83 protein-coding genes and 1 riboswitch are annotated in these 84,566 nt (G+C 75.8%); of the genes, 32 read left to right on the top strand and 51 right to left on the bottom strand.

Going from position 1 to position 84,566, the window contains the following annotated elements:
• Positions 1-213 precede the first annotated feature (213 nt).
• From ACI79O_RS15300 to ACI79O_RS15290, 3 genes are all read right to left on the bottom strand, one after another.
• Positions 214-1,512, bottom strand: coding sequence for an Nramp family divalent metal transporter (locus ACI79O_RS15300; RefSeq protein ID WP_456914572.1), 1,299 nt, complete (start codon positions 1,510-1,512; stop codon positions 214-216).
• Positions 1,513-1,672: 160 nt separating this feature from the next.
• Complete coding sequence (locus ACI79O_RS15295; protein ID WP_456886408.1) at positions 1,673-2,302, bottom strand: superoxide dismutase; 630 nt, start codon at positions 2,300-2,302, stop codon at positions 1,673-1,675.
• Between the two features lie 78 nt (positions 2,303-2,380).
• Positions 2,381-3,133: a Mut7-C RNAse domain-containing protein gene (locus ACI79O_RS15290; RefSeq protein WP_456914571.1), complete on the bottom strand. Its 753-nt coding sequence runs from the start codon at positions 3,131-3,133 to the stop codon at positions 2,381-2,383.
• A gap of 71 nt (positions 3,134-3,204) precedes the next feature.
• Between ACI79O_RS15290 and ACI79O_RS15285 the strand changes: the two genes are divergently transcribed.
• From ACI79O_RS15285 to ACI79O_RS15265, 5 genes are all read left to right on the top strand, one after another.
• Entirely contained in the window at positions 3,205-3,717 is a 513-nt protein-coding gene (locus tag ACI79O_RS15285; RefSeq protein ID WP_456876256.1) for a VOC family protein, read from the top strand.
• Positions 3,718-3,781: 64 nt separating this feature from the next.
• Positions 3,782-4,588, top strand: coding sequence for an SDR family NAD(P)-dependent oxidoreductase (locus ACI79O_RS15280; protein WP_456914570.1), 807 nt, complete (start codon positions 3,782-3,784; stop codon positions 4,586-4,588).
• A 26-nt stretch (positions 4,589-4,614) separates the two neighbouring features.
• A complete protein-coding gene (locus tag ACI79O_RS15275) occupies positions 4,615-5,178 on the top strand; it encodes a GNAT family N-acetyltransferase (RefSeq protein ID WP_456914569.1) in 564 nt (187 codons plus the stop codon).
• A 144-nt stretch (positions 5,179-5,322) separates the two neighbouring features.
• Positions 5,323-5,988: a GntR family transcriptional regulator gene (locus tag ACI79O_RS15270; RefSeq protein WP_456886400.1), complete on the top strand. Its 666-nt coding sequence runs from the start codon at positions 5,323-5,325 to the stop codon at positions 5,986-5,988.
• Complete coding sequence (locus ACI79O_RS15265) at positions 5,972-6,994, top strand: 1-aminocyclopropane-1-carboxylate deaminase (RefSeq protein ID WP_456914568.1); 1,023 nt, start codon at positions 5,972-5,974, stop codon at positions 6,992-6,994. Before ACI79O_RS15270 ends, ACI79O_RS15265 begins: the two co-directional genes overlap by 17 nt.
• Here ACI79O_RS15265 and ACI79O_RS15260 read toward each other — a convergent pair.
• Genes ACI79O_RS15260 through ACI79O_RS15240 form a run of 5 tightly spaced genes read right to left on the bottom strand, consistent with a single transcriptional unit; the run spans position 6,973 to position 9,665 of the window.
• On the bottom strand, positions 6,973-7,290 hold the full coding sequence (locus ACI79O_RS15260; protein ID WP_456914567.1) for a DUF1622 domain-containing protein: 318 nt from the start codon (positions 7,288-7,290) through the stop codon (positions 6,973-6,975). The two genes, ACI79O_RS15265 and ACI79O_RS15260, sit on opposite strands and share 22 nt — an antisense overlap.
• Entirely contained in the window at positions 7,287-7,685 is a 399-nt protein-coding gene (locus ACI79O_RS15255; RefSeq protein WP_456914566.1) for a DUF1622 domain-containing protein, read from the bottom strand. The genes ACI79O_RS15260 and ACI79O_RS15255 overlap by 4 nt, the downstream gene beginning before the upstream one ends.
• A 24-nt stretch (positions 7,686-7,709) precedes the next feature.
• Positions 7,710-8,408 (bottom strand): serine aminopeptidase domain-containing protein, encoded by a 699-nt coding sequence (locus ACI79O_RS15250; protein WP_456886394.1) that lies wholly within the window; start codon positions 8,406-8,408, stop codon positions 7,710-7,712.
• Positions 8,409-8,412: 4 nt separating this feature from the next.
• Entirely contained in the window at positions 8,413-8,613 is a 201-nt protein-coding gene (locus tag ACI79O_RS15245) for a hypothetical protein (RefSeq protein WP_456876265.1), read from the bottom strand.
• A 29-nt stretch (positions 8,614-8,642) separates the two neighbouring features.
• Positions 8,643-9,665, bottom strand: a complete 1,023-nt coding sequence (locus ACI79O_RS15240; protein ID WP_456886392.1) for an NADP-dependent oxidoreductase — start codon at positions 9,663-9,665, stop codon at positions 8,643-8,645.
• A 142-nt stretch (positions 9,666-9,807) separates the two neighbouring features.
• Here ACI79O_RS15240 and ACI79O_RS15235 point away from each other — a divergent pair, with 142 nt between their 5' ends.
• Together ACI79O_RS15235 and ACI79O_RS15230 are read left to right on the top strand one after the other, a co-directional pair.
• Positions 9,808-10,725, top strand: a complete 918-nt coding sequence (locus ACI79O_RS15235) for a haloalkane dehalogenase (RefSeq protein ID WP_456876267.1) — start codon at positions 9,808-9,810, stop codon at positions 10,723-10,725.
• Positions 10,722-11,855 carry a class I SAM-dependent methyltransferase gene (locus ACI79O_RS15230; RefSeq protein ID WP_456886388.1) on the top strand — a complete coding sequence of 378 codons (1,134 nt, stop codon included), beginning with the start codon at positions 10,722-10,724 and terminating at the stop codon, positions 11,853-11,855. Before ACI79O_RS15235 ends, ACI79O_RS15230 begins: the two co-directional genes overlap by 4 nt.
• A gap of 198 nt (positions 11,856-12,053) precedes the next feature.
• Here ACI79O_RS15230 and ACI79O_RS15225 read toward each other — a convergent pair whose 3' ends face one another.
• The 4 genes from ACI79O_RS15225 to uraD all read right to left on the bottom strand — a co-directional run bounded on the left by ACI79O_RS15225 (position 12,054) and on the right by uraD (position 14,470).
• The gene (locus ACI79O_RS15225; RefSeq protein WP_456886386.1) at positions 12,054-12,548 is read right to left on the bottom strand and encodes a phosphoribosyltransferase; all 495 of its coding nucleotides are present in this window, start codon (positions 12,546-12,548) and stop codon (positions 12,054-12,056) included.
• A 179-nt stretch (positions 12,549-12,727) separates the two neighbouring features.
• Positions 12,728-13,630 (bottom strand): factor-independent urate hydroxylase, encoded by a 903-nt coding sequence (gene pucL, locus ACI79O_RS15220; protein WP_456914565.1) that lies wholly within the window; start codon positions 13,628-13,630, stop codon positions 12,728-12,730.
• Positions 13,631-13,655: 25 nt separating this feature from the next.
• Positions 13,656-13,973: a hydroxyisourate hydrolase gene (gene uraH / locus ACI79O_RS15215; RefSeq protein WP_456886381.1), complete on the bottom strand. Its 318-nt coding sequence runs from the start codon at positions 13,971-13,973 to the stop codon at positions 13,656-13,658.
• On the bottom strand, positions 13,970-14,470 hold the full coding sequence (gene uraD, locus ACI79O_RS15210; protein ID WP_456876271.1) for a 2-oxo-4-hydroxy-4-carboxy-5-ureidoimidazoline decarboxylase: 501 nt from the start codon (positions 14,468-14,470) through the stop codon (positions 13,970-13,972). The genes uraH and uraD overlap by 4 nt, the downstream gene beginning before the upstream one ends.
• A gap of 9 nt (positions 14,471-14,479) precedes the next feature.
• Here uraD and aceB point away from each other — a divergent pair, with 9 nt between their 5' ends.
• The 5 genes from aceB to ACI79O_RS15185 all read left to right on the top strand — a co-directional run bounded on the left by aceB (position 14,480) and on the right by ACI79O_RS15185 (position 24,215).
• Positions 14,480-16,087: a malate synthase A gene (aceB, locus tag ACI79O_RS15205; RefSeq protein WP_456914564.1), complete on the top strand. Its 1,608-nt coding sequence runs from the start codon at positions 14,480-14,482 to the stop codon at positions 16,085-16,087.
• Positions 16,088-16,167: 80 nt separating this feature from the next.
• Positions 16,168-17,394 carry a DUF6986 family protein gene (locus tag ACI79O_RS15200; RefSeq protein WP_456914563.1) on the top strand — a complete coding sequence of 409 codons (1,227 nt, stop codon included), beginning with the start codon at positions 16,168-16,170 and terminating at the stop codon, positions 17,392-17,394.
• Positions 17,395-17,415: 21 nt separating this feature from the next.
• Positions 17,416-22,482 carry a SpoIIE family protein phosphatase gene (locus ACI79O_RS15195; RefSeq protein ID WP_456914562.1) on the top strand — a complete coding sequence of 1,689 codons (5,067 nt, stop codon included), beginning with the start codon at positions 17,416-17,418 and terminating at the stop codon, positions 22,480-22,482.
• An 84-nt stretch (positions 22,483-22,566) separates the two neighbouring features.
• Positions 22,567-23,679, top strand: a complete 1,113-nt coding sequence (locus ACI79O_RS15190) for an anti-sigma factor RsbA family regulatory protein (protein WP_456914561.1) — start codon at positions 22,567-22,569, stop codon at positions 23,677-23,679.
• A 32-nt stretch (positions 23,680-23,711) separates the two neighbouring features.
• Positions 23,712-24,215, top strand: a complete 504-nt coding sequence (locus ACI79O_RS15185; RefSeq protein ID WP_456876276.1) for a MarR family winged helix-turn-helix transcriptional regulator — start codon at positions 23,712-23,714, stop codon at positions 24,213-24,215.
• On the opposite strand, the gene ACI79O_RS15180 is transcribed toward ACI79O_RS15185, so the two are convergent.
• Together ACI79O_RS15180 and ACI79O_RS15175 are read right to left on the bottom strand one after the other, a co-directional pair.
• Complete coding sequence (locus ACI79O_RS15180) at positions 24,212-25,225, bottom strand: ATP-dependent DNA ligase (RefSeq protein WP_456886371.1); 1,014 nt, start codon at positions 25,223-25,225, stop codon at positions 24,212-24,214. The two genes, ACI79O_RS15185 and ACI79O_RS15180, sit on opposite strands and share 4 nt — an antisense overlap.
• Before the next feature lie 186 nt (positions 25,226-25,411).
• On the bottom strand, positions 25,412-25,954 hold the full coding sequence (locus ACI79O_RS15175; RefSeq protein ID WP_456886369.1) for an NUDIX domain-containing protein: 543 nt from the start codon (positions 25,952-25,954) through the stop codon (positions 25,412-25,414).
• Between the two features lie 47 nt (positions 25,955-26,001).
• Between ACI79O_RS15175 and ACI79O_RS15170 the strand changes: the two genes are divergently transcribed.
• Positions 26,002-26,487, top strand: a complete 486-nt coding sequence (locus ACI79O_RS15170; protein ID WP_456886365.1) for a DnaJ family domain-containing protein — start codon at positions 26,002-26,004, stop codon at positions 26,485-26,487.
• Here ACI79O_RS15170 and ACI79O_RS15165 read toward each other — a convergent pair.
• The 3 genes from ACI79O_RS15165 to ACI79O_RS15155 form a co-directional block, all read right to left on the bottom strand.
• Entirely contained in the window at positions 26,484-26,606 is a 123-nt protein-coding gene (locus ACI79O_RS15165) for a hypothetical protein (RefSeq protein ID WP_456914560.1), read from the bottom strand. The two genes, ACI79O_RS15170 and ACI79O_RS15165, sit on opposite strands and share 4 nt — an antisense overlap.
• Before the next feature lie 84 nt (positions 26,607-26,690).
• Positions 26,691-27,059: a nuclear transport factor 2 family protein gene (locus ACI79O_RS15160; protein ID WP_456914559.1), complete on the bottom strand. Its 369-nt coding sequence runs from the start codon at positions 27,057-27,059 to the stop codon at positions 26,691-26,693.
• A gap of 27 nt (positions 27,060-27,086) precedes the next feature.
• On the bottom strand, positions 27,087-27,488 hold the full coding sequence (locus ACI79O_RS15155) for a hypothetical protein (RefSeq protein ID WP_456886357.1): 402 nt from the start codon (positions 27,486-27,488) through the stop codon (positions 27,087-27,089).
• Positions 27,489-27,574: 86 nt separating this feature from the next.
• Between ACI79O_RS15155 and ACI79O_RS15150 the strand changes: the two genes are divergently transcribed.
• Both ACI79O_RS15150 and ACI79O_RS15145 read left to right on the top strand, forming a co-directional pair.
• Positions 27,575-28,396: a helix-turn-helix domain-containing protein gene (locus tag ACI79O_RS15150; protein ID WP_456914558.1), complete on the top strand. Its 822-nt coding sequence runs from the start codon at positions 27,575-27,577 to the stop codon at positions 28,394-28,396.
• Between the two features lie 32 nt (positions 28,397-28,428).
• The gene (locus ACI79O_RS15145) at positions 28,429-28,626 is read left to right on the top strand and encodes a hypothetical protein (protein ID WP_456886353.1); all 198 of its coding nucleotides are present in this window, start codon (positions 28,429-28,431) and stop codon (positions 28,624-28,626) included.
• A 51-nt stretch (positions 28,627-28,677) separates the two neighbouring features.
• On the opposite strand, the gene ACI79O_RS15140 is transcribed toward ACI79O_RS15145, so the two are convergent.
• Positions 28,678-30,597, bottom strand: a complete 1,920-nt coding sequence (locus ACI79O_RS15140) for a hydantoinase B/oxoprolinase family protein (RefSeq protein WP_456914557.1) — start codon at positions 30,595-30,597, stop codon at positions 28,678-28,680.
• Positions 30,594-32,669 carry a hydantoinase/oxoprolinase family protein gene (locus ACI79O_RS15135; protein WP_456914556.1) on the bottom strand — a complete coding sequence of 692 codons (2,076 nt, stop codon included), beginning with the start codon at positions 32,667-32,669 and terminating at the stop codon, positions 30,594-30,596. Before ACI79O_RS15135 ends, ACI79O_RS15140 begins: the two co-directional genes overlap by 4 nt.
• Before the next feature lie 152 nt (positions 32,670-32,821).
• On the opposite strand from ACI79O_RS15135, the gene ACI79O_RS15130 reads away from it, so the two are divergent.
• Complete coding sequence (locus tag ACI79O_RS15130; RefSeq protein WP_456876287.1) at positions 32,822-32,944, top strand: hypothetical protein; 123 nt, start codon at positions 32,822-32,824, stop codon at positions 32,942-32,944.
• Entirely contained in the window at positions 32,945-33,805 is an 861-nt protein-coding gene (locus ACI79O_RS15125) for a GGDEF domain-containing protein (protein WP_456886346.1), read from the top strand. It begins immediately after the preceding gene.
• A 66-nt stretch (positions 33,806-33,871) separates the two neighbouring features.
• Here ACI79O_RS15125 and ACI79O_RS15120 read toward each other — a convergent pair whose 3' ends face one another.
• The 3 genes from ACI79O_RS15120 to ACI79O_RS15110 are packed head-to-tail and all read right to left on the bottom strand — an operon-like array spanning position 33,872 to position 36,711.
• Positions 33,872-34,297, bottom strand: coding sequence for a DUF1707 SHOCT-like domain-containing protein (locus ACI79O_RS15120; RefSeq protein ID WP_456886344.1), 426 nt, complete (start codon positions 34,295-34,297; stop codon positions 33,872-33,874).
• Between the two features lie 55 nt (positions 34,298-34,352).
• Positions 34,353-35,468: a winged helix DNA-binding domain-containing protein gene (locus ACI79O_RS15115; RefSeq protein ID WP_456914555.1), complete on the bottom strand. Its 1,116-nt coding sequence runs from the start codon at positions 35,466-35,468 to the stop codon at positions 34,353-34,355.
• Between the two features lie 40 nt (positions 35,469-35,508).
• Complete coding sequence (locus tag ACI79O_RS15110) at positions 35,509-36,711, bottom strand: EAL domain-containing protein (RefSeq protein WP_456914554.1); 1,203 nt, start codon at positions 36,709-36,711, stop codon at positions 35,509-35,511.
• Between the two features lie 152 nt (positions 36,712-36,863).
• On the opposite strand from ACI79O_RS15110, the gene ACI79O_RS15105 reads away from it, so the two are divergent.
• Positions 36,864-37,499 (top strand): dihydrofolate reductase family protein, encoded by a 636-nt coding sequence (locus ACI79O_RS15105; RefSeq protein WP_456914553.1) that lies wholly within the window; start codon positions 36,864-36,866, stop codon positions 37,497-37,499.
• Between the two features lie 69 nt (positions 37,500-37,568).
• A complete protein-coding gene (locus tag ACI79O_RS15100; RefSeq protein WP_456886331.1) occupies positions 37,569-38,333 on the top strand; it encodes a hypothetical protein in 765 nt (254 codons plus the stop codon).
• A gap of 6 nt (positions 38,334-38,339) precedes the next feature.
• On the opposite strand, the gene ACI79O_RS15095 is transcribed toward ACI79O_RS15100, so the two are convergent.
• Together ACI79O_RS15095 and ACI79O_RS15090 are read right to left on the bottom strand one after the other, a co-directional pair.
• Positions 38,340-39,020, bottom strand: coding sequence for a response regulator transcription factor (locus ACI79O_RS15095; RefSeq protein WP_456914552.1), 681 nt, complete (start codon positions 39,018-39,020; stop codon positions 38,340-38,342).
• Complete coding sequence (locus ACI79O_RS15090; protein ID WP_456886329.1) at positions 39,017-40,156, bottom strand: sensor histidine kinase; 1,140 nt, start codon at positions 40,154-40,156, stop codon at positions 39,017-39,019. The genes ACI79O_RS15095 and ACI79O_RS15090 overlap by 4 nt, the downstream gene beginning before the upstream one ends.
• Before the next feature lie 194 nt (positions 40,157-40,350).
• Between ACI79O_RS15090 and ACI79O_RS15085 the strand changes: the two genes are divergently transcribed.
• Entirely contained in the window at positions 40,351-41,226 is an 876-nt protein-coding gene (locus ACI79O_RS15085; protein WP_456886327.1) for an ABC transporter ATP-binding protein, read from the top strand.
• A gap of 30 nt (positions 41,227-41,256) precedes the next feature.
• Positions 41,257-42,021: a hypothetical protein gene (locus ACI79O_RS15080; protein ID WP_456886325.1), complete on the top strand. Its 765-nt coding sequence runs from the start codon at positions 41,257-41,259 to the stop codon at positions 42,019-42,021.
• 112 nt (positions 42,022-42,133) lie between these two features.
• Here ACI79O_RS15080 and ACI79O_RS15075 read toward each other — a convergent pair whose 3' ends face one another.
• The 3 genes from ACI79O_RS15075 to ACI79O_RS15065 all read right to left on the bottom strand — a co-directional run bounded on the left by ACI79O_RS15075 (position 42,134) and on the right by ACI79O_RS15065 (position 45,660).
• Positions 42,134-43,552 carry a DUF222 domain-containing protein gene (locus ACI79O_RS15075; RefSeq protein WP_456914551.1) on the bottom strand — a complete coding sequence of 473 codons (1,419 nt, stop codon included), beginning with the start codon at positions 43,550-43,552 and terminating at the stop codon, positions 42,134-42,136.
• Positions 43,553-43,651: 99 nt separating this feature from the next.
• A complete protein-coding gene (locus tag ACI79O_RS15070; RefSeq protein WP_456914550.1) occupies positions 43,652-44,800 on the bottom strand; it encodes an acyl-CoA dehydrogenase family protein in 1,149 nt (382 codons plus the stop codon).
• Positions 44,794-45,660, bottom strand: coding sequence for an FAS1-like dehydratase domain-containing protein (locus ACI79O_RS15065; protein WP_456886319.1), 867 nt, complete (start codon positions 45,658-45,660; stop codon positions 44,794-44,796). The genes ACI79O_RS15070 and ACI79O_RS15065 overlap by 7 nt, the downstream gene beginning before the upstream one ends.
• Before the next feature lie 72 nt (positions 45,661-45,732).
• Between ACI79O_RS15065 and ACI79O_RS15060 the strand changes: the two genes are divergently transcribed.
• On the top strand, positions 45,733-46,809 hold the full coding sequence (locus tag ACI79O_RS15060) for an alkene reductase (protein WP_456914549.1): 1,077 nt from the start codon (positions 45,733-45,735) through the stop codon (positions 46,807-46,809).
• Between the two features lie 64 nt (positions 46,810-46,873).
• On the opposite strand, the gene ACI79O_RS15055 is transcribed toward ACI79O_RS15060, so the two are convergent.
• From ACI79O_RS15055 to ACI79O_RS15045, 3 genes are all read right to left on the bottom strand, one after another.
• The gene (locus ACI79O_RS15055) at positions 46,874-47,509 is read right to left on the bottom strand and encodes an aggregation-promoting factor C-terminal-like domain-containing protein (protein ID WP_456886315.1); all 636 of its coding nucleotides are present in this window, start codon (positions 47,507-47,509) and stop codon (positions 46,874-46,876) included.
• A 246-nt stretch (positions 47,510-47,755) separates the two neighbouring features.
• Positions 47,756-47,912: riboswitch (cyclic di-AMP (ydaO/yuaA leader) on the bottom strand.
• A 214-nt stretch (positions 47,913-48,126) separates the two neighbouring features.
• Positions 48,127-48,552: a VOC family protein gene (locus ACI79O_RS15050; RefSeq protein ID WP_456886313.1), complete on the bottom strand. Its 426-nt coding sequence runs from the start codon at positions 48,550-48,552 to the stop codon at positions 48,127-48,129.
• Positions 48,549-49,232 carry a TcmI family type II polyketide cyclase gene (locus tag ACI79O_RS15045; RefSeq protein WP_456886311.1) on the bottom strand — a complete coding sequence of 228 codons (684 nt, stop codon included), beginning with the start codon at positions 49,230-49,232 and terminating at the stop codon, positions 48,549-48,551. Before ACI79O_RS15045 ends, ACI79O_RS15050 begins: the two co-directional genes overlap by 4 nt.
• Positions 49,233-49,242: 10 nt before the next feature.
• Here ACI79O_RS15045 and ACI79O_RS15040 point away from each other — a divergent pair, with 10 nt between their 5' ends.
• Positions 49,243-49,440 (top strand): hypothetical protein, encoded by a 198-nt coding sequence (locus ACI79O_RS15040; protein WP_456886309.1) that lies wholly within the window; start codon positions 49,243-49,245, stop codon positions 49,438-49,440.
• Here the strand turns inward: ACI79O_RS15040 and ACI79O_RS15035 are convergent.
• The 12 genes from ACI79O_RS15035 to ACI79O_RS14980 form a co-directional block, all read right to left on the bottom strand.
• Positions 49,409-50,689 (bottom strand): cytochrome P450 family protein, encoded by a 1,281-nt coding sequence (locus ACI79O_RS15035; protein ID WP_456914548.1) that lies wholly within the window; start codon positions 50,687-50,689, stop codon positions 49,409-49,411. The two genes, ACI79O_RS15040 and ACI79O_RS15035, sit on opposite strands and share 32 nt — an antisense overlap.
• A gap of 25 nt (positions 50,690-50,714) precedes the next feature.
• Positions 50,715-53,510: an FAD-dependent monooxygenase gene (locus ACI79O_RS15030; protein ID WP_456914547.1), complete on the bottom strand. Its 2,796-nt coding sequence runs from the start codon at positions 53,508-53,510 to the stop codon at positions 50,715-50,717.
• A gap of 35 nt (positions 53,511-53,545) precedes the next feature.
• On the bottom strand, positions 53,546-53,908 hold the full coding sequence (locus ACI79O_RS15025; RefSeq protein WP_456877072.1) for an antibiotic biosynthesis monooxygenase family protein: 363 nt from the start codon (positions 53,906-53,908) through the stop codon (positions 53,546-53,548).
• On the bottom strand, positions 53,905-55,143 hold the full coding sequence (locus ACI79O_RS15020) for a beta-ketoacyl synthase N-terminal-like domain-containing protein (RefSeq protein ID WP_456886302.1): 1,239 nt from the start codon (positions 55,141-55,143) through the stop codon (positions 53,905-53,907). The genes ACI79O_RS15025 and ACI79O_RS15020 overlap by 4 nt, the downstream gene beginning before the upstream one ends.
• Positions 55,140-56,435: a beta-ketoacyl-[acyl-carrier-protein] synthase family protein gene (locus tag ACI79O_RS15015; RefSeq protein ID WP_456886300.1), complete on the bottom strand. Its 1,296-nt coding sequence runs from the start codon at positions 56,433-56,435 to the stop codon at positions 55,140-55,142. The genes ACI79O_RS15020 and ACI79O_RS15015 overlap by 4 nt, the downstream gene beginning before the upstream one ends.
• The gene (locus ACI79O_RS15010; RefSeq protein ID WP_456877069.1) at positions 56,432-56,857 is read right to left on the bottom strand and encodes a cupin domain-containing protein; all 426 of its coding nucleotides are present in this window, start codon (positions 56,855-56,857) and stop codon (positions 56,432-56,434) included. The genes ACI79O_RS15015 and ACI79O_RS15010 overlap by 4 nt, the downstream gene beginning before the upstream one ends.
• A 57-nt stretch (positions 56,858-56,914) precedes the next feature.
• Positions 56,915-57,871: an ACP S-malonyltransferase gene (locus ACI79O_RS15005; protein WP_456914546.1), complete on the bottom strand. Its 957-nt coding sequence runs from the start codon at positions 57,869-57,871 to the stop codon at positions 56,915-56,917.
• A gap of 1 nt (position 57,872) precedes the next feature.
• Positions 57,873-58,364 carry an SRPBCC family protein gene (locus tag ACI79O_RS15000; protein WP_456877067.1) on the bottom strand — a complete coding sequence of 164 codons (492 nt, stop codon included), beginning with the start codon at positions 58,362-58,364 and terminating at the stop codon, positions 57,873-57,875.
• A gap of 95 nt (positions 58,365-58,459) precedes the next feature.
• Positions 58,460-60,199, bottom strand: coding sequence for an acetyl-CoA carboxylase biotin carboxylase subunit (locus tag ACI79O_RS14995; protein WP_456886296.1), 1,740 nt, complete (start codon positions 60,197-60,199; stop codon positions 58,460-58,462).
• Positions 60,196-60,723 (bottom strand): acetyl-CoA carboxylase biotin carboxyl carrier protein, encoded by a 528-nt coding sequence (accB, locus tag ACI79O_RS14990; protein WP_456886293.1) that lies wholly within the window; start codon positions 60,721-60,723, stop codon positions 60,196-60,198. Before accB ends, ACI79O_RS14995 begins: the two co-directional genes overlap by 4 nt.
• Positions 60,710-62,467 (bottom strand): acetyl-CoA carboxylase carboxyl transferase subunit alpha, encoded by a 1,758-nt coding sequence (gene accA / locus ACI79O_RS14985; RefSeq protein ID WP_456877064.1) that lies wholly within the window; start codon positions 62,465-62,467, stop codon positions 60,710-60,712. The genes accB and accA overlap by 14 nt, the downstream gene beginning before the upstream one ends.
• Positions 62,464-62,790, bottom strand: a complete 327-nt coding sequence (locus ACI79O_RS14980; protein ID WP_456877063.1) for a TcmI family type II polyketide cyclase — start codon at positions 62,788-62,790, stop codon at positions 62,464-62,466. The genes accA and ACI79O_RS14980 overlap by 4 nt, the downstream gene beginning before the upstream one ends.
• Before the next feature lie 437 nt (positions 62,791-63,227).
• Here ACI79O_RS14980 and ACI79O_RS14975 point away from each other — a divergent pair, with 437 nt between their 5' ends.
• From ACI79O_RS14975 to ACI79O_RS14965, 3 genes are all read left to right on the top strand, one after another.
• On the top strand, positions 63,228-63,890 hold the full coding sequence (locus tag ACI79O_RS14975) for a LuxR C-terminal-related transcriptional regulator (RefSeq protein ID WP_456886291.1): 663 nt from the start codon (positions 63,228-63,230) through the stop codon (positions 63,888-63,890).
• A 392-nt stretch (positions 63,891-64,282) separates the two neighbouring features.
• Complete coding sequence (locus ACI79O_RS14970) at positions 64,283-64,930, top strand: response regulator transcription factor (RefSeq protein WP_456877061.1); 648 nt, start codon at positions 64,283-64,285, stop codon at positions 64,928-64,930.
• A 318-nt stretch (positions 64,931-65,248) separates the two neighbouring features.
• Positions 65,249-66,565 carry a right-handed parallel beta-helix repeat-containing protein gene (locus ACI79O_RS14965; RefSeq protein WP_456886290.1) on the top strand — a complete coding sequence of 439 codons (1,317 nt, stop codon included), beginning with the start codon at positions 65,249-65,251 and terminating at the stop codon, positions 66,563-66,565.
• 35 nt (positions 66,566-66,600) lie between these two features.
• On the opposite strand, the gene ACI79O_RS14960 is transcribed toward ACI79O_RS14965, so the two are convergent.
• Genes ACI79O_RS14960 through ACI79O_RS14940 form a run of 5 tightly spaced genes read right to left on the bottom strand, consistent with a single transcriptional unit; the run spans position 66,601 to position 72,634 of the window.
• Positions 66,601-67,284, bottom strand: coding sequence for an SRPBCC family protein (locus ACI79O_RS14960; protein ID WP_456886287.1), 684 nt, complete (start codon positions 67,282-67,284; stop codon positions 66,601-66,603).
• On the bottom strand, positions 67,281-69,695 hold the full coding sequence (cutA, locus tag ACI79O_RS14955; protein ID WP_456886285.1) for an aerobic carbon-monoxide dehydrogenase large subunit: 2,415 nt from the start codon (positions 69,693-69,695) through the stop codon (positions 67,281-67,283). The genes ACI79O_RS14960 and cutA overlap by 4 nt, the downstream gene beginning before the upstream one ends.
• Before the next feature lie 40 nt (positions 69,696-69,735).
• The gene (locus ACI79O_RS14950) at positions 69,736-70,257 is read right to left on the bottom strand and encodes a (2Fe-2S)-binding protein (RefSeq protein WP_456886283.1); all 522 of its coding nucleotides are present in this window, start codon (positions 70,255-70,257) and stop codon (positions 69,736-69,738) included.
• Positions 70,254-71,141 carry an FAD binding domain-containing protein gene (locus ACI79O_RS14945; protein ID WP_456914545.1) on the bottom strand — a complete coding sequence of 296 codons (888 nt, stop codon included), beginning with the start codon at positions 71,139-71,141 and terminating at the stop codon, positions 70,254-70,256. Before ACI79O_RS14945 ends, ACI79O_RS14950 begins: the two co-directional genes overlap by 4 nt.
• Positions 71,138-72,634, bottom strand: coding sequence for a uracil-xanthine permease family protein (locus ACI79O_RS14940; protein ID WP_456886278.1), 1,497 nt, complete (start codon positions 72,632-72,634; stop codon positions 71,138-71,140). Before ACI79O_RS14940 ends, ACI79O_RS14945 begins: the two co-directional genes overlap by 4 nt.
• A 183-nt stretch (positions 72,635-72,817) precedes the next feature.
• On the opposite strand from ACI79O_RS14940, the gene ACI79O_RS14935 reads away from it, so the two are divergent.
• The 3 genes from ACI79O_RS14935 to ACI79O_RS14925 all read left to right on the top strand — a co-directional run bounded on the left by ACI79O_RS14935 (position 72,818) and on the right by ACI79O_RS14925 (position 76,415).
• Complete coding sequence (locus ACI79O_RS14935) at positions 72,818-74,317, top strand: FdrA family protein (protein WP_456914544.1); 1,500 nt, start codon at positions 72,818-72,820, stop codon at positions 74,315-74,317.
• Positions 74,314-75,732, top strand: coding sequence for a DUF1116 domain-containing protein (locus ACI79O_RS14930; RefSeq protein WP_456914543.1), 1,419 nt, complete (start codon positions 74,314-74,316; stop codon positions 75,730-75,732). The genes ACI79O_RS14935 and ACI79O_RS14930 overlap by 4 nt, the downstream gene beginning before the upstream one ends.
• A gap of 122 nt (positions 75,733-75,854) precedes the next feature.
• Entirely contained in the window at positions 75,855-76,415 is a 561-nt protein-coding gene (locus tag ACI79O_RS14925) for an RNA 2'-phosphotransferase (protein WP_456914542.1), read from the top strand.
• Here ACI79O_RS14925 and ACI79O_RS14920 read toward each other — a convergent pair.
• From ACI79O_RS14920 to ACI79O_RS14910, 3 genes are all read right to left on the bottom strand, one after another.
• Entirely contained in the window at positions 76,412-77,482 is a 1,071-nt protein-coding gene (locus ACI79O_RS14920; protein ID WP_456886272.1) for a PP2C family protein-serine/threonine phosphatase, read from the bottom strand. The genes ACI79O_RS14925 and ACI79O_RS14920 overlap by 4 nt on opposite strands.
• A gap of 151 nt (positions 77,483-77,633) precedes the next feature.
• The gene (bar, locus tag ACI79O_RS14915) at positions 77,634-78,737 is read right to left on the bottom strand and encodes a barbiturase (RefSeq protein ID WP_456914541.1); all 1,104 of its coding nucleotides are present in this window, start codon (positions 78,735-78,737) and stop codon (positions 77,634-77,636) included.
• Positions 78,738-78,751: 14 nt separating this feature from the next.
• Positions 78,752-79,750 carry a carbamate kinase gene (locus ACI79O_RS14910; protein WP_456914540.1) on the bottom strand — a complete coding sequence of 333 codons (999 nt, stop codon included), beginning with the start codon at positions 79,748-79,750 and terminating at the stop codon, positions 78,752-78,754.
• 125 nt (positions 79,751-79,875) lie between these two features.
• Between ACI79O_RS14910 and ACI79O_RS14905 the strand changes: the two genes are divergently transcribed.
• Positions 79,876-80,316, top strand: a complete 441-nt coding sequence (locus tag ACI79O_RS14905; protein WP_456914539.1) for a hypothetical protein — start codon at positions 79,876-79,878, stop codon at positions 80,314-80,316.
• 3 nt (positions 80,317-80,319) lie between these two features.
• Here ACI79O_RS14905 and ACI79O_RS14900 read toward each other — a convergent pair whose 3' ends face one another.
• Positions 80,320-81,141, bottom strand: a complete 822-nt coding sequence (locus tag ACI79O_RS14900) for a PHP domain-containing protein (RefSeq protein WP_456886267.1) — start codon at positions 81,139-81,141, stop codon at positions 80,320-80,322.
• A 75-nt stretch (positions 81,142-81,216) separates the two neighbouring features.
• Here ACI79O_RS14900 and ACI79O_RS14895 point away from each other — a divergent pair, with 75 nt between their 5' ends.
• On the top strand, positions 81,217-83,442 hold the full coding sequence (locus ACI79O_RS14895) for a RecQ family ATP-dependent DNA helicase (protein ID WP_456914538.1): 2,226 nt from the start codon (positions 81,217-81,219) through the stop codon (positions 83,440-83,442).
• Positions 83,443-83,481: 39 nt separating this feature from the next.
• Complete coding sequence (locus ACI79O_RS14890; protein ID WP_456914537.1) at positions 83,482-84,111, top strand: alpha-ketoglutarate-dependent dioxygenase AlkB; 630 nt, start codon at positions 83,482-83,484, stop codon at positions 84,109-84,111.
• The last annotated feature ends 455 nt before the right edge of the window (positions 84,112-84,566 follow it).

Here is an 84,566-nt window from a genome sequence, read left to right as displayed (position 1 = left end):
CCCCCCCCCCCCCCCCCCCCCCCCCCCCCCCCCCCCCCCCCCCCCCCCCCCCCCCCCCCCCCCCCCCCACCCCCCCCGCCCCCCCCCCCCCCCCCCCCCCCCCCCCCACCCCCCCCCCCCCCCCCCCCCCCCCCCCCCCCCCCCCCCCCCCCGCGTCCGGGGGCCGGAACGGTCGAGATCACGTGATCTCGGCGAGGCGGGGGAAAGGCGTGGCTACCCCAGCACGAAGCCCAGCAGCAGGTGGGCGTTGAGGGCGATGATCAGGGCGGCCACCACCGACCCGGCCACCGTGGTCACCCGCCGGTTGACCCACCCGCCCATGAGGTCGCGGCGGCTGGTCAGCCACAGCAGCGGCACCAGCGCGAACGGGATGCCGAAGCTGAGCACGACCTGCGACCAGACCAGCGCCGTCGTCGGGTCCCCGCCGAGGACGAGCACCAGCAGCGCCGGGGCGAGGGTGATCAGCCGCCGCGTCATCACGGGCACGTGCCGCTTGAGGAACCCGGCCATGACGACCTGCCCGGCGTGGGTGCCGACCGAGGAGGAGGCGAAGCCCGAGGCCAGCAGCGCCAGGGCGAAGGCGAGCGAGGCGCCGGCGCCCAACTGCTCGCCGAGGCCGGCGTGCACGCCCTCGAGCGAGGCGGCCTGGCCCTCGTCGCCGGTGAACAGCTGCGCGGCGATGACCAGCATCGAGGCGTTGACCAGCCCGGCCAGGCCCATGGCCAGCAGCACGTCGATCCGCTGCGCCCGCAGCAGCCGGCGCCGTCCCTCGTGGGTGCGGCCGGCGGTGACGACGTCGCCGTAGCGCCCCGGCGTCAGCGCGGAGTGCACGTAGATCACGTGCGGCATCACCGTGGCGCCGAGGATGCCGGCGGCCAGCACCAGGCTGTCGGGACCGGCGAAGGAGGGCACCAGCCCGCCGGCCAGCCCGCCGACGTCGACGCCCGACCCGACCAGCGTGTAACCGAAGCCCAGGCCGATGACCAGGAGCAGCCCGGTGATCACCCGCTCGAAGGGCCGGTGCCCGCGGGACTGGGCGGCCAGCAGCGCGAAGGCGACGACGGCGGTGATGACCCCGCCGACCGGCAGCGGCACCCCGAACAGCAGGTACAGCGCGACCGCGCCGCCGACGATCTCGGCCAGGTCGGTGGCGATGGCGACCGCCTCGGCCTGCACCCACAGCCCCCAGGTGACCGGCCGGGGCAGCTGCTCGCGACAGTTGGTGGCCAGGTCGCGCCCGGTCGCCAGGCCCAGCTTGGCGGTCAGCGTCTGGATGAGCATCGCCATGAGGTTGGCCGCGACGATCACCCACAGCAGCGTGTAGCCGAACGAGGCGCCGCCGGAGAAGTTGGTGGCGAAGTTACCGGGGTCGACGTAGGCGACGGCGGCGACGAATGCCGGGCCCAGCAGCGGCCACAGCCGGCGTCGGCCGATCGCCGGCGGCGGTGGCGTCCTCGGGGTGCCGACCAGCGTCGTCGGCAGGACGGCGGCCTCGGTCTTCGACAGGTACACGGCAGGCCTCGCAGGGGGACGGGCGGTGCGGGGTGTGGTCGTCGGTGGTCCTGCCCGCCGGGGGTGACACGGTCGGGCCAGGGTGTGGCCCGGGCGGGCCGAGGTGAGGCTGGCCTGAGCCGGTCCGGGGCCGCGGGCGGTCCCGCGGCCCCGGGGTCGCTCAGGCCGCCGGGACGATGAGCCCGGCCGTGGCGGTGCGCGCCGCGGTGAAGCGGGCGGTCACGTCGGCCCAGTTGACGACGTTCCACCACGCCGTCACGTAGTCGGCCTTCACGTTGCGGTACTGCAGGTAGAAGGCGTGCTCCCACATGTCGAGCAGCAGCAGCGGCACCAGGCCGACGGCGAGGTTGCCCTGGTGGTCGTAGAGCTGGCAGATCAGCAGCTTCTGGCCCACGGAGTCCCACGCCAGGATCGACCAGCCCGAGCCCTGCACCCCGTTGGCGACGGCGGTGAAGTGCGCCCGGAACCCCTCGAAGGAGCCGAAGTGCTCGTCGATCGCCGCGGCGAGCTCGCCGTCGGGCCGCTCGCCGCCGTCGGGGCTCAGGTTCGGCCAGAACACCGAGTGGTTGACGTGCCCGGCCAGGTTGAACGCCAGGTTCTTCTCGTGCAGGTTGGCCGTTCCCAGCCCGTCGTTCTCGCGCGCCTCGGCGAGCTTCTCCAGGGCGGTGTTCGCCCCGGTCACGTAGGTCTGGTGGTGCTTGTCGTGGTGCAGCTGCATGATCTCGCCGGAGATGTGCGGCTCCAGTGCCCCGTAGTCGTAGGGCAGGTCGGGGAGCACGTACTCGGGCATGGGGTTCCCTCCGTCGGCTGGGTGGACGCCCGTCGTCCTGCCCGGCCCGGCTGACACGGCGGGGCCGACCCGTGGCCCCTACGGGCCGTCGTCGCGCTGTCGGCTGCCGGTGAGGCGGCGCGCGCGGGCCACCAGCGCGTCGATCCGCCGGGCGTGCGCGCCGCGCCAGTAGACCCGCCCGCACCCCGGGCAGCGGGAGAAGTCCGTCGCGGTGCGCCGGGTGCCGGGCTCGAGCCGGGCGGCGACCTCGGCCGGCGGCACGGGCACCGGCACGCCGTTGCAGGCCGGGCAGCGGGTGAGCGGGGCCAGCGGCGGGCGGAAGCGGTCGAGGACGTCGTCGAGCTGCTCGTCCGGCGTCGCGCCGCGCACCCAGGCCCCGGCCGGCAGGGCGCGGCGCATGAGCAGGCCGCGGTCCTGGGTGAGCAGCACCCGGTCCCCGGCGGCGGCGGCGGCGACCAGCTCGGCGTCGTCGGCATCGGGCGCGCGGGCCTCGGGCGACCACGCGGTGTCCAGGCCGAGCAGCCGCATCCGCCGGGCCAGCGCGCCCAGGCCGACGTCGAGCAGGAACCCGCCCGGCGGCACCGGCTGCGGCCGCGGGGCGGCACGGACCACGACGGTCGCGCCGGGTGGCGGCCGCGCGGCCCGTGGGACGGCGACGCCGTCGAGGAGCAGCTCGCCGACCTCGGTGAGCGGGACGCCGGCGGCCTGGACCAGGTGGCCGGCGGTCGCGTCGGGGTCGGCGGCCAGCACCCGCCGGCCGGCCGCCCGGTCCCGCGCCGGCAGCAGCGGCCGCAGCACGTCGTCGACCTCGACGACGACGGAGGCGGGCACGGGGGACCCGGTACCCGAGCTGCCCCGGACAACTACTTGAACGTTCATCCAAACCGGCGCACACTGGGGCCATGCCGGTCCAGCGCCTCAACCACGCCGTCCTCTACGTCCGCGACGTCGCCCGCAGCACCGCCTTCTACCGCGACGTCCTCGGCTTCCGGGTGAAGGCGGAGATCCCCGGCCGGGCGGTGTTCCTGCAGGCCGAGGGCTCGACCAACGACCACGACCTGGGCCTGTTCGCCGCCGGCCCGGGCGCGGCCCCCTCGGAGGCCGGCCGGGGCACCGTCGGCCTCTACCACCTGGCCTGGGAGGTCGACACCCTCGCCGAGCTGGCGCGGGTCCGTGACGCGCTGACCGAGGCCGGCGCGCTGGTCGGCGCCTCCGACCACGCCACCACCAAGGCCCTGTACGCGCAGGACCCCGACGGCCTGGAGTTCGAGGTCTCCTGGCTGCTGCCGGCCGACCTCGTCACCGACGACGTCCGCGCGCAGGCCATGAGCACCCGGCGGCTGGACCTCGACGCCGAGATCGCCCGTTACGGCGCGCGGACCCGCGGCGGGATCGGCGTCTCCGTCCCGGCCTGAGGCGTCGGCCCGCGGACGACGGGGCATGCACCGGGGACCGCACCCGCGACCCCCGGGAGACCCCGTGACCGTCCCCACCGACCGCCCCCTCGCCCTCGTCACCGGCGCCTCCAGCGGCATCGGCCTGGAGCTGGCCAAGCAGTTCGCCGAGCACGGCTACGACCTGGTGGTCGCCGCCGAGGACGACGAGCTCGACGCCGCCGCCGAGACGCTGCGGGGGATGGGCGCCGCCGTCGCGCCGGTGCGCGGGGACCTCACCCGCCACGACGACCGCGAGCTGCTGGTGGCCGCCGTCCGCGGCGCCGGCCGCCCGCTGGACGCCGCGGCGATCAACGCCGGCGTGGGCGTCGGTGGCGCGTTCGTCGACACCGACCTCGACGCCGAGCTGGCCATGGTGGCGCTCAACTGCGCCTCGACGGTGCACGTCGCCAAGCGCGTCGCGCAGGACATGGCCGCCCGCGGGCAGGGCCGGATCCTGTTCACCTCGTCGGTGGCCTCGCAGGCGCCACAGCCGTTCCAGGCCGTGTACGGCGCGACCAAGGCCTTCGTCCAGCACCTGGCCCTGGCGCTGCGCGAGGAGCTCTCCGACCGCGGCGTCAGCGTCACCGCGCTGCTGCCCGGGCCCACCGAGACCGAGTTCTTCGACCGCGGCGACCTCACCGACACCCGGCTCGGCGCCTCCGACTCCAAGGACGACCCCGCCCAGGTGGCCCGGCAGGGCTACGAGGGGCTGGTGCAGGGCGAGGCGTCGGTCTTCGCCGGGTCGCTGGCCAGCAAGGCGATGGGCCGGCTGTCGGCGGTGACGCCGGGCAACGTGGCCGCGAAGCTGAACCGGAAGATGGCCGAGCCCGGGTCCGCTCCCCAGGAGTGAGCGGTGCGTCGGGCACGATGCCCGTCATGCCCGACGCCGTCCCCGAGATCCCCGCCGGCCCGGTCCTGCTGCGCCCGTGGCGGCCCGGCGACGCCCCGGCGGTCCGCGCCGCCCTGACCGACCCGGCCACCGACACCTGGAGCAACCCGGGGCGGGTCCGCACGCTGGAGGACGCCGAGTTCTGGGTGGACCGCCGGGCCGGCCGCAGCGAGACGATGGCCGCCTGGGCCGTCGTCGACGCCGCGACCAGGGAGCTGGCCGGCTCGGTCGCCCTGCACGCCATCGACCGCGAGCAGGGCGACGCCGAGGTCGGCTACTGGACGGTGCCCGCCGCCCGGGGCCGGGGGGTGGCCGCGCGCGCCGTCGACGCCGCCGTCCGCTGGGGCTTTGCCGCCCTGCCGGTCGACCGGGTGGAGCTGGTGCACGCCGTGGAGAACCCCGCCTCCGGCCGGGTGGCGGGGAAGGCCGGGTTCACCTACGAGGGCCGGCTGCGCCGCTCGTACCGCTACGCCGACGGCGTCAAGCGCGACGAGCTGCTGTGGGCCCGGCTCGCCGACGACGACGTGCCCGACCTCAGCACCCGCGGCTGACCGCCCTGGGCGCCGTCAGCGGGTCGGCGTCCGAGCGGACGAGGGGCCGGACGAGGCCGCCGGCTGCCAGCCGTCGCGCGAGGACGGCCTTCATCGCGATGAAGGCACTTGACGCGAGGCTGCCTGACATCTGAGATGTCAGTCGTGGCCGCGCCGCTCACCCCCGTCGGCCGGGTGCTCCTGCGCGACGAGGCGCTGGCCCGCATCCGGACGGCGATCGTCAGCGGCGAGCTCGCGCCCGGCACCGTCGTCAAGGACGCCGACCTCGCCGCCCGGCTGGGTCTCTCGGTCGCCCCGGTGCGCGCCGCGCTGGCCCGGCTGGTCGACGAGGGGCTGGTCGAGGCCAAGCCGCAGAGCCACACCCGGGTCACGCCGCTGCGTCCCCGCCAGGTGCACGACGCCGCCGTCGTCGTCCGGGCGATGCACGAGCTGGCCGCCCGCGAGGCCACCGGGCGGGTGACCGGCGACGACGTCGCGGCGATGCGCGCGGCCAACGAGCGGTTCGCCGCGGCGGTCCGCGACGGCGACGTCGGCGCCGCGCTGGCCGCCGACGACGACCTGCACGCCGTCCTGCTCGCGCGCGCGGGCAACACCGCCCTGACCGCGACCGTCGAGCGCTTCACCCCCGCGGTCCGCCGGCTGGAGCGGGCGCGGTTCGCCGCGGCGCACGGGCGGGAGTCCGTCGTCCTGCACGACCGCCTGATCGCCGCCTGCGCGGCCCGGGACGTCGACGCCGCCGTCGCCACCACCACCGAGATCTGGACCGCGCTGCTGTCCGAACTGGAGGACACCGATGTCGACCCTGGCTGACTTCCCCCGCCACCCGCTGCTGTTCGGCCCCTCGCCGGTGCACCGGCTGGACCGGCTCACCGCGTCCCTCGGCGGCGCGGAGGTCTGGGCCAAGCGGGAGGACTGCAACTCCGGCATCGCCTACGGCGGCAACAAGACCCGCAAGCTCGAGTACCTGGTCGCCGACGCGCTCGCGCAGGGCTGCGACACGCTGGTCTCCATCGGCGGCGTGCAGAGCAACCACACCCGCCAGGTGGCCGGGGCCGCCGCGGCGGTGGGCCTGTCGTGCGTGCTGGTGCAGGAGAGCTGGGTCGACTGGCCCGACGCCGTCTACGACAAGGTCGGCAACATCCTGGTCAGCCGGCTGGCCGGCGCCGACGTGCGGCTGGTCAAGGCCGGCTTCGGCATCGGGTTCAAGGAGAGCTGGGAGGCCGCGCTGGCCGAGATCGAGGCGCGCGGCGGGAAGCCCTACGCCATCCCGGCCGGGGCCAGCGACCACCCGCTCGGCGGGCACGGGTTCGCCAACTGGGCGCTGGAGGTGGCGCAGCAGGAGGCCGAGCTGGGCGTCTTCTTCGACACCGTCGTCGTCTGCTCGGTGACCGGCTCGACGCAGGCCGGGATGGTCGCCGGGTTCGCGCTGCTGGAGGAGCAGGGCGGCCGGCCGCGGCGGGTCCTCGGCGTCGATGCCTCGGCGAAGCCCGCCGAGACCCGCGACCAGGTGCTGCGCATCGCCCAGCGGACCGCGCGGGCCATCGGCGTGCGGCGCGAGCTCACCCTCGACGACGTCGAGCTCGACGAGCGCTACCACGCCGGGGTCTACGGCATCCCCGACGCGACCACGATCCGCGCGATGGAGACCGCCGCCCGCACCGAGGGGATGGTCACCGACCCGGTGTACGAGGGGAAGTCGATGGCCGCGACGATCGACCTGGTCGGCCGGCGGGAGATCGACCCGTCGTCGACCGTGCTCTACGCCCACCTGGGCGGCCAGCCCGCGCTCAACGGCTACAGCGCGCTCTTCTCCTGACCCTGGTGCCCGCCGGGCCCCGGGCCGGGGACCGGCGGGAACAGCGCCCGGCCTCCGGCCCGCAGACCCGCCCCGATCACCCGGCGCAGCGCGACGACGGCCGCCGCGGTGCCCACCGCGGTCCACGTCGGCTCGGCGGCCAGGCGGAGCAGACCGGCCGCGAGCAGCAGGTCCAGGGACACCGCCAGCGCGAGGCGCGGCCGCCGGGTGCTCACCAGGGCCACCACCCCGGCGACCAGGGCCAGCCCGCCGACGCCCAGGGCGAGCAGCCCGGGGACGGGGCCCAGCGAGGTCACACGGCCCGTCCCCGGTGCTCGGCGGACGCCGAGTCCGGCGCCGGTGCGCCGCTCTCCTCGGCCACCTGCCGCCGCTCCTCGGCGATCTCCTTCGACAGGAAGTAGTTCAGCGCCGTCCGGATCGCGGCCACGGCGGCGAGCTGGCCGAGCTCGCGGAAGCTCGGTGCCACCGCTGTCCGCAGCACGTCGCTGGCGAGCTGGAACTCCAGGCCCAGCGCGAGGAAGCGGCCGAGGGTGAGCCGGATCGGCACGAAGGCCGAGGTCCCGCCGCGGCGCAGCCCCACCCACAGGAAGCGGGCGAACGCCCACAGCGCACCGACGGCGATGACCACGGCCCCGCACGCCTCGACGACGGTGACCATGACGCCGACGACCTCGGCGAGGACCTCCTCCACGTGGGCTCCCTCCCGGGCGTCGCCTCACAGCGGGACGGCGAGCCCCTCCCCGTCCGGGGCGCCCAGAGCGTCCCCCAGGTCGGCGCGCCACGGGGCCAGCCCGGCCCCGGCCAGGACGACGTCGCGGACCAGCCCGTGCCACCGGCCGACCCGGCGCAGCATGCCGTGCCCGCCGGGCAGGGTGAACCGGGCGATCCGCACGCCGGTGCGGTGCGCGCGCTCGGCGAAGTCGGCCGAGAGCCGGGCCGGCACCCAGCGGTCGCCGCGGCCGTGCGCGAGGACGACGGTGCGCCCGTGCAGGTGGTCGACCGGCTCGCCGGGCGGCGTCCACGGCGCCAGGCCGCAGACGGCGGTCACCGACGGGTCGTCGCCGGCGCGCAGCACCGCGCGGCCGCCCATCGAGTGCCCGACCAGCACGACCGGGACGTCGCCGTGCCGCTCGCGCACCCGGTCCAGCGCCCAACGGACGTCGGCGTGCGCGTCGGCGGCGGCGCCGTTCCACCCGGCCACCCGGTAGCGGACCAGGTAGGTCTCCACCCCGCGGCCGGCCGCGGCGGCCGACACGGCCTCCTGGATCGCCCGCATCCGCACCAGCGACAGCGCCCGCTCCCGCGGCGGCTCCACGCTGGCCACGGTGCCGCCGTGCGCGAAGACGGCGACCGCGCGGGTGGGCGCGGTCGCCGGGGTGTGGTCGAGGGCCGGGACCCGTTCGGCGGTGGTCACGCGGTCAGCGACGGCGGCCGCCGCGCAGCCGGGCGCGGGCCCGGTCGCCGAGGTCGCCGGCCTGCAGCAGCGCGCGGCTGGCCCGGGTCGGGCCGTTGCGCCGCTCGAGCGCCCGGCCGACCCGGCGCAGCAGCCCGGTGGCCAGCGGCACGAGCACGGTCAGGATCAGCCAGATGCGCAGGCGTCGGGTGAGGAGCAACCACATGCCTGCGCCCTTCCCGGTGCCGTCCCGCCTCAATCCGGGTCGGGCGCCAGGCGGACGACCATCTTCCCGGTGTTCGCGCCCTTGAGGAGGTCGAGGAAGGCGGGGACGGCGTTCTCCAGGCCCTCGTACACGGTCTCCCGGACCACCAGCTCACCCGACCGGATCCAGCCGGACACCGTCTCGGTGAACTCGCGGTGCAGGTCGGAGTGGTCGCTCACCAGCAGGCCCGTGACCGCGAGCCGCTTGGCGATCATCAGCGAGCTGAAGTTCTTCGGCCCTGGCACCGTCTCGGTGGCGTTGTAGTTCGAGATCGCGCCGCAGATCACCGCCCGGCCGTGCACGTGCAGCGCGCCCAGCGCGGCGTCGAGGTGCTCGCCGCCGACGTTGTCGAAGAAGACGTCGATACCGTCGGGCGCGGCCTGCCCGAGCAGGTCGCGCACGCGCCCGTCGTGGTAGTCGAAGGCGGCGGTGAAGCCGATCTCGCGCAGCCAGGCCACCTTGTCCGGGCTGCCGGCGCTGCCCACCACCGCCGAGGCGCCGCGCAGCCGCGCGAACTGGCCGACCGCGCTGCCCACCGCCCCGGCCGCACCGGAGACGAACACGGCGTCGCCCTCGCGGAACGCGGCCACCCGGAACAGCCCGGAGTACGCGGTCAGCCCGGGCATGCCCAGGATGCCCAGCGAGTAGGTGAGCGGCAGGTCCTCGGTGGCCGGCAGCTGCCGGACGTGCCGGGCGTCGAGGACGGCGACGTCGCGCCAGGCGGCGTCGGTGAGCACCAGCGCCCCCTCGGGGACGTCGGGGGAGCGGGACCCGACGACGACGCCGACCGCACCGCCCCGCATCACCTCGCCGACCTCCCACGGCGCGGCGTAGGAGGGCCCCAGGCGCATCCGGCCGCGCATGTAGGGGTCGACCGACATGGCGACCATGCGCACCACCACCTGCCCCTCGGCGGGGTCGGGGTGCTCGACCTCGACCAGCCGGAAGTCCTCGGGGGTGGGCTCGCCGTGGGGGCGGGCGGCCAGGTGCCACTCGCGGGCGTGGATGGGCACGGTGGGCTCCCTGGGTCGTCGGAGGTCGGGTGCACCGGCGATCCTGCCGTGTCCCGCACGGGGACCCGCAGGGCATAGGAAGCTCTACGCACGTATCGCGCCGCTGGACGTGCGCAGAGCTTCCTATGCCTGGAGGGGCCACATGGACGTCGTCCGCACGCCCGACGAGCGGTTCGCCGCGCTGCCCGGGTTCCCGTACCCGCCCACCTACGTCACGTTCGACGGCGGCGACGGCACGATGCTGCGGGTGGCGGTGGTCGACGTCGGGCCGGCCGACGGCGAGGTCGTGGTGCTGCTGCACGGCGAGCCGTCGTGGTCGTTCCTCTGGCGGCACGTGATCGCCGAGCTGACCGCCGCGGGGCTGCGCGTCGTCGCGCCCGACCTGGTCGGCTTCGGCCGCTCCGACAAGCCCACCGACCCGGCCGCCTACTCCTACGCCGCGCACGTCGAGTGGATGCGGCGGACGCTCTTCGAGGGCCTCGGCCTGGTCGACGTCACCCTCGTCGGGCAGGACTGGGGCGGGCTGGTCGGGCTGCGGCTGGTGGCCGAGCACCCCGACCGGTTCGCCCGGGTCGTCGTCGCCAACACCGGCCTGCCCACCGGGGACACCCCGATGAGCGAGGCGTTCCTCGCCTGGCAGCGGTTCGCCGCGACGGCGGAGGAGTTCGAGGTCGGCCGCGTCGTCGTCAACGGCACGGTCACCGACCTGCCGCCCGAGGTCGTCGCCGCCTACGACGCGCCGTTCCCCGACGAGGCGTCCAAGGCCGGCGCCCGGGTGTTCCCGAGCCTGGTGCCGACGACGCCCGACGACCCCGCCGCGCCCGCCAACCGGGCCGCCTGGGAGGTCCTCGCCCGCTGGGACCGGCCCTTCCTCACCGCGTTCTCCGACTCCGACCCGATCACCGCCGGTGCCGACCGGGTGTTCCAGCAGGTCGTGCCCGGCGCGCGGGGGATGCCGCACACCACGCTGCCCGGCGGCGGGCACTTCCTGCAGGAGGACGTCGGCCCCGAGCTCGGCCGGGTGGTGGCCGCCTTCGTCGCGGCCACGCCGCGGCGGTGACGACGGTCGGGCCCGGCGAGGTCGCAGCGGTCCTGGCCCGGTTGCGGCGCGAGCCCGACGTCGAGGCGCCCGACCTGGTCGCCGTCGACGCCACCGACCGGCTGCTGCTCGACACCGCGGGCGAGGCGCTCGCCGGCCCCGGGCGGGTGGCCGTCGTCGACGACGCCTACGGCGCGCTGACCCTCGGTGCCCTCACGGCCGGCGCCACCGACGTCCGGGTGTCCCAGGACCTGCTGGTCGGGGAGCGGGCCCTGGCCGCCAACGCCGCGCGCACCGGCCTGGCCGGCGCCTACCGGTCGCTGCCGCTGACGACGGAGCTCCTCGACGGCGCGACCCTGGTGCTGGCCAAGGCGCCCCGGGCCCTCGACGCGCTGCGCGAGCTCACCGAGCTGGCCGCCGCCGCGGCCGCGCCCGAGGTCGTCGTGCTGGTCGGCGGGCGGGTCAAGCACATGACGCTCGGCATGAACGACGTGCTGCGCGCCGGGTTCTCCGACGTGTCGGCGACGCTGGCCAGGCAGAAGTCCCGCGTGCTCGTCGCCCGCGGCCCGCGTCCCGGGACCCGGCCCACCTTCCCCCGCTGCCGGCACGACGACGCCCTCGACCTCGACGTCTGCGCGCACGGCGCCGCCTTCGCCGGCACCCGCGTCGACGACGGCACCCGGCTGCTGCTCACCGCCCTCGCCGGTGCCGCCCCCGACGCGCGGACCGCGGTCGACCTGGGCTGCGGCACGGGGGTGCTGGCCGCGGTCCTCGCCCGGTCCCGGCCGGAGCTGGTCGTCACCGCCACCGACCAGTCGGCCGCCGCCGTCGCCTCGGCGCGGGCGACGCTGGAGCGGGCGGGGCTCGGCCGGGTCCGGGTCACCCGCGACGACGCCGCCGGTGACCTGCCCGACGGCAGCGCCGACCTCGTCGTCTGCAACCCGCCCTTCCACCTCGGGACCGCCGTGGTCACCGCCGCGGCCGACCGGCTCTTCGCCGCCGCGGCGCGGGTGCTGCGCCCGGGCGGGGAGCTGTGGGCGGTGTGGAACAACCGGCTGCCGCACCGGGCGGCGCTGCGGCGCCTGGTCGGTCCGACCCGGGTGGCCGCCGCCGACCGCCGGTTCACCGTCTCGGTGTCGACCCGCCGCTGAGCGGCGCCTCGTTCCGCTGCAGCTGGTCCACCGCCCTGCCGACGAGCGGCGGTGTCCCGTCGACCGTCGTGTTGTCGCCGCCGACACGCGACGACACGCCGCGGCGCGCGGCGACGACCCGCATCTCGATCCCGGCCGGGCGCGACCCGCTGCTCGTACCCTGCCTGGAGTCGTCCGGCGTGAGCGGCTCGAGCTCCCTCAGTGGGGAGGTCGGTTGCTGCGCCTGCGGACCGGTGGCAGCGACGACCACGGGAAGTCGATCCACGCGTCGGTACGCCGCCACACGTAGTCGCACTTCACCAGCGACCGGGACTTCTCGTAGACCACCGCCGTGCGCACCTCGGCCACGTAGCCCGAGCAGAAGTCGCGGACCAGTTCGAGGGTCTTGCCGGTGTCGGCGACGTCGTCGGCGACGAGGACGTTCGACCCGGTGATGTCGACCTGGTCCAGCGTGGGCGGGAGCACGACCGGCAGGTCCAGCCGCTCGTCGATGCCGGTGTAGAACTCGACGTTCATCACGAACGTGTTCTTGACGTCGAGGGCGTAGCCCAGGGCCCCGCCGAGGAACAGCCCGCCGCGGGCGATCGACAGGATCAGGTCGGGCTCGAAGCCGTCGTCGACCACCTGCCGTGCCAGGTCGCGGGCCGCGGTGCCGAACGCCTCGTAGGTCAGGACCTCGCGCTCGTCGGGCACGTGCCGATCGTGCCAGCAGCGGTGACCAGGACACCGCCCGGGCCACTGCCGGCGTGGCCGCCCGGTCGACATGGCGAGCGGCCGGAGACGGTCACCGTGCGATCTCGGAACTCCGCTCAAGGCTGCTGCCCCTGGGGCGTCGCCGGCGACGGGCCCCGCGGGTCCCCTCCGGCCGGGCGTCAGCAGAAGCCGGGCGTCCCCAGCCACGCGACGTCGGCCGGCGGGACGTCGTCGCGCAGCACGGACCCCTCGATGAGGCCGTAGGGCCGGTCGTCGGCGTGGTAGACGACCGGGTCGGGACCGGGGGTGTTGTCCAGGCCGAAGGCGGACAGGTCCTGCAGGAAGTGGTGCCGGTTGGGCATCGACATGCGCACCTCGGCCACCTCGGGGAACGCCTCGAGCACCGCCTCGCCCATGCGGTACAGCGTCTGCTGGAGAGCGAGCGAGTGGGTGGCGGCGAACGTCTCCAGCAGGGTGGTCCGGACGCCCGCGAACAGCGCGTCCCAGTCGAGCTCCGCCGACGTGTACCGCCAGCGGGCGGTCACCGCGGTGGCCAGGATCCGGTCGCGGGTCTCGGCCAGCGTCGTGTACCGGTCGCGCGGGAAACCCCAGAACTCCGAGCCGGTGGTCTTGAGGACGACGAGGTCGGTCAGGCCCGCGAGCACGTGGACGTCGTCGCCGTCCGCGGTCACCACCGCCGTCCGCACCTCCCCGCCCGGCCGCCGGAAGGCGTGGTCGTGCGGCTGCCCGCCCACGGCGATCCGCTCCCAGCCGTAGGAGTCCACCGCCACCCGCGCGCCGGTGATCCAGTCGTAGGAGCCCGCGAGGTGGCGGGCCAGCCGCAGGCCGAACGCCTCCGGCGAGCCGACGCCGTCGCGCGCGAAGGCGAACACGGTGTTCTTCTGCGCGTCGGTGGTCAGGACGTGCGCGTTGTCGCCGGCGGTGTGTGCCACGGCGAAGTCGCCGCGCAGGGCGGTGCTGACGTTGAGGTCGACCAGCTCGTGCCGGGGGGAGCGGCGGTCGACCGCGACGACGCGGACCTCCGCCTTCCCGTACTGGTTCGGGCCCAGGACGATCGCCATGCCGCGCACTGTTGCACGTGGAACCTCAGGAGCCCCGGTAGGTCGAGTACGCGAACGGCGAGAGCAACAGCGGCACGTGGTGGTGGGCGGCGGGCTCGGTGACGGTGAAGGTCAGCGTCACCTCCGGCCAGAACGCCGTCACGCCGCGGACCTCGAACCAGGCGCCCGTGGCGAACACCAGCCGGTGCGGGCCCGCGACGGTCGCCTCCTCGGTCAGCCGGCAGCGGCCGTCGTCGTCGGTGATGCCCACGGCGAGCAGCTCGTCGCCCGCGTGCAGCTGGACGGCGATCCCGGCGGCCGGCCGCCCGGCGACGGCGTCGAGGACGTGCGTCGACACGCTCACGCCTCCACCAGCCCGCGCACCCGCAGCTCGGTGATCTGCGCCAGCTGCTCGACCACCTCGGCGCGCTCGGCGTCGGCGTCGTTGTCCAGGCGGCGGCGCAGCTCGGCGAGCATCTCCTCCGGGGAGCGGCCCGCCGCCCGGATCAGGTAGACGTGCCCGAAGCGCTCCTCGTAGGCGCGGTTGCCCTCGACGATCGCGGCGCGGGTGTCGTCGTCGGCCCCGCCCATCGAGCCCTGCTCCCGGCGGGAGGCCGCCGCCTCGGCCGAGGAGCCCTCCACCCGGTCGCCGATGCGGGGGTGCGTCGCCAGCGCCAGCGAGACCTCGTCCCACGGCAGCGCCCGCGCCACCTCCCCGGCCCGCCGGACCAGGGTGTCGGTGTCGGGGAACGGCCGGCCGGCGACGAGCTCGGCGGCGAAGCGCGGGGCGGCGTTGCAGCCGCGCAGCTGCTCGACGGCGGCGTCGGCGGGCTCGCTGTTGAACTCGTCGAGGCGGGACACGGTGACAGGATGGCAGCCCGGCCGGCCGAGAAGAGGGTGCAGCGGATGAGCGACGTGCGCGTGGAGGGCCCCGACGTCGAGCGGGCCGGGGAGGTGCTGACCCCCGAGGCGCTGGAGTTCGTCGCCGACCTGCAGCGCCGGTTCGGCCCGCAGCGCGACGCCCTGCTCGCCGCCCGCGCCACCCGCCGCGCCGAGATCGCCGCCGCCCGGTGGCTGGACTTCCGCCCGGAGACCGCCGACGTCCGCGAGGGCGACTGGCAGGTGCCCCCGCCGCCGCCGGGCCTGGTCGACCGCCGGGTCGAGATCACCGGTCCGACCGAGCCGAAGATGGCGGTCAACGCGCTGAACTGTGGTGCCGACGTCTGGCTGGCCGACCTGGAGGACGCCAACACCCCGCACTGGCGCAACGTCGTCACCGGGCAGGTGGTGCTGCGCGACGCCGTCCGCCGGCAGCTCGCGTTCACCAGCCCCGAGGGGCGTGAGTACCGGCTGCGCGAGGACGGCGAGCTGCCCACGATCGTGCCGCGCCCGCGCGGCTGGCACCTGCCCGAGCGGCGCCTGCTCGTCGACGGCGAGCCCGCGGTGGGGGCGCTGGTCGACGCCGGGCTGTACCTGTTCCACAACGCCGCCGAGCAGCTGTCCCGCGGCAGCGGGCCGTACCTCTACCTCCCGAAGCTGGAGGGCCGGCTCGAGGCCGGGCTGTGGACGCTGGTGTTCGACCACGCCGAGCAGGTGCTCGGGATCCCCGCGGGGTCGATCCGCGCCACCATGCTCATCGAGACCATCCCGGCGGCGTTCGAGATGGAGGAGATGCTGCACGCGCTGGGCAGCCACGCCACCGGCCTGAACGCCGGCCGCTGGGACTACCTGTTCAGCGTGATCAAGGTCTTCCGCGAGGCCGGCCCGGAGTTCGTGCTGCCCGACCGCGCCGCGGTGACGATGACCGCGCCGATGATGCGGGCCTACACCGACCAGCTGGTCGCCGTCTGCCACCGCCGCGGCGCGATGGCCATCGGCGGCATGGCCGCGGCCATCCCGAGCCGGAAGGACCCCGAGGCCAACGAGCGGGCGCTGGCGAAGGTCCAGGAGGACAAGACCCGCGAGGCCGGTGACGGCTTCGACGGCTCCTGGGTGGCCCACCCCGACCTGGTGCCGATCTGCCGGGAGGCCTTCGACGCCGTGCTGGGCGACCGGCCCAACCAGCTCGACCGGCAGCGCCCCGAGGTGTCGGTGACCGCGGCCCGGCTGCTCGACGTCACCGGTGTCCCGGGTGGCCGCACGATGGCCGGCCTCCGGGCCAACGTCGAGATCGCGATCCGCTACCTGGCGGCGTGGCTGGGCGGCAACGGCGCGGTCGGCATCCACGGGCTGATGGAGGACGCCGCCACCGCCGAGATCAGCCGCTCGCAGGTGTGGCAGTGGGTGCACGCCGGCGTGGAGCTCGACACCGGGGAGACGGTGACCGAGGAGCTGGTGCGCCGGGTCGTGGCCGAGGAGGTCGCCGGCATCGGCGAGCTGCCGCGCCTGGACGACGCCCGGCGGCTGTTCGAGCAGGTGGCGCTGGCCGACGACTTCCCCGACTTCCTGACCCTGCCCGCCTACGAGCTCGTGGACTGAGGAAGGACCCCCGTGCCCCCCACCACTCGCGAGCTCGCGGCGGGCCCCTGCACGGAGGCCGAACTCATCCGAGCTGCGCCGTGACCCTGGACGACGCCGTCTACGCCGAGCTCGACCGCCGCCTCGCCCCCGTCGACGCCGCGCGGGCGGCCGCCTACCCCGGGGAGCGGCCCGGCCGGCAGCCGGTGCACACCTGCTACGTGCCCGCCGACGCCGTCGTCCCCGGCCTGGCCGCCGGCTGGGGCGCCGCGGCCCTGGCCGCGCTCGACGAGCACGGCCTGCCGGACCTGGGCTACGACGCCGGCCTGCTCGCGGAGGTGCTGCCCCGGGTGCGGGCCAAGCTCGCCGCCGAGCCGGTCGAGGACCTGCGGGTCGACGCCGAGGACGGCTACCGCGGCCGGCCGGAGGACGAGGACGGCGACGTCGTGCGCGCGGCCGAGGCGGTGGCCGCCGACCGCGCCGCCGGCACCGCGCCGCCGTCGGTCGGGATCCGGGGGAAGTCGCTGGAGGGGCCGACCCGACGCCGCGGCGTGCGCTCCCTCGACCTCTTCCTGGGCGCCGTCGGCGCTACAAAGGCCACGGTCACCCTCCCCAAGGTGACCGCCGTCGAGCAGGTGCGGGCCTTCCTGCCCGTCCTGGACGCCCTGGAGGCCGCGCACGGCGTCGCGCTCGACCTCGAGCTGCAGGTGGAGACCCCGCAGGCGGTCCTCGGCGACGACGGCGCGGTGACCCTGGCGCGGATGGTGCACGCGGCCGGCCCGCGGCTGACCGGCCTGCACCACGGCACCTACGACTACAGCGCCGCGCTGGGCATCGCGGCGGCCCACCAGTCCTCCGACCACCCGGCGCTCGACCTCGCCAAGCAGCTCATGCAGGTCGCCGTCGCCGACACCGGCGCCCGGGCGGTCGACGGCTCCACCAACGTGCTCCCCGTCGGCTCCCGCGAGCAGGTGCACGCCGGCTGGCGGGTGCACGCCGGGCTGGTCCGCCGGGCGCTGGAGCGCGGCCTCTACCAGGGCTGGGACCTGCACCCCGCGCAGCTGGTCACCCGGTACCTGGCCACCTACGCCTTCTTCCGCGGCGCGCTGCCGGCCGCGGCCGGGCGGCTGTCGGCCTACGTCGAGCGGGCCGACGCCGGGGTGCTCGACGAGCCGGCCACCGCGCGCGCCCTGGCCGGTGTGGTGCTGCGCGGACTGGACTGCGGCGCCCTCGACGACGCCGAGGTGGCCGCGGCCACCGGACTCGACCGGGTGACCCTCGACGGCCTGGCCGGGCGGAGCGGAGCAGTGTCCCCCTCCAGCGCCTAGGCTGCCGGACGTGGTGGCGCGGTGACACGGGACGCGCTCGGCTCCCTCTTCTCCGGGGGTGGGGAGGTGGGCCGGGAGATGGCCGCCCGGGACTGGTCGGCCACGCCCGTCGGCCCGCCGGAGGAGTGGCCCGCGGCGCTGCGCAACCTGGTCCGGATCGTGCTGACGTCGCGGTTCTCCATGTGGGCCGCCTACGGCCCCGAGCTGACCGCCTTCTACAACGACGCCTACCAGCGGGACACCCTGCAGGACAAGCACCCGTGGGCGCTGGGCCGGCCGGCGCGCGAGATGTGGTCGGAGATCTGGGAGGACATCGGGCCGCGGATCGAGTCGGTCCTGACCAGCGGCGTCGCCACGTGGGACGAGGACCTGCTGCTGTTCCTCGAGCGCAGCGGGTACCCGGAGGAGACCTACCACACCTTCTCCTACAGCCCGGTCGACGACGACTCCGGCGCCACCGCGGGGATGCTCTGCGTCGTCACCGAGAACACCCGGCGGGTCCTCGCCGACCGCCGCCTGCGCGCGCTGCACGACCTCGGTGAGCTGTCCACCGCGTCCGTGGGCAGCGAGGCCGACGCCTGCCGGGCCGTCGTCGACGTCCTCGCCCGGCACCGCGCGGAGGTGCCCGTCGCCCTCGCCGTCCTGCGCACCGCCGAGGGCGCCCTGGAGCCGGCCGGGGCCGCCGGGCTGACCGACCCCGCGGTGCTCCTGGGCGGCCCCCTCCGGGAGGTCGTCGAGCGGGTGGCCGCCGGCGGCGCCGCCGAGGTGGTCGCGGGGCTGCGGGCGCGCGCCGGGCAGGCGCTCCTGCCCTCGCCGGTCGGTGACGCCCGCCCCGACCAGGCCGTCGTCCTGCCGATCAGCACCGCGGCGGCCGACGTGCCCACCGGCGTCCTCGTGCTGGGCGTCAACCCCTACCGGGCCTTCGACGCCGACTACCGGGGCTTCGCCGACCTCGTCGCCGGGCACGTGTCCACCGCCGTCAGCGACGCCCAGGCCTACCTCGCCGAGCGGCGCCGCGCCGAGGCCCTCGCCGAGCTCGACCGCGCCAAGACCGACTTCTTCAGCAACGTCAGCCACGAGTTCCGGACGCCGCTCACGCTGATCATGGGCCCGGTCGCGGAGCTGCGGTCCTCCCCGGTGGCCGAGACCGACGCCCGGGTGGCGCAGGAGCTCGAGGTGGTGGAGCGCAACGCCCTGCGGCTGCAGAAGCTGGTCAACACCCTGCTGGACTTCTCCCGGCTGCAGGCCGGCCGCATCGACGCCCGCTTCGAGCCGGTCGACCTCGCCGCGGTCACCGCCGAGCTGGCCAGCGTCTTCCGGTCGGCGGTCGAACGGGCCGGCCTGACGCTCACCGTCGACTGCCCGCCGCTGCCCGAGCCGGTGCACGTCGACCGGGACATGTGGGAGAAGGTCGTCCTCAACCTGCTGTCCAACGCGCTGAAGTTCACCTTCACCGGCGGCATCACCGTGCGGCTGCGCGCGGACGGCGGCGCCGCGGTGCTCACCGTCACCGACACCGGCACCGGCATCCCCGCCGCGGAGCTGCCGCGGCTGTTCGAGCGGTTCACCCGCGTGTCCGGTGCCCGCGCCCGCTCGGGCGAGGGCAGCGGCATCGGCCTGGCGATGGTCCGCGAGCTGGTCGGGCTGCACGGTGGGGAGGTCGACGTCGACAGCACGCCCGACGTCGGCACCACGTTCACCGTCACCCTGCCGCTGGGCACCGCGCACCTGCCCGCCGACCGGCTCGTGCCGCCGGCGCCGGAGGCGCCGGCCCTGTCGGCCGCGGTGACCCCGTTCGTCACCGAGGCGGTGCGCTGGCTGCCCGGCGCCGCCGAGGAGCTCCCGCCACCTGCGTCCGGCGTCCGCGCCGGCCGGGTCCTGGTCGCCGACGACAACGCCGACATGCGTGACTACGTCAGCCGGCTGCTCGCCCCGGTGCACGAGGTGCGGGCGGTGTCCGACGGCCGCGCGGCGCTGGAGGCGGCACTGGCCGACCCGCCGGACCTCGTGGTCAGCGACGTGATGATGCCCGGCCTCGACGGCCTGCAGCTGCTCGCCGCCCTGCGCGCCGACGCCCGCACCTCCCGGGTGCCGGTGCTGCTGCTCTCGGCGCGGGCCGGCCAGGAGGCCGCCGTCGAGGGCCTGGCCGCCGGCGCCGACGACTACCTGGTCAAGCCGTTCTCCGCGCAGGAGCTGCTGGCCCGCGTCGACGCCCACCTCCAGCTCGGCCGGGCCCGCCGGGAGGCCGAGGAGCGGTTCACCACCATGGCCGACCTCGCCCCGGCGCTCATCTGGGTCGCCGACGCGGAGGGCCGGCGGGTGTTCCTCAACGCCGCCTGGACCGGTTTCACCGGCCGGCCCGTCTCCGCCGAGCGCGGCGACGGCTGGCGGGACGGGCTGCACCCGCAGGACCGGGAGCGCTACGACGCGGCCGTCGCCGAGGCGACGGCGCGCGGGGAGGGGTGGGAGGTCGAGTTCCGGCTCCGCCGGGCCGACGGCGCCTTCCACTGGCTGCTCGAGCGGGCCGTGCCGATCGGGGGCGGCGGCGGTCCGGGCGGCTGGGTCGGCAGCTGCACCGACATCAACGCCCGCTACCAGGAGACCGAGCGGCAGACCCTGCTCGCCGAGGTCGGCACGGCGCTGGACCGGGAGACCGAGATCGGCGCCCAGCTCGCCGTGCTGGCCCGGCTGGTGGTCGACCGGCGGCTGGCCGAGGTGTGCACGGTCCGCGTGGTGGGCGAGGACGGCCGGCTGCGCTACGCCGGCCGGGCGGGGGACGACGACGGCGTCCGCCGGGCGCTCGAGGGCCTCGACGCCCACGGCGGGCTGGGCCTGACGGTGCTCACCAGCGGCGAGTCGGTGCTGCGGCCGCACCTGTCGGGGCCCGGCGACGGCGGCGTCCGGCTGGACCTGCGCTCGGCGCTGCTGGTCCCGCTGTCGGTCCGCGGCCGGGTGCGCGCGGTGCTGGCCATGGGTCGGCAGGACGACGCCCCGCCGTTCCACGAGGACGACCGCGTCCTGGCCGAGCAGATCGCCGCCCGCGCCGCCCTGGCACTGGACAACGCGATGCTGCTCGCCGACGCGCGGGCCACCGCCCGCCGGCTGGGGCTGCTGCAGCGGGTGACCGCGGAGCTCTCGGCGGCCACGACGCCCGAGGAGGTCGCCCGCGCCACCGCCGGCCACCTCGTCGCCCAGGTCGGGGACGAATGCCGGGCCGGCGTCTACGAGCTCGACGAGACCGGCCGCGGGCTGCGCCTGCTGGCCCTCACCGGCGACGACGGCGAGGCGCGCCGCCACTTCGCCGAGCTGCCGCTGTCGGCGCCGCTGGCGGTGACCCGCGCGGTCGCCGAGCGGCGGGCGCTGTGGGTCGAGCGGCTCGAGGACTGGCCCGGCCGCGACGGTGGCCTCGACGGCGGGCAGGCCGAGACGCTGACCCGGTTCGGGCTGGCCTCCACCGTGGCGCTGCCCCTGCTGGTGGCCGGCCGCGTGGTGGGCGTGGTCGGCGCCGGGTTCCCGCACCCGCGGTCCTTCGGCCCGGCCGAGCGCGGCATGCTGCTCGCGATCGTCGAGCAGAGCGCCCAGGCGCTGGACCGGGCCCGGCTCTACCGCGCCGAGCAGGACATCGCGCAGACGCTGCAGCTGAGCCTGCTGCCCCAGCGCCTGCCCCGGCTCGAGCGGCTCGCCCTGGCCGCGCAGTACCTGCCCGGCGCCGCGGGCACCTCGGCCGGCGGCGACTGGTACGACGTGGTGGAGCTGGGCGAGGGCCGGGTCGGGATCGCCGTCGGCGACGTCGTCGGCCAGGGGCCGTCGGCCGCCGCCGTCATGGGGCAGCTGCGCAGCGCGCTGTCGGCCGCGCTGCTGCAGGGCTGCCCGCCCGCGCAGGCGCTGGAGCTGCTGGACCGGTTCGCGACCCGGCTGCCCGGGGCGCTGGCCTCGACGGCGGCCTGCCTGGTCCTCGACTGGGAGGCCGGCACGGTGGAGTACGCCCGCGCCGGGCACCCGCCGCCGCTGCTGCTCGACGACACCGGCGCCACCGTCCTCGACGACGCCGGCGGCGCGGTCCTCGGCGTCCCCGGCCGGCCGCCCTACACCGAGGGGCGGGCCCGCGTCGCGCCCGGGACGACGCTGCTGCTCTACACCGACGGCCTCGTCGAGCGCCGGGGCGAGCTGCTGGACACCGGCCTGCAGCGGGTGGCCGACGCCGCCGTGCGGCTGGCCGCGGCCGCACCGGACCGGCTGACCCGCGACCTGCTCGCTGAGGTGCTCGACGAGGACGCGCTGCCCGACGACGTCGCGGTGATCGCCGTCCGGATGACCCCGCCGCCGCTGCAGGAGCGGCTGCCCGCCGACCCCGCGCGCCTGCGCGGCGTGCGGCGTGCGGTCGCGGCGTGGGCGGCCGCCGCGGGCCTGTCCGAGGACGCCGTCGACGACCTGCAGCTGGCCCTCGGCGAGGCGCTGGCCAACGCCGTCGAGCACGCCTACGCCGGCAACGGCGGGGAGGGCCGCTGCGAGTACCGCCTCGAGCGGACCGCCGACGGCAGCGTCGACGTCTGCGTCCGCGACGAGGGCGTCTGGCGCCCGGCACCGGCCGACCGGGGCCACCGTGGCCGGGGCCTGGAGCTGATCTCGGCCCTGGCCACCGAGGTGGAGGTCGCGCGCACCACCGACGACCGGGGGACCGCGGGGTCCGGGACGACGGTGCGCTTCCGGTTCGTCCCGGCCGGTCCGGGGCCCGACGACCCGCCGGTCCGCACGCGGCCCGCTCTCGTCCCCGGGGAACCCCCGCGGGTGACCGTGCACCGGGAGCCCTCCCGCCTGCGGCTGGAGCTCTCCGGCGAGGTCGACCTCGACGTCGCGGCGGGGCTGCGCGCGCAGGCCCTGCAGGCGCTCGAGGACCTCCCGGACGGTGCGCGGGTGGTGCTCGACCTGCGGCCGGTGACCTACCTGGCCAGCGCGGGCGTCGGGCTGGTGCTCGAGCTGTGTGCCGCGGTGACCGCCCGGCACGGCGAGGTCGACGTCCGGACCCGCGAGCGCAGCGCACCGGCCCGGGTGCTGGCCCTGGGCGGGGTCGCCGTCGGGGCGGGCTGACCGGCGCACCCGGCGCCCGGGACCCCACCGGTCTCCACCGGAGGGAGGAGGCCGCGGGCACCCACCGAGCGGTGCGCCCGGTGCGTGTCCCACAATCGACGGGAACGGCCGGGCAGTCGCGGCCCGGACGCTGTCGAGGGGCCAGTGGACCGACCTGCAGGAGCCTCCGCCACGCGGGCGGGGGTGCCGCGCGGTGCGCCCGCCCGCCGCCACTCCCCGCCCGTCGCTCCCGGGGGTCTCCTGCACACCGCCGCGCTGGTGCACTCGGCGGTCGAGGCGGTCGAGGTCGCCACGGCCTTCCTCGAGGAGGGCCTGCGCGCCGGGGACCTGCCGGTCCTCGCCTGCTCGCGCGACACCGCCGGCGCGATCCGCCGCGCGCTCGGCGTCGTGGTCGGCGCGGTCGAGGAGGACCCCCGCATCTGCATGCTCGGCGTCCGCGCCCCCGACGCGATGGCCGCCGCCCGGCGGCTGGTCGAGCGCGCCGCCGGGTCCCGGTCCGGGCGGCTCCGGGTCGTCACCGAGCCCCAGTACGAGGCCGACCCGCGGCGCTGGCGCGAGGTGCGCCGGTACGAGGCCGCGGCCAACGCCCTGGCCGCGACCCTCCCGCTCACCCTGCTGTGCCTCTACGACCGGCAGCGGTTGCCCGCCCAGGCGCTCGAGACGGCGCGGCTGACGCACCCGGAGCTGTTCATGGGCGGGGTGCGCGTCACCAGCTCCGACTACCGCCGGCCCGGGTCGTGCCTGCGCGATCTCGCCGTCGTCCGGGAGCCGGTCGAGGCCGGGGAGCCGGTCTACGCCGTCGACGCCGTCCCCACGCTGCCCCAGCTGCGCGCTGGCCTGCGGCAGGTGCTGGCCGCGGTCGTCCCCGACGCCGACCAGCGCGCCGACCTGCACCTGGCCGCCAGCGAGGTGGCCGCCAACGCCTTCCGCCACGGCCGGCCGCCGGTCTCGGCGCGGGTGTGGGCCGACGACACCGCCGTCGTCTGCACGATCACCGACTCCGGCCCCGGGGTCGCGGACCCCCTCGCCGGCTTCCTCCCCGCGCACGGCGACGACCTCGCCGCCGGCGGCATGGGGCTGTGGCTGGCGCGCAAGCTGTGGGACTCGGTGGACCTGCTGCCCGGGACCACCGGGGGGTTCACCGTGCGGCTGGCCACCACGCTGCACGACACGCGGGCGGGGCGCGGCGCGGCTTGACGCCCGCGATCTCTCACTGCTGAGGTACCGGCGTGGAGGATGCCGTCGACCTCATCCTCGAGCAGTGGGCGCGGGAGCGCCCCGACCTCGACTGCTCGCCGATGGGGGTCATCGGCCGGATCACCCAGCTGCAGCGCGAGGTGCACCTGGCCCAGCGCGCCACCTTCGCCCGGCACGGCCTCGACGCGCCGTCGTTCGACGTCCTCGCCGCCCTGCGCCGGGCCGGTGAGCCCTACCAGCTGACCCCCACGGCGCTCATGCGGACCGCCCTGGTCACCTCCGGCGCCATCACCCAGCGGCTGGACCGGCTCGAGGAACGGGAGCTGATCACCCGCACGCGCAGCGACGCCGACGGGCGGGCCGTCGTCGTCACGCTGACCCCGGCCGGCCGGGAGGCGCTGGACGCCGCGCTGCCCGACCACCTGGAGACCGAACGAGGCCTGCTCGCCGGCCTCAGCGACGACGAGCTCACGCAGCTGGCCGGGCTGCTGCGCCGGTTCCTGGTGACGCTGGGACGGCTGCCCCAGCGTCCCTAGCCGGCAGGGGGCACGTCGTCGACGGTGAGGTCGGGACGCACCCGCACGAAGCGCAGCGGGTGCCGGAACACCCCGGCGGTCAGGGCCGCGTCGGCGCTGACCTCCACGACGGCGACCGGCTCGACCCGGGTGAGGGCGACCGACAGCCGCCCGCCGCCGAAGCGGCCGGTGCCGATCCGGTCGGGCCACGGGTGGTCGGGGCCGGCGGGCGTGAGGACGGCGGCCAGCTCCTCGGCCTGCGCGGGGGAGAGCGGGCCGGTCCGGCCGACGACGACCAGTTCGCCGTCGCGGTAGCGCCCGGCGACGAGCTGGCCGGGGCGCTCGAGCGTGCCGATGACGCCGCCGGCGACGACCTCGGTGGTCTCCCAGGACTTGACCTTCAGCCACTCGCGGCGGCCGCCGGCGTAGCGGGTGGCCGCGCCCTTGGCCACCAGGCCCTCGATGCCCAGCGGGCGCAGGTCCTCGGCCCACCGGCGGGCCTCGGCGGGGTCAGCGGTCACCGGGGAGAGCTGCATCGGGGGCGCCCACCGCTGCGCCAGCTCCTCGAGCGCGGCGCGGCGGGCGCGCAGCGGGCGGCGGCGCTGGTCGGCGCCGCCGGAGGCGAGCAGGTCGAAGGCGACGTAGGAGGCCGGGTGGGCGGCGGCCAGGGCGGCCATCCGCGCCGGCGGGGTGACCAGGCGCCGCTGCAGCAGGCCGAAGTCCAGCCGGTCGCCGCCCCAGACGACGACCTCGCCGTCGAGCACGGTGCCGGCCGGGACCTGGGCGAGCGCGGCCGCGGCGAGGTCGGGGAACCGGTCGGTGAGGTCTCGGCCCTGCTTGGACCACAGCCGGGTGCCGGTGGCGCCGCGGACGACGACCAGCCGGTAGCCGTCCCACTTGGGCTCGTAGCGGCAGCCGCCGGGCAGCGCGTCCGCCGTCGGCAGGTCCCGGACGGGCTTGGCCAGCTCCACCGCGACCGGGCCGGCCAGGTCGGGCGGCAGGCCCGGCAACCCGGGGACGGAGAGCGGCACCCGGTCAGCGTCGGGCCTGCCCGCCGCCCGCGCAGGCTCCTGAGCTGCCGGATCACCCGTTCAGGGCAGGTCGCGACGCTCCGCGACGGCGGCGGAGGCAGGCACGAGCGGAGGCCCGCTGTCGAGGCACGATCGGGTCACGGGACCCGGAGGGGGTGACCCCGAGTGCAGAGTGCCTTTGTAGCGCTAATGGCACCGTAGGAGGTACAGCGCGTAGGCGGCGAGCGAGGGGCCGTCGGTGAACCGGCCCTCGGCGACCATCGCCCTCAGCTCGGTCTCGGGCACGAACGCCGTCACCATGTCGGCCTCGGTGACCTCCCGGGCGGTCGGGCCCGGGGTGAGGCCGGTGGCCAGCCAGACGTCGAACTCCTGCGTCGACAGGCCCGGCGCGAGGTCGAGGTGGCCCAGGTGCTCGAGCCGCTCGGCCCGCAGCCCGGTCTCCTCGGCCAGCTCGGCGCGGGCCAGTTCCTCGGGCGTCCCGCCGCTGCCAGCGGCCAGTGCCTCGGCGGACCAGGTGCCCTGCGGGAACTCCCAGGCCCGGCGGCCCACCGGGTGGCGGAACTGCTCGACCAGCCAGAACCCGTCCCGCTCGGCGGCCAGGACGATGGCGAAGTGCGGCTTCTCGACGACGGAGTAGACGCCGGTCGACCCGTCGGCCCGTTCCACGGTGTCCTCGCGCACCCGGATCCAGGGGTTGCGGTAGATCTCCCGGCTGCCCGTCGTCCGCATGCAGCCGAGCATCGCAGGGGCGGACCATGGGGACAGGAGGTGAGCGGGTGACCGAGCGCAAGCCGGCCGGGGTGTCGTTCGAGACCTGGGTGGAACGGCAGATCCACCAGGCCCAGGAGCGCGGGGACTTCAGCGGACTGCGCGGCGCCGGGCGCCCGCTGCCGGCCTTCGACCCGGACGAGACCGTCTACGACTGGGCGGTGGCCAAGGCCCGCCGCGAGGGCATCACGCCGGCCGAGATGCTGCCGCCCGGGCTGGCGCTGCGCCGGGAGCGCGACGACCTGCCCGCCCGCGTCGCCCCGCTGCCGTCGGAGGCCGCCGTCCGCGCCGTCGCCGAGGACTACAACGCCCGCGTCGAGGCCTTCTGGCGCCGGCCGCAGGAGAGCCGGTGGTCGCCGGTGCCGGGCCTGGCCGACGTCGAGGCGCTGGTGGCGGGCTGGCGGCGCGACCGCCCGCCCCCGCCGCCGGTGGAGGAGGTCCGGGCCGAGGTGCCGCCCCGCCGCCGCTGGTGGCAGCGGCGGCGCGGACGCTAGCGCTCGAGCAGGTGCTCCCGGCCGACGGGCGGCTCGTGGGGCTCGGGCCGGTGGTCGAACGCGTCCCGGTCGCGGGCGCCCAGCGCCGCCGCGTACCGCTGCACCAGCTCACTGTCCACCGGTGGTCCTCCCTCTCCCGGGCACGGCGCCGGGACCACCCGGTCGGTGGTCCCGGCGCCATGGTGGCCGCGAGGGGTGACGGTTCAGTCCGGCGTGGGCACGCGGTCGAGGAAACCGAGGACGGTGCGGATGCGGCCGTCGCCGTCGGTCACCGCGACGTCGAACCCGGTCACCGGCGGCTCGGCGCCGTCGGGCCCGAGGTGCCACGTGAAACGCACCTGGTCGTGGTGGGCGTCGGCGGGTCCGGCGAGGCGGAAGACGAAGGCGGGGAACCGGGACCGGACGGCGGCGATGAGGCCGTCCACCCCGTCCCGGCCCTCGACGTCGGCCAGCGGGTCGGTGTAGCGGACGTCGTCGGTGAACAGCTCGTCGACGAGGGCCCGCCGCGCGGCGGGGTCCTCTTCGTTCCAGGCGTCGAGGTAGCGGTCGGCGAGGTCGGTCGTGGCGGTCATGGCGGGTCTCTCCAGTCCGGATGGGGGTCAGCGGGTGCGGAGGGCGGTGAGCTGCAGGGCGGCGAACCCGGCGACGACGGCGGCCTGGAGCAGCACCCAGCCGGTGCCGGCGGCGGTCAGGTCGAACCGGCCGGTGACGACGGCGGCGACGCTGCCGGCCGCCCACAGCAGGTTGGCGCCGACGACGGCCTCGACGGCCCCGGCCGGCACCGGACGGCGCGCCGCGACCAGTGCGACGCCGGCGGCGAAGGCGAGCAGGAAGGCGCCCAGGCCGCGCAGCGCCCCGGAGGGGATCCCGAGCAGGCCGGTCAGCAGCGGGGCGGCGACCAGGTAGGCGGCGCCGTTGACGCCGGTGACGACGGCGTCCAGGCGCAGCGCCACGCGGAGCAGGTCGAGGGGGCGGCGGGTGGGGGTGGCGGTCGTTGTCATGGGACGACCGTGGAGCCGCCGGGGAGGCGCGTCGATTACCTCGGAGGTAGGCGACGCCCGGCGGCGCCGTCGCTAGCGTCCGTGCCGTGACCACCACCGCCACCGCGCCGCCGGTCGGCCGGCTGCTGCGCGGCTGGCGGCAGCGCCGCCGGCTCTCCCAGCTGGACCTGGCCGTCGACGCCGGGGTCTCCGCCCGGCACCTGAGCTTCCTCGAGACCGGCCGGGCGCGGCCGAGCCGGGAGATGCTGCTGCGGCTGGCCGAGCGGCTCGACGTGCCGCTGCGCGAGCGCAACGACCTGCTGCTCGCCGCCGGGTTCGCCCCCGCCTACGGCCGTCGCTCGCTCGGCTCGCCCGACATGGCCGCCGTCACCCGGGCCCTCGACCTGGTGCTCAGCGCGTACGAGCCGTTCCCGGCCCTCGCCGTCGACCGGTCCTGGGCGCTGGTGACGGCCAACGCCGGCGTGGGGATGCTCCTCGACGGCGTGGCGGCGCACCTGCTCGAGCCGCCGGTCAACGTGCTGCGGCTGAGCCTGCACCCGGAGGGGCTGGCGCCGCGGATCGCCAACCTGCCGCAGTGGCGGGCGCACGTGCTGCACCGGCTGGACCGCGAGGCGCACCTGACCGGCGATCCCGGGCTGGCCGCGCTGCACCGCGAGCTGGCCGCGCTCCCCGGCGGCACCGACCGCTCGACGCCGGACGGGATCGCGGTGCCGCTGCGGCTGCGCGCGGGCGAGGAGGTGCTGTCCTTCCTCAGCACGGTGACCACCTTCGGCACCGCCGTCGACCTCACCGCCGCCGAGCTCTCGGTCGAGGCGTTCCTGCCCGCCGACGAGCGCACCGCCGAGGTGCTGCGGGTGCGCCCGTTCACCGGTGGCGAACCCGCGCCTGCCCGCCCGGTGACGGGGTAGGGCACGCAGCACCCGAACCCCGAGGAGGAGCCATGACCGAGGTCCCGGGCACCGACCGCGACCAGGCGCGGGAGAACGTGCTGCACGAGACGCCGCTGGTCCCCGAGGACGTCGAGGCCGCGGGGGACGACGACCCGCGCACCACCGACCACCCGAGCTACCACGGCGACGACGGCGAGACCGGCGACGAGGCCAAGCCCCCGCCGCACAGCACCGAGCTCGACACCTGATCCGCCGTCGCTCGTGCTCTGCCCCCGATCGGGGGCAGAGCACGACTGCGCCTACAGGACGTCGAACTCGTTGGACGTCGCCCCGCCCGAGAGCCGCGCGTAGCCCGGGCCGCGGTCGAAGAACGGCTCGTCGCCGGTGCGGGCCGCGCGCAGCTGCGCCCGCAGGGCGTCGGTCGCCTCCACGTCGGCCGTGCCGTCCTCGCCGACGACGACGCCGTAGTCGTCACGGGCGCCCCGCACGGACACCTTGCGCCAGGCGATGTCCCGCAGGACCTCGTCGACCGGCCGGTCGAGCGGGTCCCCCCAGCCGCCGCCGCCCGTCGTCCGGATGCGCACGACCGTGCCCGCCGGCAGCGGCTCGGCGTCGGCGAGCGCGTCGACCTCGCGCTCGTCCGGGCCGCCCGGGTCGACGGTCACCTGGAACGGCCGCCCGGCCTTCCCGCCCTTGACGCCCCAGCAGGACAGGATCGAGCGGTCGGCGATCGACATGAAGTGCGCGTCGCGCAGCACCCGGATGTGCTTCTCGTAGCCGCAGCCGCCGCGGTGGCGGCCGGGACCGCCGGAGTCCAGCGCCAGGCCCAGCCGCTCGACGCGCAGCGGGAAGCGGCCCTCGGTGAACTCGGTCGGCAGGTTCCGCGAGTCCGGGACGACGTGGATGGTGTCCTCGCCGTCGGCGTAGTACCGGCCGCCCGACCCGCCGCCGAGCACCTCGCGCATGAGGTAGGGCCGGCCGTCGAGGTCGGTGCCGTAGACGCCGGTGTAGCGGATCGTCTCCTGGTCGGCGGGCATCCGGCCGCCGGTGGCCTTGGCCAGCACGCCGGCGAGGACGCCCAGCAGGCGCAGGATGACGAACGTCCGCGCGTTGGTCGGTGCCGGGAAGACCGGCGTGAGCAGCGTGCCCTTCTCCGGGAACCGCATCTCGATCAGCGGGACGACGCCCTCGTTGACGTCGAGCTCGGCCATCCGCTCGGGCGTCTCGGCGAGGTTGCGCAGGATCGGCGCCAGCCACTTCTTGAGGAAGTTGCCGTCGGCGTAGTCGCCGCAGTGGTTGATCGGGCCCTTGGCCTGCGGGCCGGTGCCGGTGAAGTCGATGACCAGCGGCGTCTCCCGGGTGGAGTCCATGGTCAGCGTGATCCGCTGCCGGTGGAGCTTGGGCTCCTCGACGCCGTCGTGCTCGGCGTAGTCCTCCCAGACGTAGGTGCCGTCGGGGATCTGCGACAGGATCTCGCGCCGGTAGACCTCGGTGGAGTTGGCCAGGATCGCGTCGAAGCACGCCTCGACGGCCTCCACCCCGTAGCGGTCGAACAGCTCACCGAGGCGGCGGGCGCCGGCCAGGCAGGCCGAGCACTCGGCGTCGAGGTCGGCGGCCAGCGAGTCGGGCATGCGCGAGTTGCGGGTCATGATCGCCAGCGCCGCCTGGTTGGGCACGCCGCGGTCCCACAGCTTGATCGGGGGGACCATGAGCCCCTCCTCGTACACGCTGGTCGCCGCGCTGGGCATCGACCCGGGCACCGCGCCGCCGATGTCGTCGTGGTGCCCGAAGGCCTGGACGAAGGCGACGACCCGCTCGGCGCCGTCCACGTGGGCGAACACCGGCACGGTGACGCACAGGTCGGGCAGGTGCCCGATCCCGCCCTCGGAGAGGTAGACGTCGTTGTGGAAGAAGACGTCACCGGGGTGCATGGTCTCGATCGGGTGGTCGCGCACCACCGGGTGCACGAGCGCCGAGTACGACCGGCCGGTGAGCTTGCGCAGCTCCCGGTCGTGGATGCCGGCCCGGAAGTCGTGCGCGTCGCGGATCATCGGCGAACGCGAGGTGCGGCCGATGGAGGTCTCGACCTCCTTCTCGATCGCGGCCAGCGTGCCGGCGACGATCTCGACCAGCACCGGGTCGGCGTCGGCCTTCCCCCCGGTGAGGGTGCCCGTGGGGAAGGCGCCCTGCCGGTCGGGTGAGCTCGCGAGCTCGCTCACTGGCCCGCCTCCTTCGTCAGCAGCAGGTTCCCGAAGCGGTCGACGGTGGCCGCGAAACCGGGGTGCACCGGGACGGTCGAGCCGAACTCCTCGACGACCGCCGGCCCGGCCACCACGTCGCCGGGGGCCAGCCGGGTGCGGTCGTGGGTCGGGGTGTCCACCCAGTCGTCGAAGAACACCCGCCGCGAGCCGGTGACGGCGCGCTCGACGCCGCCGTCGCCGGCGGGCAGCTCCACCACGTCGGGACGGCGGATCGGCCCGATCCCGCTGACCCGGAGGTTGACCCACTCGACGGCCTGGCGCGGGTCGTCGGCGAAGTCGTAGCCGTAGAGCTGGCGGTGGGCGGCGTGGAAGGCCTGCGCGACGTCGTCGGCCGCGGCCCGGTCGAGCTCGCCGTCGGCCACCGGGACGCGGACCTCGAACGCCTGGCCCACGTAGCGCAGGTCCGCCGTCCGCTGCATCCGCTGCTCGGCGCGGTCGAAGCCCTCGCCGTCCAGCGCCGTGCGCGCCTGGGCCTCGAGGTCGCCGAAGACCGACCGCACGCGCGCCAGGTCGAGGTCGAGGTGCCGGCTGACGACGGTCTGCACGTAGTCGTTGCGGACGTCGACGGTCAGCAGCCCGAACGCGCTGACGTTGCCGGGGTTCGGCGGCACCAGCGTGCGGGGCAGGCCGAGCACGTCCATCAGGCGGCAGGCCAGCAGCGAGCCGGAGCCGCCGAAGGTGGTGAGGGTGAAGTCGCGGACGTCGAGACCGCGGGCCACGGTGACCTGGCGCAGCGCGTTGGCCTGGTTCCACGCGGAGATCTCGAGGATGCCGGTGGCGGTGCGCTCCAGCGACAGCCCCAGCCGCTCCCCGAGCGCGGTCAGCCCCGCGCGGGCGGCGTCCACCGACAGCGGGATCTCCCCGCCGAGCAGGTGCGGGGGGATCCGGCCGAGGACGACGTGCGCGTCGGTGACGGTGGGCTGGTCGCCGCCGCCGGGGTAGCACATCGGGCCGGGGTCGGCGCCGGCCGAGCGCGGGCCCACCTTGAGCGTGCCCTCGGGGGAGAGCCACGCGATCGAGCCGCCGCCCGCCCCGACGGTGACGACGTCGATCATCGGGATCTTCGACGGGTAGTCGCCCACCGAGCCCTCGGTGGTGAGCGTCGGCTCGCCGTCGATGACGACGGTGACGTCGGTCGAGGTGCCGCCGCCGTCGCAGGTGAGCACCCGGTCGAAGCCGGCGGTGCCCGCGATGAGCGCCGCGCCCAGGGCCCCGGCGGCCGGGCCGGAGAGCATCGTGGTGATCGGCTGGTGCACGACCTCGCCGGCCGAGAGCACGCCGCCGTTGCTCTTCATCACGTAGAACGGCACGCCCGGGGCGATCTCGTCGAGCCGGGTGCGGATGTTCGTGACGTACGCGCCGACCCTCGGCTTGACCGCGGCGTCGACCAGCGTGGTCACCGACCGCTCGTACTCCCGGTACTCGCGCAGCACCTCGGAGCTGATGCTGACCACGGCGTCGGGGTGCTCCTCGCGGAGGACCTCGAGCATCCGGCGCTCGTGCGCGTCGTCCGCGTAGGCGTGCAGGAAGCAGACGCCGATGGTGGTGATGCCGGCGTCGCGGAAGAAGCGGGCGGCCGCGCGGGCGTCGCCCTCGTCGAACGGGCGCACCTCCTCGCCGTGGTGGTCGAGCCGGCCGCGGACGGTGCGCACCAGGTCGGCCGGCACGATCCGCGGCGGCTTGACCCAGAAGTAGCTGTTGCCGTACCCGTCGGGCACCGACTGCCGGGCGATCTCCAGCACCGACTCGTAGCCCTCGGTCGTGACGAAGCCGATCCGGTCGAGCCTGCCCTCGAGCAGCTGGTTGGTCGCCACCGTCGTCCCGTGGCTGACCGCGGTGACCGCGTCGCCGGGCAGGCCCAGCAGGCCGAGGACCTTGCGGACGCCGGTGAGGAAGCCCTCGGCCGGGTCGGCGGGGGTGGAGGGCGTCTTGGTGGTGGTCGTCGCCCCGGTCTCCTCGTCGACGGCGACCACGTCGGTGAACGTGCCCCCGGTGTCGATGCCGATCCGCACCCGGCGCGCCGCTGCCATGCCCGGATACCTTAGTGCTGAGACATCAGGTCCGGGAAGAGCCGCGCCGAGGGTCCGTGGGTGCTCCGCTGAGCCGGCCCGGCGTCCCGGCGCAGGCACCGGACCGGCCGGTACGGGAACCCGGACCGGCCCGTCGACGTGGGACGGTCACCGTGGTCTCATCCGGTGTGTCGGCGGACGCCGACGGGGGAGGAGCCGACATGGTCCGGGTGCACGGCGGCCGCGAGGACCGCGGCCGGGCCGGGGTGCGCGCCGTCCGCGACGCGCGGGGCTGAGTGGACGACCGGCTGGCGCAGGGGTTCGTCGAGGGCACCGACGCCCTCGTCACCGTCGTGGGCGCCGACGGCCGGATCCTGCTGGCCAACCCCGCGCTGCAGCGCTTCACCGGGCGGTGCGCCGAGGAGCTGCTCGGGCTGCCCTTCTGGGAGGTGTGGGTCGTCCCCGAGCACCGGGAGCTGGCCCGTGACGCCGTCGAGCAGGCGGTGCGGACCGGCCGGGCACACCCCCAGGAGGGGGACTGGCTCGACCGGGACGGCGCCCGCCGGCTGGTGTCGATGCGCAACAACGTCCTGACCGGTCCCGACGGTCGGCCCTTCGCGGTGGCCTGCATCGGCATCGACGTCACCGAGCAGCGGCGGCGGGAGGAGCTGCTCGCGCAGCGGGCCCGCACCGACCGGCTGACCGGCATCGCCAACCGGCACACGTTCTTCGAGGAGCTCACCCGCCGGCTCGACCCGCGGTCGGCCGACCCCTGCGGGGTGCTCTTCTGCGACCTCGACGGCTTCAAGGGGGTCAACGACGTGCACGGGCACGGCGTCGGCGACTCGGTGCTCGTGGAGGTCGCCGCCCGGCTGCAGGCTGCGGCCGGGCCCGGCGACGTCGTCGCCCGCTTCGGCGGCGACGAGTTCGTGGTGCTCTCGCCCGACTGCGACGAGTCCGACGTCGGCGAGCTGGCCGCGCTGGTGTCCGCGCGGGTGACCGCGCCGGTGCCGACCGTGGCCGGGCCGCTGCGGGTCGGGATGAGCATCGGTGGGGCCGTCGGCCGGCCCGGCGACACCCCCGACGACGTCGTCGCCCGCGCCGACCGGGCGATGTACGGGGCCAAGACCCGGCAGCGACGACGTTCGGAGCGATGAAGGACCCCCTTGCCCCCACCGCTCGCAGGCTCGCGGCGGGACCCTGCAACGGGGCCGTTCGAGCAACTACCGGGGGCGGCCGATCCCGGTGGCGTAGAGGACGGCGAGCACCGCGCCCGACGGGACGAACCAGATCGGCCACGGGTAGACGGCATCGCCGTTGCCCAGCGACACCAGCAGCCAGACGACGACGTTGACCGCCACCACGCACGCCCACACCGTGGTGAGCACCCGCATCGTGGTGCCGCCGGCGGTGTCGGAGAAGACCCGGTGCCGGGGAGCCGGCGGCGGCGGGGGCGGCGGCTCGGGCAGGTCGAGGGTGATCCGCTGCAGCTCGCCGCGGGTGCGCGCGGCCCACACCGCCTGCAGCCGCTCGTCGAACTCGTGCAGGTCGAGCTGGCCGTCGCCCACCGCACGGCGCAGCCGTTCCTGGACGGCGGTGCGCTCGACGTCGGACACCCGGAGGTCTGCGGTGCGGACCGGCTCGGTCATGCGCCACATCGTGGCACCGCGGGCCCCCGAGCGGGTCCGTCGTCCGGTGGACGGTTCAGCCGGTCACCTCGACGGCCTTCAGCCGGATCCCGCGGAAGGCGGCCAGGCGCTCGGCCTGCTCCTCGATGCGCGCCCGGAGCGCCCCGGTCACCGGCCGCCACGGCTCGACGGTGACGGTGAGCGCGCTGCCGGCCTTGCGTGGCCGCCACAGTCCGGCGAGGTCGCCGTCGTGCAGCACCGCTCCGGGCCGGCCGAGCACCGGCCACAGCGCCTTCCGGCGGGCGGGGTCGGCGACCAGCGTCTCGCGGTCGCGGCCCTGCAGGAACAGGTCGAACGGGCCGAGCAGCCGGGTGACCGCGGGCGGCGCCGTCCCGAGCCGCTCGACGTCGCCGGCGAGCACCCAGCGCCGCTGCCCGTCCACCGTCACCTCGACGGCGTCGTCGGGCCAGTGCGCCCTCACGTCCGCGACCGGGGCGTCGAGGTAGCCGGCCACGTGCTGCGGCGTGGCCGGGCCCAGCAGGTGCAGGTACCCGCGGACGACGTCGAGCCGGTCGGGGACGGTGTCCGCCGGCGCGAAACCGGGCACCGGCTGCAGCACCGGTGGCGAGGTGCCCGGCTGCAGCTCGAGCCCGGCCCGCAGTGCCGCGAGGCGGAACGGCTGCTCGTAGAGGTGCACCGCGTCGCAGGGGCGGCAGTACCGGTTGTAGGGACCGGGCCCGCCGTCCTCCATGAGGGCGTCCGACAGCGCCCGCGACATCTCGCCCTTGACCGTCGGCGCGGTGACGATCGCCCGCATCCGCTCGGCGATCCGGTCCAGCGCGGTGAGCACGGGGATGCCCGCCGCCTTCAGCGGCCTCGCCGCGTCGAACACCCGCTTGGCCGCGTCGTCCTCGGAGAACGGGGCGGTCGCGGCGGCGACGGCGGGCAGGTCGGCGCGGCGGTGGAGGTGCGGGGCGCCGCGGACGGTCCAGACGGTGGCCAGCTCGGCCGGGTCCAGGGCCGCCACGTCGACGCCGCGGAGGGCCAGGGCCCACAGCCCGCCGTCGGGACCGGTGTCCTGCACGCCGAGGTCGAGGACGGCGGTGTCGGCGGCCGTGCCGGACTCCCGGTCCAGCTGCTGGGCGGTGACCCGGGAGGCCAGGACGTCGGCGCGGGACGCGGTCTGCGGCACGGCGCGCACGCTAGCCCCGGGCGCCGACGGCCGGGAGGGATCAGACCGGCTGGGGCTCGGCCCGCGCGGGCGCGACGGGGGCCAGGGCCTCCGGCGGCCCGGGGCGGCCGAAGAACCAGCCCTGGCCGAGGTCGACGCCGAGCCCGCGCAGCGCGTCGGCCTCCTCGGCGGTCTCGATGCCCTCGGCGACCACCGTCACGCCGCAGCCGTGCCCGAAGGTCACCAGGGACGCGACCAGCCGGGCGAGCACCGGGTCGGTGTCCAGGCCGCTGACGATGCTGCGGTCCACCTTGATCACGTCGGGGTCGGTCACGACGATGTGGCGCAGCGAGGAGAAGCCGGCGCCGACGTCGTCGATGGCCAGCCGCATCCCGGCGGCGCGGAAGGGCAGCAGCACGCGGGTGAGCTCGTCGTAGTCCTCGACCGGGTCGTGCTCGGAGAGCTCGAGCAGGACGCGGTCGAGGGGCAGCTCCCCCAGCAGCCCGGCGAACTCCGGCGTCAGCAGGGTCTGCGGGGAGACGTTCATGGCCACGTAGCCGCCGACCCGGTCCAGGTGCGCGGCCGCGCCGCGCAGTGCGAGCAGCTCCACCTCGTGGCCGCGGCCGACGCTGTGCGCCTCCTCGAAGACGACGTCGGGGCCCTTGCCCCACTCGCGCGGGAACCGGCTGAGCGCCTCGGCGCCCACCCGCTGCCCGGTGGCGAGGTCGACGATCGGCTGCAGGACGATGCTGGGGCCGCCCGCCTGCACCAGCGGCCCGAGCCGGCCGTCGATGTCGTCGCGGCGCTGCTGCTCGCGGACCTCGGGCTCGATGACCACCGACGCGGCCGAGGCCAGGACCGTCATGAGCGACTCGTCCCGGCGGGTGAGCTCCTTGTCGGAGGTGAAGCCGAACGCGCAGAAGGTGCCGTACAGGGTGCCGTCGGACAGCGTCACCGGCGCCGAGACGTAGCTGCGGATGCGCGGGATGCGGGCCGCGGGCAGCGACATCGCGAGCGGGTACCGCGTGACGTCGTCGATGACGGCGGGCAGCTCCCCGTCGAGGATCTTCTGGCAGAAGGACGTCTCCTGGACGGCCGTGGCGCCGTCCCGGAACAGGGCCGGCACCCGGCTGTCGACCACCTCGAAGTGCTGGGTCGTGCCGTCGAGCCGGCTGAGGAACGCCACGCTCATGTGCAGCGACTTCCTCGCCGTCCGCAGCAGGTCGGCGATCTGCTGCTGCGCGTCCGTGCGCTGTCGTGCCATGGGTGCTCCTCGTCCGGAAGGCCAGTCCCCTCCCATCGACACCGGGCGGGCACGACTGGAGTGGTCACCCCCGGGCTCACCCGGACCGATGAGTCCCGGCGCCGGGCGCCGTCTGCACCCCGACACCGTCACCCGGCACCGAGGAGGACCCGATGCGCCCGCTCGTCGTCACCACGTTCCTGACCCTCGACGGGGTCGCCCAGGCCCCCGGCGGCCCGGAGGAGGACCCCTCCGGCGGTTTCCCGTTCGGTGGCTGGCTGGTCCCGCACGCCGACGAGGCCTTCGGCCGGCAGATGGACGCCTGGTTCGCCGGTGCCGAGGACTTCCTCCTCGGCCGCCGCACCTACGAGATCTTCGCGGCGCACTGGCCGCACGTGGACGCGAAGGGCGACCCGGTGGCCCAGGCGCTGCAGACGAAGACCAAGCACGTCGCCTCGCGGACGCTCACCTCGCTCGAGTGGTCGACGGCTCGCCTCCTCGGCGACGACGTCCCGGCCGCCGTGCGGGAACTCAAGGCCGCCGACGGCGGGGAGCTGCAGGTGCACGGCTCGGTGGGGCTGGTGCAGACCCTGCTCGCCGAGGACCTCGTCGACGAGCTCCGCACGATCGTCTTCCCCGTCGTCCTGGGCCAGGGGAAGCGGCTGTTCGAGGGCGGGGCGGCCCCGCGGACGTGGGAGACGGTCTCGTCGGCGACCACCTCCACCGGCGCGGTCATGACCGCCCACCGGCGCGTCGGTGAGGTGACCACCGGCTCGTACGCGCTGGACGACACCATGTCGGTTGGATGACCATACTGACTGCGGTAGGGTTCCTCGTCGCGTCGGTTGGATCGTCCAACCGGCGCGCCTGGAGGAACCGTGAGCCTGACCGCCGCTCTCGTCCCGACCGCCCGTCCGGCGCCCGGGCGGGTGCTGACGTTCGACCCGAGCTGGCGGTCCTTCACCCACGTGCAGGGCGGGCTGGTGGTCGGGCACCTGTTGGCCGCGGCGGCGGACCTGACCGGCGCCGCGCCGCGGGCGGTGGCCGCGCACCTGCTGGCCGGGGTCGAGCCCGCGACGGAGGCGCACGTCGAGGCCGTCGCCGACCGGGCGGGCACCACCGGCAGCGTGCGGGCCACGCTGGACCAGGGCGGGCGGGTCGCCGCGGTCGCGCAGGTGCTCACCCTGGCCCGGCCCGTCCGGCCGGGGGCGCCCGCACCCGTCCCCGCCGTGGCCGACGGGGTGCCGTTCGCGCTGCCGCGCGAGCTGGTGCCCTTCGCCGAGCACCTCTCGGTCCGCGCACTGGGCACGACGCGGCCGCTGGCCGGTGGCGACGAGCCGCGGCTGACCGCGTGGGCGCGCATCGACGGCGACCTCGAGCCGCTGGTCCAGCTCGGCGTGCTGATCGACGCACTGCCGCCGTCGCTGTTCGCCGTCCGCACCACGCCGCTCGCCGTCCCGACCGTCGAGCTCACCGCGCACCTCGCCGGCCCGCCGCCGGCCCCGGGCGCCTGGGTCCTGGTCGACCAGGTGACCACCTGGGTCGACGACGACGTGGCCGTGGACGACGCCGAGCTGCGCGCCGAGGACGGGTCGCTGCTCGCCCGGGCGCGGCAGACCCGCCGGCTGCTGACGCCGCGGTGAGCCGGGTCAGCCCTCGAGCAGGCCGGCCTCGTGGGCGAGGATCGCCGCCTGCGTCCGGTTGGCCAGGTCGAGCTTGGTCAGCAGCCGGGAGACGTAGGTCTTCACGGTCGCCTCGCTGACGAACAGCCGCCCGGCGAGCTCGGCGTTGGACCCGCCGCTGCCCAGCAGGGCCAGCACCTCGCGCTCGCGGTCGGACAACGCCGCGACCCGCCGCAGCGCCCGCGCGCGCCGCGGTGCGGCCCGCCGGTCGACGTAGGACTCGATGAGCGTCGCGGTGACCGCGGGGGACAGGGTCGCCGTCCCGTCGGCCACCGCCCGCACCGCCGCGGCGATCTCCCGCGGCGGGGTGTCCTTGAGGAGGAAGCCCGCCGCGCCGGCGGCCAGCGCCGCGTAGACGTACTCGTCGAGGTGGAAGGTGGTCAGCACCGCGACCTGCGGCGGGTCGGGGAGCGCGAGGATCTCGCGGGTGGCGGCCAGCCCGTCCATGCGGGGCATCCGGATGTCGGTGAGGACGACGTCGGGGCGCAGGTCCCGGGCCGCGGCGACCCCCGCGGCACCGTCCGCGGCCTCGCCGACGACCTCGATGTCACCGGCGGCCTCGAGGACGGTGCGCAGACCGAACCGGACCAGCTCCTCGTCGTCGACCAGGACCACCCGGATCCGCGGCTGCCCGGCGGAGCCGCTCATGCCGGCAGCACCGCCTCGACGTCGAAGCCGCCGTCCAGACGCGGCTCGGCGCGCAGCCGGCCGCCGAGCGTGCGCACCCGCTCGGCCAGCCCCACCAGGCCGAAGCCCCCGCCGGGGACGGCGTCCGGGACGTGCGACGGGCGGCCGTTGACCACCCGGACGCGCAGCTCACCCGGGCACCGCTCGACGGTGACCTCGACCGGTGCGTCGGGGGCGTGCCGGCCGGCGTTGGTCAGCGCCTCCTGCACGATGCGGTACGCCGCCCGCCCGACGGCGGGGTCGACCGGCGCGGTCCCCTCCGCGGGTCCGCTCCAGCGCACCGTCATCCCTGCCTCCCGGGCCGCCTGGACCAGCCGGGGCAGGTCGGCCGGCCCCGGCTGGGGGCCCAGCGGCGCAGCCTCGTCGAGGTCCCCGGCACGCAGCACGCCGACCATCTGCCGCAGCTCCTCCAGCGCGCGCCGTCCGGCCTCCTGCACCTGGCCGGCCAGCTGCTGCACGCGGTCCCGGTCCCCAGCGGCCACCTCGATGGCCCCCGCCTGCAGCACCATGAGGCTCACCCGGTGGCCGACCGCGTCGTGCATCTCCCGGGCGATCCGGGTCCGCTCGGTGAGGACGGCCTCGCGGGCCAGCAGCTCCCGCTCGGCCTCGGCCCGTTCGGCCCGGCCGGTCAGCGCGTCGACCAGCTCGGCGCGCGTGCGCGCCCAGGCGCCGAGCGCCCCGGGGAGCAGGACGACGAGCGTGGCGCCGCCGACGGCGCCGACCCACTGGTCCACCGAGGTCAGCGTCCACGGCTGGGCGACCGCGACGACCCCCACGACCGCCGCCGCCGAGCGCACCGGCCAACGCGGCTCGTACCGGCCCACGGCGTAGGCGGTCAGCAGGCTCGCGACGGTGACCGCGGGGGAGAGGGCCGACAGGACGGCGCCGATGCCGAACGGGACCAGCGGCGCGCGGCGGCGCAGCAGGGCGAGGGTGACGACCAGGAGGACGGTCCCCGGGACGACGACGGCCAGGCGACCGCTGCCCGGGGTCGCCGCCGACAGGCCGACGGCGACCGTGCCGAGCAGTGCCAGGGCCACCTCGAACGCGATGCTGCGCGGCCCGAGTCCCGGCCACAGGCGAGCGCGCAGCCCCATGCCGCGGAGCGTAGGACGCCGCGCCGTGCCCGCGGGTCGCCCGACGGTCGACGTCCGACGTCTCCGATCGGGCGACACGGCGTACGACTCCCGGTGCCGCAGGTCCAGCCCCGCGGCCGACGCGGCGCGCCCCCGGCCGCGGCCACTCTCGTCGTCGTGACCGGACGGACCGGTCGGCGACCGAGGAGGTCCCCATGATCGAGGTCAGCGGGCTGACCAAGCAGTACGGCTCCCGGACCGTCGTCGACGACGTGTCCTTCACGCTCGAGCCCGGCACGGTGACCGGCTTCCTCGGTCCCAACGGCGCCGGCAAGACCACGACGATGCGGATGGTGACCGGCCTGGTGCCGGCCACCTCGGGGACCGCGCTCGTCGACGGCCGGCCCTACCGGGAGCTGCCCAACCCGGGCGCCGTCGTCGGGACGCTGCTCGACGCCTCGGCCGTGCACCCGGGCCGCACCGGGCGGGTGCACCTGCAGCTGCTCGCCACGGCCATCGGGGTACCGCGGCCGCGGGTCGACGAGGTGCTGGAGCTGGTCGGCCTCTCCGCAGCCGCGCGGCGGCGGATCGGCGGCTACTCCCTCGGCATGCGGCAGCGGCTGGGCATCGCCGGGGCGCTGCTGGCCGACCCGCCGGTGCTGGTGTTCGACGAGCCGGCCAACGGCCTGGACCCCGAGGGCATCCGCTGGATGCGCGACCTGCTGCGCGGGCACGCCGCGCGCGGCGGCACGGTGCTGCTGTCCAGCCACCTGCTCGGCGAGGTCGAGCACACCGTCGACCGGCTGCTGGTGATCGGCGCCGGCCGGCTGGTCGCCGACGGCCCGGTGACCGAGCTGCTCGGCGGCGAGGGCACCACCGTCCACGCCGCCGACCCGGCCGCGCTCGCCCGCGCGCTGGAGGACGCCGGGTTCCACGTGCAACACGGCGCCGACGGCGTCCTGGTGGTCCCCGGCGCCGAGCCCGGCGCGGTCGGGGCGGTCGCGGCGGCCGGAGGCCACGTCCTGACCGACCTGCGCCCGGTCCAGCGCGGCATCGAGGACCTCTTCTTCCAGCTCACCTCCGCCTCCTGACCCACCCCATCCCTCCTCCCGGAGCTCGCCATGACCACCCTCACCCCCGCACCCTCGTCCACCGCGCGTCCCGCCGTCCGCGAGCGGGGTGCGTCGCCGGCCACCCTGGTCGGCCTGGAGATCCGCAAGTCCCTGTCCACCCGGTCGGGGCGGACGCTCGCGCTGGTGTCGGCACTGCTCGCACCCGTCGCCGCGGCCGTCATGGCCGCGACCAGCGACGACGACCTCGGCTCGGCCACCGGGCCGGTCGGCGCGCTCGGTCTGGTCACCGTGCTGGTCCTGCTCGCGCTCGGGGTGTTGTCGACCGCCGGCGAGTGGACCCACCGGACCGTGCAGACCACCTTCCTGGTGGTGCCGCAGCGCGGGCGGGTGGTGGCCGCGAAGACGGTCGCCGTGGCCCTCCTCGGTGCCACGCTGGCCGCCGTCGCGACCGCGGCGACCGCCGGCGTCCTGGCGGTGGCGCCCGTCGGGGACCTGACGTGGGACGGCGTCCCGCAGGCGTTCGGGGTCGTGGTCGCGGCCGGTGCGGCCTTCGCGGTCGTCGGCGCCGGTGTGGGCGCGGCCGTGGCGAACTCGCCGGCAGCGCTGACCGGGCTGTACCTGACCGTCCTGGGCGTCATGCCGGTCCTGCGGATGGCCCAGCCGGGCCTCGCCGGGAAGCTCGACCCGGCCGACGCCGTGCTGGGTCTGGCCCTCGGGCACGGCGGCAGCACCCAGGTGCTGGTCCTGACCGGCTGGGTGGTCGTCAGCCTGGTCGCTGGCACCGTCCTCACCCGCCGCCGAGCGGTCGCCTGACATCCGCCTCACCCGGACCCTCCCGGCCCACCACGGCCGGGAGGGTCCGCCCGTTCCCGCGGGAACGCCCGGCCACCGCTCCGGCGGAACGCCCGGCCGCGGGACGGCGGGATCAGGCCGCCGGGTCGAGCCGACCGGCCCGCTCGGCGGCCAGCCGGCGCTCGAGGTCGCGGTTGCCCAGCAGCACGCCGACGACGTAGCCGAGGTCCATGCGCTCGCCACCCCCGGCCAGCGAGCCGGGCTGGTCGGACTCCTGGCGCGGGACGAGCCGGGTCACGAGCGCCGAACCGGTCGGCGCGGTCCCGTCGCCGCCGCCGTCGGCTCCCTCCACGCCGGCGGCGAAGGCGACGTCTCCCCGGCCCCACACCCGGCGGCCGTCGGGTGTGATGGCGACCAACTCACCTGCTTGCCGCGTCATGACCAGGTCGAGGTCGTGGGCCAGGCCGTGGTCGGCGTCGCAGAGCAGGACCAGGTTGTCCAGGTCCGTGGCGCCGCCGAACAGCCAGTGGCGCAGGTGGTGCGCGTGCAGCCGCGCCACGCGCGTCTCCGGGCACCCGGGCCGCGCGCACCCACCGTCGCGGCGGGACAGCGCCCGTCGCTGGGCCCGGGTGGCCAGCCGCCGGGCGCGGCCCACGGCGAGCGGCTCGCGTCCGCGCGACAGCATGGTGACGACCGTGGCCTCGCAGAGCATCCGCCGCACCTGGCTGCCGTGCAGCGCCGGCCCGCCCTCCAGGTGGGCCCGGCCGGCCGCGGCGTCGTCGGCGAGGACCGCGGCGTCGACGTGCACGACGACCTCGCGCCGCGGCGGGTCCCCGGCCCGGCGGTCGGCCTCCGGTGCGGCGGCGGCCAGCCGGGCAACCGCGGAGCAGCGGCGCGCCGCCGTCCGCTCCCGGGCGAGGGCCACCTCGTCGACCCCGTCGGCCGGCCCGTCGCCCCCGCGCCCGGGATCGCCCTCCCGCCGGGCGGCCGCCCGGTCGCGGCGGGCGTCGCGTTCGGCGAGGGAGTCGACGCCGGCGAGGAACGCCGCGCCCTCCTCGGCGTCCAGGCACATGCGCAGGTGCAGCATCCCGTCGTCGTCCCACCAGTGCTCGAACCGCCGCTTGTCGCGCACGGTCCCGGCGTCGACGGCGTCCGACCGGCGCCAGGCGCGGACCACCCGCTCGACCTGGGCCGCGGTGGCCTCGCGCGCGAGGTCGAGCAGCGCGTCCTCGGTGTCGGGCTCGGCGACCCGGGTGAGCGCCCGCACCTTCGAGTAGGAGAGCCGGCCGGACGCGAAGGACTCCCGGATGCGTGGTAGGCCGGTCAGGGCGCGGGCGACGCGGACGTGCTCGCGGGCCGCGCCGGGGGACAGGCCGCACTGCCAGGCCAGCCAGTGGGCGCACGACCGGAGGCCGGCGCCGCCCCAGCCCTCGCGGCGGTCGAACTCTGCGATCAGTGCGAGCCACTCCGCCGTCGCGGCGGCCAGCCGGACGGCGGTGCCGGTGATGCGCCGGGCGAGCTCGTCGAGCGGCAGGTCGGTGGGCCCGTCCATCGGCGTCCTCCTCGAACGTGTGTCCGACACGCTAGGAGGGGCTGCCGACAGAACCGCTGGTCACCGGCGCGGAGCGTTCCCGCGGGAACGTCGACGGGCTCAGTCGAGCCCGCCGCGGGCCACCAGCTGGCGGGCGATGACGTCGCGCTGGATCTCGTTGGTGCCCTCGCCGACGATCATCAGCGGGGCGTCGCGGAAGTAGCGCTCGACGTCGAACTCGGTCGAGTAGCCGTGGCCGCCGTGCACGCGGATGGCGTCCAGCGCGATGCGCATCGCCGTCTCGGAGGCGAACAGCTTGGCCATCCCGGCCTCCATGTCCGACCGCTGTCCCGACTCGTGGCGCTCGGCCGCATGGAGCAGGAGCTGGCGGGCGGCGGTCAGCGAGGTGGCCATGTCCGCGAGCAGGTTGCCCACCGACTGGTGCTGCCAGATCGGCCGGCCGAAGCTCTCCCGCTGCTGGGCGTAGCGCAGCGCGTCGTCGAAGGCCGCCTGGCCCACGCCCACCGCCCGCGCCGCCACCTGGATCCGCCCGGTCTCCAGGCCGGTCATCATCTGCGCGAAGCCGCGGCCCTCGACCCCGCCCAGGACGGCGTCGGCCGGCGCGCGGTACGCATCGAACACCAGCTCGCAGCTCTCCACGCCCTTGTAGCCGAGCTTGGGCAGGTCGCGCGACACCGTCAGTCCTGGTCCGTGCTCCACCAGCAGCACCGACACCCCGCGGTGCCGCGGCCGCGCCGCCGGGTCGGTCTTGCACAGCAGCGCGACCAGCTGTGAGCGGCGGGCGTTGCTGATCCAGGTCTTGGCGCCGTCGACGACGTACCCCTCGCCGTCGCGTCGCGCCACCGTGGTCATCGCCTGCAGGTCCGACCCGCCACCGGGCTCGGTGAGCGCCATCGTCGCCCGGACCTCGCCGGTCGCCATGCGCGGCAGCCAGCGGTCCTGCTGCTCCCGGGTGCCGAAGGCGACCAGCAGCTTCGCGACGACGGTGTGCCCGCCCATCGCGCCCGCCAGCGACATCCACCCGCGGGCGAGCTCCGCGGTGACCAGCGCGTAGCAGGGCATCGACACCGGGGCCTCGCCCCACGGCTCGGGGACGGCCAGGCCGAAGGCGCCGAGCTCCTTCATCCGCTCGACCAGCGCCTCGGGGTACTCGTCGGCGTGCTCGAGCTCGCGGACGACCGGGCGGACCTCCCGGTCGACGAAGGCCCGCACGATGGCGACGACGTCGCGCTCCTCGGGGCTCAGCACCGCGGGCCCTCGGCGAGCACCGCGGTCCCGGTGACCGACGCGGGCGCGCCCACCGTCCCCGCGGACAGCGCGAACCGGTCGCCGTCGAGCCGCCCGCCCGCCCGCACCGGCGGACCCGCGTACGCCGGGCGGACCAGGCGGTGGCTGAACGACGTGACGGACCGGTCCGGCAGGTGACGGCGCGGGACCTCCAGCAGCAGCAGCGCCAGCAGCGGCCCGTGCACGACCAGACCCGGGTGACCCTCCACCTGCGTCGCGTAGGGCTGGTCGTAGTGGATGCGGTGCGCGTTGTAGGTGAGTGCGCTGAACCGGAACAGCAGCGGCGGGTCGGGCAGCACCTCGACCACGTGGTCGCCGATGTCGGCGGGGGAGCCGGCGCCCGCCGGGGCCGGGGAGGAGCCGGCCTCCTGGGAGCGGTAGACGACGTCCTGCTCCTCGGTGACCAGCAGCGCGCCGTCCTCCCGGTACTCGCTGCGCACGGTGACCAGCAGCATCTCCCCGCTCCGGCCGGTCTTGACCTCGCAGCGGGCCAGCGACGACGTCCGCTCCACCGCCGACCCCACCCGCAGCGGAGCGGTGACCTGGAGCCGCCCGCCGGCGATCATCCGGCGCCGGTGCGGCAGCGGCGGGAGGAAGTGCCCGGCGCGGGGGTGGCCGTCGTCGCCGAGGTCGGCGGTGGCCGGCCGGTCGAGGAAGGTGAACACGTGCCAGCCCGGCGGCAGCGGGTCGCCGTCGGCCAGCGGCGGGGCGGGCTGGTCGAGCAGCGCGGCGAAGGCGGCCGCGGGCCCGGGCGCGACCACCGCGGTGCCGGTCAGCGGGCCCGGGGACCAGCCCGCGACGGCGTCGGTCAGGGAGGACACGGCGTCATCGTGCCGCCTGTGACGCCGCCCGCACCCCGGAATGGCGCGGGCCGTGCGGGTGTCGGAACCGGCGTGGACCTGTTCTCACCCGTGAAACTCGGCGACCTCGAGCTCGCCAACCGCGTGGCCATGGCGCCCCTGACCCGGATGCGGTCCGGCTCCTCGGGCGTGCCCGGCGACCTCGTCGTCGAGCACTACGCGCAGCGCGCCGGCGTTGGCCTGGTCGTCACCGAGGGCACCTACCCGAACCACGAGTCGCAGTCCTTCGTCGGCCAGCCCGGCATCGTCACCGACGAGCAGGTGGCCGGCTGGCGCCGCGTCGCCGAGGCGGTGCACGCCCGCGGCGGCCGGATCGTCCTGCAGGTCATGCACGGCGGGCGGGTCACCCACCCCGACGTCAACGGCGGCCGCCGCGTGGTGGCCCCCAGCGCCATCGCGATCGACGGCGCCGGCCACACCGAGAAGGGCAAGCAGCCCTACCCGGTGCCGCACGCGCTGACCACCGAGGAGGTCCGGGACGTCGTCCGGGACTTCCGGCGGGCCGCCGAGCGCGCCGTGGAGGCCGGGCTGGACGGCGTGGAGGTCCACGGCGCCAACGGCTACCTGCTGCACGAGTTCATGGCGCCGTCGTCCAACGTCCGCGACGACGAGTACGGCGGCTCGCCGGAGAACCGGGCCCGCCTGGTGGCCGAGGTGGTCACCGCGGTCGCCGACGCGATCGGCGCCGGCCGCGTGGGCCTGCGGATCTCGCCCGAGCACGGCATCCAGGACGTCCTCGAGCCCGACCGCGGCGACGTCCTCGCCACCTACGGCGCGCTGCTCGACCGGCTGCGTCCGCTCGGCCTGGCCTACCTGTCGGTGCTGCACCGGGAGCCCGCCGGCGACCTGGTCCAGGAGCTGCGCCGCCGCTCCGGCGCGCCGCTGATGGCCAACAGCGGCTTCGGCGCCGTCACCACCCGCGAGGAGGCGGTGGCGCTCATCGAGGCCGCGCACGCCGACGTCGTCGCCGTGGGCCGGGCGGTGATCGCCAACCCCGACTTGGTCGAGCGCTGGGCCGGGGAGCACCCGGAGAACGAGATCCGGTCGCACCTGTTCTACGCGTCGGGTGCCGAGGGCTACACCGACTACCCCACACTGCGCGCCAGCTGAGACGCCGCGCGGCGACCCGGGAGCCCTCACCGGACGGGCCGGAGGGGGCTCCCGGGTCAGTCGGTCAGTACCAGTTGTTGGCCTGGAAGTGGCTCCAGGCCGCGCAGGGGCTGCCGTACCGGTTCTCGATGTAGACCAGCCCCGCGTCGATCTGCCGGTACGGGTCCGACGTCTTCGCGATGCCGGTGCCCGCCCAGGTGGAGTCGAGGAACTGGGCGATGCCGTAGGCGGTGCTGCTGGGGTTCTGCGCGTTCGGGTTCCAGCCGCTCTCCCGCTCCCAGAGCTGCTCGAGGCAGCCGAACTGGGTGGCGTTCCCGCCGAGCTGGGCCAGGGCGTAGTCCTTGTAGGCCGCCTCGCCCGAGGCGGCGGGTGCCGCGGCCGGCGCGGGAGCCGGTGCCGGGGCGGGTGCGGAGGCCGGCGCGGGAGCCGGTGCCGCCGCGGGAGCGGCGGGCGCCGCCTCGCCGTCGCCCTGGTTCCAGCCACCGTCGCGGTCACCGTCCCAGCCGCCCCACTGGGAGCTGGAGCTGCGGTCACCGGAGTCCCAGTGGTCGTCGGCTTGGGCCACCGCCTGCCCGCCGAAGGTGAGGGCGAGGGTCATCGCCCCCGTGGCGGTCAGCAGGTGCAGGACGCGGCGGCGCGGTCGCGCGGCGACGAGGGTGTCCTGGGCGGCGGTGTGCTCGAGGTCGGTGGGTGCATGCATCGGGTCGTCCTCCTGGAGGTGTGGTCGCCGGACGCCGTCACCGGACGGCGCCGGGTGGGTCGGGATGCGGTGGGCCCCGAGGCCCGTGAGGGCAGGGGTCGGCAGCCGGGCGCGCGGCACCGGCCGGACCAGGGGCCCGGCTGCGGGCGTGCGACGGCTGCTGCGTGCAGTGGCTGGGCAGGCGGGAGCGCGACGGTCCCGGACCTGGGCGCGCGGGGGCTCGGGGCCCCAGGGCGCGGATGTACTCCGTCCTCCCGTGGCCGCCTACCAGGTGAGCTGACGGGTTCGGGCTGGGAGTGCCCTACCCGCTCCCGGAGGGCCGGGAGCGGGACTCACCCCGGTGGTGCAGGTGGGTCCCCGGCTCGCACCCACGGGGGTGGGCGCGACTCGGCGGCATCCGGCAGGGGCCCCCGGACGGGGACGAGACGACCGGCCGGACGCCGAAACGCTAAGGACGTGACCGGATGGTCACAATCGGAGGTGCCGACCGGAGCGCGACAGGCCGACGCCACGTCCCCTCCGCGCACGGCTGGTCACCCCGCGCGACCAATCTCCTCCGGACACGCCGCGGCCGCCGGGACCACGGGTCCCGGCGGCCGCGTCCGATCGCGTGCGGACTACCCGGGTCGGCGGGCACCGTCCCCGGGGAGGTCGGCTGCGTGGTGCCGCTCGGAGGAGATGCCGACCACGTTGCCGAACGGGTCGACGACGGCGGCGCTGACGATCGGCCCGTGCGGCGTGAGCGGGATGTACTCCTTCGCGCCCATCGCGGTGAGCCGCTCGAGCACGGCGTCGAGGTCGTCGACGTCCCAGTAGCCGACCGCGCCGCCGGTCTCCAGCGCCATGCCCGGAGGGGCGGAGGCGCGGGAGGCGATCGCCAGTGACGTCCCCTCGTCGATGCGGAACTTCGCGTAGCTGGGCCGTCCGCCTGGGCCGGGCCTGGTGAAGCCCGGCCCGGTACCCAGGAGCTCCGTGTACCAGGCGACGGCCGCGGCTACGTCGTCGGCGAAGTAGGTCTGGTTGGCGAACCGGCGCAGGCTCATGACGTGCCCTCGCGGGGCGCGGGAAGCTGGTCCCCGGGCGCCCAGTCGGGAGCCGTCCAGCGGTGGAAGACCCGGGCCACCGAGTCGCGCGGGGTCTGCCACGTCTCGGGGTTGTACGGGCTGACGTAGGGAGCCAGGTCCTCCATGACCTTGGCGAATGCCGGCCGCATGGACTCGTGGTTCTGCCGCACGGCCGCCGCCTTGGCCCGGTCCTGCTCCAGGAGGTGCACGAATACGTCTTCCATGGAGTACAGCCAGCGGCCGGTGACGCCGGTCTCCGTGGGCAGGCCACCCGCGTCGGATGCGGCGAACACCCGGGCGATGTCCTCCTCGCTGCCCGGCCGCATCCGCTGGACGATGACGGTCATCTCCCGGTCGGGGGAGACCTCGCCCTCGGGCACCCAGCTGTAGAAGTGCTTCGCCACCGAGTGCGACGGGTTCTGCCAGTAGCTGGGGTAGGGCGTCACGTACGGTGCGATGGCCTCGGCGATCGCCTGGAACGCCGGCAGACCGCGGCGCTGGCCGGAGACCTCCGGGTCCTCCTTGCGCTCGATGACGTGCAGGTAGAGGCCCTCGTAGGAGAGCAGGACCCGCCCGACGACGCCCATGTCCTGCGGCCGGGTGGTCCGGTCGTAGTAGGCGAACACCGGTCCCACCTTGTCCTCGCTGCCAGGCACCATCCGGCAGACGATGACGTTGCGGAACGGCCGCCACGTGGCCGAGTTCCAGCTGGCCGGCGACGTGGACGTGTTCGTGAACTCGACCGTGTCGTTCGCCCAGGGCGGTTCGGTGGGTGTCGTCGTCGCGTCGGCTGCAGGGTCGGCCGACGGGGTCGAGGGCGGCGTGGTCTGGGTCATCACGAGCCTCCTTGGAGAGGGGTGGGGGTGAACCGCAGCGGGAGCTCGAGCAGCCCGCGGAAGGCCGACGCCGCCGGCAGCCACTGCAGCTCCTCGACGGGGACGTCGAGGCGCAGGTCGGGCAGGCGGACGAGGATCCGCCGCAGCGCGGTCGTCGCCTCCAGCCGTGCGAGGGCGGTGCCCAGGCACTTGTGGATGCCGTGCCCGAAGGACAGGTGGTGCGTGGAGCCGCGGGAGAGGTCCAGCGCGTCGGCGTCCGGGACGAACTCCGGGTCGTGGTTGGCCGCGCTGAGCACGATCGTGACGATCGAGCCCGCGGGGACGGTCACGCCGCCGATCTCGAGGTCCTCGGTGGCGAACCGGAAGCTCGACACGGGGACCGAGCCGTCGAAGCGCAGCAGTTCCTCCACGGCGGCGGGCACCCGGTCGAGGTCGGCCAGGAGCTCGGCCAGCTCCTCGGGGTGGGTCAGCAGCGCCACCACGGCGTTGCCGAGGAAGTCCGAGGTGGTCTGGTAGCCGGCGAACAGCATCAGGAAGCAGGTGGACACCAGCTCCGCCTCCGACAGCCGGCCGTCCCCGTCGCGCGCGGCGATCAGCGCGCTCACGAGGTCCTCGCCGGGGTTCCGGCGCTTGCCGGCCACCAAGCCGGAGAAGTAGGCGTGCAGCCGCTCCTGCGCCTGCCCGATCGCCGCCCGGTCCTCCTGGGGGCTGCGCCCGCCGGTGCCCACCGTCCGGATGACCTGGGTGCCGGCGAGGATCTCCTCGTGGTCGGCCTCGGGGATGCCGAGCAGGTCCCCGATGACCGCCAGCGGCAGGCGCAGGGCGAACTCGTCGACGAACTCGGTGCTGCCGCGCGGCGCCATCCGGTCCAGCAGGTCCTCGACGATCTCCTCGATCCGCGGGCGCATGGCCTCGATGCGCCGCGGCGTGAACGCCTGGGTCACCAGGCGGCGCAGCCGGGTGTGCTCCGGCGGGTCGGAGTTGAGCATGTTGGTGTTGATCTGCCGGGCCTTCTCGCCGAACACCGCGAGGTAGGTGTCCCCGGCCCGGTACAGGTCCTTGGACAGGCGCGGGTCCGACAACGCCTGACGGGCGTCGTCGTAGCGCGTGACCAGGAACGAGTCGAAGCGCGGCGTCCGGACCTTGACCACCGGTCGCTCGGCGCGCAGCCGGGCGTAGACCGGGTAGGGGTCGGCGCGGAACTCCGGCGTGTAGATCTGCCCGCCGGGGACCACGTCGTCCGGTGGCGCCGCGGGGGTCGGTTGCGCGGTCTGGGTCATGCTGTCTCCTGACGTGGGTGGGAGGTCACCGGGCGAACACGCCGGCCAGGTGGTCGAGCAGCGGGGTCTCCTGCACGAGGCGGCTGCGGAATCCGACGTGGCCGTCGGGACGGACCAGGTAGACCGCCGTCCCGGCGCCCGCCACGCCGTAGGCGGCGGCGAAGGTGCGGTCGGCGTCGCGGACGACCGGCAGGTCGACCAGCAGGGGCACCGGGAGGTCCGGGTCGGCGACCAGGTACGCCTCGACCTCTCCGCGGCTCTGCTGGCGCACGCCCACGGCCAGCTTCTCCAGCGCCAGCACCTGCTCCTCCGACGCGCCCGGATCGGCGTAGAGCAGCAGCGTCGAGCGGGTGCCGCGGGTCAGGTCGAACAGCCGCAGCGGGTGGGCCACGCCGAAGCGCCGGAGACCCTGCACGTCCGGCGCCCGGTGCCCGGGCTCCGGCCCGGCCGGGAGGGTCTCCCCGCCCGGTGTCTGGCCGACCAGCGGACTGCCGGCGTAGTTCATGGTCATCTGCATCTCGAGCAGGAACTGCGCCTTCTCGTCCTCCATGTCCATCTCGTCGGTGAACGCGATGGACACGGCCCGGTCGACGATCATCTTGCCGGCAGGACGACGTTCGGCCTCGTAGCTGTCGAGCAGTCCGGGAGCGGCCAGCCCGCGGACGGCGAGAGCGAGCTTCCAGCCGAGGTTCCAGGCGTCCTGGATCCCGGTGTTCATGCCCTGCCCGCCCGCCGGCGGGTGCAGGTGCGCCGCGTCGCCGGCGACGAACACCCGCCCCTCGCGGTAGCGGTCGACGATCCCGTGCTTGATCCGGAAGATCGACGACCACCGGAGGTTGCTCGCCGTCGTCCCGGCCGGGCCCAGGTCGTCGATCGCGGCCTGCACGTCAGCCAGCGTCGGCGGCTCGTACTCCTGCCAGAACCCGGCCGGCACCGCGCCGGAGCCGACGGCCTCCTGCCACCGCTGCGGGGCGAGGGTCGCGATCCGGTAGCGGTTGCGGCCCTTGAGCGGGACGCACACCAGCATCCCGGTGAACTCGTCGTCCTCGATGCGCACGAAGCGCACCAGGTGGCCGGCCGGCAGGTCCCAGTCGACGTCGACGTCGCCGAGCATGAAGAGCTGCGGGAACATCGACAGCCCGCCCTCGAAGGCGAGCCCGAGACCGGACCGGACGGCGCTGTGCGCGCCGTCGCAGCCGACCAGGTACTGCGCCCGGGTGGTCTCCACCGCGCCCGAAGCGTGCTGCAGCCGTGCGGTGACGCCCTCGTCGTCCTGGGTGAAGGCCACCAGCTCCACCCCGCGCTCGACGAGCACGCCGGAGGCTCCCAACCGGGCCTCGAGGATCCGCTCGGTGTCGTACTGCGGCAGCCCCAGGTGCGCGTAGGGCAGCTCGTCGAGGCCGGCCCAGTCGACCTGGTGGGTCTGCTCGCCGTTGACGAACACCGTCTGGCCGTGCAGCCAGATCCCGGCGTCCATCGCCTCGGTGACGATGCCCTGGTCCTCCCAGATCTCCATCGTCCGGCAGTGGATGCCGATCGCCTTGTCCGCCTGGGTCGAGGCCTGGGGACGCTTGTCCACGACGCGGACCGCGACCCCGCGGCGGGCCAGCTCGATGGCGTGCGTCAGGCCGGCCGGGCCGGCGCCGACGACCAGCACCTCGACCGCGCGACCGGAGGGGACCGGGGCGCCGTCGAGGTCGGCGGCGGCCCACGGCTGCGCCGCCGCGGCGACGTGCCCGTCGTCGGGCTTCTCGACGAACTCCTGCACGCTGGCGCTGGGCACCGTGCGCGGGAGCTCCGCGGGAGCCGGGATCGGCCCGGTGTCCGCCGTCTCCGGTGCCGGGGGCACGGCCGCGGGGACGACCCCGGTGGCTCGCGACGGCGGCAGCGGCCGGGCGCGCAACGCGAAGACCCTGCGCTCCTCACCGCGCGTCAGCCAGCGGCCCAGCGGTCCGCCGGCCCAGTTCGCCGGCTCCGCGGTCCAGTCGGTGAAGTGCTGCTCGGAGTCCCACTCGGCGACGACGTGGTAGCACCGCCCGTCGGTCTCGCGCAGCAGCTCCTCGCGGGCGTGGCCGGGAGCGCTGCGGGCGAGCTGCGCGGCGGCGAGGTAGGCGAGCTCGAATGCCTCCTGCTCCCACGGCTCGACGACGATGGCGGAGTCGACGCGCACCCGCTCGACCTCGACGTCCCCGCCGGGCGAGACCAGCAGCGGGAAGTCCGCGTCGTCGTCGGCCCGCCGGCGGATCTCGAGCACCTCACGCCGGAACTCGACCGAGTGCCAGCGGGCCAGCGGGGCGCCGGCCACCATGTGCGAGGGGTCCTCGACCCACTGCACGAAGTCGTCCTCGGACTCCCACTCCGCGAAGATGTGGTAGCGCAGGCCGCTCGCGTCGCGCAGCAGCTCCTCGCGCACGTACCCGCGGGAGTCCCCGATCCGCTCGGTGACCGTGGTGTAGGCGCGCTCGAAGGCCACCTGCTCGCCCGGCTTGACGCTGGTGGAGAAGTCGATGCGCACCGGCCGGGGCCGCTCGGCCTCCACCGTCGCCAGCACGGTGAAGGTCGAGCGGGTGGCGTCGTCGCGCAGGTCGCGCAGCGCCTCGGTGAGCGTCTCCCGGGCGGCGCTGCGGCCGAAGGCGTCCACCGACGTCCGGTCGGTCCAGTCGCTGACGATGGCGAACCAGCGCGGGTCGGCCTCGTCGCGCATCAGCTCCTGGCGCAGGTTGCCCGGCACCCGGCTGATCTCGGCCGCCGCCCGGTGCCAGGCCGCCTCGAACAGCGCCTCGCAGCCCTCCCGCGCCCGCATCCGCAGCAGAGTCCGCACGCCGGCCCGGTCCCCCCGTGCGCCCACAGGTGCCGTCATGCCGGGTCCTGCGCCGGGCGGCTCGCGCCCGGGACGACGGCGAGCACCTCGTAGGTGTTCCGGGCGGCGTCCTCGCGCAGGTCGCGCAGCGCCTCGGTGAGCGTCTCGCGGGCGGCGCTGCGGCCGAAGCCGTCCACGGCGGCGCGGTCGGTCCAGTCGCTGGTGATGAGGAACGTCCGCGGGTCGTCGGCGTCCCGGACCAGCTCCTGGCGCAGGTTGCCCGGCACCCGGCTGATCTCGGCCGCCGCCCGGTGCCAGGCCGCCTCGAACGCCGCCTCGCAGCCCTCGCGGGTGCGCATCCGCAGGATCGTCCGGACGCCGGCCCGGGGGACCCCGCCGGTTGCCTCCGCGGCCGTCATGGCGTCGCTCCCTCGGATCGGCGCAGCACCAGGCTGCTGTTGAAGCCACCGGTGCCGCGGGCGAGGACCACCACGGTGGACAGGTCCTGCACCCGGCTGCTGGTGACCAGGTCGACCCCGGGGGCGTCGACCGGGTCGTCGAGGTGGGCGGTCCCGGGGACGATCCCGTCGCGCATCGCCAGCAGGGCGGTGGCCACGGCCAGCGCCGAGCCGCCGGCCATGAGCCGGCCGGTCCACGACGACGGCGCCGACACCGGCACCGGCGTCGCCCGGTCCCCGAATACCGCCGCGATCGCGTCGAGCTCGAGCCGGTCGAGCTCGGGCACCCCGGCGCCGTCGGCGAGGACGAGGTCCACCTCGTCGGGGGTGACGCCGGCATCGGCCAGCGACAGCCGGATCGCCCGCGCGTACTGGACGGCGTCGGGGGCCGGGTCCTCGTGGTGGTGGGCGTCGTGGGTGGCCGCGTAGCCGGCCACCTCGCCCCACACCCGGCGGACGCCGCGGGCGCGGGCCGCCCCGGGCTCCTCGAGCAGCAGGATCGCCCCGCCCTCGCCGATCACGTGGCCGTTGGCCCGCCGGTCGAAGGGCTTGTAGGCGTCCTCGGGCCGCTGCGCGGTCGACAGCCGTCCGCCGGTGGCCTGGCACAGCAGCGCGTACGGGCACAGCCCGGCCTCGGTGCCGCCGACCAGCACCGCCGGGGTGCCGCGCCGGACCACCCGGCGGGCCCAGCCGATGCTGTCCAGCCCGCCGGCGCCCTCGGTGACGACGACGCCGGAAGGGCCCTTGAACCCGTCGCGGATGGACACCTGGCCGGTGCTGGCCGCGTAGAACCAGGCGATCGACTGGTAGGCGCCCACCGACCTGGGTCCCTTGGCCCACAGCCCCTGGATCTCGTGCTGGCTGAACTCGTTGCCGCCCGAGCCCGAGGCCAGGAACACCGACGTCGCGTACGCGTCCTCCGGCGCGGTGTACCCGGCGTCCTCGGCGGCCAGCGTCGCCGCAGCCAGGGACATCCAGGTCCACCGGTCGGTCTGCACCATCAGCTGCGGCGACACGTGGTCGGCGGGCACGAAGTCGCGCACCTGCCCGGCGAGGGTGATGCCGTAGCGCTGGGCGTCGAAGCCCTCGACCGGCCGGATGGCCGGCTCGCCGCGCACCAGCGACGCCCAGTGCTCCTCCACGCCGATGCCGGTGGGCGCGACGACGCCGATCCCGGTGACCAGCAGTCCGCTCACGACTCCCTCCGGGTGGGCGCGGCCAGCACGATCGCCGACTGGAACCCGCCGAAGCCGCTGCCGACCGAGATGGCGACGTCGACCTTCTGCTCCCGCGCCACCTTCGGCACGTAGTCGAGGTCGCACTCGGGATCGGGCACCTCGTAGTTGGCCGTGGGCGGCAGGACGCCGCGGCTGACCGCCAGCGCGGTGGCGGCGACCTCGATCGACCCGATGGCGCCCAACGAGTGACCCACCATCGACTTGATCGAGCTCATCGCGACCCGGCCGGCCGCCGAGCCCAGGCTGCGCTTGACCGCCGCTGTCTCGTGCCGGTCGTTCTGCTTGGTCCCCGAGCCGTGCGCGTTGACGTAGCCGACCTCGTCCGGGTCGATCCGTCCCTGGTCGAGCGCGACGGTGATCGCCTCGGCCATCTCCAGCCCGTCGGGCTTGAGGCCGGTCATGTGGAAGGCGTTGCAGCGGCTGGCGTAGCCGGTCACCTCGCAGTAGACCTCCGCGCCGCGCGCCCTCGCGTGCTCGAGCTCCTCGAGCACCAGCACCGCCGCGCCCTCGCCCATGACGAACCCGTTGCGGCGGGCGTCGAAGGGCTTGGAGGCGTGCTCGGGGTCGTCGTTGCTGTCGGTGGTGGCCCGGATCGTGTCGAAGCAGGCCATCGAGATCGGCGAGATCGGGGCGTCGCTGGCCCCGGCCAGCACGACGTCGGCGTCGCCGTCCTCCACCAGCTGGGCGCCGTACCCGATCGAGTCGATGCCCGACGTGCAGCCGGTGGACACCACCGTGGCCGGGCCGTGCGCGCCGAAGCGGACGGCCAGCTCGGTGGCGCCGCAGCTGGGCACCAGCGCGTGCATCAGGTACCGCGACGCGTAGCGCGGGTCGACCTCCCACAGCCGGCCGGCGTCGCTGACCGACACGTACTCCTGCTCCAGCCGCATCGTCGCCCCGACGGCGCTGCCGAGGGTGACGCCGACCCGGTCGGGGTCGGGAGCGTCGTCGGCCCCGCCGACCCCGAACCGCAGCCCGCTGTCGGCGACCGCCTCGTCCGCGGCGACCATCGCCATCTGCACGAAGCGGTCGTTGCGGTGCACCTCCTGGGCGGTGAGGCCCTGCTTGCGGCCGTCGAAGTCCACCTCGGCGGCGACCTGCGAGCGGAAGCGCGCCGGGTCGAAGAACGAGATCCGCCGCGTCGCCGTCCGGCCGGCGGTGATCATGTCCCAGAACCCCTCGCGGCCCATGGAGCCGGGCGCCACCACCCCGATGCCGGTGACGACGACGCGGCGCCTCCCGGTGGTCACCGCACGCCCGGGGCGGGCTCGGTGTCGACGTGCCCCAGGTCGGGCCGCGGTGCCAGCGGGCCGCACAGGAAGACGAACGTCGCCGTCGTCTCCGTGTCGTTGACGATCCGGTGCCGGACGCCGATCGGGATGTGCACGGCGGACTCGGCGACCAGCCGCCGCGGCTCGCCGTCGAGGGTGACCAGGACGTCGCCGGCCTGGCAGTAGAGGAACTCCTCGGAGTAGGGGTGCCAGTGCTCGGTCACGACCTCGCCGGGCTCGAGGGTGAGCGTGCCCATGAACCCGGCGGTCGAGCCGACGCTGGCCGGGGAGAGCAGCACCCGGATGTCACCGCCGCGACGGCGGTTGGGCGGGGTGTCGGCCCGGTGGACGGTGGGGCCGCAGCGCGTCGGCGTGGCCGGCGCGTGCTGGATCGTGGTCATCTCTCTCCTCAGGTGGGCCGGCGGCCGGGGCGGCCGGCGGTTCGGGGGTCGGGCGGGTCAGGCGGCCGGGGAGCCCGCGAACGCGGGCCCCGGGACGTCGGTGGGGACGGGGGCGCCGGGCCCTGCGGCCAGGTGGACCGGCAGGTCGGGGTGGACCTGGCGGACCAGGGGACCGAGCACCGGTTCGGCGCCGATCTCGACCGCCGACGTCGCCCCGAGGTCCACCAGCACCCGGGAGGTGGCCTCCCAGAGCACCGTGGCGGTGAGGTGGCGGCGCAGCGCCGCGGCGAGCCGGTCGGGGTCACGGGTCGGCTCGGCGTCGGCGTTGGGCACGACGGGCACGTCGGGGACCGACCAGTCGAGGTCGGCCAGCGCCGTCGCGAGGTGGGCGGCGACCTTCTGCACCAGCGGGCCGCCGCAGGGCGCCCGCCCGGGCAGCCGGACCAGGTCCAGCCCCGCCGCGCGGACCAGCTCGCCGGCGTGCGCCAGCTCGCTGCGGCCGCCGGCCAGCACCGCGCGCTCGGGCCCGTCGAGGGCGGCGAGGCACAGCGGCCCGTCCATCCCGGCGACCGCGATGGCCGAGCGGGCGACGGCCTCGGCGTCCTGCCCGAGGACCGCGGCCAGGCCGGCGGCCGAGGGCCGCGGCGCCAGCCCGAGCAGCTCGGCACGCCAGTGCACCAGCTCGACCACCTGGTCGAGCTGCAGGGCACCGGCGGCCACGAGGGCGGCGTACTCGCCGACGCCGTGCCCGGCCACGACCACCGGGTCCAGGCCGCGGGCGGCCAGCGAGCGGAAGCCGGCGACCCCGGTGACGACCACCTCGAGGTGGGTGGCGACGGGGTCGGGTGCGGTCGCGGGGTCCCGCCACCAGGCGGCGACGTCGCGGCCGACGACGGCGTCGACCTCGGTCACGGTGGCGGCCGCCACCGGGTCGGCCAGCCACGGGTCGACCATCCCGGGCCGGGAGGCCTCCTCACCGGGGAGGAGGACGGCGGGACCCCGCGCGGCGCTCACCTCACCGCTCCGACCCCGGTGCGGCGGCCTCGACCTTGTCCTTGATGATGCCCATCTGGATCTTGCTGTTCGCGTCGATCCGGCGGGTCATCCCCTCGGTGTCGATGGGCGCCTCGGGCCGCATCCGGAAGTCCTGCACCCAGCGCATCCGGGTGCCGCTGCCCTCCGGCGCGTAGGTCCAGTGGATGTCCATGAACTCGAACGGGCCGGGCTCGACCCGGCGGGCGCGGACCTCGCGCGCGGCGGGGTCGAGGGTCCGCTCGGACACCCAGCTCCAGGTCCGCCCGGACTCGTCCGGGTGCATGGTGAGCCGGAAGCGGAACCAGGTGTCGGTCTGCTCCAGGATCTCCACCGAGCGGTACTCGGTGAACAGGTCCGGCCAGGACGCCAGGTCGTTGGTCATCGCCCACACGTGGTCGATGTCGGCGTCGATCAGGATCGAGTTGTCGGTGTGTCCGACGGTCGCGGTCTGCGGGCTGTCGGTGCTGGTCATGCGGAGCGCTCCTCGGATCGGTGGAGGACGGGACGGCCCCCTCGCAGGGCCCCGGCGCGAGCGTGCGAGTGCTGGGGGGCGAGGGGGTCCTTCATCTAGGCCGGCTGGGCCTGCCCGGCGCGGACGGCCTCGACGATCTCGCCGAACGTGTAGCGGTCGGCGCTGTCGTCGGGCAGCTCGGTGCCGAAGCGGTCCTGCAGGGCGGTCTGCAGGGACAGGAAGGCCAGGGAGTCCAGGCCCACGTCGGCGAAGCGGGCGTCGGGGTCGGTGGTGTGCGCCGACGACGGCAGCCCCGCCTTCTCGGTGAGCAGCTGCATGAGGTCGGTCTGGTCGAAGGCGGTCATGGCGGTGTCCTCCTCGGGACGGTGGTGCGGACGGGACGCCGGGACGGCGGGCTCGCCGTCCGGGACGAGGTGCAGCGGGCCGCGGAGGGCGGCCGGCAGGGCCGGCTCCGGGCACGCCGCGATGAGCGCCGCGCGGGCCACCAGGTCGGGCAGCCGGCGGTCGAGGAACTGGACGTCGTGCCGGTCGGCGCGCACGTCGGGGTCGCGCAGCATGGCGCGGTGCAGGGCGGTGGTGGTGTGGACGCCGGGACCCTCGACGCGCAGCTCGGCCAGCGCCCGGTCCATCCGCCGGATCGCCTGCTCGCGGTCGGGCGCCCAGACGACGAGCTTGCCGAGCAGCGAGTCGTAGTGCGGGCTGATGGTGTCGCCCTGGCGGTAGCCGGTGTCGAAGCGCGTCCACGGGCCGTCGGGGACCCGCAGCACGTCGAGCCGGCCCGGTGCGGGGGCGAACCCGCGGGCGGGGTCCTCGGCGTTGATCCGGCACTCGATGGCCGCCCCGCGGACGACGACGTCCTCCTGCCGCAGCCGCAGCGGCTCGCCGCCGGCGACCAGCAGCTGCTCGCGGACCAGGTCGATGCCGGTCAGCAGCTCGGTGACCGGGTGCTCGACCTGGATGCGCGCGTTCATCTCCATGAAGTACGCGCGCCCGGCGTCGTCGACGAGGAACTCGACGGTCCCCGCGCCGGCGTAGCCGACCGACAGCGCGCCGCGGACGGCCATCTCGCCGAGCTCGGCCCGCTGCGCCGGGGAGAGGTGCCCGGCCGGGCCCTCCTCCAGCAGCTTCTGGTGCCGGCGCTGCAGCGAGCAGTCCCGCTCGCCCAGGTAGATGCCGGAGCCGTGGGCGTCGCAGAGGACCTGCACCTCCACGTGCCGGGCGCCGGAGAGGTAGCGCTCGACGTAGACGGTGGGGTCGCGGAACACCGCGCGGGCCACCGTCTGGGTGGTGGTGAACGCCTCGGCGAAGTCCTCCGGCCCGCGGACGACGGTCATCCCGCGCCCGCCGCCGCCGGCCGCGGCCTTGATGATCACCGGGTAGCCGATCTCGGCGGCGATCCGCTGGCCCTCCTCGGCCGTGCGGACCGGGTCGACCACGCCGGGCAGCAGCGGCAGCCCGGCGTCGGCCATGAGCCGGCGCGCCGTCGCCTTGTTGCCCATGAGCTGCATGACCTCGGGCGGCGGGCCGACGAAGGTCAGTCCCTCGGCGTCGCAGATCTCGGCGAAGTCGGGGTCCTCGGAGAGGAAGCCGTAGCCGGGGTGGACGGCGTCCGCGCCGCTGCGCAGCGCCGCCTCCACGAGGTTGGGCACGTGCAGGTAGCTCGCCCGCGGTGCCGGCGGCCCGATGTGCACCGCCTCGTCGGCCATCTCCACGACCGCGGAGTCGCGGTCGGCCGTCGAGTGCACGGCCACCACCTCGATGCCGAGCTCCCGGCAGGCGCGGGCGACCCGGACGGCGATCTCGCCGCGGTTGGCGATGAGCAGCCGGCCGATCACCGCGGACTCCCGGGCGGGCGCAGCAGCAGCAGGACCTGGTCGTACTCGACGGACTCGGCGTCGCCGACCCGGACCTCGGCGACCACGCCCGCGGAGTCGGCCACGATCGGGTTCATCAGCTTCATCGCCTCGACGATCCCGAGCGTCTGGCCGCTCTCCACCTCGTCGCCGACCCGCACGAACGGCTCGGCGCCGGGGGAGGGCGCGGCGTAGAAGGTGCCGACCAGCGGCGCGCGGACGGCGACCGCGCCCTCGGGGACCTCCGGCGCGGCGGCGGGCTCCGCCTCCGGGGCCACCGCCTGCAGAGCACCGGCCGCCGGGGCGGGGGCCGGCGCGGGCGGGCCGACGACGACGTCGGCGGCCCACTCGACCTCCACCGACCGGTCCCCGCTGCGCACCGTCAGCCGCCGCAGCGGCCCGGGCAGCGCGCGGGCGAGGTCGAGGACCTCCTCCTGCAGCGAGCGTGCGGCCTCGTCCCGGTCCTCCGCGCCGCCGGCGCGCGGGGACAGCTCAGCCGGCCGCACGGTCGTCCCCTCCCGTGGGCACCGGCACGACGCGCAGTGGTCGGGCCTCGTCCCCGCCGATCCGCGAGAGCCGCCGGGTGCGCAGCGCCAGGAGCGTCGCGACGTCGAGGCGGCACAGCTCGTCGAGGTCGGCGACCAGGGCCGCGCGGACCCGCCGGGCCGCGTCGAGGGGGTCGGCGTGCGCCCCGCCCGGCGGCTCGGTCACCACCGAGGTCGCGATGCCGCTGGCGCACAGGTGAGGGGCGCCCAGCCGCATGGCACGGGCGGCGGTGGGTGCGGCCGACGCCGTCCGCCAGAGGATCGCCGCGCAGCCCTCGGGGCTGATGACCGAGAGGTAGGCGTTCTCCAGGACCAGCAGCCGGTCGGAGGTGCACAGGGCGAGGGCCCCGCCGCTGCCCCCCTCGCCGGTCAGCACGGAGACCACCGGGACGCGCAGCCGGCTGCTGCGCATGATCGTCTCGGCGATGGCGTGCGACTGGCCGCGCTCCTCGGCCGCGGGGCCGGGGTGGGCGCCGGGGGTGTCGACCAGCGTGACCACCGGCAGGCCCGAGGACTCGGCGTGCGCCATGAGCCGCATCGCCTTGCGGTAGCCCTCGGGGTGCGGCATGCCGAAGTTGCGGGCCACGCGCTCGCGGACCGAGTGGCCCTTCTCGTGGCCGATCACCACCACCGGGCGCCCGTCGAGCGAGGCGACGCCGCCGACGATCGCGGGGTCGTCGGCGAACGTGCGGTCGCCGTGCAGCTCGACGAAGTCGTCGAAGGCGGTGGCGAGGTAGTCCAGCGTGGTCGGCCGGCCGGCGACCCGCGCCCGCTGGACGACGTCCCAGGCGTCGGCGTCGCGCGCCGCGGGGCCGGGGTCGGCGGGCGCGGGCTCGGTGACCTCCGTCCGGGTGACGGCGGTGCCGGAGCGGGGGAGGACCGGGCGGCCGTGCAGGTCGAGCAGGCGGACCAGCAGCGGGCGCAGCTCGGCCCGGCTCTCGACCCGGTCGACCAGCCCGTGGGCCAGCAGGAACTCCGCCGTCTGGAAGTCGCTGGGCAGCTCGGCGCGGATCGTCTCCTGCACCACCCGGGGGCCGGCGAACCCGACGTGCGCGCCCCGCTCGCCGACCAGGACGGCGGCCAGCGTGGCGAAGGACGCCGACACCCCGCCGTAGGTGGGGTCGGTGAGCACGCAGACCGACAGCAGCCCCGACTCGCGCAGCTGGGCGAAGGCCTGGCTGACCCGCGCCATCTGGAACAGCGAGAAGACGCCCTCCTGCATGCGTGCGCCGCCGCTGGCGCAGACGACGACCAGGGGCAGCCGGCGCTCCACCGCGAGGTCCGCGGCCGCGCTCACGCGGCGGCCCACCTCGATGCCCATGCTGCCGCCGAGGAACCCGAAGTCCATCGCGGCGAGGACCACCTCGGTGCCGCCGATGCGGGCGGTGCCGGCGACGACGGCCTCGGACTCACCCGAGCTGGCGGCGGCCTCGAGCAGCCGGTCGCGGTAGTCGCGCAGGTCGCTGAACGACAGCGGGTCGGGCGGTCCCGGGGGGCAGGTCTGCTCGTCGAAGGTGCCCGGGTCGGCCAGCAGCCCGATGCGCTCGCGGGCGCCCAGGCGCAGGTGGTGGTCACACTCCGGGCAGACCGACAGGTTGCGCTCCAGCCGCTTGCGGTACAGCAGCCAGCCGCAGCTGGGGCAGCTGACCCAGTCGGCCGAGCCGGCCGCCGACGTCGGGCGCCGGGTCGGCGTGGTCGCGGTCACGACCGCTCCGCCGACCACTCGTAGAAGCGGCGCGCCATCGCGTCCTGGGGCGAGCGCCAGCCCGGGTCGTAGGCGTTGATGTAGGGCCGCAGCTCCTCGCTCACCGAGCGGAAGGACGGCAGCGACTGCGCCACCCGCATCGCCTCGGCCGGCGGGCGGTCGAACTCGATGAGGTGGACGTAGAGCTCGTGGAAGGTGAACAGGGACCGGTGCCGCACACCGATCTCCTGGGGCATGGACGTCGCGTCGGAGCGGGCGAAGACGTCGGCGACGCGGTCCGCGTCCCCCGGGTTCATCCTCGCGATGATCATGGTCTGGTGCACGGGCTCTCCAGCGTCGCTGCGGGGCCGGCCGGGAGCGGGCGGGCCGGGGACGGATGCCCGAGGACGTTAGGGCGGGGGACCCGCCCGGGACACCGGCCAGCGGTCGGATCCTGCAGGGTCGCCCGGGGGTGGAGGGGGCCGGTCACCAGGGAGGACGCCCCCGGAGGGGTCGCGCACCCCCGGGTGCAGCACCCCAGGCGGGGACGGTCCCGCCTCGGGGAGCCCCTCACTCCATACCTGGGTATGAATCGGTCCCCCGTTCCCGCACGGTGGGGACACGGACGGTGGCGGAGGGTCGCGCGCCATCTCTACTGTCCGTCTCAGGTATGGGGGCGCAGGGCGCCGGACCTGAGCGGAGCAGACGCATGGGCGGCGAACCGGAGGGGAGACTCCCTCCACGGGATGATGCCCGGAACGGTGGCGTCCCCCGGGCCCGGGTGTTGATCTGCGACGACCACGAGGTGCTGCGGCACGGTCTCCGCGCAGTGCTGCGCTGGGCGCCCGACCTCGTCGTGGTGGCCGAGGCCGCGGACGCCGACGCCGCCCTCACACTGGCCGCCGAGCTGCGGCCGGAGGTCACCCTGGTAGGACTCGGGACACAGGGCCCGGCGATCCCCGACCTGGTGCGGGCCCTGACGGCCACGGGCACCCGCGTGGTGCTCCTGGGCGAGGCCGGCAGCGGCGGCGACATGGTCGAGGCCCTGCGCGCGGGCGCACGCGGCTACGTGCACACCACCGTGAGCTCCGACCGCCTCGTCGAGGGGGTGCGGGCCGTGCTGCGGGGCGAGACCCTGCTCGACGCCACCGTCACCGGCGAACTGCTGCACCAGCTCGACGGGAGCCGGCCGGCGTCCCAGCCGACCAACGGCAACCCGCTCACCGCGCGCCAGCAGGCGGTGTCCGAGCTCGTCGCCGAGGGGCTGACCAACGCGGAGATCGCCGCCCGGCTGCAGGTCAGCCGCGCGACCGTCAAGGGCCACATCACCGTGGCGCTGCGGAGGCTGGGCCTGCGCGACCGCACCCAGCTGGCGATCCACGTCAACCGCAGGCCCCGGCCCGGGCCGGACGACGGCCGCCAGGTGGGCCCCGCCAACGGTTGACCTCCGTGTCGTGGGGATGACTCTGCGTACTGGCCGGACGGACGGAGGCGGAGTGTCGCCCCGGTGCCTGGCAGGAGCCTGGACGTGAGCTGTGACTCCCGTGCACAGTTCCTGCCTGCACAGACCGGTTGCGCGCTACGGTTTCACCAGATCCGCTGAGACGAACAGGTTCCGTTCGGCTGGAGAACCCCGGCCTCCACACCCCGTCACCGACCGGACAGGGGAACAGGATGAGTCCAGATGACCTCCCGAGCAGAGGGGGGCTCCCGGGCCCGCGGCTGCACCGTCCGAACGGTCCTGGCGCGACCGCGCCCGGGCACGCGGGTCCTCCGCGGGCCCGAGCGGTCCCCCGGCCGGTCCGGCCCGTGCTCGCTCGGCCACCGTCCAGCCTGGTGCGGATCCTGCTCTGCGAGGACCAGGAGGTCTTCCGGCTGGGCCTGCGCGTGGTCCTCGAGGCCGAGCCCGACATGGCCGTCGTCGCGGAGACCGAGCACCTGCCCGGGGCGCTGAGCGTCGCCGCGGACGTCCCGGTGCAGGTGGTGGTCGCGCGGCAGGGTCTCGTCCAGGGCGCCACGCTGCCGCTGCTGCGGGACCTCTGCCACCTGGGGGCGTCGGTGCTGGTGCTCGCCGAGCGGCGGGAGGACCCCGGCGCCGAGCTGGTCGAGGTGCTGCGTGCCGGCGTCCGGGGCTATCTCCCCCGGCGCTCCTGCGCCGCCCGGCTGGTCGAGGCCGTGCGCGCTCTGTCCCGGCACGAGCCGGCCATCGACTCCTCGGCCACCAGCCACCTGGTCCGCTACCTGGCCGACCCCACGGCGCCGGCGCAGGGTCCCGAGCGCGTCCTCGACCGGCTCACCGACCGGCAGCGCGACGTCGCCGAGCTGGTGGCGCAGGGCCTCAGCAACGAGGAGATCGCCCGCCGGCTGTTCCTCAGCCTGGCGACGGTCAAGAGCCACCTGACCGCCTCCATGCGACGGCTCGGGGTCCGCAGCCGGACCCAGCTGGCCATCCTGGTGAACCGCGACCGGTCACCCGCGGTCTGACGCCGGGCCGCCGTCCGCAGCGGGGTGCCCGGCCACGGCGGTCCCGGCGCTCCGGGTGGGACGGGTCCGACCCGGGGCGCGCGACCGGCGACCGAGGGGCGCGCCCGGCGAGGGGTCGGCAGCCGGTTCGCGGGTCGCGCCTGGACGGTCCCGGACCGGTACCACGACCTCGGGTGGAGGCAGGTTCATACCCGTGTCCGGTTGGACGCCGCCGGGTGCACCGGGAGGGTGACCTGCGTCGCCGGGCGACTGCCAGGTCCCCCCGAGTCGGCGCTCCCCCACGACCGTCCGGGACGCCGCATCCAGAGAGGCGGTGTCGTGGACCGAGCACCGACCACGCGCCACCCTCGGGTGCGGCGTGCCCTCGCCGTGGCCGGGGCCGGCACGCTGCTGGTGGCCGCCGCGCCGGGGGCGGCGTCGGCGCAGGGAGGCGGAGGCCGGACCTGGGACGTCAGGCCGGGCCAGTCCATCCAGGACGTCGTGGACGCAGCGGACTCCGGGGACACGATCCGGCTGGCGCCCGGCACCTATGCAGAGGCCGTCTGCATCGAGGGGAAGGGCCTGACCATCCGGGGTGCCGGCGCTGCCGCGACGAAGATCGTGTGGCCCGGGTGGGACACCCCCGAGGACCTGCCGCCGGCGCCGGCCAGGTCATCGGTGTGCTGGGCGGCCCAGGAGCGCGTCGACGGCGAGGACGACCCGGCCACGCTGGCCGACGACGTATCGGCCCTCTTCTTCCTCGACCCCGACGGCCCGGTGCGGGTCTCCGGTGTCATGACCCGCAACCACCCCGCCAGCGGGATCACCGCCTGGGGCGCCGACGGGTTCTCGGTGTCCGACACGGCGGGTCACGCGCACGACGGGTACGGGATCCTCGCCCTGGACTCCACGAACGTGCGGTTCACCGGCAACATCGAGGTCGGCCTCGACCGCGGCACCGCGAGCCGGCCGGACTCGGGCACCGCCGGCATCGGGATCGAGGACTCCGGGGCGGCCGCCGCGAACGTCTCCGGCAACTACGTCGAGGGGTACGACCTCGGCATCCACCTCCGGGAGGCCCGTGGCGGACACGTGTCCGGGAACACCCTGACCGGCAACTGCATCGGGCTCCTGCTGTTCGACGACGTCCTCACCCAGGTGCCCGACGACGGGCGGGACGTCCCGAGCGGTGGGTTCCACCTCAGCGGCAACCGGGCGACGGACAACGACCGGTACTGCCGACAGGGCCGCGACGAGGACGAGCACGTCTCCGGCGTCGGCGTGCAGGTGGTCAACGCCGATGACGTGAGCATCACGGGCAACGTCGTGACGGACAACACGGTGACGCTGCCCGAGAGCGTGCCGGTGCCCACCAACCCGGCGGGCGGTCTGACGCTGCTCTCGCTCCCGGCGCCCGACGCACCGGAGGGCGCGAGCGCGGGCCTCGTGGACGACATCCGGATCGTCGGGAACGCCTTCGGGGACAACCACGTCATCGTGCGACCGGGCCGGGTGGTGGAGAGGGACGTGTTCGTCAGCGACGGCTCGATCCCGCCCCTGCTGGCCGCCGGTCCGGACCTGACCTCCGCGGGCAACCGCTGCGATGCCAGCCTCCCGGCGGACATCTGCGGCGCGCCGCCGTACCCGGCCGACTGACCGCACCCTCCGCCCCCGGTGGGCGCTGGTTCCCGCTAGCGGCGGCGGCCGAGCAGCCAGCCGACCAGGACGCCGAGCAGCGTGAGCCCCGCGCCGCCGAGCGCGCCGACGGCGAGGGTCTGAAGGTCCGACGACGGCGCGCCGGCCGGGGCCCTCGCACCGCGGAACACCTGCGGCTCGGGCGCGGACGGCGTTCCCGCGGGAACGGCCGTGGGCGCCTCGGTCGAGCTGACGGCGGCCGACGAGGCGCGGGCCGCGGCGGGCGCGGCCTCGACCGGTGCACCGGAGATCAGTTCCTGGTCGATCGCGGCGAAGAACTGCCCGGCCATCCGCTTCGCGACGCCGGTGATCATCCGCTGGCCCACCCCGGCGACCGGTCCGCCCACGACGGCGTCGGCGGACCAGGTGAGCGTCGTCCCCTCGTCGGTGGGCTCGAGGCCGATGGTGACCGTCGCGCGCACGTTGCCGGGCGCGCCGGCACCCGAGGCGTGCATGACGTAGGACGAGGGCCGCTGCTGGTCGGTGAGCCGCACCTCGCCGGCGTAGGTCCCGCGGATCGCGCCGACCCCCACCGAGACGTCCATGCGGTACTCGTCCTCGCCGGTCCGCTGCAGCGACTCGCAGCCGGGGATCGTCCGCGCGAGCACCGCGGGGTCGGTGATGACCGTCCAGACCTCCTCGGGCGTGCCGTGCAGCACCGCCGAGCCGTCGAGGTTCACGCAGGGGCTCCCGTCGTCCGCGACGCAGCCGTGCGCTCCGCCGTCTCGTCTCGCATCAGGTCGTACAGCTCGGTGGGGGAGATCGGCATCGCGGTGATCCGCCGGCCCACCGCGTCCTCGATCGCCGAGGCGATCGCCGCCGTCCCGGGGATGACCCCGGCCTCGCCGGCGCCCTTGATGCCCAGCGGGTTGAGCGGGGAGGGCGTCTCCTGGTGGTCGATCGCGATGTCGGGCACCTCGGAGGCGTAGGGCATGAGGAAGTCCATGAACGACGCGTTCTGCAGCTGCCCGTCGCCGTCGTAGGCCATCCGCTCGTACAGCGCCCCGCCCACGCCCTGGGCCACGCCGCCGTGCACCTGACCCTCGACGATCATCGGGTTCACGACGTTGCCGCAGTCGTGCACCACGGCGTACCGGACGACGTCGATCTCCCAGGTCTGCGGGTCGATCTCGACCACGGCGGCGTGCGCGCCCGAGGCGAACGTCGAGCGGATGGGGGAGTAGTAGTCGCGGTGCTCGAGGCCGGGGGCGTCCCCGGGGGCGACCGGCGGCTTGTCGTCGGACCCCTGGACGGCGAACTGGGTGGCCTGCTTGGCCGCCTCGTCGAAGGCGTAGCGCAGCGGGTTGGACAGCACCGCCACGGTGCGCAGCGGGATCGACGCCCCCGGCGTCCCCCTGACCTGCACCTGGCCGTCGTCGATCTCGAGGTCCTCCGGGTTGGCCTCCAGGACGTCGGCGGCGATCCGGATCGCCTTCTCCCGCACGCCGCGGGCGGCCAGGGCGACGGCGTTGCCGCTCATCACCGCGGCCCGGGAGGCGAAGGTGCCGACGGCGTAGCCGAAGCGGCGGGTGTCGCCGGTGTGCACCTCGACGTCCTCGATGGGCACGCCGAGCTCGGAGGCGACGATCTGGGCGAACACCGTCTCGTGCCCCTGGCCCTGCGAGGTCAGCCCGGTGGACACGAGCACCTTGCCGCTGCCGAGCACCTGCACGTGCCCGCCCTCGTAGGGGCCGGGGCCGGTGCCCTCGACGTAGAGCGCCATGCCGACGCCGAGGAGCTTGCCGCGGGCCTGCGCGTCGGCCCGCAGCGCCGCGGCCTCGTCCCAGCCGACGAGCGCGACCAGCTTGTCCAGCAGGCCGGGGTAGTCGCCGGAGTCGTAGATGACCGGGCGGCCGTCCTGGAACGTCAGCCGGTGGTCGTAGGGGAACTGGTCGGGGGTGATCAGGTTGCGACGGCGGACCTCGGCGCGGTCGAGGCCGAGCGCGTCGGCGATGCGGTCCATCGTCCGCTCCATCGCGAAGCAGCCCTGCGGCCGCCCGGCTCCGCGGTAGGGCGTGACGATGACGGTGTTGGTGTAGACGCTCTCGACGACCACCCGGTAGACGGGGATGACGTAGGGGCCCACCAGCTGGGTCGCCGTGACGATCGGCACGATGATCCCGTAGGGCGTGTAGGCGCCGTTGTCGTGCCAGATGTGCACGTCGAGCGCGGTGATCCGGCCGTCGTCGTCGAAGCCGACGGTGACCTCCTGCCGCTGCTGCCGTTCGTGCGCGCTGGAGACGAAGTGCTCGCGCCGGTCCTCGGCCCACTTGACCTCGCGGCCGAGCCGGATGGCCGCCATCGGCACCAGCAGCTCCTCGGGCCACGGGTGCACGATCTTGACGCCGAAGCCGCCGCCGACGTCGGGCGCAATCACCTCGACGCGGTCCAGCGACAGCTCGAGCTTCGCCGCGATCGCCGCGCGCACCGACGTCGAGGCCTGGGTGCTGGAGTGCACCCGCAGGCTGCCGTCGTCGGGGTCCCAGCGGGCGTGCACGCCCTTGCCCTCCAGCGGCATGCAGGCGCTGCGCTCGATGTACTGGGTGAAGGAGAGCGTGTGCGGCGCGGCGGCGAGCGCCGGCTCGACGTCGCCGGTCTCCTGGTGGTGCCGGGCGGCGACGTTGTCGGGGACGTCCTCGTGGACGGCGGCCCGGGCCTCGCGGGCGGCGTCGACCCCGACGACGACCGGCAGCTCCTCGTAGGTGACCACGATCCGCTCGGCGGCGTCCTCGGCCACGTAGCGGTCGGTGGCCACGACCATGACGACCGGCTCGCCGACGTGGTGGACCACGCCGTTGGCCAGGGCGTAGCCGGTGCGCGGGGCGTGCAGCTGCGGGTGCGGGATGAGCACCGGCAGCGGCTCGGCCATCGGCCCGGTGAGGTCCTCGTAGGTGTAGATCGCGACCAGGCCCTCGACGTCGAGGGCGGCCTCGACGTCGACGTCGGTGATCCGCGCGTGCGCGTGCGGGCTGCGCACGAAGGCGGCGGCCAGGGCGCCGGCGCCGATGTCGTCGAGGTACCGGCCCCGTCCGGTGATCAGCCGGGCGTCCTCGCGCCGGCGGACCGGCTCGCCGAACAGCTTCGTGGTCACGCGGCAGCTCCCTGGGGTGCCATTGGCGCTACGAAGGCACTCACCGGGCGTCCTCCCGCATCGCGGCGGCGGCGTGCCGGACGGCCCTGCGGATGTTGGCGTAGCCGGTGCACCGGCAGAGGTTGCCGCCGACGAGCTCGTCGACCTCCTCGTCGGTGATCTCCGCGGCCGCGTCCCGCGCCTCCAGGCCGGCCGCGATGGTCACCAGGAAGCCCGGGGTGCAGAAGCCGCACTGCAGCGCGTGGCACTCGCGGAAGGCCTCCTGCACCGGGTGCAGCACCTGCCCGCCCTCGCCGTCCTCGCGGGCCAGCCCCTCCACGGTGGTCACCTCGGCGCCGTCGACCTGGACGGCGAGCACGAGGCAGGAGCGCACGGGGTCGCCGTCGACCAGCACGGTGCACGACCCGCAGACGCCGTGCGCGCAGCCGACGTGGGTGCCGGTCAGCCGCAGGTCGTCGCGCAGCAGGTCCGACAGCACCCGGCGCACGGGCACGGTGGCCTCGCGCAGGACGCCGTTGACGGTGACGGCGACCGTCCGCTCGCTGTCGACGGGGGTGGTCATGCTGCGCTCCTCTGCACGGCCTCGGCTGCCGCCTGCGCCAGTGTCCGCTCGGTCAGCACCCCGACCAGCAGCCGCCGGTAGTCGGCGCTGGCGTGGATGTCGCCGTCGGGGTCGACCAGCGTGCGGGCCAGCGCGCCGGCGGCGGCCCAGTCGGCGCTGTCGACCGGCTTGCCGGCCACGGCCTCGGTGAGGTCGTGCACCTCGGGCACCAGCCCCACGGACAGGTAGGACGCCCGCACGGCGGCGACCCGGCGGTCGGCGTCGAGGGTGACGACGACGCCCGCCCCGCAGACGGCGTAGTCGCCCTTGCGCCGGGAGATCTCGGCGAAGGCGGTCCCGGAGCGCTCCGGGAGGGCGGGGAAGAAGGCATCGACGACGACGGCCGGGCCGGCCAGCGAGGTCTCCAGCGGCCCGACGAAGAGGTCCTGCCAGCCGACGGTGGACCGGCCCTCCGGCGTCGCCACCGTCACCGAGCCGCCGGTGAGCGCCAGCACGGAGGTCATCTCGCCCGAGGGGTCGGCGTGCGCGATCGAGCCGACCGTCGTCCCGCGGTTGCGGATCGCGGGGTGGGCCACGTTCGCCGTCGCCCGGGCCAGCAGCGGCTGGACCCGGGCGGCGGCGGTCGCGTCGGGGCTGTCGCGGAGGAGGCCGTTGTGCCGGACCAGGGCTCCCACCCGCACGCCGTCCCCGGTGGCCTCGACGGTGTCGAGGCCGCGCACCCGGTTGATGTCCACCAGCGTGGCCGGGGCCGAGAGCCGCATGGCCAGCAGCGGCAGCAGGGACTGCCCGCCGGCGAGGACCTTGGCGCCGGGTTCGGCGGTGAGGACGTCGAGCGCCTCCTCGAGGGACCGGGGGTCGGCGTAGCGGAAGGGAGCGGGTTTCACCTGTCGAGCGTCCCCTTACGGGTGTCGATGCCGGGCCGGCCGACCTCGTCGACCGACGACGGGTCGGGGCTGTACTCGTGCCGCCCGCGCCCGGTGTGGCCGTAGTCGTGCGCTCCGGCGTGGCCCAGCGCCGGGCCGGTGCCACCGGCGTACTCCTGCTCGGCCAGCAGGGCCGCGCGCATCTCGGCCGGCGCCAGGGCGCGGGCCACGTGCCAGCCCAGCACCGCCACGATGGTGCCCAGGGCGATCCCGCCCAGCGAGAAGGTGTCGGTGATCTGCAGGTTCACGTTGCCGATGGCGATGATGATGCCCGCGGCGAGCGGCACCAGGTTGATCGGGTTGGCGAAGTCGACGCGGTTCTCCTTCCAGATCTTCGCGCCGAGCAGGCCGATCATCCCGTAGAGCACGACGGTGATCCCGCCCAGGACGCCGCCCGGGATGATGTTGATCAGGGCGCCGAACTTCGGGCACAGGCCGAGCAGGATCGCCACCAGGGCCGCCACGTAGTAGGCCGCCGTCGAGTAGACGCGGGTGGCGGCCATGACGCCGATGTTCTCGGCGTAGGTGGTCGTGGGCGAGCCGCCGACCGAGGAGGCCACGACGGTGGCGACACCGTCGGCGGCGATGGCGCGGCCCATGTACGGGTCGAGGTCGCGCTTGGTCATCTCGGCGACCGCCTTGACGTGGCCGGCGTTCTCCGCGACCAGCGCGATGACGGCGGGCAGCACCAGGAGGCTGAAGTTCAGCGAGAAGCTGGGCGCGGTGAAGTCGGGCAGGCCGAACCAGTCGGCCTGGCCGACGGTGTCGAAGTTGATCCGGTCGCGGGTGACGACCTCGCCGGTGCCGTCGGGCGAGGTGATCTGGCCGGCCGTCGCGTCGAGCAGGACCGACAGCAGGTAGCCGAAGACCAGGCCGAGCAGGATCGAGATCCGGGCCCAGAAGCCGCGCAGCAGCAGCGAGGCGACGATGACGAAGGACATCGTGGCCAGCGCCACCCACTGGTCCTGGGGCCAGTAGATGCCGGCCACCACGGGGGCCAGGTTGAAGCCGATGAGGAGCACGACCGCGCCGGTCACCGCCGGCGGCAGGATCGCGTGCAGGAACCGGACACCGGCGAAGTGGATGAGGACGCCGACCAGCGCCAGCACGACGCCGGAGACCAGGATCGCGCCGACGACGTCACCGGAGTCGCCGCCCTGCGCCCGGACGGCGACGACGCCGCCGACGAACGAGGCGCTGGTGCCCAGGTAGCTCGGCACCTTCCCGTTCACGATGAGCAGGAAGATGATCGTCGCGATCCCGCTCATCATGATCGCGAGGTTGGGGTCGAGCCCCATGACGATCGGGAAGACGAAGGTCGCCCCGAACATCGCGACCACGTGCTGCGCGCCGATGCCGATGGTGCGCGGCCACGACAGCCGCTCGTCGGGAGCGACGGCCTCACCCAGCGGTGGCGTCTTCCCGTCTCCGTAGAGCTTCCAACCGAACGCCATGGGGACCTCCTCGACCTGCCCATCCGACGCAGCCGGGAGGTGCCGGCACCCCCGGGAGGCCGTCACAGTGTCACGCGCCTCACAGGGACGGAAGTGCCTCAGCGCTAAATGTTCCGCGTGCAACAAGATCGTTGCCGGGCCGATACCTCACCGCTGAGGAACCCTCCCGGTACGGTTCGGAGGGTGAGCGCTCCCGACCCTGCCGAGGGTGTCCGGCACGTCTCCCTGCGCAGTGGCGTGTACGCCGACTCCGTGCGGTTGATGCAGGTCAGCCGGGACGTCGGCGCGCGCGACGGCGTCACCGCCGTCCTCGTGGCCATGGCCACGCCGCTCAACGTCGAGCTCGCCGCCGGCATGGGTCTGGCCCCCGAGCAGACCCCCTCGCCCGACCAGCTGCTCATCGCCGTCCGGGCGGTCGACGACGACGCCCTGGCCGCCGCGGTGAGCGCCGTGGACGCCGCGCTGGCCGAGCGCGAGCGCTCCCGGGCCACCGCCGACGCCCAGCCCGCCCGCACCATCGGCGCCGGCCTCGACGACCTCGCCCCCGGCGCGCCCGCCCTCGCGATCGTCAGCGTCCCGGGGCAGTACGCGGCGCTCGAGGCCGCCGACGCGATCGCCGCCGGGCGCAGCGTGCTCGTCTTCTCCGACGGCGTCCCGGTCGAGCAGGAGGTCGCGCTCAAGCGCGCCGCGCACGAGGCCGGCGTCCTGGTCATGGGGCCCGACTGCGGCACCGCGATCGTCTCCGGCGTCGCCCTGGGCTTCGCCAACGTCGTCCGCCCCGGTCCGGTGGGCGTGGTCGCGGCATCGGGCACCGGCGCGCAGCAGGTGTCCTGCCTGCTCGACGCGGCCGGCGTCGGCGTCTCGCACGTGATCGGCGTCGGCGGGCGCGACCTGTCCGAGGCCGTCGGCGGGCTGGCCACCCTCGACGCGCTGGCCGCGCTCGACGCCGACCCCGCCACCGAGCGGATCCTCGTCGTCTCCAAGCCACCGGCGCCGTCGGTGGCCGAGGCCGTGGAGCGCGCCGCCGCGGGGCTGGCCACGCCGGTCCGGTCGGCCGCGCTGTCACGGGAGACCCCTGACCTCACCGCCGCCGTCGAGGCGCTGCTGGCCGACATGGGGCGCGACGTGCCGGCGTGGCCGTCCCGCCCCGGGCCGGACGAGGCGGCGCCGGCCGGCGCCGTCCTGAAGGGGTTTTACTCCGGCGGCACGCTCGCCGACGAGGCGATGCTGCTGGCGGCGCCGGTGCTGGGCGACGTCCGCTCCAACACCCCGCTGCGGCCCGAGCTCGACCTCGGTACGGACCTGTCCGCCACCGGGCACGTGGTCGTCGACTTCGGCGACGACGCGCTGACCGTCGGCCGCGCCCACCCGATGATCGACCCCACGCTGCGGCTGGAGGCGATCGCCCGGCTGGCCGGGTCCGGTGAGCCGGCGGTGCTGCTGCTCGACGTCGTCCTCGGGTACGGCGCCGACCCCGACCCGGCGGCGGCCCTCGCGCCGGCCCTCGCCGCGGCCCGGGACCGGGCGCGGCTGCCGGTGGTGGTCGCGCTCGTCGGCACCGAGGCCGACCCCCAGGGCTGGAGCCGGCAGGCCGACGCCCTGGCCGCGGCCGGCGCCGCCGTCTTCGCCTCCAACGCCGCGGCCACGCGGTACGCCCTCGACCTGCTGGGAGCGCAGTCATGACCCTGTCCGACCTGCTCTCCGCGCCGCCGTCGATCGTCGCGGCCGGGGTCGACGTCTTCTCCGGGGCGCTGCGCGCGCAGGGCACGGAGGTCGCCGACGTCGACTGGCGGCCGCCGGCGCTCGGTGACCCGGCCGACCTCGCCGCGCTGGCTCTGGACCCGCGCCGCGCCGCGGCCAACCGGACGGCGGTCGAGCGGGTGCTGGCCGCGGGTTCGGTGCTGGTCGACGTCCGGCCGGCTCACGAGGTGCTCGGGCTCGAGGGGCGGGTGCTGCTGCACTCCGGCCCGCCGCTGACCTGGGAGGCGGCGTCGGGCCCGATGCGCGGGGCGCTGGTCGGCGCCTGCCTGTTCGAGGGCTGGGCGTCGACGGTGGAGGAGGCCGAGGCGCTGCTGGCCTCCGGCGGCGTGGAGCTCGAGCCGTGCCACCACCGCTCCGCCGTCGGCCCGATGGCCGGGGTGACGTCGCCGTCGATGTGGACGTGGTGCCTCGAGGACCCGGTCAACGGCGGGCGCGCGTACTGCAACCTCAACGAGGGCCTGGGCAAGGTGCTGCGGATGGGCGCCTTCGGCGAGGAGGTGCTCACCCGGCTGGCCTGGATGCGCGACGTCCTCGGCCCGCTGCTGGCCCGGGCGGTGCGGTCGATGGCCGAGCCGCTCGACGTCAAGGCGGTGCTCGCGCAGATGCTGCAGATGGGCGACGAGGGGCACAACCGCAACCGCGCCGGCTCGCTGATGACCCTGCGCGAGCTGTCCCCGGCGCTGGTCGCGCTCGACGCGCCGTCCGACGACGTCGCCGCCGCGCTGCGCTTCATCGGCGGCAACGAGCACTTCTTCCTCAACCTCGGCATGCCGACGGCGAAGCTGGCCATGGACGCCGCCCGCGACGTCCCGGGCTCGACGCTGGTGACGGTGATGGCCCGCAACGGCACCGAGTTCGGCGTGCAGACCGCCGGCACCGGCGACCGCTGGTTCACCGGGCCCGCGCAGACGCCGGTGGGCCTGTTCCTCGGCGACTACGGCCCCGAGGACGCCAACCCCGACATCGGCGACTCCGCGATCATGGAGACCTACGGTGTCGGCGGGTTCTCGATGGCCGCGGCGCCGGCGATCGTGCGGTTCGTCGGCGGCACGGTCCCCGACGCGCTGGCCACCACCGAGCGCATGTACCAGCTCACCCTCGCCGAGAACCCGGCCATGGCCATCCCGATCCTCGGTTTCCGCGGCGCCCCCACGGGCATCGACGTCCTCGCCGTGGCCCGCACCGGGTGGCTGCCGCAGATCAACACCGGCATGGCCGGGCGGGTGGCCGGTACCGGTCAGGTCGGCGCGGGTCTGGTCCAGCCGCCGCGGGAGTGCTTCGAGGGTGCGCTGGCCGCGCTGGCGCAGGAGGCCCGGACCGCGCCCGCGGCGGCCTGACCTGCTCCGCGGGACCGGCGCTGTCGTGGCCGTCGGCGCCTGATCGCCACGAGACCGCCGGTCTCGCGCCGCTGCGGGCACGACGGGTGGCGCCCGGCCGGGCCGGGCCGCAGGCTCCCCGCGTGGGCAGGAGCGGTCCCGGGCGCGACGACGTCGTCCGGGTCAGCAAGCGGCTGTCCTACGTGCTCCGGCACCGGCCCGACAGCGTGGGGCTGGTCCTCGACGACGCCGGCTGGGTCGACGTCGCCGCGCTGCTGGCCGCGCTCGCCGCGCACGGGATGCCACTGACCCGGGAGGACCTCGACCACGTCGTCGCGCGCAACGACAAGCGGCGCTTCGCGTTCGACCCGACCGGCACCCGGATCCGCGCCAGCCAGGGGCACAGCGTGCCGGTCGCGCTCGGGTACGCCGCCGAGGCCCCGCCCGACGTCCTCTTCCACGGCACCGCGGTGCGCAACCTGCCCGCGATCCTCGCCGAGGGGCTGCGCCCGGGCCGGCGGCACGCGGTGCACCTGAGCCCCGACGAGGTCACCGCCCGGGCGGTGGGGGAGCGCCGCGGCCGTGCCGCCGTCCTGCGGGTCGACGCCGCCGGGCTGGCCGCGGCCGGGGCGGTGTTCACCCGCTCGGCCAACGGGGTGTGGCTGGTCGACGCCGTCCCGCCGCGGTACCTGGGCGTCCTCTAGCCCGGGACCCGGACGGCGAGCAGCGCGACGTCGTCGTGACGGCCGGCCGTGGCGGCCGCGGCCAGCAGCCGGTCGCACAGCTCGCCGAGCGGGTCGCCCGCGCGCCGGGCGAGCTCCCCGACGAGCCAGGCGTCGCCCTCGTCGAGGGTGCCGCCGCGCCGCTCGACGAGGCCGTCGGTGTAGAGGAGCAGCGTGTCCCCGCGGCGGAGCGGCAGGTCGGCGTCGGTGCGGGGTGTCCCGGGCGCCACGCCGAGCAGCGGCTCGGGGGTGCCGGCGAGCAGCCGGACCGACCCGTCCGCGGCCACCAGCGCCGGCGGCGGGTGGCCGGCGTTGGACCAGCGCAGCGTCCCGCCGTCGCCGGTGGGACGGACCACGGCGACCGCGACGGTGGCCAGGGCCGGTGCCGTCAGGTGCGCCATCACCCGGTCCAGCGCCTCCAGGGCCCGCGCCGGGGACGACGCGTCGACGGCGACCGCGCGCAGCATCCCCCGGACCTCGGCCATGGCGGCCGCGGCCCGGGGGTCGTGGCCGGCGACGTCGCCGATCACCAGGGCGGTGCCGCCGGCCGCGGGGAAGGCGTCGTACCAGTCCCCGCCGACCCGGGTCCCGCGCAGCGCCGGCAGGTAGCGCACCGCGGACTCCAGGGAGGGGACCACCGGAGGTGGGCCGAGCAGGTGCCGTTGCAGGGTCTCCCCGAGCTCCAGCGACGCCCGCGTCGCGGCCGCCTCGGCGCTCACCCGGGCGAGCTCGGACTCGCGGTGCACGCGCAGGGTGCAGGCGCCGACGGCCACCGCACCGGCGACGGCCACGACGACCAGCCGGACGACCTGGGCGGGCAGCGCCTCGGCGCTGTACTGCCGGTCGTAGACGCCCAGCAGGGCAGCGGTCACCAGCGCCGCGGCGCCGTAGGCCGCGGTCGCCCGCCGTCCGGTCAGGGTGGCCGCCACCAGGGGAGAGGCGGCCACCAGGCCCAGGAGGACCTGGTCCCTGCCCAGGGCGAGGTCGAGCACGGCCGGGCCGAGCAGGAACACCAGGGGCAGCCCGTGTGCCCGGACGCGTCCGCCCACTGCGCCCCCTCGTCCCGCGGGCTCCCCGCAGCCGCGTCCGGGCGCCCAACGTAGACGAGTCCCGGCGCGCACCGGACCGCCGGGCGTCACCGGACGTCACCGGACGTCGGCGGGCGCGTCGCCGGCGAGGGCCGGCGACGCGCCCGGGGGGTCAGGCCTCGACGATCGCCGCGACCGGGCCGCCGCCGGAGGGGCCCTGGTGCACGGCGGCCACCGACACGAACACCGCGGGGTCGCCGGTGACCGCTGCGGTCACGCCGCCGACGGTGGCCTTGATCTGCCGGTGCCAGTGCACGTCGGAGTCGTCGAGCATCGCGTTGCGCCGGTCGCGGACCATGCCGCTCGGGTCCGCCTCGCACTTGAGGAACACGTTGACCAGCCGGCCGCCGAGGTCGGTGTGGTGCGGCCGGTCGGGCAGCTCCAGGCCGGCCGAGCGGATGGCCTCCCAGATGCCGTCCTGGTCGAGCGCGTCCTCCATGACCGAGTGGCCGATCCGGTAGCGACCGCCGTGCCCGCGGGCGTTGCCGACGACGACGATCTGCGCCCGGTCGAGCTCGACCCCCGACGAGCAGGAGGCCACCGAGGAGAACAGCGACAGGTCGTGCATGACGTCCTCGTCGCGCGGCATCCCGATCTCGCCGAGGGCGACGGCGATGCCCAGCGCCGTCGTGGCGTTGGACAGGTCCATCGACTCGTGGGTGTGCTCGGTCCACACCGTCTTCCCGCGGCTCTTGGCGTCGCGGATGGTGTCGATGGTCAGCAGCGGGGTCTTGGTCTGCACGTAGTGGACGTCGGCGGGGTCGTCGATCCCGGCCGCGGCCATGGCCTTCCGCACGCCCTCGGCGACCGTCTCGATCATCGCGACCCGGCCGATGTCCTCGGGCAGGATCTGCTCGCTCATCGCGTACCCCACGGTCAGCCGCGGCTCGTCGGTCCTCTCGACGGCGTCCTCGGGCAGCGTGGCGAAGACGGTCGCGTGCGGGCTGATGACGCCGTCGGTGCCGCCGGACCACACGATCGGGATCTGCGCGACCTCCTCCTTGCTGCGCGTCCCCTTCTCCAGCAGCACCTCGCGGAACGCCCGGTCGGCGATGATCCGGGTGTAGTCGTTGACGCCGCCGTTGCCCTCGGTCTTGCCGATGACCGCGACGACCCGGTCGGCCTCCATGACGCCGTCGTCGATGAGCTTCGCCAGCTCGCTGGCGTCGCTGACGTTGTGCAGCGGGACCTTGCGGACCTCGATCGGTGCGGGCACGTCTTCCTCTTCTCTCACACGTGGCCCTGCTGCAGGGGCCCGCCGCGAGCCTGCGAGCGGTGGGGGGCAGCAGGGTCCTCCTGCAACACGGTGCCGACGGCGTCGCCGGTGACGGCGCCGGCGATGTTCTCCAGCGAGGTGATGACGGCGCGCTCGCCGCCTCCCTCGACGAAACGCAGCGCGGCCTCGACCTTCGGGCCCATGCTGCCGCGGCCGAACTCCCCGGCCGCGGCGTGCCCGCGGAGCTCGGCGGGGGTGACCCGGCCCAGTGGCGACGGCGACCCGGTGCCGAAGCCGAGCACGACGTTGGGGACGTCGGTGGCGACGACGAGGGTGTCGGCCTCGAGCTCACGGGCCAGCAGCGCGGCCGTGAGGTCCTTGTCGATGACCGCCTCGACGCCGCGCATCGGCTGGCCCGCGACCACCGGCACCCCGCCGCCACCGGCGCAGACGACGACGAACCCGGCGGCGACCAGCGCGGCGATGGCCGGGGCGTCGACCACCGACCGGGGCTCGGGCGAGGCGACCACGCGCCGCCACCCGCGCGGGCCGCGGTCCTCCCACAGCTGGCCGAGCGCGATGAAGCGGGCGGCCTCCTCGGCGGGCAGGTGGCGGCCGACCGGCTTGGACGGCGTGGCGAAGTTCGGGTCGTCGGCGTCGACGAGCGTGCGGGTGACCAGGGCGGCCGTGCGGCGGTCCAGCCTGCGGGCGGCCAGCGCGGCGTCGAGCTCGTCGGCGAGGGTGAAGCCGACGGTCGCCTGGGTCTGGGCGACACACCAGTCCAGCGGGACCGGCGGGACGACGCGCGCCGCCATCTCGTTCTTGACCAGCAGGTTGCCCACCTGCGGGCCGTTGCCGTGGGTGAGCACCACCTCGACGCCGGCCGCGACGACCTCGGCGATCGCGTCCGCGGCGACGGCGAGCGCGGCTCGCTGGGCGGCGGCCGTGGCCGCGCCGTCGGGTCCGGTCATCGCGTTGCCGCCCAGGGCGATCACGGCGCGGCGGGTCGTCACCCCGGCGACCCTAGCGGCGTCTCTCTTAGCGGTGAAGTACCTGACCGGGACGACTTCCCGACCGGCGGCCTTCCGCCGGGTGCATGATCCGGGCAGGCACGGGGGCCACCCGGACGGAGACGGCGATGCGGGTCCACTTCGGCTTCGACACCCGAGCCACCCCCGTCGAGGTCCGCGAGGCGTTCACCGCCGTCGGTGACCGCCGCCTCGAGGTGTGGTCGAAGACCCTGGACCCGGCGAAGTACGAGGTCCGCGAGAAGGGGGAGGGCTGGGCCGTCGTCCGCGAGGGCAGCGCGGGCGTCCCGTTCTGGGTGCTGCTGCGCTACGAGTGGCCGGACCCGGACCGGGTCACCTGGACCCTGCTGGACAGCGACCACTGCGACCGCGGCACCGGCGACATCCGGATCACCCCGCGGGACGGCGGCGGCAGCCACGTCGACGTCGTCATGCACCACTCCGGTGGCCGGGGTCTGCGCGGCCGCGCCGTGCTGCTGGCCCAGCGCCTGATCGCCCCGCCCGGCCTGCGGCGCAGGTGGCGCGACGCCCTCGACCGGGTGGCCGGCTGAGCGTCAGCGCCGCCAGAAGTCGAAGCGGTCCCGCCCGGGCCGGAAGCCGGCCGCCTCCACGACGTCGACGGCGAGGTCGAAGCGCTGCCCGACCGCGCCGGGCTGGTGGGCGTCGCTGCCGAAGCTCACCGCCTCGCCGCCCTCCTCCCGGAACCAGCGCACCTGGTCGGCCGAGGCCAGCGGGCTGCTGGTGTTGACCTCCAGCGCCCGCCCGGTGCCGGCGAGGGCGCGGAACACCGCCCGGTACTCCTCCTCGTAGTCCTTCTCCACGTAGCGGTGCGAGCCGCCGGGCCAGTACCGCCGGGGGAAGTCGACGTGGGCGAGCACCTGGAAGACGTCGCTGCGCTCGACCATGTCGACGACCTCGGCGAGGTAGCGGCGCATCGTGCCGTCGGCGTCCTGGTAGAGCAGCTGGCCGACGCCGTAGAGCCGGTCGCCGTCGTGGAGGGAGTGCAGCGAGCCGAGGACCCGGTCCACTGGCGCGCCGTCGAGGTGCGCGGCCACGCTCGACTCGAACAGGTGCGGCTCGCCGGCCTCGACGCCCGACCAGATGCGCAGCTCGGGGAACCGCTCGCGCACCTCGGTGAGCTCGGCCCAGTAGCCCTCGCTGTCGATCGGCTGGTGCCGCGAGGCGTGCCGGTCGACCAGGCCCAGCGTGGTGGCCCGGTCGTCGGGACCCCACACGGTGAAGTCGAGGTGCTCGGTGAAGGCGATCGCCGGCAGCCCCTGGGCGATGGCCTGCTCGCAGGCGCGGGCCATGGTCACCGAGCTCGGGGTGTCCCACGACCACCCGGTGTGCACGTGGTTGTCCGGTGGTCGCATCATCCCCATCCTGCCCGCCGTCCCCAGGTCCCGCACGGACGGCCCCGCTGTCGGGGGACGCACCTACTGTCGGGACCCATGAGCACCGCCGCGCCTGCCTCCGACCTCGCCACCGAGGCCCTCGGGGTCCTCCGCGAGCTGACCGGCCGGCCCGACGCGGTCTTCCGCGAGGGGCAGGACGCCGCCGTCGCCGCGCTGGTCGAGCGGTCCGAGCGGGCGCTGGTGGTGCAGCGCACCGGCTGGGGCAAGTCGGCGGTCTACTTCGTCTCCACGGCACTGCTGCGCCGCCGCGGCGCCGGCCCCACCCTGCTGGTCAGCCCGCTGCTCGCGCTGATGCGCGACCAGGTGGCCGCCGCGGCCCGCGCCGGCATCCGCGCCGTCGAGATCTCCAGCGCCAACGCCACCGAGTGGGACGACGTCGCGGCGGCCCTGGCCGCCGACGACGTCGACGTCCTGCTCGTCTCCCCGGAGCGGCTGACCAACCCGCGGTTCCGCGAGGAGCAGCTGCCCGGCCTGGTCGCGCGCTGCGGCCTGCTCGTGGTCGACGAGGCGCACTGCGTCTCCGACTGGGGCCACGACTTCCGCCCCGACTACCGCCGCATCCGCGACCTGCTGGGCACCCTCCCGGCCGGCACGCCGGTGCTGGCGACGACGGCGACGGCGAACGAGCGCGTGGTCGCCGACGTCGCCGAGCAGCTCGGCGCCGGCGGGGTCGGGGTGACCACGGTCCGGGGCCCGCTGGCCCGCGACTCGCTGCGCCTGGGCGTGCTGCGCCTGCCCACCGACCGCGCCCGGCTGGCCTGGCTGGCCGCGCACCTGGACGACCTGCCGGGCAGCGGCATCGTCTACACCCTCACCGTCGCCGCCGCCGAGGAGACGGCGTCGCTGCTGCGCGACGCCGGGCACGACGTCCGGGCCTACACCGGCCGCCTCGACGACGCCGACCGCAAGGAGGCCGAGGAGGCGCTGCGGGAGAACCGGGTCAAGGCGCTGGTGGCCACCTCGGCCCTGGGCATGGGCTTCGACAAGCCCGACCTCGGCTTCGTCGTCCACCTCGGCGCGCCGTCGTCGCCGGTCAGCTACTACCAGCAGGTGGGCCGCGCCGGCCGCGCCGTCGACTCCGCCGACGTCCTGCTGCTGCCCGGCCCCGAGGACCTCGCCATCTGGCAGTGGTTCGCCACCTCGTCGATGCCGCGCGAGGACCACGCCGCCGCCGTCCTCTCCGCGATGGCCGACGGCAAGGCGTGGTCGGTGGCCCGGCTGGAGACGGTGGCCGACGTCCGCCGCTCCCGGCTCGAGCTGCTGCTCAAGGTGCTCGCCGTCGACGGCGCGGTGGAGCGGGTGCAGGGCGGCTGGCGGTCCACCGGGCGGCCGTGGGTCTACGACGCCGACCGCTACGCCCGCGTCGCCCGCACCCGCGAGGCCGAGCAGCGGGCGATGATCGCCTACGCGAAACCGGTCGACGAGGCGCGGTGCCGGATGGCCTTCCTCCAGGAGGCGCTCGACGACCCGACCGCCGCGCCGTGCGGCCGGTGCGACGTCTGCGCCGGCGCCTGGTACCCCACCGACGTCCCCGAGGGTGCGGCCGAGGCGGCGTCGGCCGCGCTCGACCGGCCGGGCGTCGAGCTCGCCCCGCGCGCCCAATGGCCCACCGGCGCCGACCGGCTCGGCGTGACGGTCAAGGGGAAGATCGCCGCGGGTGAGCTCCTCGACCCGGGCCGGGCCGTCGCCCGTCTCACCGACCTCGGCTGGGGTCAGCGGCTGCGCACCCTGCTCGGGGACGACGGCGTCGGTGGCACGGTGACCCTCGACCTGGAGGCACCCGGCATCGAGGAGGACCCCGACGCCGCCTTCGACGTGCCGGTGCAGCGCTCGGTCACCGACGTCCCGCCGGACGACGACCTGCTGCGCGCCTGCGCCCGGGTGCTCGGCGCGTGGGACTGGGCCGAGCGGCCCGCCGCCGTGGTCGCCGTCCCCTCCCGCCGCCGTCCGCGGCTGGTGACCGGGGTGGCGCAGGGCCTGGCGCGGCTGGGCCGGCTGCCCTACCTGGGGGAGCTGTCCCTGGCGCACGGCGGCCCCACCGGAGGCCCGGGCGGGAACAGCGCCTTCCGGCTCGCCGGGGTGTGGCAGCGCGTCGTCGTCGGCCCGGAGCTCCGGGCCCGCCTCGACGAGCTCGGCCCCGTGCCGGTGCTGCTGGTCGACGACCTCGCCGACTCGCGCTGGACGATGACCGTGGCCGGCCGCGAGCTGCGGTTGGCCGGCGCCTCCCGGGTGCTGCCGTTCGCCCTCGCACTGACGGCCTGAGGGGTCGTACACACGTTCGATCGGGCGTAGCCTCCCGGCATGTCGCTCGCGCACCAGCCGTCGATGTTCGACGTCGCCGAGGAGGCGGCGCTCACCCCGCTGGCCGGCCGCGTCCGGCGGCACGTGCTCAGCCGCGGCGCCTGGGTCGACCACCTGCCGGGCTGGGTGACGGGGTCCGGCGAGGTCCTCGAGGTCCTGCTGGGCGACATCGGCTGGCGGGCCGACCGGCGGCAGATGTACGACCGCGAGGTCGCCGTCCCGCGGCTGCTGCGCTGGTACGGACGCGGCGAGGTCCTGCCGCACCCGCTGCTCACCGATGCCCGCACCGCCCTCGACGCGCACTACGCGGCCGAGCTCGGCGAGCCCTTCGTCACGGCCGGCATGTGCCTGTACCGGGACGGCCGGGACAGTGTGGCCTGGCACGGCGACCGCCTGGGGCGTAGCCGCACGCAGGACACGCTCGTGGCGATCGTCTCCTTCGGCTCCCCGCGACCGCTCCTGCTCCGCCCGGTCGGTGGCGGCGAGACCCTCCGCTTCCCGCTCGGTCACGGCGACCTCGTCGTGATGGGCGGCTCCTGCCAGCGCACGTGGGAGCACTGCATCCCGAAGACCACCCGGCCCGTCGGGCCGCGGGTCAGCGTCCAGTTCCGCCCGGCCGGCGTCGCCTGACCCGGCGGGAATGCGCTGGACCCGCCCGCCGTTGCACCACACGTCCGTGACGGCTCATCGGGCACCGGAGTGGACGTGGGAATGGTCCGGCCGCGGAGGCCGTTGCACCCCACGTCCGACGCTGGACCCACGGGCCCGACACGGACAGGGGGACCCCCGTGCACGACCCCTCCGAGGGCGTGTATGGTTCTCCCTGCACCACGCGAGAACGGACCGGGCCGCCAGCCTGGTCAACCGCCGGAAAGGCCCCCGAGGCCCGACTGCTGCGGAGCGGGTGTACAGTGAGGACACCGCCTCGAACGAAGGCCGAAAAGGCTGGAGTACGAACGCGTCCGTTCCTTGAGAACTCAACAGCGTGCCGAAAGTCAGTGCCAAGTAACAAACCCCCGTGGCCTGGTCGGTTGTCCGGTCGGGTCGTGGGTTCCTTTGGTTGATGACATCGAGATCTGTCAGGT

Source organism: Geodermatophilus sp. SYSU D00696 (assembly GCF_054050235.1).
Note: the sequence above shows the minus strand (reverse complement) of the source record. Positions and strands in the feature narration are given on the sequence as shown.

Excerpts from the sequence above, each read along its gene's own strand:
- ACI79O_RS15295 (WP_456886408.1), bottom strand. The coding sequence starts at position 2,302 with ATGCCCGAGTACGTGCTCCCCGACCTGCCCTACGACTACGGGGCACTG.
- ACI79O_RS15285 (WP_456876256.1), top strand. The coding sequence starts at position 3,205 with ATGCCGGTCCAGCGCCTCAACCACGCCGTCCTCTACGTCCGCGACGTC.
- ACI79O_RS15275 (WP_456914569.1), top strand. The coding sequence starts at position 4,615 with ATGCCCGACGCCGTCCCCGAGATCCCCGCCGGCCCGGTCCTGCTGCGC.
- ACI79O_RS15265 (WP_456914568.1), top strand. The coding sequence starts at position 5,972 with ATGTCGACCCTGGCTGACTTCCCCCGCCACCCGCTGCTGTTCGGCCCC.
- ACI79O_RS15245 (WP_456876265.1), bottom strand. The coding sequence starts at position 8,613 with ATGTGGTTGCTCCTCACCCGACGCCTGCGCATCTGGCTGATCCTGACC.
- ACI79O_RS15235 (WP_456876267.1), top strand. The coding sequence starts at position 9,808 with ATGGACGTCGTCCGCACGCCCGACGAGCGGTTCGCCGCGCTGCCCGGG.
- pucL (WP_456914565.1), bottom strand. The coding sequence starts at position 13,630 with ATGGCGATCGTCCTGGGCCCGAACCAGTACGGGAAGGCGGAGGTCCGC.
- aceB (WP_456914564.1), top strand. The coding sequence starts at position 14,480 with ATGGCAGCCCGGCCGGCCGAGAAGAGGGTGCAGCGGATGAGCGACGTG.
- ACI79O_RS15175 (WP_456886369.1), bottom strand. The coding sequence starts at position 25,954 with ATGCGGACGACGGGCAGCCGGGAGATCTACCGCAACCCCTGGATCCGG.
- ACI79O_RS15160 (WP_456914559.1), bottom strand. The coding sequence starts at position 27,059 with ATGACCGCCACGACCGACCTCGCCGACCGCTACCTCGACGCCTGGAAC.
- ACI79O_RS15155 (WP_456886357.1), bottom strand. The coding sequence starts at position 27,488 with ATGACAACGACCGCCACCCCCACCCGCCGCCCCCTCGACCTGCTCCGC.
- ACI79O_RS15145 (WP_456886353.1), top strand. The coding sequence starts at position 28,429 with ATGACCGAGGTCCCGGGCACCGACCGCGACCAGGCGCGGGAGAACGTG.
- ACI79O_RS15135 (WP_456914556.1), bottom strand. The coding sequence starts at position 32,669 with ATGGCAGCGGCGCGCCGGGTGCGGATCGGCATCGACACCGGGGGCACG.
- ACI79O_RS15120 (WP_456886344.1), bottom strand. The coding sequence starts at position 34,297 with ATGACCGAGCCGGTCCGCACCGCAGACCTCCGGGTGTCCGACGTCGAG.
- ACI79O_RS15110 (WP_456914554.1), bottom strand. The coding sequence starts at position 36,711 with ATGGCACGACAGCGCACGGACGCGCAGCAGCAGATCGCCGACCTGCTG.
- ACI79O_RS15105 (WP_456914553.1), top strand. The coding sequence starts at position 36,864 with ATGCGCCCGCTCGTCGTCACCACGTTCCTGACCCTCGACGGGGTCGCC.
- ACI79O_RS15095 (WP_456914552.1), bottom strand. The coding sequence starts at position 39,020 with ATGAGCGGCTCCGCCGGGCAGCCGCGGATCCGGGTGGTCCTGGTCGAC.
- ACI79O_RS15090 (WP_456886329.1), bottom strand. The coding sequence starts at position 40,156 with ATGGGGCTGCGCGCTCGCCTGTGGCCGGGACTCGGGCCGCGCAGCATC.
- ACI79O_RS15085 (WP_456886327.1), top strand. The coding sequence starts at position 40,351 with ATGATCGAGGTCAGCGGGCTGACCAAGCAGTACGGCTCCCGGACCGTC.
- ACI79O_RS15080 (WP_456886325.1), top strand. The coding sequence starts at position 41,257 with ATGACCACCCTCACCCCCGCACCCTCGTCCACCGCGCGTCCCGCCGTC.
- ACI79O_RS15075 (WP_456914551.1), bottom strand. The coding sequence starts at position 43,552 with ATGGACGGGCCCACCGACCTGCCGCTCGACGAGCTCGCCCGGCGCATC.
- ACI79O_RS15055 (WP_456886315.1), bottom strand. The coding sequence starts at position 47,509 with ATGCATGCACCCACCGACCTCGAGCACACCGCCGCCCAGGACACCCTC.
- ACI79O_RS15050 (WP_456886313.1), bottom strand. The coding sequence starts at position 48,552 with ATGAGCCTGCGCCGGTTCGCCAACCAGACCTACTTCGCCGACGACGTA.
- ACI79O_RS15045 (WP_456886311.1), bottom strand. The coding sequence starts at position 49,232 with ATGGTGCCTGGCAGCGAGGACAAGGTGGGACCGGTGTTCGCCTACTAC.
- ACI79O_RS15040 (WP_456886309.1), top strand. The coding sequence starts at position 49,243 with ATGACGTTGCGGAACGGCCGCCACGTGGCCGAGTTCCAGCTGGCCGGC.
- ACI79O_RS15035 (WP_456914548.1), bottom strand. The coding sequence starts at position 50,689 with ATGACCCAGACCGCGCAACCGACCCCCGCGGCGCCACCGGACGACGTG.
- ACI79O_RS15025 (WP_456877072.1), bottom strand. The coding sequence starts at position 53,908 with ATGACGGCCGCGGAGGCAACCGGCGGGGTCCCCCGGGCCGGCGTCCGG.
- ACI79O_RS15010 (WP_456877069.1), bottom strand. The coding sequence starts at position 56,857 with ATGACCACGATCCAGCACGCGCCGGCCACGCCGACGCGCTGCGGCCCC.
- ACI79O_RS15000 (WP_456877067.1), bottom strand. The coding sequence starts at position 58,364 with ATGACCAGCACCGACAGCCCGCAGACCGCGACCGTCGGACACACCGAC.
- ACI79O_RS14950 (WP_456886283.1), bottom strand. The coding sequence starts at position 70,257 with ATGACCACCCCCGTCGACAGCGAGCGGACGGTCGCCGTCACCGTCAAC.
- ACI79O_RS14940 (WP_456886278.1), bottom strand. The coding sequence starts at position 72,634 with ATGGCGTTCGGTTGGAAGCTCTACGGAGACGGGAAGACGCCACCGCTG.
- ACI79O_RS14930 (WP_456914543.1), top strand. The coding sequence starts at position 74,314 with ATGACCCTGTCCGACCTGCTCTCCGCGCCGCCGTCGATCGTCGCGGCC.
- ACI79O_RS14905 (WP_456914539.1), top strand. The coding sequence starts at position 79,876 with ATGCGGGTCCACTTCGGCTTCGACACCCGAGCCACCCCCGTCGAGGTC.
- ACI79O_RS14900 (WP_456886267.1), bottom strand. The coding sequence starts at position 81,141 with ATGATGCGACCACCGGACAACCACGTGCACACCGGGTGGTCGTGGGAC.
- ACI79O_RS14895 (WP_456914538.1), top strand. The coding sequence starts at position 81,217 with ATGAGCACCGCCGCGCCTGCCTCCGACCTCGCCACCGAGGCCCTCGGG.
- ACI79O_RS14890 (WP_456914537.1), top strand. The coding sequence starts at position 83,482 with ATGTCGCTCGCGCACCAGCCGTCGATGTTCGACGTCGCCGAGGAGGCG.